At 61.8% G+C, this 86,767-nt stretch carries 75 protein-coding genes (1 of these 75 cut by a window edge); 37 read left to right on the top strand and 38 right to left on the bottom strand.

Annotated features, from left to right (window positions below; translation table 11 throughout):
- From DM807_RS21025 to tssB, 13 genes are all read right to left on the bottom strand, one after another.
- A partial coding sequence (locus DM807_RS21025; RefSeq protein ID WP_280526549.1) for a T6SS effector BTH_I2691 family protein occupies window positions 1-893 on the bottom strand: 893 nt, incomplete at its 3' end.
- On the bottom strand, window positions 886-1,818 hold the full coding sequence (locus tag DM807_RS21020) for a DUF4123 domain-containing protein (protein WP_179027854.1): 933 nt from the start codon (window positions 1,816-1,818) through the stop codon (window positions 886-888). The genes DM807_RS21025 and DM807_RS21020, both read right to left, overlap by 8 nt.
- Window positions 1,815-3,983 (bottom strand): type VI secretion system Vgr family protein, encoded by a 2,169-nt coding sequence (locus DM807_RS21015; protein ID WP_179027853.1) that lies wholly within the window; start codon window positions 3,981-3,983, stop codon window positions 1,815-1,817. Before DM807_RS21015 ends, DM807_RS21020 begins: the two co-directional genes overlap by 4 nt.
- 73 nt (window positions 3,984-4,056) lie before the next feature.
- On the bottom strand, window positions 4,057-4,572 hold the full coding sequence (locus DM807_RS21010; RefSeq protein WP_179027852.1) for an Hcp family type VI secretion system effector: 516 nt from the start codon (window positions 4,570-4,572) through the stop codon (window positions 4,057-4,059).
- 119 nt (window positions 4,573-4,691) lie between these two features.
- Complete coding sequence (icmH, locus tag DM807_RS21005; protein WP_012272853.1) at window positions 4,692-5,561, bottom strand: type IVB secretion system protein IcmH/DotU; 870 nt, start codon at window positions 5,559-5,561, stop codon at window positions 4,692-4,694.
- A gap of 1 nt (window position 5,562) precedes the next feature.
- Window positions 5,563-6,900 carry a type VI secretion system baseplate subunit TssK gene (gene tssK, locus DM807_RS21000; protein WP_179027851.1) on the bottom strand — a complete coding sequence of 446 codons (1,338 nt, stop codon included), beginning with the start codon at window positions 6,898-6,900 and terminating at the stop codon, window positions 5,563-5,565.
- A gap of 55 nt (window positions 6,901-6,955) precedes the next feature.
- Window positions 6,956-7,753: a type VI secretion system lipoprotein TssJ gene (gene tssJ / locus DM807_RS20995; RefSeq protein WP_012272851.1), complete on the bottom strand. Its 798-nt coding sequence runs from the start codon at window positions 7,751-7,753 to the stop codon at window positions 6,956-6,958.
- Complete coding sequence (locus DM807_RS20990; protein WP_179027850.1) at window positions 7,750-8,319, bottom strand: FHA domain-containing protein; 570 nt, start codon at window positions 8,317-8,319, stop codon at window positions 7,750-7,752. Before DM807_RS20990 ends, tssJ begins: the two co-directional genes overlap by 4 nt.
- Window positions 8,316-9,332, bottom strand: a complete 1,017-nt coding sequence (gene tssG / locus DM807_RS20985; RefSeq protein WP_012272849.1) for a type VI secretion system baseplate subunit TssG — start codon at window positions 9,330-9,332, stop codon at window positions 8,316-8,318. The genes DM807_RS20990 and tssG overlap by 4 nt, the downstream gene beginning before the upstream one ends.
- Window positions 9,296-11,062, bottom strand: coding sequence for a type VI secretion system baseplate subunit TssF (gene tssF, locus DM807_RS20980; RefSeq protein WP_012272848.1), 1,767 nt, complete (start codon window positions 11,060-11,062; stop codon window positions 9,296-9,298). Before tssF ends, tssG begins: the two co-directional genes overlap by 37 nt.
- A 3-nt stretch (window positions 11,063-11,065) precedes the next feature.
- Window positions 11,066-11,476, bottom strand: coding sequence for a type VI secretion system baseplate subunit TssE (gene tssE, locus DM807_RS20975; RefSeq protein WP_060493685.1), 411 nt, complete (start codon window positions 11,474-11,476; stop codon window positions 11,066-11,068).
- Window positions 11,473-12,963, bottom strand: coding sequence for a type VI secretion system contractile sheath large subunit (gene tssC, locus DM807_RS20970; RefSeq protein WP_179027849.1), 1,491 nt, complete (start codon window positions 12,961-12,963; stop codon window positions 11,473-11,475). Before tssC ends, tssE begins: the two co-directional genes overlap by 4 nt.
- 17 nt (window positions 12,964-12,980) lie before the next feature.
- The gene (gene tssB / locus DM807_RS20965) at window positions 12,981-13,484 is read right to left on the bottom strand and encodes a type VI secretion system contractile sheath small subunit (RefSeq protein WP_012272845.1); all 504 of its coding nucleotides are present in this window, start codon (window positions 13,482-13,484) and stop codon (window positions 12,981-12,983) included.
- Between the two features lie 415 nt (window positions 13,485-13,899).
- Here tssB and vasI point away from each other — a divergent pair, with 415 nt between their 5' ends.
- Genes vasI through tssM form a run of 3 tightly spaced genes read left to right on the top strand, consistent with a single transcriptional unit; the run spans window position 13,900 to window position 19,489 of the window.
- Complete coding sequence (gene vasI / locus DM807_RS20960) at window positions 13,900-14,457, top strand: type VI secretion system-associated protein VasI (RefSeq protein WP_231118558.1); 558 nt, start codon at window positions 13,900-13,902, stop codon at window positions 14,455-14,457.
- On the top strand, window positions 14,445-15,908 hold the full coding sequence (gene tssA, locus DM807_RS20955; RefSeq protein ID WP_179027848.1) for a type VI secretion system protein TssA: 1,464 nt from the start codon (window positions 14,445-14,447) through the stop codon (window positions 15,906-15,908). The genes vasI and tssA overlap by 13 nt, the downstream gene beginning before the upstream one ends.
- The gene (gene tssM / locus DM807_RS20950; RefSeq protein WP_179027847.1) at window positions 15,905-19,489 is read left to right on the top strand and encodes a type VI secretion system membrane subunit TssM; all 3,585 of its coding nucleotides are present in this window, start codon (window positions 15,905-15,907) and stop codon (window positions 19,487-19,489) included. The genes tssA and tssM overlap by 4 nt, the downstream gene beginning before the upstream one ends.
- Window positions 19,490-19,529: 40 nt before the next feature.
- Here the strand turns inward: tssM and DM807_RS20945 are convergent, their stop codons facing one another.
- The 4 genes from DM807_RS20945 to DM807_RS20930 are packed head-to-tail and all read right to left on the bottom strand — an operon-like array spanning window position 19,530 to window position 24,106.
- Window positions 19,530-21,212 (bottom strand): FAD-dependent oxidoreductase, encoded by a 1,683-nt coding sequence (locus DM807_RS20945; RefSeq protein ID WP_012272841.1) that lies wholly within the window; start codon window positions 21,210-21,212, stop codon window positions 19,530-19,532.
- Window positions 21,213-21,253: 41 nt separating this feature from the next.
- Window positions 21,254-21,574: an NIPSNAP family protein gene (locus DM807_RS20940; RefSeq protein WP_012272840.1), complete on the bottom strand. Its 321-nt coding sequence runs from the start codon at window positions 21,572-21,574 to the stop codon at window positions 21,254-21,256.
- Window positions 21,559-23,292: an FAD-dependent oxidoreductase gene (locus tag DM807_RS20935; protein WP_179027846.1), complete on the bottom strand. Its 1,734-nt coding sequence runs from the start codon at window positions 23,290-23,292 to the stop codon at window positions 21,559-21,561. The genes DM807_RS20940 and DM807_RS20935 overlap by 16 nt, the downstream gene beginning before the upstream one ends.
- Before the next feature lie 4 nt (window positions 23,293-23,296).
- Window positions 23,297-24,106 (bottom strand): shikimate dehydrogenase family protein, encoded by an 810-nt coding sequence (locus DM807_RS20930; RefSeq protein WP_012272838.1) that lies wholly within the window; start codon window positions 24,104-24,106, stop codon window positions 23,297-23,299.
- 155 nt (window positions 24,107-24,261) lie between these two features.
- Between DM807_RS20930 and DM807_RS20925 the strand changes: the two genes are divergently transcribed.
- The gene (locus tag DM807_RS20925; protein ID WP_012272837.1) at window positions 24,262-25,032 is read left to right on the top strand and encodes an IclR family transcriptional regulator; all 771 of its coding nucleotides are present in this window, start codon (window positions 24,262-24,264) and stop codon (window positions 25,030-25,032) included.
- Window positions 25,033-25,083: 51 nt separating this feature from the next.
- Here the strand turns inward: DM807_RS20925 and DM807_RS20920 are convergent, their stop codons facing one another.
- Window positions 25,084-25,758 (bottom strand): GntR family transcriptional regulator, encoded by a 675-nt coding sequence (locus tag DM807_RS20920; RefSeq protein WP_012272836.1) that lies wholly within the window; start codon window positions 25,756-25,758, stop codon window positions 25,084-25,086.
- A 280-nt stretch (window positions 25,759-26,038) separates the two neighbouring features.
- Here DM807_RS20920 and DM807_RS20915 point away from each other — a divergent pair, with 280 nt between their 5' ends.
- Together DM807_RS20915 and DM807_RS20910 are read left to right on the top strand one after the other, a co-directional pair.
- Window positions 26,039-27,361: an MFS transporter gene (locus tag DM807_RS20915; RefSeq protein ID WP_012272835.1), complete on the top strand. Its 1,323-nt coding sequence runs from the start codon at window positions 26,039-26,041 to the stop codon at window positions 27,359-27,361.
- A 13-nt stretch (window positions 27,362-27,374) separates the two neighbouring features.
- Complete coding sequence (locus DM807_RS20910; RefSeq protein ID WP_012272834.1) at window positions 27,375-28,115, top strand: aldolase; 741 nt, start codon at window positions 27,375-27,377, stop codon at window positions 28,113-28,115.
- 56 nt (window positions 28,116-28,171) lie between these two features.
- On the opposite strand, the gene DM807_RS20905 is transcribed toward DM807_RS20910, so the two are convergent.
- From DM807_RS20905 to DM807_RS20870, 8 genes are all read right to left on the bottom strand, one after another.
- Window positions 28,172-29,416, bottom strand: coding sequence for an OprD family porin (locus tag DM807_RS20905; protein ID WP_012272833.1), 1,245 nt, complete (start codon window positions 29,414-29,416; stop codon window positions 28,172-28,174).
- A 194-nt stretch (window positions 29,417-29,610) separates the two neighbouring features.
- Window positions 29,611-30,654, bottom strand: coding sequence for a polyamine ABC transporter substrate-binding protein (locus tag DM807_RS20900; RefSeq protein WP_012272832.1), 1,044 nt, complete (start codon window positions 30,652-30,654; stop codon window positions 29,611-29,613).
- Window positions 30,651-31,787 carry an NAD(P)/FAD-dependent oxidoreductase gene (locus tag DM807_RS20895; RefSeq protein WP_012272831.1) on the bottom strand — a complete coding sequence of 379 codons (1,137 nt, stop codon included), beginning with the start codon at window positions 31,785-31,787 and terminating at the stop codon, window positions 30,651-30,653. Before DM807_RS20895 ends, DM807_RS20900 begins: the two co-directional genes overlap by 4 nt.
- Complete coding sequence (locus DM807_RS20890; protein ID WP_179027845.1) at window positions 31,784-33,142, bottom strand: FAD/NAD(P)-dependent oxidoreductase; 1,359 nt, start codon at window positions 33,140-33,142, stop codon at window positions 31,784-31,786. Before DM807_RS20890 ends, DM807_RS20895 begins: the two co-directional genes overlap by 4 nt.
- Window positions 33,139-33,429: a (2Fe-2S)-binding protein gene (locus DM807_RS20885; protein WP_012272829.1), complete on the bottom strand. Its 291-nt coding sequence runs from the start codon at window positions 33,427-33,429 to the stop codon at window positions 33,139-33,141. The genes DM807_RS20890 and DM807_RS20885 overlap by 4 nt, the downstream gene beginning before the upstream one ends.
- Window positions 33,430-33,443: 14 nt before the next feature.
- Window positions 33,444-34,238: an ABC transporter permease gene (locus DM807_RS20880; protein WP_019471212.1), complete on the bottom strand. Its 795-nt coding sequence runs from the start codon at window positions 34,236-34,238 to the stop codon at window positions 33,444-33,446.
- Window positions 34,239-34,242: 4 nt separating this feature from the next.
- Window positions 34,243-35,112 (bottom strand): ABC transporter permease, encoded by an 870-nt coding sequence (locus DM807_RS20875; RefSeq protein ID WP_060493694.1) that lies wholly within the window; start codon window positions 35,110-35,112, stop codon window positions 34,243-34,245.
- Window positions 35,109-36,128, bottom strand: a complete 1,020-nt coding sequence (locus tag DM807_RS20870) for an ABC transporter ATP-binding protein (protein WP_060514404.1) — start codon at window positions 36,126-36,128, stop codon at window positions 35,109-35,111. The genes DM807_RS20875 and DM807_RS20870 overlap by 4 nt, the downstream gene beginning before the upstream one ends.
- A 249-nt stretch (window positions 36,129-36,377) precedes the next feature.
- On the opposite strand from DM807_RS20870, the gene DM807_RS20865 reads away from it, so the two are divergent.
- Window positions 36,378-37,205 carry an IclR family transcriptional regulator gene (locus DM807_RS20865; protein WP_012272825.1) on the top strand — a complete coding sequence of 276 codons (828 nt, stop codon included), beginning with the start codon at window positions 36,378-36,380 and terminating at the stop codon, window positions 37,203-37,205.
- Window positions 37,206-37,273: 68 nt separating this feature from the next.
- On the opposite strand, the gene DM807_RS20860 is transcribed toward DM807_RS20865, so the two are convergent.
- Window positions 37,274-39,127 (bottom strand): ABC transporter ATP-binding protein, encoded by a 1,854-nt coding sequence (locus DM807_RS20860; protein WP_012272824.1) that lies wholly within the window; start codon window positions 39,125-39,127, stop codon window positions 37,274-37,276.
- A 335-nt stretch (window positions 39,128-39,462) separates the two neighbouring features.
- Between DM807_RS20860 and bcsE the strand changes: the two genes are divergently transcribed.
- From bcsE to DM807_RS20785, 15 genes are all read left to right on the top strand, one after another.
- Window positions 39,463-40,953: a cellulose biosynthesis protein BcsE gene (gene bcsE, locus DM807_RS20855; protein ID WP_179027844.1), complete on the top strand. Its 1,491-nt coding sequence runs from the start codon at window positions 39,463-39,465 to the stop codon at window positions 40,951-40,953.
- Window positions 40,950-41,135 carry a cellulose biosynthesis protein BcsF gene (gene bcsF, locus DM807_RS20850; RefSeq protein WP_012272822.1) on the top strand — a complete coding sequence of 62 codons (186 nt, stop codon included), beginning with the start codon at window positions 40,950-40,952 and terminating at the stop codon, window positions 41,133-41,135. Before bcsE ends, bcsF begins: the two co-directional genes overlap by 4 nt.
- Window positions 41,128-42,741 carry a cellulose biosynthesis protein BcsG gene (gene bcsG, locus DM807_RS20845; protein ID WP_179027843.1) on the top strand — a complete coding sequence of 538 codons (1,614 nt, stop codon included), beginning with the start codon at window positions 41,128-41,130 and terminating at the stop codon, window positions 42,739-42,741. The genes bcsF and bcsG overlap by 8 nt, the downstream gene beginning before the upstream one ends.
- Window positions 42,738-42,956, top strand: coding sequence for a cellulose biosynthesis protein BcsR (bcsR, locus tag DM807_RS20840; protein ID WP_179027842.1), 219 nt, complete (start codon window positions 42,738-42,740; stop codon window positions 42,954-42,956). The genes bcsG and bcsR overlap by 4 nt, the downstream gene beginning before the upstream one ends.
- Window positions 42,953-43,660 (top strand): cellulose biosynthesis protein BcsQ, encoded by a 708-nt coding sequence (gene bcsQ, locus DM807_RS20835; protein WP_179027841.1) that lies wholly within the window; start codon window positions 42,953-42,955, stop codon window positions 43,658-43,660. The genes bcsR and bcsQ overlap by 4 nt, the downstream gene beginning before the upstream one ends.
- On the top strand, window positions 43,657-46,266 hold the full coding sequence (gene bcsA / locus DM807_RS20830; protein ID WP_179027840.1) for a UDP-forming cellulose synthase catalytic subunit: 2,610 nt from the start codon (window positions 43,657-43,659) through the stop codon (window positions 46,264-46,266). The genes bcsQ and bcsA overlap by 4 nt, the downstream gene beginning before the upstream one ends.
- Entirely contained in the window at window positions 46,266-48,551 is a 2,286-nt protein-coding gene (gene bcsB, locus DM807_RS20825) for a cellulose biosynthesis cyclic di-GMP-binding regulatory protein BcsB (RefSeq protein WP_434169765.1), read from the top strand. Before bcsA ends, bcsB begins: the two co-directional genes overlap by 1 nt.
- Window positions 48,551-49,666: a cellulose synthase complex periplasmic endoglucanase BcsZ gene (bcsZ, locus tag DM807_RS20820; RefSeq protein ID WP_012272816.1), complete on the top strand. Its 1,116-nt coding sequence runs from the start codon at window positions 48,551-48,553 to the stop codon at window positions 49,664-49,666. The genes bcsB and bcsZ overlap by 1 nt, the downstream gene beginning before the upstream one ends.
- Window positions 49,654-53,172: a cellulose synthase complex outer membrane protein BcsC gene (gene bcsC / locus DM807_RS20815; protein WP_179027838.1), complete on the top strand. Its 3,519-nt coding sequence runs from the start codon at window positions 49,654-49,656 to the stop codon at window positions 53,170-53,172. The genes bcsZ and bcsC overlap by 13 nt, the downstream gene beginning before the upstream one ends.
- 309 nt (window positions 53,173-53,481) lie before the next feature.
- Complete coding sequence (gene dapA / locus DM807_RS20810; RefSeq protein WP_069942410.1) at window positions 53,482-54,348, top strand: 4-hydroxy-tetrahydrodipicolinate synthase; 867 nt, start codon at window positions 53,482-53,484, stop codon at window positions 54,346-54,348.
- A 186-nt stretch (window positions 54,349-54,534) separates the two neighbouring features.
- Window positions 54,535-55,578 (top strand): aliphatic amidase, encoded by a 1,044-nt coding sequence (locus tag DM807_RS20805; RefSeq protein WP_179027837.1) that lies wholly within the window; start codon window positions 54,535-54,537, stop codon window positions 55,576-55,578.
- Between the two features lie 96 nt (window positions 55,579-55,674).
- The gene (locus DM807_RS20800) at window positions 55,675-56,796 is read left to right on the top strand and encodes an AAA family ATPase (RefSeq protein ID WP_179027836.1); all 1,122 of its coding nucleotides are present in this window, start codon (window positions 55,675-55,677) and stop codon (window positions 56,794-56,796) included.
- 21 nt (window positions 56,797-56,817) lie between these two features.
- A complete protein-coding gene (locus tag DM807_RS20795; RefSeq protein WP_069942413.1) occupies window positions 56,818-57,975 on the top strand; it encodes a transporter substrate-binding domain-containing protein in 1,158 nt (385 codons plus the stop codon).
- Complete coding sequence (locus DM807_RS20790) at window positions 57,972-58,556, top strand: ANTAR domain-containing response regulator (RefSeq protein ID WP_179027835.1); 585 nt, start codon at window positions 57,972-57,974, stop codon at window positions 58,554-58,556. Before DM807_RS20795 ends, DM807_RS20790 begins: the two co-directional genes overlap by 4 nt.
- A 12-nt stretch (window positions 58,557-58,568) precedes the next feature.
- Window positions 58,569-59,081: an AmiS/UreI family transporter gene (locus DM807_RS20785; RefSeq protein ID WP_069942415.1), complete on the top strand. Its 513-nt coding sequence runs from the start codon at window positions 58,569-58,571 to the stop codon at window positions 59,079-59,081.
- A 132-nt stretch (window positions 59,082-59,213) separates the two neighbouring features.
- On the opposite strand, the gene DM807_RS20780 is transcribed toward DM807_RS20785, so the two are convergent.
- The 3 genes from DM807_RS20780 to DM807_RS20770 all read right to left on the bottom strand — a co-directional run bounded on the left by DM807_RS20780 (window position 59,214) and on the right by DM807_RS20770 (window position 63,441).
- Entirely contained in the window at window positions 59,214-59,750 is a 537-nt protein-coding gene (locus DM807_RS20780; protein WP_012272811.1) for a hypothetical protein, read from the bottom strand.
- Between the two features lie 31 nt (window positions 59,751-59,781).
- A complete protein-coding gene (locus DM807_RS20775; RefSeq protein WP_264316232.1) occupies window positions 59,782-61,476 on the bottom strand; it encodes a DUF262 domain-containing protein in 1,695 nt (564 codons plus the stop codon).
- Between the two features lie 198 nt (window positions 61,477-61,674).
- Window positions 61,675-63,441 carry an NAD(P)H dependent flavin oxidoreductase family protein gene (locus tag DM807_RS20770; protein ID WP_179027834.1) on the bottom strand — a complete coding sequence of 589 codons (1,767 nt, stop codon included), beginning with the start codon at window positions 63,439-63,441 and terminating at the stop codon, window positions 61,675-61,677.
- Between DM807_RS20770 and pdxR the strand changes: the two genes are divergently transcribed.
- The gene (gene pdxR / locus DM807_RS20765; RefSeq protein WP_179027833.1) at window positions 63,442-64,938 is read left to right on the top strand and encodes a MocR-like pyridoxine biosynthesis transcription factor PdxR; all 1,497 of its coding nucleotides are present in this window, start codon (window positions 63,442-63,444) and stop codon (window positions 64,936-64,938) included.
- A 27-nt stretch (window positions 64,939-64,965) separates the two neighbouring features.
- Here the strand turns inward: pdxR and DM807_RS20760 are convergent, their stop codons facing one another.
- Window positions 64,966-66,210, bottom strand: a complete 1,245-nt coding sequence (locus DM807_RS20760; RefSeq protein ID WP_179027832.1) for a DUF1835 domain-containing protein — start codon at window positions 66,208-66,210, stop codon at window positions 64,966-64,968.
- 227 nt (window positions 66,211-66,437) lie between these two features.
- Between DM807_RS20760 and DM807_RS20755 the strand changes: the two genes are divergently transcribed.
- The 3 genes from DM807_RS20755 (at window position 66,438) to mgtA (ending at window position 72,553) form a co-directional block, all read left to right on the top strand.
- Entirely contained in the window at window positions 66,438-67,328 is an 891-nt protein-coding gene (locus DM807_RS20755) for an alpha/beta fold hydrolase (protein WP_012272806.1), read from the top strand.
- A gap of 140 nt (window positions 67,329-67,468) precedes the next feature.
- Entirely contained in the window at window positions 67,469-69,094 is a 1,626-nt protein-coding gene (locus DM807_RS20750; RefSeq protein ID WP_060514390.1) for a methyl-accepting chemotaxis protein, read from the top strand.
- Between the two features lie 744 nt (window positions 69,095-69,838).
- A complete protein-coding gene (mgtA, locus tag DM807_RS20745; RefSeq protein WP_179027831.1) occupies window positions 69,839-72,553 on the top strand; it encodes a magnesium-translocating P-type ATPase in 2,715 nt (904 codons plus the stop codon).
- 15 nt (window positions 72,554-72,568) lie between these two features.
- Here the strand turns inward: mgtA and DM807_RS20740 are convergent, their stop codons facing one another.
- Window positions 72,569-73,795: an MFS transporter gene (locus DM807_RS20740; protein ID WP_041166730.1), complete on the bottom strand. Its 1,227-nt coding sequence runs from the start codon at window positions 73,793-73,795 to the stop codon at window positions 72,569-72,571.
- A 156-nt stretch (window positions 73,796-73,951) separates the two neighbouring features.
- Complete coding sequence (locus DM807_RS20735) at window positions 73,952-74,797, bottom strand: EamA family transporter (protein ID WP_012272802.1); 846 nt, start codon at window positions 74,795-74,797, stop codon at window positions 73,952-73,954.
- Window positions 74,798-74,904: 107 nt separating this feature from the next.
- Between DM807_RS20735 and DM807_RS20730 the strand changes: the two genes are divergently transcribed.
- Window positions 74,905-75,381 carry an Lrp/AsnC family transcriptional regulator gene (locus DM807_RS20730; protein ID WP_012272801.1) on the top strand — a complete coding sequence of 159 codons (477 nt, stop codon included), beginning with the start codon at window positions 74,905-74,907 and terminating at the stop codon, window positions 75,379-75,381.
- 301 nt (window positions 75,382-75,682) lie between these two features.
- Here the strand turns inward: DM807_RS20730 and DM807_RS20725 are convergent, their stop codons facing one another.
- Complete coding sequence (locus DM807_RS20725; protein WP_012272800.1) at window positions 75,683-76,369, bottom strand: TetR/AcrR family transcriptional regulator; 687 nt, start codon at window positions 76,367-76,369, stop codon at window positions 75,683-75,685.
- A gap of 131 nt (window positions 76,370-76,500) precedes the next feature.
- Here DM807_RS20725 and DM807_RS20720 point away from each other — a divergent pair, with 131 nt between their 5' ends.
- The 7 genes from DM807_RS20720 to DM807_RS20690 all read left to right on the top strand — a co-directional run bounded on the left by DM807_RS20720 (window position 76,501) and on the right by DM807_RS20690 (window position 81,943).
- Window positions 76,501-76,899, top strand: a complete 399-nt coding sequence (locus DM807_RS20720) for a DUF2946 domain-containing protein (protein WP_081336930.1) — start codon at window positions 76,501-76,503, stop codon at window positions 76,897-76,899.
- Window positions 76,900-77,182: 283 nt separating this feature from the next.
- Entirely contained in the window at window positions 77,183-77,776 is a 594-nt protein-coding gene (locus DM807_RS20715; RefSeq protein ID WP_244965064.1) for a putative natural product biosynthesis protein, read from the top strand.
- 231 nt (window positions 77,777-78,007) lie between these two features.
- Window positions 78,008-78,715, top strand: coding sequence for a glycine-rich domain-containing protein (locus DM807_RS20710; RefSeq protein ID WP_012272797.1), 708 nt, complete (start codon window positions 78,008-78,010; stop codon window positions 78,713-78,715).
- A 51-nt stretch (window positions 78,716-78,766) separates the two neighbouring features.
- Complete coding sequence (locus tag DM807_RS27970; RefSeq protein ID WP_060514387.1) at window positions 78,767-80,422, top strand: ATP-binding cassette domain-containing protein; 1,656 nt, start codon at window positions 78,767-78,769, stop codon at window positions 80,420-80,422.
- A 9-nt stretch (window positions 80,423-80,431) separates the two neighbouring features.
- Window positions 80,432-81,343 carry a JmjC domain-containing protein gene (locus tag DM807_RS20700; protein ID WP_012272795.1) on the top strand — a complete coding sequence of 304 codons (912 nt, stop codon included), beginning with the start codon at window positions 80,432-80,434 and terminating at the stop codon, window positions 81,341-81,343.
- The gene (locus DM807_RS20695) at window positions 81,336-81,575 is read left to right on the top strand and encodes a DUF2164 domain-containing protein (protein WP_012272794.1); all 240 of its coding nucleotides are present in this window, start codon (window positions 81,336-81,338) and stop codon (window positions 81,573-81,575) included. The genes DM807_RS20700 and DM807_RS20695 overlap by 8 nt, the downstream gene beginning before the upstream one ends.
- Window positions 81,572-81,943 carry a DUF4440 domain-containing protein gene (locus DM807_RS20690; protein WP_081336931.1) on the top strand — a complete coding sequence of 124 codons (372 nt, stop codon included), beginning with the start codon at window positions 81,572-81,574 and terminating at the stop codon, window positions 81,941-81,943. Before DM807_RS20695 ends, DM807_RS20690 begins: the two co-directional genes overlap by 4 nt.
- A gap of 85 nt (window positions 81,944-82,028) precedes the next feature.
- On the opposite strand, the gene DM807_RS20685 is transcribed toward DM807_RS20690, so the two are convergent.
- From DM807_RS20685 to DM807_RS20675, 3 genes are all read right to left on the bottom strand, one after another.
- Window positions 82,029-82,904: a universal stress protein gene (locus DM807_RS20685; protein ID WP_060493501.1), complete on the bottom strand. Its 876-nt coding sequence runs from the start codon at window positions 82,902-82,904 to the stop codon at window positions 82,029-82,031.
- Window positions 82,905-83,063: 159 nt separating this feature from the next.
- Complete coding sequence (locus DM807_RS20680; RefSeq protein WP_012272791.1) at window positions 83,064-83,366, bottom strand: AzlD family protein; 303 nt, start codon at window positions 83,364-83,366, stop codon at window positions 83,064-83,066.
- Complete coding sequence (locus DM807_RS20675; protein ID WP_012272790.1) at window positions 83,363-84,082, bottom strand: AzlC family ABC transporter permease; 720 nt, start codon at window positions 84,080-84,082, stop codon at window positions 83,363-83,365. The genes DM807_RS20680 and DM807_RS20675 overlap by 4 nt, the downstream gene beginning before the upstream one ends.
- 119 nt (window positions 84,083-84,201) lie before the next feature.
- Here DM807_RS20675 and DM807_RS20670 point away from each other — a divergent pair, with 119 nt between their 5' ends.
- A complete protein-coding gene (locus DM807_RS20670) occupies window positions 84,202-84,666 on the top strand; it encodes an Lrp/AsnC family transcriptional regulator (protein ID WP_012272789.1) in 465 nt (154 codons plus the stop codon).
- 18 nt (window positions 84,667-84,684) lie between these two features.
- On the opposite strand, the gene DM807_RS20665 is transcribed toward DM807_RS20670, so the two are convergent.
- A complete protein-coding gene (locus DM807_RS20665; RefSeq protein ID WP_012272788.1) occupies window positions 84,685-85,536 on the bottom strand; it encodes a LysR substrate-binding domain-containing protein in 852 nt (283 codons plus the stop codon).
- 279 nt (window positions 85,537-85,815) lie between these two features.
- Here DM807_RS20665 and DM807_RS20660 point away from each other — a divergent pair, with 279 nt between their 5' ends.
- Both DM807_RS20660 and DM807_RS20655 read left to right on the top strand, forming a co-directional pair.
- Window positions 85,816-86,655 carry a transporter substrate-binding domain-containing protein gene (locus DM807_RS20660; RefSeq protein ID WP_060514385.1) on the top strand — a complete coding sequence of 280 codons (840 nt, stop codon included), beginning with the start codon at window positions 85,816-85,818 and terminating at the stop codon, window positions 86,653-86,655.
- A protein-coding gene (locus tag DM807_RS20655) for an ABC transporter permease subunit (RefSeq protein WP_012272786.1) crosses the window boundary here: on the top strand, window positions 86,655-86,767 show its beginning. 622 nt of this gene lie beyond the right edge of the window; the window shows 113 of its 735 coding nt (coding positions 1-113); the start codon lies at window positions 86,655-86,657; the stop codon falls past the right edge of the window. The genes DM807_RS20660 and DM807_RS20655 overlap by 1 nt, the downstream gene beginning before the upstream one ends.

Genomic DNA, 86,767 nt, shown 5'->3' with positions numbered 1-86,767 from the left:
TCGCGGCTTTGCACGCTCAGTTGTTCGGCATCCAACCGGTAGCACGCCGGCACGCGCTCCTGCTCGGGCGGTTGTGCGGGTTTGGTGTGCTCCAGTTGCTCGGCGGGCATCAGGTCGCGCAGCTGATGCTGGTAGGCCGAGACCGACAGGCTCAGGTCCAGGGCCATGCCTTCGGCGTCGGCAAGCGCGACCACCACCGGCACTTTCGGCTGGGTGTAGGGGTAGTGCCGCGCCATGGCGACGAGGTTGCCGATGGGCAGGATTTCGCTGATCGGGTCGCTGCTCCAGGTCAGCGGCATGCGCCGGTGGGGCGGTTTGAAGTCTTCGACCCAGGTTTGCAGGGCGCTGACCGGCAGCACATGGGGCTGGGTGGACGGCGCTTGGTTGCCGCTCACCAGTTCGGCCATGTCCAACTGGCGCATGTGCCGTTTGCGCAGGGCAGGCGAGCCGGTGATGCGGGCGGTCATGGCGTTGGTCCACAGGTGTGGGCTGTAGCCGATCCAGACTTCCTTGGCGGTATCGGGGCAGGTATCGGCCCACACCCAGCCCAGGGTGCGGCTGGAGAGGTAGCGTTCACGCAGATGGTAGCCCTCCAGCCCTTGATAGCGCAGTTCCTTGTACAGGCCTGCGCCAACGTACTCATGGATGACCAGCTTTTCGCCCAGGGGGCCTTTCATGAACACATAGACATAGCCCTGACGCAGGGCGCGGAGGGTGTAGGCCGAGTGCTGCAGCGGAGCGAAGCCTTGTTCGAGGTTGAAGCCTGCATCGGCATAGCGGCAGGCGGGGGTGCCGCCGGTACGCGGCACGATGGCATAGCGCACTGGGAGGATGGGGATGCGTGCACTGCAGGCAGGGCCGGAAGTGGCGCTGCTGGCGTTGGAGTCATTCATGGATGTGTTCCTTGCTTTCGATCAGTGCGCGCAGTTCGCGGAGGCGACCCTGAGGTGACTCCTCGAGGTTGGTGTAGACCTTCCCGGCCTGGTCATCGGTCATGAGCCACATGTGCCTGGCAATCAACCTGATGAACTGGCCAACGACTTCCTCTTCGCGAAAGTTGAGGGCTTTGAATTGCGGCAGCAGGCATTCAATCCATTGCCTGATGTCGGGCAAGGTGCGGGTGGCGTGCTGTGGCAGGGCCAACACTTCGTGTGCCAGCGTGAGCACGAAGTGTTCGTGCATGCCTGCTTGAAACCGCTCAAGTTCAAGTTTGCGAAGGGGAAGTGGGGCTTGGCTGAAGGGGCGCGCAAGCGTCGGGCTGCGCTGTAGCGTTTTCCACTCGTGAGCTGGCCCCCAGTTGACTCGCCAGGCCAGCGAAGTGACAGGCCCGAGCCACGTAGCTCGATGGTCGTCATCCAATGCATCCAGCCACGCCGCGAGGTGGTCCGGTTTGAACTGGAAAGTGGCCAGCCCCTGATCCGGTAGCGAGATCTGTACGAGGCTGGTGAAGTGGTCCGCCAGCTCGGCAAGGCCAACATCGGCATCCAGCGCGATGGCACCACCAATGGGCATCCAGGTCGAGATTGCATGGGTAAGCAGTTCTGGCGCGTCTGACACGTCTACCAGCAATGGCCCAAAGTCATAGCGCTCGTCCAGGGCACTGCGCCTCCACAGCCACGCATACTGGGTGTTTGGGCTGACTGCATGGACAAGATCAATTACCCAAGGGGCATAGGCCGGGATCAGCTCACCATTCGGGAGTATTTGGGATATTGGCCGGTAGGCCCAGTACTCGAGCACGTTAGTCATTAGCAGTAGGAAACGTGCGTTGTTGCCGAAGTACGTGCTTGGAAGCGTGTCCGAGGGTGCGGTGTTCATCGACCTGCCCCCCCGATGCAACGGCAGTCGGGCAAGGGACAGACGCCATCGGGGCGACGCCCACACTGACGTTCCAGAGGTTTGCCAGTGACTGGCGCGCTGCTGATTGAAAAGGGGTTGGTTGCCCCATCGGGCGATTTGAGGATTTGGCCGTTGATGCGTATTGTCGGGCTGTTCAGGGTGATGCCGGTCTCATCGATCTGGATAGAGCCCCCGGGGCCCTGGATGATCACTGCTTCTGCCGTACGAAGCTCATAGCGGCGGGTACGCCTGTGGATTGCTCCTCGGGCTTCCAGCTCGGCGAGCCCTTCGATCTGCTGCTTGAGGTTGCCTCCAATAGTGATGTGGTGATTGGCGGCGATGTGGTCGTGGCGGTGATTGCCGATGGTTTCAACACGGTCATTGGCTATCTTGATGGTTTGGTTGCGCCCTATATCGAGCGCGGCGTCTTGGCCAATGGTGACGTGTTCGTCATTGCCAACCGTTTCAGTACGGTCATGGCCAATCAAAATCGACTCGTCGTTATTGACCTGTTCCGTGCGGTCATTGCCGACCTGGGTACTTTCGTCATGCTTGACCACGATGTTGTGGTCTTTCTGGGCATGGATGAACACTTCCTCCTGGCCCAGTTCATCCTCGAAGCGCAGCTCATTGAAGCCATCGCCCTTGTGGGTCTGGCTCTTGATGGTCATACGGGTCTTGTGCTGAGGCAGGTCATACGGAGGCAGTTGGTTACCGCAGTAGGTGCGGCCGGTGATCATCGGCTGATCGGGGTCGCCGTTGACGTAGTGGATGATCACGTCCTGACCTATGCGCGGGATGGCCATGGTGCCCCAACTCCCACCGGCCCAGCCCTGCGACACGCGCACCCAACAGGAGCTGAATTCATTGTTTTCACTTTCACGGTCCCAGGGGAAGCTGACTTTGACCCGGCCCCATTGGTCGCAGTAGATCTCCTCGCCCTGTGGTCCAACCACGGTTGCCATGTGCGGGCCGTCAACCCGTGGCTTGGACAAGGGCGCAGGGCGCCACTCGATTCGGCCCGGAACCAGCACAGCTTTTTGTTCGTAACGTGTGCTTTGCTCAGCGCCGAACGCCTCTTCCTGCAGGCTGGTGAACTGGCTGCCTTCGTGGCTGACCGCGCTTACCCGCCAATGCACATTCAGGTTTTCCCGTGGGTGACCGGTCAGGTTGAAGCTCAGACCCGGTTGCAGGCGTACATCGTCACCCTCGACCTCGGCAACGCGCGCATCGTGTCGTAAGGCAGTGATGCGATTTTCGGTGAACGGTTTACCAACGGCATCGCGTTTGTAACGGCCCGGGTAGTCGAAGCACTCGTAATCCTTGGACTGGTGCTCCAGGTAACGGCCGGACGCCCTGTGCTCCTGGCGATAGGCCGGGTGGGTGAAGGTGTAGTCGCGCTGGACTTGTCGTGCGGTACGCACCTGTTCGCTGTAGCGCAGGCGCCGCAGGCAGGATTTAGGCTGGTCACCGCCGCTGCTGGAAAGGTACAGCACGGTGTCGGGGGCCAAGGGCGCGTCGTCTTCGTCGAAGCCTTCGTCGTTGTCCTCGCGCTTGATGGCACCATGACTGATCAGGCCAAGTGATTGCAGCCTGTCGGTGATGATCAATCCATGGCGTTCATCGTTGTGCTCGAAGCGGTAGACGATGCCTTCCTCTGCTGCCAGGCGGGCGATGAAGTCGAGGTCGGTCTCGCCGGCCTGTACGCAGAACTCGCGTACCTGATGGTCCATGCTAGTGCGCATGTCGAACTGGACGATGCCTTGGCGCTTGAGCATGAGCTCGAGAATTTGCGGAACGGTCTTGTGCTGGAAGATGCGCCAGTTCGAGCGAAGCCTGGCACGGGCCAATTGGGGTTCGACCAAGGCATGGTAGTAAGTGCGGGAGAAACCACTCTCGCCCTGGCTGAAGCTGCTGATCAGGCCGTGTACGTAACGTACGGGGTGGGCACCGTCCCAGATGGTGAACAGCGCGGGTTTGTCGAGCAAGTGGCCAAAGTCGACATCGTGCTCGAAGCTGATCAGCTCCAGGGTTAATGTGAACGGTTGGCTGAGCTCCTCCTTGAGCTTGAACGACACCACTTCGAATTCAGCGTTTCCCACCTGGGGCTGGAAGCTGTATCGCAAACTAGATCGGCTGGGCATATGCAGTCCTTGTTCGCCGTTTAAGACTTCGAAGTGCCCAGGCAGATCATGGCTGCCCAGGCTTTTCGTTAGATCAGGCGATCGGTTTGCGCCAGTCGTCGGAGCCTTCCGTACCCGCCGTCACGTGGGCCCAGGAAATCTTGCGGTATGACATTGCCACTTCGATCAACTGCGTATAGTTAGCGTTTGTCTGGTCTTGGGCATGCGGCAAGGTGGTATTGATGTCCACGATGGTGGCGCCCTCCAGCTTGGTGGTGAAGAAATGCTCTTGCTTCCCCTCCACCGAGGTGCGGTACCAGTTCACTTCAACGACTGGCAGCATTTCGCCGCTGGCCAGCGCCTGGTACATCAATGGTGTGGCTTTGTTTAGTGAGCTGGTGAAAATGAAGGGCTTGTGCACCCTTTGGCCAGCAGGCTGGCCACTTTGCGGATCGGTGGGAACGGTCACCTGGTGCTTGATCTCCTGCACCAGAATCTCGTCTTCGTGGCCTTCGACGAATACATTGCCGACTGAGTCGGAGGTGAATGCGCCTGCGGTGATGTTGCCTTGGGTCTTGCCTTCGATCTTGATGTAAGCGGGGGTTGGCATGGCAGTTTCTCCTGCGTCCATGTGAATTGACACGCGCACCACAGGTGGCGTGGCCATCAGAAGCGATGGGCTTGTCAACAAGGCAGAAGCCTCGCTAAATCGTTAATTACGCGTGCGACCTACTGCTGCAAGATGCCGTTGAGCGACTCCACTACCTCGGTGGTAATCAGGTGCAGGCGATAGCTGTAGATGCCGTAGGCCACAGCCATTGCGATGGCCGAAATCACCAGGGGGCTCCACCAGGGCCACTGCCGGTCCATGCGGAAATTTCGTGGGGCCACGTTGGTGTAGGGGTCGCAGACTTCTTCTGGCGTGGGGCCGCGTAGTTCGCGAATGATCCCGTGCAGTTGGTGAATCAGTGCGTTGAGTGTTTCTTCGCCCTTGGGCGCGAGGGCGTACTTGCCCCTGAGCCCAAGGCACAGGGCGTAGTACATGAACTCCAGTACGTCCTGATAACGCTTGGGCTCCTGCATCAGACGGGAAATCACGGTGAAGATTTTTTCCCCACCCCAGGTTTCGTCGTGGAAGATGCTCAGCAGCGGCTCCTGGCTCCAGCAGCTGCTCTTACCCCAGGGCCGTTCCATGACGGCCTCGTCTATGAACAGGCACAGTCCATAGGAATACGCCAATAACTGAGCAGGCTCGTAACCGTGCTGGCGTATTTCTTCCTGAATGTTGTCGATCTGGTTGCGAACTTGTTGATGCACTTCTTTGATGTTTGGCAATTCATCAAGCGTACGCAGGCGGATAACCAGGCCGAACAACGGCGATGCGGCATCCAGCATCAGGTTGGCAAAACCACCTCGCAGTTGAAACTCCGGATCGGCGGGGTAGCCTTCAGTGATCGGTTCAGGCTCAGGTTTCTCCATGGGCGCTTGCGCATGGGGTGGTTTGACCTGGGCGTCTGCCATTGGCTGTTTGAGTGCTGACGTGAGCTGGCTGCCTTCAGTGCTTTTTTCACCGGTTGGCGTGTTGTTCTGTCCTCCCATTTCACTCACTCCTGATCGCCCAGAACTGCAGCTCAAGTCCTGGGAACTCGCCCGCGATGTGGATACCGAAGCCATTTGCCTTGGCCATGCATGCCCAGGTCGGGTCACGCCGGTCCAACTCGAAGTAGCTGAAACCTGCATGGAAGGGCAGGTCACGCGGGGCCACCGGCAGTGGTCGCAAAGGGATGCCCGGCAGTTGTAGCGGCACCAGGTCGATCAATGACTCAAGTGAAGTAATCTTGGCTTTCTGGATGAACATCTGGCGCAAAGCCTGTGGCGGCAGGTCGGCGCGCACGGCGAGGATGAAGTCGGCTTCGTCGATTAGGCGACGGTCCTCTAGCGTGGTTGTCATCACGCCGAATGCTTCGCCCTCCAACGGTAGCGACACGGCGCGTGGCCGCAGGACCGTGCTCAGGGATCGGCGCAAGGTGTTTTCCAGCGGTTTGAAAGAGGTGTGCAGTGCAGTGTGGTGATACGCCGGGTACTCCTGCGGCAGTCTGTTTTCGTCGGTGAAAGTGACGAATTCGCCACAGGCCTGGCTCATGCTCAGGTACAGCTGCTCGGGGTGCGTTTGCGCTTGCCTGGCCAGGTGCTGAAAGCATGGCCACCAACGGTTCATGGCCTGCAGCAGGTTGAAGTCGCGGATATCGGCGATACCGGATTGGCCCGATGCGCCAATGCGTGTGGCAAGTCCCCGCGCGCGCTCGCGCAGTGTGTTGGTGATTTCGTCCAGGAACCGCTGCAGTGCCGGTATCGCCCGCACTGACACGCTGGTAGGGTAGAACGCTTCGTCCAGCTGCAGGCTGCCATCGGGGCGCCGTTCCAGGATGCGTGCCAGTGCCAGGCGAGTGTAGGCGCTACTGTCCTGGGCCTTGCGCTTGAGCTGCAGGTTGGGCACGGCAAGGTCTACGTTTACCAGGTCGCCATCGGCGGTGTGGGTATCCTTGATTTCCTGTGCCTGGGCGGTATAGCGGAAGTTAGCAGCATTGTCGGGCCAGCTCACTTCGCGCCCCCCATCGGTTCGCAGCGGCAGGCACAGATACACCTCGCTGTCCTTGCAAGTGTCGTCACCGATTTCCAGTGGCGGTGGTGGTGGCAGGTCGGCGGGAATGTCGAATACCGTGCCGTCCGGCATGACGCCTCGCGCCCGAGTGATGGCTATCTTGCCAAGGCTCAGGTACTCGTCGTTCAACTGTATTTCGCTGAAGCCATAGAACGCTGCATTGAGGCTGGCGAGGCGCTGGTGCAGGGCTGCTTCACTGGCCCTGGCCGCCTGTTGGAAATGCTGTGGTTTTACGAACAGGCCTTCGGGCCAAAGGACGGGGTTGCGTGAACTCATGGGCGCTCCTTGTCAGCGAGAGTAGGCGGGAAGGGCAATGGGAGTGGAGGCGCCATCAGTCTTCTTCCTTGAGTACGATGTGCGTGTCGTTGACCAATACCGACAGCACGATCTGGTGGCCACGCGGCGGAATACGCAGCACTTGCCGCCAGCTGGCGTTCTCGTGGCCTCGGTAGTCGCCAATCACCGCCACGAAACGGGTTTCGGCGTGGATAGCTTCGAACGGGATGTATTTGAACTGGCCAGGGCTCAGCAAATAGTCATCAGCACGGATGTAGGTACTGCGCAGGGCTGCGGCCGGGTCCTGGTCCAGCAATTGGTAGACGGTGTTGCGCAGCAACGAATCGTCGCGCAGTTGCAGGATCTTGATGGCCATGGGCGTGGCGACCTGCTCCGAGGCCGCGGCTGCGCTGCGCGGTAAGGTCAGCACCACCGTTGGGTCGTCATAGCTGCCGGGGGCGCTTTCTTCCAGAGGGGAGCGAGCCTGGGGACTGTCGTTTTCCTCATCCATCTCGACGGGCGATATGGCCGGGAATTGTGCTTGCAGGTACTCGAACAAAGTCCCGATTTTTTCGGTCAACGCGTAGGGGTCATCAGCACTCAGGGTCACTGCGTAAGGGCTGGGCTCCAAGGCGGTATCCTGTTCGACCGCTACGTCAAGGCTGTTCGGGTTACCGTTGAGGGTAGGGCTGGCATTGATGCTGAACGCGAGCTGGGTTGGGTGGTCCTTGGGCGGCCCGATGGGTAGAGAAGGGTCCATGACCACTTGACTCACTCTGCTTAGAGACGTGCAGCCGGCCAACCCCACCAGCGCAATCAGCAGAGGCGCGAACAGCAATGGATGACTCGTCATGGACGTTCTCCTGCAATCAGGCGTTGCAGTGGGTTTTCTGGCGATGTTGCTACGCAGGCCGCTGCCTCCAGCGCCGCCAGGGGATCATTTCCCATGTCAGTCCCAAAGACCGAGCAGATCTCGGCGACAGGTTGGCTGGGAGTAGGTTTGGCCTGCCATGGGCTGATAGGGGCTTCGGCTACCAAGCGGTCGAGTACCCTGCGATCTGGGTTGAACAGGTCCTCCAGGGCATGCGTGCATGCTGGATCCTGGGCGTACTGCACCTGTAGTCGATAAGCACCAATGCGAAGTTGGTCCCCTTCCATCAGGCGCCTGGGAGGGAGTGATCCCAGGCAGACGGAGCTGTCATTCATATAGGTGCGGTGGCAGTGATCGATCACGCAGAAGCTGCCTTCAATCCAGCGGATTTCGCAGTGGATAGGCGCCACGGCCTGATCACGGTCATTGAGCCACCAGTTAGCCCGCCTGCTTCCGATGGTCCCGCCTTTGCAATCGAACCGATGCCGCGCTGTCATGTCATGCCGCAGTTGGCCGAGGTTGATGATGCTCAAGGTCAAAGTGCTCAAGAACGCCCCCTGAACTGCACGACAGGGCTGAGCTGGCCATGCTGGTCATCGAAGAAGCTGGTCCAGCCCAGGTAGGCGCCCTGGCTGCGGTGCAGGCAGAAAGGCGACAATGCGTTCTGCTTCAGGCGCAGTTCCAGGTCGTAGGCCAGCCCGTCACGCAGCAGAAAGCCGATCAGTGCACGCAAACGGCCGAAGTTGATGCCGCTGGGCAGCAAGTCCCGCATCTGCGCTTGGTCGAGTTCGCTGATCACGATGGTGAACTTGCTGCTGCGGGTGCGGGTGCGGCTGCCGACCATGAACGTGCTGCCCAGCTGGCCGTTAGAGCGGCCCAGGCTTACAAGCTGTCTGGCCGCTGTGGGTACCGAACGCGTCTCGAACTCGCGAATCTGTACGTGTTTGAGGTCGAAGCAGTGTCCTATGATGCCGGCCACGGTGCCCGGCGCACGGCTGCGGCTGGCGATAACGCCAGCAAAGCTGAGCAGCCGGCTCCACGGGAGTGCCGTGTCCCCTCGCAGCTGTTTGTCATTAAGCCCCAGCAGGGCAAACACGTATTGCGAAAACCCGTCACTGGCACCTGGCTGGAAACGGATGTAGTAGCGGTACTTGCGCCAGATCCGGTGTAACAGGCTGAGCAGGTAGTGGTTGAAAAAGTCGAAGAAGGCCGGTCGCACACCAATGCCCTGTGCATGTTCATAGGCCACTTGTTCCAGGTAATAGGTGGGCAGCGGTGAATCAGTACCGTGCAAACCCATGAACGTGGCAACGACTCGGTAGCGCTCCTCCTCAGTGTGCATCCGCTGGGCGTTGTACACGTCCGAAACGGGGAAGGTCAGCCGGGGGTCGCAGGCCAGGCGCACACGCAGCCGGGTTGCTTCATCCGGCCAACGGGGTTCCAGATCATCGCCATGCAAGCCATGCAGCCGTTCCAGCAACTGAAAGAAGTTGTACTGGTGCGCTTCCGAGAGCAGCTTGTCGGCTAGATCAGCGGTTGCTTGCCGGTCTGTATTGGCCATGTGTAGTGCTCATTATTGGTGGTGTTGATCACTTCCAACTGGTGGAAGGAGTTGATGCTGGCGTACAGGGCGAAGAAGTGGGCGAGCACACAACTGAACAAGTACAAGTCGCCTTCGCAAAGGAAGGCGGTCTGGTCCAGTTTCAGCCGGGTGTGCAGACCACGAATAGGTTGTCCCTTTATTAGCCAATCCATGGGTTGTGTATGAATATCGCGCATACCTTCCAGGCGTTTACGGGTGGTGCGGGCCTGCTGGATGTCGTGTAGGGCCATGAAGTCATAGGCTCGGATCACTGCTTTAAGCGGCTCTACCGAGAGCAGGGAGAGGTAGTTGAGCGACATGTTTGAAATCAATGCCCATTGCAACTGGCCGTCCAGCACCGGGCGGCAGGGACGGGTGGGTTTACAGAGGTTGGTGTAGGTGGCCAGCGGGGGCGTGAGTTCGGTCAGGACGTTGATGTCATCGATGCCCAGCGCCAGCGGTAGGTCCCGATTAGTGCAGGTCAGGTCGATGGACGCGGTTTCCAGCTCGCCTATGTAGCTATTGGCGTCGGCACGGACGAAGGCGATTCGATGCATGACGCCATCGCCGTGCAGGCACTCTTCCAGCTGGTAGCGGTAGTACAGCGCCGTGCGCCCCTGAATATGCTCGATTTCATGGGCAAACGACTCGAAGGGACGGAAGGTACGTAGGTGTTCACCGATTTTTCCGTCTGTTGTCGTTCGGGTGCTAATGACCTGGTCGACACTGAAGATTTCGTATCCGTGCGGCTCTGTGCCCTTGGGCTTCAGTGGAACCAAGGCGTCCTCGCCGGACAGATCGATAGGTTCGGCGCTGTGCTGGAACAGGTTCACCGCAGGTGCGCAGAACAGGTTGAAATCTGCTCTGCCGACACGCAACGAGTCGGGTAGCTGGCGCGTGAAGTGAAACTCTAGGCATATGCGCGCGCTGTCATGAGCTGGCCAGATTTTCTCCAGCCCAGTCACACTGAAGAAGTGGAAGCGCTGGGGGAAAGCGAAGTACTCCTGCAGGATCCGGTAACCATCAAAGACGTTTTGTGGGTAAGGCAGCATGGCGTCATCGGGGCTGAACCCTGGGAACGTAATGCTGTTTGCCGGCAGACGACGTGCCTCGCCATCGATGGCCACGCTGACATGCTTGAGGTATTGAGAAATCCACAGGTAAAGCGTGCGTGCCGTGCGGGTATCGCCGGAGAGGTAAAAGTCGATGCTGGTACAGCCCAAACTGTTCAACGGCCGCTCGACCAGTATTTGAAGGCCGATACTGACCACAGAACTGTCAAGTGTCTGGGTTGCGGCCACCGTGTCGATCTCGAATGGATGAACGTTGACCGCTGTGCAGGTGCGAAACTCACAGGCCACGCCGTCTACCGGTTTCGAGAACAGCCTCGACCCCTTTGGGATGCGTTGTGACTGGCTGAGGGATTGCTTGATCGGGCTGAACTGGATGATCGTTGCGCTGGGGAGGGGGCGCAGATAATTCGGCCACAGCAACTGCAGCATGGGATGGGTCAGCTCTGGCAGGTCGTCTTCCAGCTTGAGCCGAAGCTTGGCGGTCAGGAATGCGAAGGCTTCCATCAGGCGTTCGACATCGGGGTCGCTGGCACCGTTGCCAAGCAACCGGGCGAGTTGTGGGTTGTCTTTGGCGAAGTCGTTCCCGAGTTCGTGCAGGTAACGCAGTTCTTCGCTGAAACTGTCTTTCAGTGACATCGGTCACCTCACTCGGGTGTAGCGGTTGTGCCCGTTGACCAGCAGCTCAAGTTGCAGCTGCTCAGTGTGGTTGTTGACCCGTACCAGACAGTCCAGCTTGAAATGCAGCTCTAGCGGGGTATGGGCATCAGGCACTGCTTTTAGCGTGCGCACTTGTATGCGTGGCTCGAATCGCTGGAGCGTGCGGCGGATATCCGCGCTCACCTGTACGAGCAAGTCGCCGTTGTTTGCGTCATGCCCGTTGAAGTCGCGCAGGCCTAGCTCAGGGCTGCTCTGAGAGCACCCCTGGCGGGCATTGAGCAGCGTTTCTAGGTGGCGCTTGATGGCGGCGAATTTGTGGGAAGCGCTCTCCCGCCGGGAGGCCTTCCGGCTGATGCACTGATCCAGCTTCAAGCGATCAAAAAGCCCACTCATTGCGTATCGAGCCGCCCGACCAGGGAAATTTCGAAATTCGCGCCCATGTACTTGAAGTGTGGGCGAACAGCGAGCGAAACCTGGTACCAGCCTGGGTCACCGGCAACATCCGATACCTCGACCTTGGCGGCACGAAGCGGCCGGCGACTGCGAACATCGGCAGACGGGTTCTCCTGGTCCGCGACGTACTGCTTGATCCACTTGTTAAGCTCGGACTCAAGGTCGCGGCGCTCTTTCCAACTACCAATCTGTTCGCGCTGTAGCACCTTGATGTAGTGAGCCAGCCGGTTGACGATGAACAGGTAGGGCAACTGGGTACCCAGTTTGTAATTGGTCTGTGCCTGTAGCCCCTCGGGGGTTTTCGGGAAGTTCTTGGGTTTCTGCACCGAGTTGGCCGAAAAGAACGCGGCGTTGTCGCTGTCTTTGCGCATGGTCAGGGCGATGAAACCCTCTTCGGCCAGTTCGAATTCTTTGCGGTCGGAGATCAGAACCTCGGTAGGAATCTTGGCCTGCAACTGGCCCAAGGACTCGTACAGATGGACTGGCAGGTCTTCGACGGCGCCGCCCGATTGCGGACCGATGATGTTCGGACACCAGCGGTAGCGGGCGAAGCTGTCATTGATGCAACTGGCCAGCAGGAAGGTGGAGTTGCCCCACAGGTAGTTGTCATGCTGCCCGGCGATGTTTTCGTGATAATTGAAGCTCTCGATCGGTTTTTCCTGCGGGTGGTAGGCGGAGCGGAGCATGAAACGCGGCCCGGTCAAAGCGACATGACGGGCGTCTTCGCTTTCACGGAATACGCGCCATTTGGCGTGCCGAGGGCCGGCGAAGAGATCTTTTATTTCCTTGAGATTGGGCAGTTCTTCGAAGCTGCTCAAGTTGAAGAACTCAGGAGAAGGCGCGGCCAGGAAAGGTGCGTGAGACATGGCGCCTACGGAGGCCATGTAACTCAGCAGTTTGATATCCGGCGAAGAGGGGCCGAAGCTGTAGTTACCAACCATGGCCGCAATCGGCTCGCCCCCGAATTGACCGTAACCTGCGGTATAAACATGTTTGTAAATGCCGCTGCAGGTAATGTCTGCAGCATTTTCGAAGTCATCGAGCAGGTCTTCTTTGTTCGCATGCAGCACTTCGAGCTTGATGTTCTCCCTGAAGTCGGTGCGGTCTACCAGGATTTTCAGGCCGCGCCATGAAGATTCAAGCTGCTGGAACTCTGGATGATGCAGAATGGCATCCATCTGTTTGCCGAGTACCCGGTCAACCTCTGCAATCATCTGGTCGACCCGGTGCTTGTTGATCAACTGATCCGGGTCATTGCTTTTGAGGATTTCGGCGATGAAGGCAGATACGCCATGCCGGGCAACCTGATAGCCCTCATGCGCGGGTATTAGTTTGGTTTCTGCCATGATCTGGTCGAGCAAGGTGGCATTGCTTATCGTGCCGGTCGTTGTGTCTTCGCTGATGTTGGTATTGCTAGGCTTAGGCATGAGGACGCTCCGTTGTCTCAGTCATTTTCTGGTGCTTCAAGTACCAGGTTCAGTTCTTGGGCAAGCTGTTTACGTGCCTGCTCGTTGTTCAGCAGGTGCTGCAATTGCTTGCGAAAAACGGGGACGTTGCCCAATGGGCCCTTCAGGGCGACCAGCGCTTCACGCAGTTCCAGCAGCTTGTTCAGCTCGGGTACCTGGCGTGCGATTTGGTCCGGCCCGAAATCGTTGATGGACTTGAATTGCAGGTGAACCCCCAGGTCGGCGTCCGGGGTTGTGCCGAGCATGGACGGCACAGACACGTCCAGGCTCACGTTGGCGTCGCTCAACACGCTGTTGAATGTGTGTTTATCGATGCGCATGGCCTGACGGTCCTCAAGCGCACGGTTGTCATTCAGGCCGAAGTCTCCCAGAACCAGCATTTTGTGAGGTAACTCCACCTCAGCCTGCATATCGCTCGTGGCGGGGACATACTTGATATTGACGCGCTCTTTTGGTGCGACAGATCCCGTGCTTCTAGACATCAATACCTAACTCCTTTTTGGTTTGTAGGATGTTTAAACAAAGGTGTGTTTAATTTGGTTTGAGTTCTGTAGGAAGTTTCTTGCGTCTGTTATTTGGGGTGGTTTAGTTTCTCGTTGCGTATAAAAACCATGCATGGGAAGTTGTTGTTTGGTCGAGTGCAAATGTGTAAGTAAATATTTGTTTGTATGCATTCTTCGCGATGTATTAGGCTTCTGCGGGTTTTGCTGGAGCTGGATGTGTGTATATGTGCATTTAAATGAGTTTGTAGGAAAGTTCGTGCGGTCATGTAGGGCGTTTATACTTTTGGAGAATGAACTCAGGATGATTAACCCTTGTGCATATGGCGCCGGTCTCTCGTTGTTGTTTTTTCTGCAGCCGGTACTGGCAGGCCCCACACGGGACTGTTCTCGGATTGTGTCCAATGTCGAGCGACTGGCCTGTTTCGATCAGGCTGCCGGCACCCCGGCGTACAAGACACATCGGCAGTGGTCTGCACCAGAGCAGCAGGCCCCTACAGTGCTGCGCGTGATGGCAAATGAAGCCGCACGGCCACGGGATGACCTGACGTTTCGCATCGAAAGGCGAGTCCAGGACGTTACAGGCGCACCAGAACTTGTGATCTCAGCACCCGCCATAGCCTCGGGTAACGAACCTGCCTACCTGGCGATCAGTTGCATTCAGGCCATCTCCAGGTTGCAACTGATTGCCAGACGCCCCATCGAGCCGAGTTGGGTCAAGGTGCGGCTGGTGGGGGAGGGGTGGTCCACCACAGAAACGCAGTGGCAGGTGATGGAGAATGGTCAAGTGCTCGATGCGGGGCGCGGCCTGCCTGCGATCGAGCAGATCAGAAGGCTCATTGGAGCCCAGCGCATCGAGGTTGTCAGTGATCACGACGAGGTCGACGGGCTGACCTTCGATGCACAAGGCCTCGACCCATTGATCAGCCAGGCGCGAAGCTTATGCCGGTGGTAGCGCAAGTATCGGAGCGCGAGATCACTCGCTTGCTAGCGCCGATTGATCCGGCCGTCCCGGCTGGTTTGTTCGATGTCGAGGACGAAACCTACCAGGCTATCGACCAGGAGATGGTCAAGCTGGGTGGGCTACAGGACGCCTCCATCGACTGGGCTTACATCGAAGAGGCGTCGCGTCAGTACCTGAGCCAGCAATGCAAGCACTTGCGAATCGTCGCACACCTGAGTGCTGCATGGCTGCGTGGCGGATGTTGGGAGCGCTGGGGTTTCACCTTGGCGTTGCTGGCCGGCATGATCGAGTGTTACTGGGAGCACGCTCACCCCAAGCCAGGGCCAAAGGGTTTTCTGGTCAAGCGCAAGCTGGTTGGTCTGATGATCAATCGCTTGGCCGAGGCGCTACCGCGTCTTGATCGCTTTACCTACACACCGACTCATGCGGCGGCAGCGCAGGCTGCGTTGAAACGCCTGCAACAACAGGATGCGGTTCAGCTGGAGGGAGCCGCTCTGGGCGAACTTGAGCGCCTGCTACGCAAGCACACGGAACTTGCCAATGGCGTCGGCGAGGCTGCCGCGCCCGAGGCGCCGGCTGCAAGCGTAAAGCCGGCGCCACTGACCGATGTCATCGCAGCGCCAATGCCGCGCGTGACGATGGGTAATGAGCGTGAGACACGACGGGCAGTGCTGGCTATGGCCGAGCTCATCAACCAGCAGGACCCTTACGACCCTACCGGGTACCAGCTACGGCGTTTCGGATTGTGGGGGCACATTCAGGCGGCCCCTCAAGCCACTCAGGGCAACCGCACGGAATTGATGTCGGTTCCGCTGGATATCACGCGGGTCTATGAAGAAGCGATTGCCAGCACAGCGATCGACCCCGCATTACTTCAGCGCATTGAAAAGAGCGTGACGGCGTGCCCGTTCTGGGTTCGTGGCAGCTTTCTAGCTGCGACGGTCGCCTTGCGGCTGGCGATGGGTGAAGTGGCCGAAGCCATCCGTAGCGCCACTGCTCGTTTTGTGCAGCGCATGCCCGCGCTGCAGCAACTGTGCTTCAGCGACGGCATGGTGTTTGTCGACGACCAAAGCCTGGCCTGGCTCAAGGGCACGCAAGGGCCTTCTGCCCAAGGATCAACCCCACAAGAGTTTGGCGGCCTGCGCGAGGAACTGATCAGTCAGCTGGAAACCGCTGGCGTAGAAGCGGTGCTGCTAAGGCTACAAGCGCTGCAAGCGGACTTCCGAGCTCCCCGTGAGCGCTGCCACACCACAGTGATCGCTGCCGATTTACTGGCCGCGCGGGGCGTGTCCTGGCTGGCCCAGGACTTGTGCGCCAGCGTTGCCAGAACGATGCAGAAAACCACTGCCAATCTGTGGGAACCGGCGGTTTTCCAGCGCCTTCAGCAGTACGCGGGATCCCCTGCGCTGGCTGATCAAAACAAGGAACAGGAGCCTCGATGAATCAAATATGGAACCCATTCAAACGCTGGGGGCTGCAGTGGGTAACGCGCGCGGGCTTGGCGCTGCCGCTGTTGCTCGGGTTGGGCACCGCACTGATGCTGGTCGCCATCTGGTGGCTCGGACCGCAATGGTCGTGGTATGAACAAAAGCCACTGGCGAGTGTGCTGCATCGCAGCTTGGCAAGCCTTGTTTTCCTGCTGATGCTACTTCTAGGCTGTCTTGTAGTACTGCGCATACGCTATCGTCGCCTGCAAGCGGAACGTCGGGAGGTAGTGGCCGCCGAACAAGACCGGGCGCTACATTTTGTGCAGGCGCAAGAGATGGCGCTGAGCCAAGGGCTTGACCGGTACCTTGACAATGCGGGTGGGCGACGTGCGTTGTACCGGCTGCCCTGGTACCTGGTGTTGGGTGACGAACAGTCCGGTAAAACCAGCTTCGTCGACCGCAGCGATCAACGCTTTACCTTGACGCGCATCGACCAGGCTCAGGCACGAGGCCGACAGGCTGAAGCATTGGCCTATCCGGTGGGCTGGTGGGTCAGCGACGATGCTGTAATCATTGACCCGCCCGGTATTTTTATCAGCCAGAATCCACCAGCGGGCTCGGCGGCCACCGATCCCTCCGCGCCGCCTGGCACCCAGGCCAGGTTGTGGGAGCATCTATTGGGTTGGCTGCTGCGCAACAGAAGCCGGCGGGCGCTCAATGGTTTGCTGCTGGTTGTCGATCTACCGGCACTGCTGCATGGCAAGCCAGAGCAACGCGCCGCCCTGGCCCATGGCTTACGCACACGCCTTTACGAAGTGAGCAGTCAGCTGGGATCGCGCTTGCCACTATACGTGGTGCTGACCAAATTCGATCTGCTGGATGGCTTCGATCAGTTATACAGCAAACTTTCGGCCGCCAAGCGTGAAAGCCTGTTGGGGTTCACTTTCAAGTTGGATGCGGTCGATACGTTCGACGCCTGGCTGGAAGAGTACGACCAGCAATACGGTCGGCTGCTCGCCAAGTTGAATGAACAGGTCTTTGATCGGCTGGATGTGCTGGGCAAGACAGCACCGCGCGGGCAGCTGTTCTCACTGCATGCACAGCTGATCGGTTTGCGTCCGATACTGCTGACCTTTCTGCGTGAAACGTTGGCGAGTGACCGTTTCACCACGCCTGCGCTGGTACGAGGTGTGTACTGGTCGTCAGTGGTGCAGCAAGGCGACATCCGCAATGTGTTCGTTCGCGAAGCAGCACAGCCGTACAAGACTAAACTTCCGCTGCTTGAAGGCAAGGCTCAGGGCAAGGCGTTGGCTTATTTCATCCAGCAAGCCTTCAGGCGAGTTATCTATCAAGAGGCCGGTCTGGCAGGCGACAACATCCGGGTGACGCGCAGCAAGCGGCAGTTGCTGTGGGTTGGCTCGGGCGTAGGCATCCTGGCGTTCAGTGTCGCCATCGGCAGCTGGCAACGCTACTTCGATATCAATAGTTCCAAGGCTACCAGCGTGCTTGCCAAGAGCCAGGAATACAGCCAGCGCGAAGTGGATCAGCGTCTTGATCCGACCGGGCGCAACTTGTTGGAGCCTCTGGATCGGATCCGCGATGCGGTGGCGGTATTCGGTGACTATCGCACGGCGTGGCCGGGTGTTGCCGACTTTGGCCTGTATGAGGGGCGCAACATCGGTCCTCTGGTTGACGAGGCGTACCTGAGCTTGTTGTCCAAGCGCTTTTTGCCTGCATTGGCCGGCGGCGTGATTGACGTCATGAACGCAGCAACACCGGGTAGCGAACGACAAATGGCTGCGCTTAGGGTTTACCGTATGATCGAAGAGCGCCATAGCCGCAGGCCTGAATGGGTCGAAGACTGGATGGCACGTCAGTGGCAACAGGCTTTCCCTGGCCAAGGGCAGTTGCAGCGTGACCTCATGCAGCATCTGAAGTACGCCTTGGCTTATGCCGATGCCGATTTGCCGCAATACCGGCAGCGCGTCAACGAAGTACAGCAGGCGTTGCGTGAGCTACCTCTGCCACTGCGGGTTTACACGGGACTGAAGCAACAGGCGCACGAGCAACTGCACACCAGCCTGGACCTGCGTCACCAGGTGGGCCCCGCATTCGACGTTGTTTACCAGACATCTTCCGGTGCCCAGGGGGAGGATGTAACGCTGGCCCCTATGCTGACTGCCAAAGGTTTCAGAGAGTACTTTGCGCCGCGCAGCGAGCGATTCGCTGAGATGGCGATGGTCGATCAGTGGGCATTGGGGGAGCGCAGCCAACTCGACTATTCGGACATTGACAGGCATGCGCTTACCGAAAGGTTGCACAACCTCTACAGCGCCGATTACATCGACAGTTGGCGTCGCGCCTTGAATGCATTCACCGTGGCTGACTTCCGTGATCTGGATCATGGTGTCACGATTCTGGAGCAATTGACCGGCCCCGCAGCCCCTTTGCAGCGGCTGCTGGAAACAGTCAGAGATAACACTTCGCTTGCTTCACCTGCGGTGGTTGAAACACCGAGCGAAGTGACCAAGCTGCGACCACCAACAGCCAAGCCTGATCAACAGCAAACCTTGGCCATTCCGCGGGCGTTTGCAGGGTTGGGCGCCATGTTGCAGGCAACAGGAGAAAAACCGACCTACTACGATGAAACCCTTGGTGCGATAGCGGCCGTGCTGAACTACGCCAAGGCCGTTCAGGACAGCCCGGATCGTGGCAAGGCCGCACTGCAAGCCGTGCATCAACGCTTTTCGATGACAGGGCAGGACCCGATCGGCACCCTGCAACGTATTGCCACAGGCTTGCCGGAGCCAATCAACCACCAGGTTAGAAAGCTTGCCGATCAGACTGCCCAAGTGCTGAATGTTGAAGCATTGCGCGAACTGGAGCGACGCTGGGATGCTGAAGTGTACAGTTTCTTCCAGCAACGCCTGGCAAACCGCTACCCCTTTGTGGTGAGGGCGCCCGATGCTGCGCTGGATGACTTCGAGGCGTTCTTCGGGCCGAAGGGGCGCCTGCAGCAGTTTAATGAACGCTATCTCAAGGTCTTCCTGAAGGAAAACCTCGAGGCCTTGCATTCTAGCCAGTACGGGCAATCCTTGATCCGTGAGGATGTGATCGAGCAGCTCGAGTTGGCGGATCGCATTCGTGAAACGTTCTTCGATCAGCGTGGAAAGCTGAGTGTGCAATTCAGCATCGAGCCGTTGGGTCTCAGCGCGAACCAACGTACCAGCCTGCTGGACCTGGATGGCCAGTTGATCTCCTATACCCATGGGCCACGCCAGATCACCGGTATCGTCTGGCCAAATACCTTGGGGCAGCAGGTGCGCAGCAACCTGACCCTACTCAGGCAGAGCGGCAATAGCAGCAGCCTTGAGTACCGTGGCCCATGGTCGATGTTCCGTTTGCTCAGCCGCGGTTCGCTGAATGGGCGCACGGCAACCAGCGTGGACCTGAGCTTCAGGACGGGTGACGGTGTGATGCGCTATCGGTTGAATGCTGAAAAGGCCTTCAATCCCATTACCCAGCAGCCGTTCAAGGGCTTCCGTTTACCGCGAGGGTTGTTGCAACAGCCACTCAAGGTTGCTCAGATGGAGTAACCCTATGAGTAGCCGTTTCGAAAATCAGGCCTCGCTGTGGTCATATTGAGCTCAAGCCACTCAATGCTCTCCCGGCCAGATACCCAAAGGTCATCCCCGGCCCAAGGGTAATACCGCCGCTCGGGTAGTGCCCACCCATCACGCTGTGCATGTCGTTACCCACTGCAAACAGCCCGGGTATCGGCTGCCCCGCGTGGCCCAGCACGCGGGCCGAGGCGTCTGTGCCCAGGCCGGCGAAGGTGCCAAGGCTGCCTGGCAGCAGTTTTACCGCGTAAAACGGCCCCTTCAGCAGCGGGCGCAACGATGGGTTGGGCACTTGCTGCGGTTCGCCCTGGGCCTGGTTGTATGCCGATACTCCTCGCTGGAAAGCAGGGTCTCTACCTTGGGCTGCATATTGGTTGAAGCCTTCTACCGTGCGCTGCAACTGCGCAGCGTCGATCCCACAGCGCTGCGCCAATTGCGCCAGGGTAGCGCCGTTGTGCAAATAGCCACTGCGCTGATAGAAGCGGGTAGGGAAGGGAAACGGTTTGGCCCACCCAATGCCATAGCGCCGTTGCGCAGTGTGGTCACAGATCAGCCAGGCCTCTGGCCGCTCGCCTTGCGGCGTGGCGGCGAACAGCGCGTTCATGAAATCGTGGTAGCAATCGGCTTCGTTGACGAAGCGCCGGCCATCGCGGCGCACGGCAATGAACCCGGGCTTGGCGCGGTCGATCAAGTGCGGGAAATGACCGAAACCGCCATCGCGTCGCGGCACCCGCGACACAGGTGCCCACGCGCCACTATGGACCGCAGTGGTGGGTACCAGGCCACCGGCCTGTTCGCCCAGGCGCAAACCGTCTCCGCTGTTTTCCCTGGGCGCTGCAGAGTAATGCTGGTCACCGCCAGGCGCGTGCGGCATCAGCTGCGCGATGCGCTGGCGGTCATGCGGGAAGCCGCCGCAGGCCAACACCACACCACGGCGGGCATGGATGACCTGGCCATCGGCGAACAGTGCGCCGCTGACCCGCCCTTCGCCCAGCAAGCGGCTGGCGGGTTTGTCGGTCAGCAAGGTCACGCCGAGGTCGAGGGCGCTGCGCAGCAGGCGCGCCACCAGCGCGTTGCCGTTGACCAATTGCAGCCCGCGACGGTGCAGCAGCAGGTCGCGCCCATGACGCAACAGGCGTTTGCCCACATGCAGCGCCGCCTTGGGCGAGCGGGTGGCGTTGAAGAAGGCGGCCATGTCGGCGCCCCCGGCAACGCCCATGCCGGCCAGGCTGACGATATCCAGCGGCGGGCGCAGCTTGTGCAGCCAAGGCCCGAGCAGGCGACCGTCATAGGGCAGCGCACACAGCGAGCGCCCGCCGCGTGCACTGCCATCGCCTTCACGCATGTCGGGCATACGGCTACCGCACTGGAACTGCACGGCAGTGTGTTGCTGGAAGAACGCCACCATCTCCGGGCCATGGCGCAGGAACGCGCGTTGGCGTGGGTCCAGCGCGCGGGTGTGGGTTTGCGCTCGTAAGTAACGCTCCGGGGCATCGTCGTTTTCAAGGATGCCCTCGGCGATGGCCAGCGGGTTGCGTGGTATCCACAACCAGCCCCCCGACCAGGCGCTGGTGCCGCCCAGCTGGCTGGCTTTTTCCGCCACGATCACTTGCAGGCCGTGATGTGCGGCGGTTACGGCGGCAGCCAGGCCAGAGGCGCCGGCGCCGATGACGAGTACGTCACAGTCGAGGGGTTGCATGGAAGGGGTCCACTCAGGCATGGGAAGAGGTGGCGTGCGGTTTATTGCAGCGGTGAGAAGCCGGTCGGCCGCAGCAGCCGCGATTGCAGGCGCTGTACCGCACCCAGCTCGCGGTTGCGCCGCGAGAACTCCGCCCAGCGCGGGTCTGCCGCCATGGCTGCGCGGCGAGCCATGCGCTCGTCGAGGCTGGCGTAGCCCCAGATGTGCACCACCTGGTTGACGTCGCCGAACTCACTGGTGAAAAAACCGACCAGGTTGCCCAGGTGTTCGCTTTGCACTTCCAGCGCATGGCTTTGGTACAGGGCCAGCCAGTCGGCCATTTTCAGTGGGTCGAGGGTGTAGGTTCTCAGTTCGTAGTACATGCTGGGGTCTCCGTGTGGGCAGTCGGCGCCTGCAGGCGCGCGGTGATGTGGTTGGCAGCGAGCCAGCCGAAGGTGAGGGCAGGGCCCAAGGTGATGCCGGGGCCGGGGTAGGTCCCCTTCATCAATGAGTTCATGTCGTTGCCGACCGCATACAGCCCGGTGATGGGCTGGCCGCTACGGTTCAACACGTTGGCATCGGCGTTGGTCACCAGGCCGCGGGCAGAGCCGAGGTCGCCGGTGTGGATGCGGATGGCGTAGAACGGCCCACTGCTCAATGGCGCCAGGCAGGGGTTGGGCGTGTGTTGCGGGTCGCCCATGTAGCGGTTGTAGCGGTTGCTGCCTTTGCCGAACTCGCGGTCGATGCCATTGCGGGCATCGGCATTGAACTGCTCGAGGGTTTGCGCAAACACCTGTGGGTCGACGCCAATGGCCTGGGCCAGGGCTTGTGGTGTTGCGGCCCGGTACAAGTAGCCGGCGTCGATCAACGCCTGGTTGTTCACCGGCTTTGGCCGCGCCAGACCCAGCCCGTAGCGATTCATCGCTTCGGCATCGCAGACCAGCCAGCAACTGGCAATGCCGTTGGCGAACATGGTCTGCACAAAATGGTGGTAGGAGTCGGATTCGTTGACGAAGCGCCGCCCGGCCGGGTCGACCGCAATCACGCCAGGTTTGGCGCGGTCGGTGACCAGGTGCGGGAAGCGTTCACGCTCACCCCCGGCGTGGCGCAGTTCGGAAACCGGCGCCCAGAAGAAGTTGGCCGCCAGGCCCTCGCCCTCGGCTGCTGCCACGGCCTGGCAAAGGCGCAGGGCGGCACCGTCGTTGGCCGGCGGTGACATGGTCAGGTGCGGCGCCTCTTGGGGCGGTCTGTAGTTGGCGGCCAGTGCGCCAGCAGCGAACCCGCCCATTGCGCTCACCACGCCCCCACGAGCAGATACCCGCACACGACGGCCCTCGCGCTGTACAACTACGCCAGTGACTACGCCGCGCTCGACGATCAACTCCACGGCTTCGCTGCGCAACCAAAGCTGCGTGCCGTTGGCAAAAGCGCTGGTGGCGAGGCGGGCGATCAATGCATTGCCGGTGGTAAGCCGCGTGCCACGCGGGTGCTGCAGGCGGTCCCGCGCGTAACGCGCCATCAGTTTCAGGCAGTGCCACAGCGACCTGGGCGAGCGGCGAATGCTCAGGAAATGCTGGATATCCACGCGGTTGACCATCATGCCGCCGAACAGCAGCATCCCGGGCGGGGGCATCTGCAGGTCCTTGAAGCGTGCGCCGAGGTGCTTGCCATCGTACTCGACCATTTCCAGCGCGCGACCGAACTGAGTGGCACCGGGGGCATCGGGGTAGTAGTCGGGCGAGTGTGGGCGCAGGGCATAGCGCAACTCGGTGTTCTGCTCCAGCCAGCGCAGCGCCTGGTGGCCATGCTCGATGAAGGCATCGCCCAAGGTGGCGTCATAGCCATCGCCAATGACCTGCTTAAGGTAGGTGCGCATGGCCTCGGGGGAGTCCTTGGCTCCGGCGGCGCGGGCTTGATCGGTGCCGTATAGCCACACCGCACCGCCAGATATCGCCGAGGTACCGCCAAAGTGCTCGGCCTTTTCCACCACCAGTACCTTCAGCCCACGGCGGGCCGCCGTGGCGGCAGCGGCAAAGCCACCGGCGCCGCTGCCCAGTACCACCAGGTCGAAGCGGTGTTGCGTCTCGTCAGTGGTCGCCATGGTTTCAGATCTCCAGCGGCGTTACGCCCATGAAGGCGCCAAGGTGGCCGAGTTGGGCGAAGGCCATTTCCGGGCCGGTCTGGATCGCGCAGCCTACTTGGCGTGCGCGGTTCAGCAACGGGGTGATCTCGGGCGAAGTGACCACGTCGGCGACCAGGGTGTCGGGCTGTAGAGTGGCCACTAGGGCGGCGGACAGTGGAAGTTCCGCACTGTTGCCCATGCCGACAGGCGAGGCGTTGGCCACCAGGTCGAAATCTTCCAGCCCACTGAACTGCGTGCTGATCGTAAGCCCGGGGAAGGCGCTGCCGAGCAATTCGCACACCGCACCCATGCGCGCTGTGCTGGGGTCGCTGAGGGTGATGCTGGCAATACCTGCCTCGCCCAGTGCATAGGCGATGGCACTGCCAACACCGCCGCAACCGATCACCAAGGCCCGCTTGCCCGCTGGCTCGAAACCATGCTTGCGCGCAGCGCCCAGGAAGCCTGCGCCGTCCACGTTGTCGCCCAGCAGGCGCCCGTCGCGCTCGCGACGTATCACATTGACCGAGCCCAGGGCCGCTGCGCGTTCGCTCAGGCCGTCCAGGCGGTTGGCCAGGGCCTGCTTGTACGGCACGGTGACCACACAGCCGCGCAGGTTCTGCCAGCCGCGCAGGGTGCCGGCAAAGCTGTCCAACGCTGCCTCATGCAGGTCGATGGGCAGCATGGCGAGGTTGCAATTGTTGTGGGTGAACCAAGTGTTGAAGTTTTCCGGGGACTTCACCTGGGCGATGGGCGAACCGACGATGGCGACCAGTTCAGTGGAACCACGAATCATGCTGACCTCCTTATTGGCGTTGTTATGGCGGCAAGGGTGGGCCAGAGGGGCGTGGGCAACAATGCGCTCATCGGGTGTTTAGTGCGATAATCGCAACCATGAGCCGGTTATCGCAGTAATCGGCTGTTTTTGTCCCCTGCTTGCGAGCCGAATGCATGAGCACACCCGCTATTCACCCCCGTGACCTGATCGCGGGCTTGCAGAAAGGCCTGGCGCTGATGCAACTGTTCAGTGCCGAGCAGCCACGCCTGAGCGTGCCCCAGGCGGCCAGGCTGTCCGGCCTTACGCCCAGCGCTGCACGGCGCTTTCTGCTGACCTTGGTACATGAAGGCTTTGCCGAAACGGACAGCCGTGAGTACTGGTTGACGCCCAAGGCCTTGCGCCTTGGCCAGGCGTATGTCGACTCGGCGCAACTGCCGCGCATGCTGCGGCCGATTGTGGAGCAGGTAGCGCGGCAGACGCAGGAGCATGTATCGGTGGGTACCCGCGATGGTGACGAGATCATCCACCTGGTGCGCAGCCGCTACAGCCATGTGGCGTCGTTGTCGATCAGGCCGGGCTCTCGGGTGCCGATGCATTGCACGGCCGGTGGGCGGGTTTGGCTGGCCTGGCTGGATGAGGCGGACCGGGATGAGTACTTCGTGCGTAACCCGCTGCGTGCGTTGACGCCTTACACGCAGACTGACCGGGCACAGCTGGAGGCTGCGTTGCAGCGGGTGAAGGCGCAGGGTTTCTGCATCGTTGATCAGGAATATGAAATCGGCATGCGGGTACTGGGTGTGCCGTTGCTGGACCGGGCCGGTCAGTTGAAGGCGACGCTGACCATCACGACCCATGCATCACGGCTTAGCGTGGATGAGGTACGGCTGCGCTACTTACCGGCACTGTACGAGGCGCAGGCGCTGCTTCGACCCGTGCTGGATTGAAATGGCCCGGCGGGGGCGTTTCATCGGCTTTTTACAGGGCTAACCCACCCATCAGGCGTTCCCCTGCACCCACTGCACCAGCCGTTCGCCATCGTAGGCATTGTGCTGCCAGGCCAGTTCGCCGGCAGTCTCGCTCTCGCCCTTGAGGATCGCCTGCACAAAGGCCTGATGCTGCTCCAGGATGGTCTCGGGGCTGGTATGCATCAGCAGGTTGGTGGTGTTGATGACCCAGCGCACTTGCTGCTGTACCAGTGCGTACTGGCGGATCAGACGCTGGTGGCCGGTACCTTCGATAATGGCCTGGTGCAGGGTGAAGTCGCATTGGTTGATGGCCTTGCGTGTCCCTTTGGCACAGGCCTTCTGCAGCGCCAGAAACGCCGCTTCGATCGCCTGCAGCACCTGCGCATCGCCTTGCTTGGCCACCAGTGTGGCGGCCAGCCGTTCCAGGCTGCCACGCAGCGTCCAGATTTCCCAGATGTCGTCGGCTGTCAGCTCAGCCACTTGCCAGCCCACATACGGCGTCTGCACCACGATCCCCTCTGTCGCCAACCGGTTCAGGCCGGTGCGCAAGGTGCCGCGGGCGATGCCCAACTGATCGGCAAGTGCCGTTTCGGTAATGCGCTCACCGGGCTTCAGATGCCCCGACAAGATCGATTCACGAAGGCTTTCGGTGGCTTGTTGTTCTGCAGAAAGCTTCGAAACCGGCCGAAGCTGGATGGATTTCATAGACACAGGTCCTGGTGGCGATACGCCCACATATAGCATTCGCCGCCGTTGGCTGTACACCCGGCCGCTCGCACGCGCGCACGGGTTGAGCAGAAACCTTTGGCACGCAGCAGCCAACCTGCTGAAATTACTACCGTTAGTTGTTGATTGTTGACAATCAGCAATGTTCGGCCTAGCGTTTCACCGAGCCAGGCCTGGCCAGCGAGACATAACAACAACGACAGCAGTACCTATTCATCAATGCCTACAACTAGAACAAACGTGCATACAAGGTGAAAACATGAAAGAGGCGATCCTTGATGGGGCAGAGCGTGCGCCGGCCCATCAACTCGATGCGATTTACCGCAAGATGTCACTGCGGCTGATTCCGTTTCTGTTCGTTTGCTATGTGCTGGCCTACTTCGCCAGGATCAACGTCAGCTTCGCCAAGCTGGACATGCTGGCTGACCTGCATATCTCCGAAACCGCCTACGGTCTGGGCGCGGGTATTTTCTTCCTGGGCTACCTGGTGTTCGCCGTGCCCAGCAACATGATGCTGGAGCGTGTCGGTGCGCGGCGCTGGATCGGTTTTATCATGGTGGCCTGGGGGTGTCTGACTTCGCTGATGATGTTCATCGAGCAGGCCAGCACCTTCTATGCCCTGCGTTTTCTGATTGGTGTGGCTGAAGCCGGGTTCTTTCCGGGCATCATCTTCTACTTCACGCGCTGGTTCCCCAGCGAGCGGCGCGGGCGGGTCATTGCCTTGTTCATGGCTGCTATTCCGCTATCGGGGATCATTGGAGGGCCGCTGTCGGGCTGGATCATGTCAGCCATGCGGCATGCACCCATGGGCGTGGCGAGCTGGCAATGGCTGTTTCTGTTGTATGGCCTGCCCACTGTCGTGGTCGGTCTGTTGGTCAAACGCTGCCTGCCAGACAGTTACCAGGACGCGAACTTCCTTAGCGCGGCAGAAAAGCGCTTGGTGGGGGACGAACTGACCAGGGATGCCATGCGTCGGCCGTCCAGCGCGCAGCGCAGGTCGCTGAGCAGCTTTCTGTTCTCACCGGTGATCTGGTATTTCAGCCTGGTGTACTTCCTGATCGAAATGGGCGAGTACGCCCTGGGTTTCTGGATGCCGACCATCATCCGCAACGCCGGCTTCGACGACTTGCAGTCGGTCGGCCTGCTGACGGCCATTCCTTACCTGGTCGCCAGCGGCGTGATGATCTACATCGGGCGTTCGGCCGACCTGCGCAACGAGCGCAAATGGCACCTGGCGATTCCACTGTTCATTGGCATGGTTGGCCTGATCATCGCTGCGCACTTCGCCCACAGTGGCGTGCTGGCCATGCTCGGGCTGACCTTGGCCACCTGCGGGGTGATGGCCTCCTTCCCGATCTTCTGGACCGTACCCACTGCGCTGTTGGGGGCCAATGCCGCCGCCGGTGTGGCGCTGATCAACTCGATCGGCAACCTGGCCGGCTTTTTCAGCCCGTTCCTGGTGGGCTGGACCGTGGACTTGACCCATAGCACCGACCTTTCGCTGTACGTGGTGGCGGGTTGTGCGTTCCTCGGCGCGGTGCTGTTCGTGCTCGTGCCTAACCGTTTCGGCAGCAGCCAATAAGGAGAAACGACCTATGCAAGCCGTTCAAAGCCTGGAGCAAGACCTGTACAACCAGCCTGAAGTCGTGCGGTTGCGCGAGCAACTGGCGCTGGCCCTGCGCGCCGCCGCCCACCATGGCCTTGCAGAAGGCGTGTGCAACCACTTCAGCGTGACTTTGCCGGGCCGGCCCGACCTGTTTCTGCTCAACCCGCGCGGCCTGATGTGGGAAGAAGTGCAGGCTGACGACATCGTCATGGTCGATGACTTCGGCAAGCGCCTTGCGGGGCGTCATGAAATCGAACCGACGGCGATGTTCATCCATGCCGCGATCCACCGTGTGGCGCGCAAAACCTGCGTACTGCACACGCACATGCCGCACGCCACTGCGCTAAGCCTGACCGAGGCGCGGGCCCTGGACACCACGCTGTCGCAGAATGCCATGCGTTTTCACGACCGCCTGGTAATCGACGACCAATACAACGGCTTTGCCCTAGACCATCGCGAAGGTGAGCGTATTGCCCAGGCCATGAATGGGGCAGACATCGTGTTCCTTGGCAACCACGGAGTGGTGGTGTGTGCCGAGCGCATCGATCATGCCTATGACGACCTGTATTACCTGGAGCGGGCGTGTGAGGCGGAAGTGCTGGCGCGCTCGACCGGCCTGAAGCTGAAACCGGCCGACCCGGGCATGGCGCGGAAGGTGGCGGAGCAGGTCGAAGGCGAGCGCTTGCAGTCCGAACTGTTCTTCCTGGCGCTGGGGCGCAAGCTCAAGTAACCCCGGTGCCCCTGTAGGTGCGGGTGAACCTGCGCCTACAGGGCCCTGTCAGGTGGTCAGAACAGGTTGAGCGGATACTCGGTGATTACCCGTACTTCATCGATCTGCCCGCCGCGGTCCGAGCTGCGGTAGCTGGCCTGGCGCACGCGAAACGACAGATCCTTGGCCACGCCAGCCTGTACCACGTAACGCAACTCGACATCGCGTTCCCAGGCCTTGCCATCCAGGTCGCCGCCACTGCCGTTCTTGAAGTCGGTGCCTTTCACGTAGCGGGTCATGAAGCTCAGCCCCGGTGCCCCGTAAGCGGCCAGGTTAAGGTCATAGCGGGCCTGCCAGGATTTCTCGTTCTCGTAGTCGAAGTCCGAGTACTGCACCGAGTTGGCGAAGTTGTACACGGCGTTGCCATCCGGCCCGTACACGTAGTCGCCGGTGCCGGACACCTTCTGGTAGGCGAGGGTGAAGGCATGCGCGCCCAGCGTCCAGGTGCCGCCCAGGCTCCAGATGCGGTTGTCCAGGTCGCCACTGCGGGCCTGACCGATGCTTTGCGTGTCGTAGGCGTTGAAATCCAGCTTCAGTGACTGGCTGGCGCCCAGCGGCAACAGGTAGCGGGTGTTCACGTAGTACTTGCGAAAGTGCTCGGCAGTCTTGGCGTAGTACAGGCTGCTGGAAAGCCGCTCATTGAAGCTGTAGACCCCACCAATGTAGTCGACTGCGGTCATGCGCCCGCTGTCGCGGGACGACTGGTTGCGGTTGGTCAGGCCGGTGAAGTGGCCCGCATCCAACTGCAGGTTGCGGATTTCCTTGCTGGTGAGCGAGAAACCGTCGACGGTCTCTGGCAGCAGGCGGCTGTCGGAGGTGGCCAGCACCGGCACCGCCATCACTTGTGTGCCGTATTTGAGTACGGTGTTGGACGCACGCACTTTCAGCGCCGCACCGGCCTTGCCGATGTCCTGCTTGGCGCCGTGGCTGTCTTGCTCTAGCAGACCAGTGCCGCCACCGGTGCGGCCATCGCCGGTGTCGAGCTTGAAGGCGTACTGGCCGATCAGGTCGATACCGAAACCCAGCGTGCCTTGAGTGAAGCCGGACTGAAAGGTGCCGATGAAACCCTGGGCCCATTCCTCGCCGTAGTTCTGCCGGGCGCCGCTGGCGCGGTTATCACGCTGCATGTACATGTTGCGTGCCTTGATCGACAGCTTGCTGCCTTCGATGAAGCCTGCCGATTCGGATTGCTCGCTGGCCTGCAACAAGGGGCTGGCGGATGCCAGCAAAAGGGCGGTGACACCGAGTGGGTTGATGCTCATTTCATGCTCCGATTGCTTGTTCTAGTTAAGTGGCAGCGTGATGCAAGGGGTGCCTGAGCCGTTTTTCGGGCGTGCAGAAGCCCTATCCGCGCCTTTGCAGGGCAGAGCGACTTTGCGGTTATTGGTGGCTCAAACGGGTGTTGCGCCCGCTGGCCGGCACCTGGGGGGCCGGCAGCGGGTCAGGGGGCCTCGGCCTATCGCTCGATCTGGCGATTCCAGCGGGCGTTCCATTCCGGGCGTTGGGTGTTGACCTGGTCCCAGTCGATGGTCACCGCCGTTTGCAGGTAGGTTTGCATGGCTTCGACCTGGCCACGGGTCTTGTCGCTGGTCGGGGTGTTGGGGTTGGACGGGATCTGGTCACCCAGCTCCAGCGCCGGTGCTTGCGCCTCGGGGCTGAGCAGGAACTCGGCAAGCTTTTGTGCAAGCTCGGGCTGGTCGTTGTTGGCGGTGACGCACTCGGCCTGGTTGAGCACCACGGCGCCTTCTTTCGGTGCGGCATACTCCACCGGGATGCCCTTGAGCTTCAGCGCGGTCACCTGGGTAGGGGTGAGCGGGAACAACGCGGCTTCGTCGGTTTGCACCATTTCCGACAGCTTGGCCGAGTTGGGGATGTACTCCAGCACGTTCGGGCCAACGTTTTTCTTCCACGCAGTGAAGCCTGGGTTGACGTCGGTATCGCTGCCGCCGTGCAAGCGGTTGTACATCAGGAAACCGTGCAGGCCAAAGGTGGACGAGGCCATCGACTGGAACACCACCTTGTCCTTGAAGCGCGGGTCGGCCAGGTCGTTCCACGAAGTGGGCGCTGCCCAGCCCTTGGCCTTGAACAGGCGGCTGTTGTAGGCAAGCCCGGTTACGCCCAGGCTGACGGCGGCGGCCTTGTCCTTGATCAGGGCCTTTTCCGGCAGTTGGGCCAGCGTCGGGTTGGGCTTGAGCGTGCTGCACAGGCCCATGCCGATGGCGCGGTACATGATGCCGTCATCCAGCACCATCACATGGATCGACGGCTTGTTCGGGGTGGCCTGGACCTTGGCCAGGATGTCGGCCGAAGTACCGGGGACGATCACCACTTTCACCCCGTTGGCCTTCTCGAACTGGGGCAGGATATTGTCGCTGAACAGCCGCTCCATGGTGCCGCCGTTCATGCCTAGGTACAGCGTGGGTTGAGCCATGGCGGGCAGGCAGGCGAACAGGCCGGGCACGGTGCAGAACAGGGCGAGCAAACGTTGCTTGTGCGTCATGACAGGTTTTCCTTGTAGTGGTGGTTGGGCTGAAAACGGTCGATGGAAAAGGCTGCCAGGCTGATTGCCGGCGCGCCATGGAGTACGCATTGCGCCAGGGCCTCGCCAGCTGCCGGGCCAATCTGGAAGCCGGCGCCGGCAAAGCCGAAGCCATGCAGCAGGCCAGGTTGCAGCAGGCTCGGGCCGAGCACCGGTTCGTCATCGGGCAGGTAGCCCTCGGTACCGCTCCAGGTGCGAATGGCCTGGGCGCCGGCCAATGCCGGGTACAGCTCGGTGGCGTTGCGCAGGATATCGAGTACGGCGGCTTGCCCAGGGCGCGCGGTGGTCGCGGTCAGGGCGAAGCCACGGCCACCGCCCAGCACGCAGTTGCCGCGTGCCACCTGACGGGCGTAGATGCCACCGCCTTCGACCCCGGTGCTGGCGGTCATGAACAGGGGGAGCGGCTCGGTGACCAGCATGGCCGGGTGGGCTGCGCTCAGCGGCACCGGCTCGCCGTATTGCTCGGCCAACTGCGCCGACCAGGCGCCAGCGCAGTTCAGCAGCCAGGGCGCCTTGAAGCACTGGCCTGAGCTGGTGCGCACAGTGAAGCGCTGGCCGTCGTGGTCCACTTCCAGCACCTTGCACTGCTCATGTACCTGGGCGCCGCTGTGCCGGGCGGCCTGGGCGAACGCGGGTGACACCAGGCGAGGGTTGGCGTGGCCATCCTCGGGGCAGTACGAGGCGCCAACGGCGATATCGCCCACCCAGGGGAAGCGCTGGCGCAGTTCGCGGCGCTCCAGCAATTGCAGGCGTAGGTCAAAGGCCTGGGTCCGCCGGGCATAGGCTTTCAAGGCGTCGAAGTCGGTTTCGCTGCGTGCCAGCTTCAGGTGGCCGCTGCGGGCGTATTCGCCATCGATGCCGATCCACTCGCGCAGTTGCCCCCAAATGGCGTGGGCACGCATCGACAACGGCAGTTGCGCCAACGAGCGGCCCTGGCGGCGTACACCGCCGTAGTTCACGCCGCTGGAATGCGAGCCACAGAAGTCGCGCTCCAGCAGCGCCACCTGCTGGCCACTGCGGGCCAGGGTCAAGGCGGCGCTGCTGCCGACGATGCCGCCGCCGACGATGATGGCATCCACTTCGATCAGCGTCATGGCTTGATCTCCAGGCCGAAGGGCAGGGGCTTGATCGGGGCCTGGCCGCGCAGGCGGCCGACCTGGTCAATGGGGCGACCGCTTTCGCAGGCGATCAGTTCGGCGGCGGCTGCGCCGCACACGCGGCCCTGGCAACGGCCCATGCCGACCCGGCACATGGCCTTCACCCGGTTTATTTCCCAGTGCCCGGCGCGCACGGCGGTGCGGATTTCGCCAGCGCTGATCTGCTCGCAGCGGCAAACCGTGAGCAGGTCCGGCGCTTGCCGGGCCCACTGCTGCGGGAATGGGAAGGCTTGTTCCAGGCCTTGGCGAAAGCGTTGCAGGGTGGCCAGGCGCTTTTCCAGCTGCTGCTGGCGTTGCGGGTTGCCAGGCTTGCCCAGGTCGGCCAGCAGTGTCAGGGCGGCCAGTTCCCCGGTCATTTCCGCGCCGTCGGCACCGAGGATGCCGGCGCCGTCGCCGGCCAGGTACACGCCTGGGCTGCTGGCGCGGCCTTGGGCATCACGTACCGGTAGCCAGGCGCGGTTGAGGGTATTCCAGGCAAACTGGCAGCCGAGCAGGTCGGCCAACTGGGTTTCACTGCGCAGGGCGTGGGCGAACGCCACGGCGTCGCAGGGCAGGCTGTGCTGCTGGCCATTTCGTGCCCAGCGCACACCGCTGGCACGGTGCTCGCCGTCGATACCCAGCAGCGTCACACCCTGATGCACCGGCACGCCCTTGGCGGCCAGCCAGGCGCGGTAGTACAGGCCCTTGGCGAAGGTGCCTGGCTGCAGCAGCAGGCGTGGCAGGGCGCGTACCTGGGCACTGAACGGCGATGTATCGAGCACGGCACTGACCGTGGCGCCGGCCTTGGCGTACTGGTAGGCCACCAGGTACAGCAGCGGCCCGCTGCCCGCCAGCACCACCCGCTCACCGATGGCGCAGCCCTGGAACTTCAGGGCAATCTGTGCGGCGCCCAGGGTGTACACCCCGGGCAAGGTCCAGCCGGGGATCGGCAACACGCGGTCGGTGGCGCCAGTGGCGACGATCACTCGGTCGAAGGCCAGCCGGTCGGCCAACTGGCCCTGCTGCAAGGTGTCCAGCACCTGCTGCTCGGCGTTCCACACCAGGGTTTCCGGACGGTAGTCGATCTGCCCGTGCAACTGCTCAAGTGTGTTGTGCAGGGCCTGCGCCTTACCGGCCTCGAAGCCATACAAGGCTTTGGCCGGGCGGAGAAAGTTGGCCGGCTGCTGGCGATAGATCTGCCCACCGCCACGGCTGGCTTCGTCCAGCAGCACTGGGTGTACGCCGTGGGCCACCAAGGTTTGCGCGGCGCGGATACCGGCAGGGCCGGCACCGATGATGACGATTGCACTCATGGTCGGCGCCCCGGATCACGGCTCACGCAGTGGCCTGGCTCAAGGAACGTCGAGCAGGCGCGCACCCGGCGGCCGTCCTGCAGGCGTACCCAGCAGTCCTGGCAGGCGCCCATCAGGCAGAACCCGGCGCGTGGCTCGGCGCTGAAGTCACTACCGCGCAGGTGCTCCGAATGGGTCAGGATGGCCGTCAGCAGGGTGTCGCCGTGCATGCCCTGGGCCGGCTGGCCGTCGAGCAGGAAGGGCACAGGCTCGCGGTCGTGTTCGGCCACGCGCTTGAACAGGGGCATAAGGGCATTCCTTGTCATTGCTTGCCCACCAGCACGCGGTCCAGGCCGTATACCCGGTCCAGGGCGATCATGGTCAGGGCGGTGACGGCGATCACCAGGGCCGAAACGGCGGCCATCATCGGGTCGATCGACTCGGTGGCGTATACGTACATGCGTACAGGCAGCGTTTGGGTGGCGGGCGAGGTGACGAAGATCGACAGGGTCACTTCGTCGAAACTGTTGATGAACGCCAGCAGCCAGCCACCGGCCACGCCCGGCAGGATCATCGGCAGTGTCACTTTGCAGAACAGCGTGATGCGGCCGGCGCCCAGGCTTTGTGCGGCCTGCTCGGCGCTGCGGTCGATGCCGATGGCCGCAGCCAGTACCAGGCGCAGCACGTAGGGCGTGATCACCACCACGTGGGCGAACACCAGCCAGGCAAAGCTGCCATTGACCCCCAGTAGGGCGAACAGCCGCAGCAGCGCTACGCCCAGCACCAGGTGCGGGATGATGATCGGCGACAGCAGCAGGCCGTTGACAAAACCTTGGCCAGGGAAGCTGTAGCGGGTCAGCGCCAGGCCCGCCGGCACGGCGATCAGGGTGGCCAACGAGGCCGCCAGGGCGGCGAGTTTCAGGCTGTTGTAGAACGCGTCAAGGAAGTCGGCGCGCTCGAACACGGCGCTGAACCAGCGCAGCGAGAAGCCAGCGGTGGGCAGGCTCAGGGTGTTTTCCGGGGTAAATGCCACCAGGCACACCACCACCAGCGGGGCGAGCATGAACAGCATCACCAGGGCGTGAAAAGACAGGGCCAACGGGCCGTTACGGGTCATCGGTTCAAACTCCAAGTGCGCGTTTGTAGCGGCGTTCGACCAGCCGGTTCCAGCTGAGCATCACCAGCAGGTTGATCAGCAACAGGGCGACCGCGATGGTGGCCCCCATCGGCCAGTTCAGTTCGGCCAGGTACTGGTCGTAGATCATGGTGGCGACCATCTTCAGTCGGCGCCCGCCCAGCAGGCCGGGGATGGCGAACGAACTGGCAGCCAGGCCGAACACGATCAGCGTGCCCGACAGCACACCGGGCATGATCTGTGGCAGCACGATGCGGCGGAACACCGTCCACTGGCTGGCGCCCAGCGACAGCGCGGCCTGCTCGGCGGCCGGGTCGAGCTTTTGCAGCGAGGTCCACACCGGGATGATCATGAATGGCAGCATCACGTGGACCAGGCCGATGATCACCGCAAACGGTGTGTACAGCAGCTTCACCGGCTGCCCGCCGAGGGCCGTGATGCCTTGGTTGACCAGGCCATCGGCACCCAGCAGCAGGCTCCAGCCGAATGCCCGCACCACCACCGAAATCAGCAGCGGAGTCAGCACCAGGATCAGGAAGATCGAGCGCCACGGCGCACCCATGCGGCTGAGTACCATGGCCTCGGGGATACCGATCAGCACACACAGCAAGGTGACCAGGGCACTGATCCAGAAGGTGCGGAAGAAGATCTCGTAGTAATAGGTGTCGGTCACCAGGCTCAAGTAATGGCTGAGCGTGTACTGGCCGGCCTGGATACCCGTGGTGTAGTCGAACGCGTTGAACGACAGCAGCACGGTCAGCCCCAGCGGCATCACCAGCAGCGCCAGGAACAACAGCAGGGCGGGGCTGCTCAGGCCGTAGCCCCAGGCGTTGCTGCGCAGTTTTGCGGTACTCATGCCGCCACCTCAGCCGCGTTCAGTACCCGCAGCAGGGCATCGTTCCAGTCCAGGCCAACGTGCGTGCCTTCCTCCAGCGGTGCGTTGCCATCGTTGGCACGAACCACGGCCAGGTTGCCCAAGGCCGTGTCGACGCGGTACAGCCACTGGCTGCCGAGGAAGTAGCGGCAGCTGATGCGGCCCGCCAGCTTGCCGCTGCCGGCGGCGCCAAGGTTGATCTTTTCCGGGCGCAGGCTGAGGGTCAGCGGGCCTTGGGCCGCAGCCTGCGGTTGCCCGCCGGGGCCGGTTACGCCTCGCAGGCGGTTGGCCTTGCCGACGAAGTCGGAAATGAACGGCGTGCCTGGGTGTTCGTAAAGCCGGTAAGGGTCATCGACCTGGGTGATACGCCCGGCTTCCATCACCACCACCCGATCACTGATCGACAAGGCTTCGGCCTGGTCGTGGGTGACCATCAAGGTGGTGATGCCTACCTCGTGCTGAATGCGACAAATCTCGAACTGCATTTCTTCACGCAGGTGCGCGTCCAGGTTGGACAGCGGCTCGTCCAGCAGCAGCACCGGCGGTTCGATCACCAGCGCGCGGGCCAGGGCTACACGCTGACGCTGGCCGCCGGACAGTTCCCGTGGGTAGCGTTCGGCATGTTTGTCCAGGCGTACCAGCGCCAGGGCCTGGTCGACGCGGCGGGCGATGTCGGCATTGGCCACCTTGCGCATGCGCAGGCCAAAGGCGACGTTGTCGCGCACGGTCATGTGCGGGAACAGCGCGTAGCTCTGAAACACCACCCCCAGGCCGCGGCTGGCCGGTTTGGCATGGGTGATGTCACGGCCATCGAGCACGATGCGCCCGCTGGTGACTTCGACGAAGCCGGCGATCATCTGCAGGGTGGTGGTCTTGCCACAGCCGGAAGGGCCGAGCAGGGAGACGAACTCGCCTTTTTCGATGGACAGTGACGAGCTGGCCACTGCCTCCGTGGCGCCATAGCGCTTGCAGAGTTTGTCGATCAACAGAAAGGTCATGGCTGTGCTCCATCGCAAACGGAACCGGGGTCAACCGGCAGTTTCAGGGTGGGCAGAGCGCCAGCGGCGAAAAGCAAAGCTTTTACGGACGTTGGCGCTCGCTTCTGTGGCGGCGGCCGATGTTGTGATATCGCCCTATGGACCGGAGAGTAGGGCAATGATTAGGATGGCGACAAAGGGTAATTTCACTGAGTGACAGCTATTTTGAAATTATTCCACTCATTGGAATTTCTTAGGGTTAAGTGAAAAATGGATTCCGATAAACGAAATGAACAAGGCAAGGAAGTCGGCGTCACTGCGGTGTCCCGTTTGTTCGCCGTGTTGCGTGCGCTGGGTGATTGCGCTGGCGAGGGTGAGAAGGTTAGCCAGCTAGCACAGCGGGTTGGCCTGGCGCAGCCCACCACCCACCGTTTGCTGCGCAGCCTGATCGAAGAGGGCATGGTGGACCAGTGTGCGACCAGCAAGCGCTACCGCCTGAGCCTGGATTTCTTCGCCCTCGCGGCCAAGGCCGGGCAGGCTGGCAACCTACGCGATGTGGTACGCCCGAGCCTGCTGAGGCTTTCGGCTTCATTGGGTGATTCGCTGTTTTTGCTGGCACGTTCAGGGTTCGACGCGGTGTGCCTGGACCGCAGCGAAGGGCCGTACCCGATCCGTACCTTCACCGGTGATATCGGTGGCCGCGTGGCCTTGGGCGTGGGGCAGGGCAGCCTGGCGATCCTGGCCTTCCTGCCCGAGGAGGAGCGTGACGAGGTGATCCGCTACAACTTGCCGCGCTTGAAGGACTTTCATCATTACGACGAAGTGCTGCTGCGTGCCGAGATCGACAACGTGCGCAGCCTGGGCTATGCCGGGCGCAATACCGGCGTGCTCGACGGCATGGCCGGTTTGGCGGTGCCGATCCTTGACCGTAATGGCCATGCGGTCGCGGCCCTGAGCGTGGCGACCATCAGCGACCGCCTGGGGCCCAACCGCATGCCGACCGTGGTGGCATTGCTCAAGCGCGAGGCAGCGGCGATTGGCGAGCGTATCAACCCGTTTGATCCGGTGTTGCGCCGGCCTTCTCATGTGTTTGGTTAGTGCCAAGGCATTGCCGCATCGCCAGAACAACAGTTGGGGCCGCCCTGCGGCCCCAACCAATAGCAGGCCTACTCCACAGCCTCTGCAACACCCTGGTCTTCCCCCAGGAAGCCACCGCTCTGGTGCTGCCACAACCGCGCATAGGTGCCATTCTTCGCCAGCAGTTCGGTGTGGGTGCCTTGCTCGATGATGTGCCCTTCATCCATCACGATCAGCCGGTCCATGGCGGCGATCGTCGATAAACGGTGGGCAATGGCGATCACGGTCTTGCCTTGCATCATTTCATCCAGGCTCTCCTGAATGGCCACTTCCACTTCGGAGTCCAGCGCGCTGGTGGCTTCGTCCAGCAGCAGGATCGGTGCGTTCTTCAGCATGACCCGGGCAATGGCGATGCGCTGGCGCTGGCCACCTGACAGTTTGATGCCGCGCTCCCCCACCAGTGTGTCGTAACCGCTGTTGCCCTGGCGGTCGCTGAGCTGGCCGATGAATCCATCGGCTTGGGCGTTGGCTGCAGCGGCGCGGATCTGCGCCTCGGTTGCATCGGGGCGGCCATAGGCGATGTTGTCGCGAATCGTTCGGTGCAACAGCGAGGTGTCCTGGGTCACCATGCCGATAGCATTGCGCAGGCTGTCTTGCGTGACCTTGGCCACGTTCTGCCCGTCGATGCGGATTTCCCCCTTGTCCACGTCGTAGAAGCGCAGCAACAGGTTGATCAAGGTGGACTTGCCCGCACCGGAGCGACCCACCAGCCCGACTTTTTCGCCTGGGCGAATGTTAAGGCTGAGGTCGTTGAGCACCTGGCGCTCGCCGTTGTAGTTGAAACTGACCTTGTCGAAGCTCACCGCGCCACCGGTGGTGACCAGCTCGGTAGCATCTGGCGCATCCTGCACCTTGGGGCCGCGGGTGAGGGTGGCCATTCCGTCCTGCACGGTGCCGATGTTTTCGAACAGCGAGGTGATCTCCCACATGATCCAGTGCGACATGCCGTTGATACGCAAGGCCATGGCGGTAATTGCCGCCACCGCCCCGGTGCCGACCTGGCCCTGGTGCCACAGCCACAGTGCATAGCCCCCGGCGCCCATGATCAAACCCACCACCAGCGCCTGGTTGACGATTTCGAACTGGCTGACCAGGCGCATCTGACGAAAGCCGGTCTGCTTGAAATCTTCCATGGCCGCACGGGCAAAGTGCGCTTCGCGGTTGGAGTGGGAGAACAGCTTCACCGTGGTGATGTTGGTATAGGCGTCGGACACCCGCCCGGTCATCGACGACCTGGCGTTGGCCTGCTCCTGCCCGACTTTGCCCAGGCGCGGTACGAAATACAGCATCGCCAAACCGAACAGCACGACCCAGGCGATGAATGGCAACATGAGTTTCAGGGCGAAACCGCCGGCCAGGGCAATGATCGCGATGAAGTACACGCCAATCCCAGGGAGGATTTCGATGAGTGTGAACAGCACATCGCGCACTGCCAGTGCTGTCTGCATCACCTTGGTGGTGACCCGGCCGGAAAACTCGTCAGAGAAGAACGACAAGCTCTGGCGCAGCATCAAGCGGTGGAAGTCCCAACGCAGCCGCAGCGGCAAGTTGATTGCCAGCACCTGGTGTTGAACCATGGTGCGCAGCGCCACCAGCCCGACGCTAACCAGCAGGACGATGCCGATGCCCCAGAGTACGCGGCTTTCGTCGGGGCCGACGGTGCCGCCGGCCTGCCACGCCGAAAGCAGGTCGACCACCTGGCCGAGGAAGGCGAACAGCCAGGCTTCATAGATCGATACCCCGGCACTGAGCAGTGCCAGCGCCAGGATGTAGCCACGGGCGCCGCGGGTGCAGGCCCACATGAAGCGCACCAGCCCCATTGGCGGCGGTGGCACCTCGTCGGGCGGGAAGGGGTCGAGCCTGCGCTCAAAGATACCAAGCATGCTTGTCTCCGGAATATCGATTTTTACTTAACCGGTAACCATACAGCACAGCGCGGGATTCGCCTTCAGCAGCCAGCACCGATGCAGGCAAAGTGCATCACATCAAGCGCTGTGCAGGGCGCCTGCGGGGCGTCTGTTAACAAAACTTTGCAATTGATTACATTTTCGTCTGATTGCAAATTGCCTTGGTGCTGTAGGATTGACGCGCTTTTATCTTTCGTGATGTTTTTGTCGTTTTATTGACGTAGCTCATGAGGCTTCATCAGCGGGCATGTCACATTCTCCTTTCAAGCCCTTTCGATTTACTTAGCAGAGCCAGTGTTTTGACGTATGCAATGCCGTTGTTGGCGATTTCCGGCCTGAGCGCCGAGAGTAGCCAGCTTCATCAGCAAGGATTGTATTGGTTAGCCTGTGACGCCACCGAAGACGCCACTTTGCTATGCCGCCAGGTGGTCGAAGGCATGCCCGCTCATACCAGGGCAGCCCTGATTGCCGAAACGCAAGCCATGGATGACGTGCTGGGTGCGCTCGACGCCGCATGTGGCCCGGCCGAGCTGGCGCTGTATGAAGCCAACCCGCGTGCCATCCGCTACCTGTTGCATGATCTTTCCCGTCTCGATGCCCCTGGGCGTGTGCTGGTGCTGCTGGCACCGGCCGATGCCTGGGCGGGCACCGAAGTCGAGCACTGGTGCAATGCCCTGCGCCCCGCTTTGGTGGCCGAGGCAGCGCTGCTGCTGGTCATCAGTGGCGGGCAGGGTACCGCCCTGGTCGAGCGCCTGCGTGCAGTCAATCAAAGCGTGGACGGGTTGGCCCAGGTGTACCGTGGCAAAGGTGGGGTGCGCTACCTGCAGCATTTCTGGAGCAACCCGCTCGGCAAGGCTGGTGCGTGTGAACTGCAACTGGAGCGCCGTAATGCGGGTTTTGCCGTTACCGGAGCGCCGCAGGTGCCAGCCGACACCGGTGGCGATGAGCTGCTGTACCTGGCCCAGCGCCCAGTACTGGAAGGCGCACCCGCGTTCTCCGAGCACTGGCAGGTCTGCGAAAGCCTTGATGAACTGAGCGCCAAGGCCAGCCGTGCGGTCTCTGCCACGGTAATCTTCGCCATCGATGGTGGGCAGCGCCGGGACCACCTGGCGCGCCAGCTGCACCGCCTGCGCCAGCGGCGTGGCAATGCCTTGAAGTTGGTGGTGCGCGAAATGGCACCCACCCTGCGTTACCAGGACGAACAACTGCTGCTGGCCTGCGGCGCCACCCAGATCGTGCCGTTCGGCGCCAGCTTGTCGCGCTTTTTGACCATGGTCGAAAGCATTCAGGGCTATGTCTGGCGCCGGCACCTGCCAAGTGACTTCGATGCCTTGCTGGCCCGCCTGCGGCCGCAGGCCATCTGCGGGCTGGTGGCACCCCGGGCATTCGCCGAAGCCGTGCAAACCATGTGGCAGGGTGTGCGTAACGGTGAAATCGTCCACCAGTTACTGGTGCTGCGCCCGGCGCCTGGGCTGACCCCACTGCAGGCTTGCTCGCGCACGGTGTTCCGCCGTGATGGCGACATTGCGTGCGTGGTTGGCGAGGTGCTGTTCCTGTTCCTGTTCGCCTGCCGCTGCGAAGGCGTCGAACAAGCGCTGGATCACATCTTCCAACTGTCGTGGAAAGAGCTGTTCATTAGCCAGGAGGTGCTTGCCGACCTCGACAGCCTGGCCGCCCCGGCGTTTCTCGACAGCAGCTTGCCGCAGCCACCCCGGGCCGATCCGGTGGCGCAGCGGCCGGCACAGGCGTGGCCGGTACTGGCGCCGCGCAAGGTCGCTCTGGCCAAGCGGGGGCGCGCATGAACTTCGTGCAACTGCTGCAGGTGGTCGGCATTACAGCCCTGGTCACATTGGGCCTGGCCTTGTTGATGGTGCGCCTGTGCGCGGCCCTGCGCACTTGGTTGCGCCGTCGCCTTTCCCCCCGTTACCTGAAACCGCTGGGCGTACGCCACCGCGCTGTACGCCAGGACCCCCAGAATGACTAATACCACCGTCACCCTCCCGGTACTGGCCCGCTGGCCTGGACTGGGAGGGTGGAACCTCTATTTTTTTGCCAAATTTTTGTTGGTCGCCCTTGGCATGCTCGACTTCCAGGCATTGCCAAACCTGCTGTTCGCTGCGTTTCTGCTGATCCCGTTGCCGGGCAAGTGGCTGCGTATTGCCCGGCAACTGCTGGCGGTACCCATCGCAATCGCGCTGTTCTACCAGGACACTTGGCTACCACCCTTCAGCCGCCTGTTGGCGCAGCCGGGGGTGCTGGATTTTTCGTGGGACTACCTGCTTGAACTGCTGGGCCGCTTCGTCAACTGGAACCTGTTGGGCGCGCTGACGCTGTTGCTGGTGGGTTACCTGTACCTGCGCCATTGGCTGCGCCTGAGCACCCTGAGCCTGCTGGGGCTGGCGTGGTTGGCAGCTGGCGGCTTGCCATCGCTGGGGGTGGGCCAGGTGCCCGGCGTGGTGGCGAGCACCCCGGCCGAACCGCTGCCCACCACCGCAGCCGCTGACAATGCCACGCTCGACAGCTGGCTTGAGCGCTTCTTCGCCAGCGAGCGCGAGCGGGTAACGGCGTTTCCTGCCGTGAATGCCGATGAACAGCCGTTCGACCTGCTGGTGATCAACATCTGTTCGCTGGCCTGGGATGACCTGTCCGCCGTGGGGCTGCGCGACAACTCGCTGCTGTCGCGCATGGACGTGGTCTTCGACCAGTTCAACTCGGCGACTTCCTATAGCGGCCCAGCCGCCATCCGCGTGCTGCGTGCCAGCTGTGGGCAGTCGTCGCATGCAGGCCTGTACCAGCCTGCCCCAGAGCAGTGCCTGTTGTTCCAGAACCTGGCCCGGCTGGGTTTCCATAGCAACACTTTGCTCAACCACAGTGGCCGGTTCGACAACTTCATCGGTGACATTACCCAGCAGCACATGCCACAACCGGGCATGCGCAATACCGACTTCCCAAGGGCACTGGTGGGCTTCGACGGCTCGCCGATCGCCAGCGACCTGGAGGTATTGCGCCGTTGGTGGGGGCAACGCAAAAGCACTGCGAATGAGCATGTGTCGCTGTTCTACAACAGCATCAGCCTGCATGACGGCAACCGTATCGTCACCGCCGACGGCGGTACCCGCGTGGCCGACTACGCCACCCGCGCCAATCGCCTGTTCGGCGAGCTTGGCACCTTCCTCGACGAATTGGAGCGCAGTGGCCGCCGGGTAGTGGTGGCCATTGTTCCAGAGCATGGCGCTGCGTTGCATGGCGACCGCATGCAGCTGTCGGGCATGCGCGAAATCCCCACGCCGTCGATTACCCATGTGCCAGTCGGGCTGAAGTTCATCGGCATGGGCCAACCTGCCCGCAGCGAGCCGCTGCGGGTCACGGCAGCCACCAGTTACCTGGCGTTGTCCGAGCTGATCTCCCGTGTGTACGCGGGCCTGGGCCAGCAGCACGTGCTGGATGTGCCCGGCCTGCTGACCGACCTGCCAACCACCGAACAGGTTGCCGAAACCGCCGGCGCGCAGGTGCTGAATTACCAGGGGCGCGCCTACATGCGCCTGCAAGGCCAGCCTGACTGGCAGCCCATCCCCAAGGAGCGCCCATGATCACTGGCAAGGCAGACCCGTCCGACCGCAGCGACGACATCGCCCAACTGCGCCAGCACCTGGACATGCCCGAGCTGAACTACCAGGACATCTCGATGCTGGTGGGCGTTCAGCAAGCCCTGCAGCGCTGGCCGTTGCTGGGTGAAAGCTGTCGGGCCAGCAGCCAGGGCGGGTTGTACGCGGCTGTCAGGCAGCGCGAGGGCGTTTCGTCATGACCAGCCTGGCCCTGCACGGGGTGCGCGGAGGCCTGGGGCGCAGCGCCTTGTTGGCTGCGCTGGGCTATGCGCTGCAGGGTATGGGTGAGCGGGTGCTGCTGATTGACCTGTGCCCAAGCAATTTGCTCGGCCTGCACTTCAACCTGCCGCTGGATACGTCCGAGGGCTGGGCGCTGGCCGAGCGGGAAGGGCGGCCGGCCAGCGATGCTGTGTATGAGGTGCTCGATGGCCTGTGCCTGTTGCCGTTCGGCAACCTGCCTGGCAGTTCGCGGTACCTTGTGCCTGACGCGCTGGCATGGCGTGCTCGCCAGGCCGAACTGGCTGAGCAGTTCGATTGGGTGTTGTTCGACCTGCCGCAACCGTTGGCCGACAGCGCTGGCAACGGCATCGAGACCGATGTGCGAGTACTGGTGGCTGAGGCCGAAATGGCCAGCCACCTGCTGCTTGGGCGCCGACCGGTCGAGCACTACGACATGCTGCTGGTCAATCGCTACGACCCGGCCAGCCGCTTGCAGAGCGACCTGTTGATGGTGTGGCGCGACCTGTTCGGTGAGCGCTTGCCGATCCAGGTGGTCCACCGCGACGAAGCCTTCCTCGAAGCCCTGGCGTGCAAGGCGCCGCTTGGCCATTACGCCCCGCAGAGCCTGGCCTGCCGGGACGTACAAAGCCTGGCGGTACGCTGCCTGACGAGGCGCGGGCCGTGACCTTGACTCCTCTGTCGGCCTATACGTGGTTCACCGCCCGTGGTGCGCGGCTACCGGTTGCCTGGCTGTTTACCTTGGGCGTGTGGCTGGCCTTTCTGTTCCTGCGCCTGGAGTCACCCGCCTGGCAGGCATTGCTGGCCGAACGCCAACGCCTGTACCCGCAGCTTTCAGGCAAGCGCCCGAGCCTGGGTGACCCGCTACGGCTGCTGATCCAGAGCCTGTGGTTGCTGGTGCGCCGTCAACCGGTGGCACGCACAACAGGGCCTGGCCGCCGAGCATGGGGCGCAGTGCGCTTGCGACTGCGGGGTGTTGGCCAGGTTGGGCGCCATTACCGAGGGCTGCTGATCGATGCACTGCATCGGGTGCCCGCGCGCTACCGCGCCAGTGCTTTCAGGCACGAAGCCTCGGCACGCCTGCGCGGCCTTAGCGTGCTCGCCAGGCGGGTGTTCTACAGCGTGTTGACGGTGTGCGCCGCAAGCCTGGCCCTGCTGTGCGTGACTGAACCGTTCGGCTACCTGGCGCAACTGATGTTCATCTGCCTGTTGCTGGGCATTGCCATGCTGGTGCGACACATGCCGGGGCGCTTCCCGACCCTGATGCTGATCGTGCTGTCGACCATTATCTCGTGCCGCTACCTGTGGTGGCGCTACACCTCGACCCTGAACTGGAACGACACCACCGACCTGGTGTTCGGGGTGATTCTGTTGGCGGCCGAAACCTATTCGTGGTTCGTATTGATCCTGGGTTACATCCAGACCAGCTGGCCGTTGCAGCGCAAACCGGCCAACCTGCCGGCCAACCCGCAGCACTGGCCGACTGTCGATTTGTTGATTCCTACCTACAACGAAGACCTGTCGGTGGTGCGCACCACGGTACTGGCCGCGCTGGGCCTGGACTGGCCGCGCGAGTGCCTGCGCATCTACATCCTCGATGACGGCCGCCGTGATGCGTTTCGTGCTTTTGCCGACGAAGCCGGGGTGGGCTACATCGTGCGGCCCGACAGCAAGCACGCCAAGGCCGGCAACCTCAACCATGCGCTGGGTGTGACCGACAGCGAGCTGATCGCCATCTTCGACTGCGACCACGTGCCGGTGCGCTCCTTCCTGCAAATGACCGTGGGCTGGTTCCTCAAAGACCCGAAGTTGGCGCTGGTGCAGACACCGCACCATTTCTTCTCGCCCGACCCGTTCGAGCGCAACCTCGGCTCGTTCCGCCGTCGCCCCAATGAAGGAGAACTGTTCTACGGCTTGATTCAGGATGGCAACGACATGTGGAACGCGGCGTTTTTCTGCGGCTCGTGTGCCGTGCTGCGCCGCACCGCATTGGAAAGCATCGGCGGTTTTGCCGTCGAGACCGTGACCGAAGACGCCCACACCGCCCTGCGCATGCACCGCCAGGGGTGGTCGTCGGCTTACCTGAGCATTCCGCAGGCCGCGGGCCTGGCCACCGAAAGCCTGTCGGCGCACATTGGCCAACGCATTCGCTGGGCCCGTGGCATGGTGCAGATCTTCCGCACCGACAACCCGTTGTTCGGGCGTGGGCTCAGCCTGTTCCAGCGGGTGTGCTATGCCAACGCCATGCTGCACTTCCTGGCCGGCTTGCCACGGCTGATATTCCTGACCGCGCCGCTGGCGTTCCTGTTGCTGCATGCCTACATCATCTACGCACCGGCGTTGATGATTCTGCTGTACGTGCTGCCGCACATGATCCACGCCAGCCTGACCAACTCGCGCATGCAGGGCAAGTACCGGCAAACCTTCTGGGGCGAGGTGTATGAGACCGTGCTGGCCTGGTACATCGCCCGCCCGACCACGGTGGCGCTGTTCGCGCCGAAAAAGGGCAAGTTCAACGTCACCGCCAAAGGCGGCCTGATGGAGCAGGCGCAGTTCGACTGGCGTATCGCCCAGCCTTACCTGTGGTTGGCGGCGCTCAACGTGGTTGGCCTGGGCTTTGCCGTGTGGCGCCTGTTCACCGGCCCCACGGCAGAAATCGGCACGGTGATCGTCAGCTCGCTGTGGGTGATCTACAACCTGCTGATCATTGGCGCCGCCGTTGCCGTGGCCGCCGAAGTGCGCCAGGTGCGCCGTGCCCACCGCGTGCAGATGCGCTTGCCGGCGGGGCTGGTACTGGCCAGCGGTCATGCCTACCCCTGCACCCTGGTCGATTACTCCGATGGCGGTGTCGGCCTGCAGGTGCAGCAAGACCTAGAGCTGAAACCGGGGGAACAGGTACGTCTGCTGCTCAATCGCGGCCAGCGTGAGTTCGCCTTCCAGGCGTGTGTCACCCGTACCGTCGGGCAACACGTGGGCCTGGTGTTCCATGCACTTGACCAGCAACAGCGCATCGATCTGGTCCACTGCACCTTTGCCCGTGCCGATGCCTGGCTTGGCTGGAGCGAGCAGCATGAGGTGGAGCGCCCGCTGCGCAGCCTGATCGATGTACTGAAGCTGGGCGGTGTCGGTTACCTGCGCCTGTTCGAGCACATGCCACCCTGGCTGAGGGCGCGCTTGCGCCCACTGCGTACGCTGGCGCTGTGGTTGGCCAGCTATTGGCCCCGCACACCGCGGGCAATCCCTTCCATGAACCCTGTTGATCGAGACGCATGATGACTGGTTATCCCGCGCGTGCCTGGGGCCTGGCGATGGCGCTGCTCGCCGCCTTGTCGCAGAGCGCCGCTGCTACCTCCCAAGCCCCGCTTGTCGAGCCCGCAATACCTACACCCACGGTACCGAACTGGCCGGTTGCGAAAACCTTCGAGCAGCTTGGGCATGCATCCGACAGCCTGCTGCTGGGTGTACGCAACAGCGAGCATATCGAGTTCGGCTTGCGTCGCGACCGCCTGGCCACCGAGGCCAGCTTGCAACTGGACTACACGCCTTCGCCGGCGCTGCTGCCGAACCTGTCGCACCTGCGTGTTTACCTCAATGACGAATTGATGGGCGTGGTGCCGGTGGAGAAGGACCAGCTGGGGCAACGCGTGCGCCGCCAGTTGCCGCTGGACCCGAAGCTGCTCAGCGACTTCAACCGAGTACGCCTGGAGTTCGTCGGGCACTACACCGATATTTGCGAAGACCCAGCGCACAGCGGCCTGTGGCTGAACCTGAACCGCAAGAGCCAGGTGCAGTTGCACGAGCAAGCCCTGGTGCTGGAAAACGACCTGGCGTATTTCCCGTTGCCATTTTTCGACGCGCGCGATACCGGCAAGGTGGAGTTGCCGGTGGTGTTCAGCGGCGTGCCGAGCCTGGGCGAGCAGCGTGCGGCGGCCATCCTGGCGTCCTATTTCGGCAGCCAGGCCGGTTGGCGCAAGGCCAGCTTTCCGGTGCTGTACAACCAATTGCCTGCCCGTGGCGACAAGCCTGCACCGAGCATCGTGTTTGCCAGCAACGACCGCCGCCCGGCGCTGCTCGCCGACCTGCAGCAGTTCCCGCTGGTCGATGGCCCGGTGCTGCAGATGATCGACCACCCCGACGACCGCTTCAGCAAAGTGCTATTGGTGCTGGGCCGTAACGACGACGACCTGGTCAAGGCGGCCTCGGCGCTGGCGGTTGGCAACAACCTGTTCCGTGGCGCGCGGGTGAAGGTGGAGCAGATGACTGCCTTGCAACCGCGCCAGCCCTACGATGCGCCGAACTGGACGCGCACTGATCGGCCGGTACGTTTTGCCGAGCTGCTGGATTACCCTGAGCAACTGCAAGTCAGCGGCCTGCAACCGCGACCTGTGACACTGGAGCTCAACCTGCCACCCGACTTGTTCGTGTGGCGTAACCAGGGCATTGCGCTACGCACCCTGTATCGCTACACGGCGCCGGCGGTGACCGATGAATCGCGCCTGAGCATCAGCGTCAACGACCAGTACATCACCAGCATGCCGCTGGTGGGCAATGACCGGCGCGGCGGTACGCTCGAGCAAATGCGCCTGGCCGTGCTGTCCGCTGACAACACGGCAGTGACCGAGAAGTCGCTGGTACCGGCGCTGAAGATTGGCGACCGCAACCGCATCCGCTTCGATTTCAGCTTTGCCAGTACCCTGGGCAGTGCTCAGCGTGACCGCTGCCAGACCTCGCTGCCGGTAGACGTGCGCGCAGCGATCGACGACAACTCGACCATCGACCTGTCCGGTTATCACCATTACATCGCCATGCCCGACCTGCGTGCCTTCGCCCGCAGCGGCTTCCCGTTCAGCCGCATGGCCGACCTTTCCGAGACCCTGGTCATCATGCCGGCCAAACCCACGGCGATGCAGGTTGGTACGTTGCTCGACACGGTTGGCGGGCTAGCCGGGCAGATCGGTTATCCGGCGCTTGGCCTGCAACTGATCGATGACTGGAAACACGCCGCAACGGCAGACGCCGACTTGTTGCTGATCGGCAACCTGCCCGAGGCTTTGAGCGATGCGCCCAACCTTGGCCTGCTGCTCAGCGCTCAGCGTGACTGGCTGCTGCAGGGGCGCAGCGCAAGGTTACCTGGCGGCCAGCGCTTCGATACCGAGCCGGTGGCTGCGAGCAGCCGCGTGGCAGTCAGTGCGCAGGCGCCGATTGCCGCCATCACCGGCCTGAAATCGCCATTTCACCAACAGCGCAGCGTGGTCGCCTTGTTGGCCAACAGCGACGGCGATTACGCGTTGCTGCGCGATGTGCTTGGCGATGTGGGCAAGCTCGATGCGGTGGCAGGCTCGGTAACGCTGGTGCGCAGCAGTGGCCTGAGCAGCCAGTTTGTGGGCGAGCACTATTTTGTCGGTGCGCTGCCGTGGTGGCTGCTGCTGTGGTTCCACTTGTCCGAGCACCCGGTGTTGTTGGCGGCGATCGCGGCGGTGTGCGTGGTGCTGTTCGCTTTCTTGCTGTGGCGAGCATTGCGCTGGGCCGGCAAGCGCCGCTTGGGTGAGGCGGGGTGATGATGCGCCAGATGCTGGTAGGGTTGGTCGCCCTGGGCCTGCCCGTTTTCGCCAATGCCGAGGCGGCGTGCTCATGGCCTGCCTGGGAACGTTTCAAGGCCGAGCTGGTGAGTGCGGACGGCCGGGTGATCGACCCGAGTGACGCGCGCTTGATCACCACGTCGGAAGGGCAGAGTTATGGGTTGTTCTTCGCCTTGGTGGGCAATGACCGCGACGCCTTCGCCCAGTTGCTGCGCTGGACCGGCAACAACCTCGCCGAAGGTGACCTGGCCAGGCACCTGCCGGCCTGGCTGTGGGGGCGTAACGAGCAGCAGCAATGGCAGGTGCTGGACGCCAACAACGCCAGCGATGCCGACCTGTGGATCGCCTACAGCCTGCTGGAAGCAGGGCGCTTGTGGCAGCAGCCCGCATACACGCAACTGGGCCAGCGCCTGCTGTGGCGTATCGCGGCGCAGACCGTGCGCAAGCTCCCAGGCCTTGGGGTGATGCTGCTGCCAGGTGACTACGGCTTCGAGGACGCCCAGGGTACCCGCCTGAACCCCAGCTACCTGCCGCTGCAGCTGTTCGACCGCTTCAGCGAGGTGGACCCCTTGTGGGGAGAGCTGGCGGCCAATACGCGGCGTTTGTGGTTGGCTTCGTCGCCAAAGGGCTTCGCCCCGGACTGGCTGCTGTGGACACCGGCCGGCAAGCCAGCGGCAGACCCGCAGCATGGCAGTGCCGGTGATTACGACGCCATTCGTGTGTACCTGTGGGTCGGCATGTTGGCCAAGGATGCGGTGCAACGCAACGAATTGGTCGCCCATTACGCGCCGATGGCGGCATTGACCCAGCGCCAGGGGCTCCCCCCCGAGCGCGCGGACGCACGCAGCGGCGAAGCCAGCGGCCAGGGGCCGGCCGGCTTTTCTGCGGCATTGCTGCCATTGCTGGCAGCCTCGCCGGCGCACGTGGCCGGCTTGGCGGCCCAGCGTCAGCGTTTGCGCGATCAGCCGGTCGAGGCCAAGGCGTATTACAGCCAGGTGCTGGTGCTGTTCGGCCAAGGCTGGGATGAGGCCCGTTATCGTTTTGACCCGCACGGCCGCTTGTTGCCGGCCTGGAGCGCGCCATGCAACGAATGATCGGCGTGCTGATGCTGGCGACAGTCACCTGCCAGGCAGCGGCGCAACCCAAGGATGCCGATGAGCAGCGCCAATGGCTGCTGGACCAGGTACGTCGCGGCGAAGCGCTGCACCGTGACGACCTGGTCCGTGATGCACTGGGCCGGCTGCAGTTGCTGGAACCGCGCAATCCGGATGTATTGCTGGCAGCCTTGAGCCTGGCACTGCGCGAAAAGAACAGCAGCGCTGCCGAGCAATTGGGCGCCCGGATCAGTGCCGTGGCACCTGGTAGCCTGCAAGCACGCCAAGCCAGTCGTCTGCTTGAGCTGCAACACCCTGAGTCTGCGCGGCGCTTGCAGCAGGCGCGCCTGTTGGCGGTGACCGGCCGCTATGAAGAGGCACTGGCGGTGTACGAGCAGCTGTTTGCTGGCGAGCCACCCAGCCTGGAGTTGGCCCTGGACTACTGGCGCGTGCGCGGCAATCTGCCGGGCCAGCGCCCTGGGGCGATTCGCCAGTTGCAGCGGTTGGATCAGCAGTACCCAGGCAGTGCCGGGCTGCGCCAGACCCTGGCCGGTTGGCTGTTCGCCGAAAAGCGCGATCGCGAGGCTTTGGCCTTGCTCGATCAGCTGTCACGCGACCCTGGTGCACGGGATGCTGCGGCCCAGCGCGAGTTCGATTACTTGGCGGGGCAAGCGGTGAGTGCCAGCAGCGCGGTGGCCTGGCAAGCCTTTGTCCAGCGCTACCCCGCTTCGCCACTGTTGGCGCAGGCCAGCGAGAATCTGCAACAGCAGCGCAAACTGTTGGCCGACCCGGCCTGGCAGGCTGGTCAACGGGGCAAGGCGCTGCTCGACAAGGGACGTCATGCCGAAGCCGAAGCACAGCTGCGCCGGGCGCTGCGCCAGTACCCAGACGATGCCAGCCTACATGGGGCGTTGGGTTATGCGCTGATGTCGCAAAAGCGATACGACCAAGCCAATGCATCTTTTCGGGTTGCGACTGACAAGGAACAGGACAGCTACAAGATCAGCAAGTGGAGCGATATGACGTCGGCAAGCCGATACTGGGCGGTAATCCAGAGCGGGGACCGTGCGCTTGCTGCAAACGACCTGCCAACAGCGCGCTCACGCTATCAGCAGGCACGCCAGCAGCGTCCAAACGATGAGTTCGCCTTGTTGGGCCTGGCCGATGTGTTAATGGCCGAGGGCAATACAGTTGCTGCCGAACGGCAGTTTCTGCAGGTCCGGCGTATGGCGCCGGATAACGGCATTGCCGTGCGTGGCTTGATGCGCGTTTACCAGGCGCAATCGCCAGACAAGGCGCAGGCCTTCCTGGACAGCCTGCCAGCACGTCAGCAAACGCAGTTCGCCAGCCTGCGCCGCAGCCTGGCGCTGGCGCGCTTACGCCAGCAAGGGGATGAAGCCTTGCAGCGCGAAGACTGGTCGACGGCCAGCCAGGTGCTGAACCAGGCCGCGTCTTTGGCCCCTGATGAGCCTTGGCTGGTCTACCAGTTGGCCAATAGCCTGCGTCATCAGGGGCGCACCGCCGAGGCCGACGCAGCCTTCGCCAGGGTGGTGCAGCACCAGCCACATGACCCGGCAACCCGCTATGCCCACGGTCTGTTCCTGGAGTCCAGCGACCGTGATGCCTTGGCCCTGGACAGCCTGGGAGCGATACCGCAGCCGGCCTGGACCCCGGACATGCACGCGCTTGAGCAGCGTATCCAGCGGCGCATGACCCTGGCCTCGGCGCAGCAGTTGCAGGCGCAAGGCCGCAACGCCGATGCGACAGCCTTGCTTGAAGCCAGCCTGGCGCGTGGCGAAGCCAGCCCGGATGACCTGATGCTGTTGGCCGACTGGGCCGCCGCGCTTGGTGAGCCTGGTAAAGCACGGGGCTATTACCAGCGTGTACTTGCCGTGCAACCTGGCCGAGCCGATGCGCGCCTTGGGGTGATGGAAAGCGCAGTGGCCGAGGGTAATCTGGCGCAGGCTCGGCACATGCTGGGCGTGCAGGTGCCACAATTGGCTGCCGATGACAGTAATGCCCAGCGACGCCTGGCGGCGGTCTGGGTTGCCTTGGGCGAACACCAGCAGGCGGCCAGGCAGCTCGACCGGGTCGCAGCGCAGCAGACGCGCCCCGATCCGTTGTTACGGCGCGACGCCGCCCGCCTGGTAGTGCAGGAGGACCCGCAACGGGCGCTGGACCTCTATGCGGCAGCCATGGCTGATGCACAGATGTTGGACCGCGCTGCGCTAGCACCACGGGATGACCGTGCATTGACGCTAGCCAGCCGCGAGCAGGAGGGTGACGACTGGCTGGCGCGCAGCCTGCGCAGTGACGTGGATGCCCTGTATCGCCAGCGCAATACCCACGTGACGCTGATGCACGATTACGGCTGGCGCGAGGACGACGGTACGCCTGGCACTTCCGAACTGAGTAAGCATTCGACCTTGTTGCATGTCGATACCCCTTGGCAGGACGGCACTGCCTTTGCGCGGGTAGAGCGCATCGGCATGGATGCAGGCGCGTTTGAGCAGAACGATGAGGGGCGCTACACCCCCGACTTCGGCAGCTGCCAGTTCGTTGGCCAGACCGCTGACGGCAAAACGCTGCCGGCGTGTACGGGCGGTTCGCAGACAGCGAACGGCAGCGTGCTGGCGTTGGGTTGGCAGGGCAGCCGCTGGGCGTTCGACCTGGGCACCACCCAAGGCTATGCCATCAACAATTGGCTGGGCGGCGCAACGGTCAACGGTGACCTGGGCCAGGTTGGCTGGTCGCTGACCGCCTCGCGCCGGCCGATGAGCAATTCCCTGCTGTCGTTCGCCGGGGCACGCGACCGCCCGACGGGCGTGCGCTGGGGCGGGGTCACCGCCAACGGTGCCACGCTGGGCCTAAGCTGGGACCAAGGCGGCGACAACGGGGTGTGGGCCAGCCTGGGGCACCATTGGCTGTACGGCGAGAACGTGGCTGACAACCAGCGTACTCGGGCCATGGCGGGCTATTACCACCGCGTGGTGGAAAAGGCCGACGAGCGTGTGCGTGTTGGCCTGACGCTGATGCACTGGCGCCACGACAAGGACCTGAGCGGCTACAGCCTGGGGCAGGGTGGTTACTACAGCCCGCAGCGCTACAGCTCGGTGGGCGTGCCGGTCAGTTATGCCTGGCGCAACTACGATTGGTCGGTGCTGCTGGAAGGTTCCGTCAGCTGGTCCCAGGCCCACAGTGACAGCAGTCGCTTGTATCCGCACGCGCACGTCAATCGCAAGGTGCTGGCGCAGCATGGCGTTGACTCCAACATCGATGCCATGACTGAAGCCAGCGACAGCAGCGGCTTGGGCTATCGCGTGCGTGGCCTGTTCGAACGGCGCCTGAGTGATCAGTGGGTGCTGGGCGGCGGCTTCGACTGGCAGCACAGCGATGACTACGCGCCTAGCCATGGCATGCTCTACCTGCGCTACCTGTTCGAGCCATGGCGCGGCAACCTGGCATTGCCGGTAACGCCGCTGGAACCCTACAGCGAGTGGCGTTGACTGCATCGACATGGCCAGGGTTGACAGCAGCCCCGACGCACCACCATTATCCAGCCATATCTACGCAACCGGCTTGCCAGCATGTCCATATCCAACCACGCCATTTCCGCTTCGGGCTTCATCGCCCAGGCAGGCGCGTGCGTTGCCGTTGCCGTTGCCAAGAAATCCAAGAAACAGCCGCTCATCTGACCGAGGCGCGCTGTCTCGTCAGGTGGGCTGACGAGACAGAAGGCGCCAGGTATCCCTGCCAGACCACTTCGACTCTTCATCCTCTGACGCTGACTTTCGGTCAACATCAGGAGTTTTTGCATGTCGAATTTCCGTGGTATCTGGATCGCCCTCGTCACGCCAATGCGCGACAACGAAATCGATTTCCCTGGCCTGGAGCGGTTGGTGAAGAAGCTGCTCGAAGACGGCGTGGCCGGTTTTGTGGTGTGCGGTACCACGGGGGAGGCGGCGGCGTTGTCCAAGGCTGAGCAACTGGCCGTGCTGGATGCCGTGTTGGCCTGGGTTGAGCCGGGTAGGGTGGTGATGGGCCTGTCGGGTTACAACCTGCGCGAACTGCTGGGCTTGCAGGCTGAAATCCAACAGCGCGACATTGGCGGGCTGCTGGTCCCCGCACCTTGCTACATTCGCCCATCGCAGGCCGGCATCGAAGCCTTCTTCGCCACCGTGGCCGATGCCGCCCGCGTGCCAGTGATCGTGTACGACATTCCTTATCGCACCGGCGTGCGCATCGAGCGTGAAACCCTGCGCCGCATCGTGCGCCACCCGCGCATTGCGGCCGTGAAGGACTGCAGCGGCGACAGCGAGACCACCATGGCCCTGATCGAGGACGGCCACGCCCAGGTGCTGGCCGGTGAAGACCTGCAGATCTTCAACAACCTGTGCCTGGGCGGTGCCGGGGCCATTTCAGCGTCGGCACATGTGCGCGCCGACCTGTATGTGCGCATGCTGCAGCAGGTCGACAGCGGCGATTGGGCGGCTGCGCGTGGCACGTTCTACCAGTTGCTGCCGTGGATCAAGGTCGCCTTTGCCGAACCTAACCCGGCTGTGGTGAAGGCGGCGTTGCGGATGCAAAACCTGATTACAGACGAGTTGCGTGAGCCGATGCAGGCGTGCGCGCAAGCCACCCGGGACAAGCTCCACAGCGTGTTAGGCTCACTCGGCGCCTGAAGCAGCGACGGCGGATGGTGGGTTGACAAGCCGCCACACCCGGCATATACCGTTGGTTGTCAGGAGCCGCGCATCAATGGCGATGCCGCTGCCTCCACCCCGAACCCCAAAGAGCAAATGAGCTCTCTCCGCATGCGGAGAGGGCTTTTTGTCGTCCCTGAAAAATAACAACAAGAGGTGTTCAACATGCGTCATGGTGATATTTCCAGCAGCAACGACACCGTCGGCGTCGCCGTGGTCAATTACAAGATGCCGCGCCTGCATACCCGCGATGAAGTGCTCGAAAACGCCAGGAAGATCGCCGACATCATTGTCGGCATGAAGCAGGGGCTGCCGGGCATGGACCTGGTGATTTTCCCAGAATACAGCCTGCAGGGCATCATGTACGACTCGGCGGAAATGATGGAAACCGCCGTGGCCGTGCCCGGCGTGGAAACCGAAGTGTTCGCCCAGGCTTGCCGCAAGGCCAATGTCTGGGGCGTGTTTTCGCTGACCGGCGAGCGCCATGAAGAGCACCCGCGCAAGTCCCCTTACAACACCTTGGTGCTGATCGACAACAACGGCGAGATCGTGCAGAAGTACCGCAAGATCATCCCCTGGTGCCCGATCGAAGGCTGGTACCCGGGCGGCCAGACATATGTTGCCGATGGCCCCAAAGGCCTGAAGATCAGCATGATCATCTGCGATGACGGCAACTACCCGGAAATCTGGCGCGACTGCGCCATGAAAGGCGCCGAGCTGATCGTGCGCTGCCAAGGTTACATGTACCCGGCCAAGGACCAGCAGGTATTGATGGCCAAGGCCATGGCTTGGGCCAACAACTGCTATGTGGCAGTGGCCAACGCCGCCGGCTTCGATGGCGTGTATTCCTACTTCGGCCATTCGGCGATCATCGGTTTCGATGGCCGTACGCTCGGCGAATGCGGTGAAGAGGAAATGGGCATTCAGTATGCCCAGCTGTCGATTTCGCAGATTCGCGATGCACGGCAGAACGACCAGTCGCAAAACCATCTGTACAAGATCCTGCACCGTGGCTACAGCGGCATGCACCTGTCTGGCGATGGCGACCGCGGCATTGCCGAATGCCCGTTCGAGTTCTACCGCACCTGGGTGCTAGATGCCGAGAAGGCTCGCGAAAATGTCGAGGCCCTGACCCGGCGTACCTCGGGGGTGGCGCAGTGCCCGGTCGGCAGCCTTCCCTACGACGCCAAGGAACAGCAAGCCCGCTGACCAGTGCCTGTCAGCCCAGGCCATTGGGGCTGCGCAGCAGCCCCAGATTGTCCAGCGTGCCTGCGGGCACGCGGTTTCACCAGCGAGGGGAAGCCCATGCCGTTCTTGAACGACCTGCTGGAGCAGACGCGTCGCGACGCGTCCTCCAGCGCTGTACTGAATGCCGAAAACTGCCACACCCGGGCAATTGTCGAAACCCACCTGCGCAGCGAAGACACCCTGCAGTCGCGATTTCGCTTCGATGTCGCCGCCGTCATGCAGGTACTACGCAACGAAGTCCTTGGCCAGGACGAAGCCTTGCAGGCCATCGAGGATGTGCTCACGGTGGTACGGGCGGATATTCTCGACCCACGCCGGCCCCTGTTCACGGCGTTGTTCCTCGGCCCGACCGGGGTTGGCAAGACCGAGATCGTGCGTGCCCTGGCCCGCGCCCTGCACGGTGATGCCGATGCCTTCTGCCGGGTCGACATGAACACCTTGGCCCAGGAGCATTACGCCGCCGCCTTGACCGGTGCGCCGCCGGGCTATGCTGGCGCCAAGGAAGGCCGCACGCTGTTCGACCAGGCGCTGCTGGATGGCAGCCAGGGGCGCCCAGGAATCGTGCTGTTCGATGAGCTGGAAAAGGCCAGTAAGGAGGTGTCCCAGGCGCTGCTCAATGTGTTCGACAATGGCCTGCTGCGCTTGGCATCCGGGGAGAAGAGCTTCAATTTCCGCAACACCTTGGTGATCATGACCAGCAACCTGGCAGCAGACGAAATACGCCAGCACCGGCAGGGGCCGTTGGCGTCGCTGCGGCGCCTGCTGGGCCAGCCGGCAGGGCACCGAGAGCGTTTGCTGGGCCTGGTGCGGCGGCGCCTGGTAAAGCGCTTTTCCGCCGAGTTCGTCAACCGCATCGACAGTACCGTGGTGTTCAACGCCATCGAGCAGGACGTGAGTGAGCGCATCGTCGAACTGGAGGTGTCGCGCCTGAACCGACGGCTGGCCAAGCATCACTGTCGCCTGCAGCTTGATGCGGCGGTGGTCGGCAAGCTGGCCAGCGAAGGCCATGATGGGGAGTTCGGCGCCCGCGCGCTCAAGCGCTTTATCCGCCATGAGCTGGAGGTGCCACTGGCCGAGTACCTGCTCGGTAACCGCATCCCGTGCCGGGCCGAGGTGGCCTGCATCACGGTGGCCGGCCACCTTGAAGGCGGGCGCATCCGTTTTTCGCTGGCTACATGAAGGTTGTCACAGGACGGTGTGATGAGTAGACAAGACAGGCAATTGAAAGTGGGCTTGCTGTTCGCCGAAACCGGCGTTACTGCAGCCATCGAACGCTCGCAGCGATATGGCGCGCTGCTGGCGGCAGACCAGGTCAACCGCGAAGGGGGGGTGCTCGGCCAGCCGGTATTGACCCTGGTTGGCGACCCCGGGGGCGACCCGGACCGTTATCGCAACTTGTGTGATGAATATGTGCGTAACCACGGTGTGCGCCTGATGCTCGGCTGCTACATGTCGCATACCCGCAAAGCCGTGATGCCCGTCATCGAGCGTGCCGACGGTTTGCTGTTCTACCCCACGCCCTACGAGGGCTTCGAGTACTCGCCCAACATCATCTACGGTGGGCCGGCGCCCAACCAGAACAGCGCGCCGCTGGCGGCGTACCTGACACGGCATTACGGCGCCAGGGTCGCCTTCGTCGGCTCTGACTACATCTATCCGCGAGAAAGCAACCATGTCATGCGGCACCTGTACAAACAGCATGGCGGCGAGGTGGTGGAAGAGGCCTATATGCCTCTGTACCCCTCGGCTGATGACCTGGCGCAGGTGGTGGAGCGGGTTGTGCGCTCTGCTCCGGATGTAGTGTTTTCGACCGTGGTCGGTACGGGTACGGCCAGTTTCTATCAGGCATTGGCCCAGCGTTACGGCAATGCCCCCCGGCCGCCGATCGCCAGCTTGACCACCAGTGAGGCAGAAATTGCCGAAATGGGCGCCGAGGTGGCCCGTGGCAATATCGTCGTCGCACCGTACTTTACCAGCGTCGAGACGCCGCAAAGCAAGGCGTTCGTCAGCCAGTGCCGTGCGTTCTTCCCGGCAGAAGTCTGCATCACTGCCTGGGCTGAGGCGGCCTATAGCCAAATGCGTATGCTGTGCCAGGCGGTGAATGCCACCGACAGCCTGGAGGTCGAGGTGATTCGCAATCACCTGTACCACGTCGGCATGGACAGCCCCCAGGGCAGCGTGCGGGTGGAGCAACAGAACAACCATTCGCACCTGTTCGCGCGCATTGGCGAGATCGATGGAGATGGGCAGATCTGCATCAAATGGCAATCGCCTACGGCCATACGCCCCGACCCCTACGTGGTGGTGCATAACCTGGATGACTGGACCGCGAGCATGGCAGGAGGCGGTCCCTCATGAGCACGTCGAATATCCTCAACACGCTGCGTGAGCTGCATGTGGGCATTGTTTGCCCGCCCAGTGAAATCACCGATGCCCTGGTGTTGCAGTTGATGCGCATCGGCTGCTCGGTGAAACAGTGCTGGCCACCGCCCAAGGCGTTCGACACCCACACCGACCTGGTGTTTTGCGGGGTGTTCGAAGGCCGCCACCACGCCGAGCTGGGCAAGTTGCTGGCTCAGGGTGGGGTACGCCTTACCGCTATTGCGTTGGTGGAGTACGAAAGCCCGACCATTCTCTCGCAAATTCTGGAATTGGGGTGTCACGGCGTGATGGTGCTGCCGCTGGACAACCACAAGGTGCTACCGGCGCTGGTGTGCGCCAGAAGCAACAGCGAAGCCCAAGCCCGCTTGCTGCAGAAGAACGCCCAGTTGCAGGAGCGCTTGGAACATCAGGCCGACATCAACAAGGCCAAGGTCCTGCTGATGGCCGCCCAGGGCTGGCAGGAGCCTGAAGCCCATGCCTACTTGTCGAAAGAGGCAATGAAACAACGGTTGTCGATATTGGAAATGGCAAGAAAAACCCTAAAACAATTTGAATGAGAAGAGGTTGCCATGTTGTACGGACTGGTTCTGCTGTATGTGGGGGCGGTGTTGTTCATCAACAGCATCTGGCTGATGGGGCGTATCACTGACCGCGAAGTGGCAGTGATCAATCTGTTCGTCGGTTCGCTCAGCCTGTTGGTGGCGGTCTACCTGATCTTCGTGGTGGGTTCGGCCGAAGGTATCAAGGCAGGTGCCTTGACCCTCTTGTTCGCTTTTACCTACCTATGGGTGGCCGCGAACCAACTGCTGCAAGTCGATGGCCGTGGGCTGGGCTGGTTCTGTCTGTTCGTCAGCGTGACGGCGCTGGTGGTGACGGTCAGCTCCATCCCCGGTGCCGAAGGGTTGATGAAGGTGTGGGATGTGCTGAACTGGGCGGCCTGGACGGTGCTGTGGTTCAGCTTTTTCCTGCTGCTGGCATTGGCCAGGAAAATCCAGCGGCTAGTGGCGGTAATGACCCTGGCGTGCGCGATCTTTACGGCGTGGGTGCCGGGGTTGTTGATCTTGTGGCAGCAAATGGGCTGATGGGTATGTTGGTGGCTTGGGAAGGGTTGGAGGCGGATCAAACAAGAAGCCTCCACGCCGCATCAGCATTCGTTTCTACCTGCGCCCTTGCTTACGCTAGCCCGCGGCAAGGGCGCCGACAGGGGGTAAGCGTTAGCTCTGTTTCCATTTGCTCCTCAGGTTTTTTATGGAGGTGCGCAAATTGGCGTTTTGGCCATCGGGCGTCAGTAAACAAACGGAGCCATGGGGTAAACCGAACACCTTCTCGATAGTGGTTTGAATGGTTTTGACCGAGGCATCGCTTCGAGCCACCTTGAAACGCGTGCCGATAGGCTTTTTATCCAGCGCAAGCGCGTTGTCTTCTTCAACGCTTATTTCGAGCTGCCACCGGAAGGGTTTGCTGCACAACGTTCTGCTGGGCTTGCTGACGCGTTCGATTTTTACCTGGTAACCGTCAAATTCAAGGTCGTAGACGATATGGTCTTCAATCCTTTTCACATTGACTGAGTTCCAGGTGGTCCAGTCGGCCGACCTGGTGAGAACCTCAATGTGACAAGTTAATGGCTTCTTGTGGTCGTGGTGCAACATCAGCGAGTCTGCCAAATCCAGCCTGCTGCGAGCAGAGTCGGCGATGACTTCATTTTTTGCATTAAAGCAAGTGATCTTTGAGTGGGCGGGCCATTGAAGCATTTTTCAATTCCATGTGGTGTCTATCGGTTACTTAAAGCTCAGCCATCAGTGCGGCGACGATTTTATCGTGCCGAACCTGGATTGCATCTCGGTCCCACAGGCCGCCGGCGCTGACGAACGTAGCGATTTCCCGCTGCTGGAAGGTGTGCTTATAGGTCGCCAGCTTTTCGCTGAATGGGATGTTCCCCACTGCACAGTTGTGGGGTTTGGACAGCAGCAAGTAATTGCCGAGGCAGTTCAGATATTCGCCCTTGAACGTTTCGTCGTAGGTACCGTAACCATGTGGGCGAGCGGCGGGCTCGGTGCTGGGCGCGATATGCTCCAGCTCTGGACGCTCGGTGTCGTTGCTGCGCCGTGGCGCGTAACCGCGCTGGCCTTGTCCTTCCAGGTGGACTTCATACTTCCAGAGCAAATGCCTGGCGATGGAATGCCGGATATTCCATTCTAAAGCCTCTGCCAGCCTTTCATTGTTCCAAAAAGCCCACCAGCCGCTGGTTACGGTCTTGAGGTACTCGATGCGCGCGAGGATAGGGGCTATCGTCGGCGCGTCGCTGGTAAAGGCCTCGTAGACATCATTGATGCGTGACGTGATATCCGCACGGGTACCAATCAGGCGATGACGGATGATCAAGCTTTCAAAAGCGACGCACAGCGCGTTCCTGTCCGGCAGGGGAAGGCCAAAACGATAGGCCTTGAGAATAAAGGGCAATGCAATCGCGATCCCGCCCAAGCTCACCAGTGAGTGGATCGGAAAGCTGCTTCGCTCGTCATCGCCGAAGAACTCTGACAAATGCTCGAAACTGATGGCCAGCGAGCAGGTGAAGTCTCGCACAAACTCAAGAGGCGCCTCAGCTGCGAGCATTTTTTCAATCCGCTCCAGCGCGCCACTCTCCCACAGGGTATTGAAGTGGACGCGCAAGGTGTACTGCAGCACGTCGTCTTCATTGATGCGGTATTCAATGGCTGAGATCGACTTGTAGATGGTCTCGAAGCGCTGCTGGACCTCTTCGATCAGGCTGTCTTTCGCTTGCTGATCTTCGCCATGAAGGTGGATGGCATACATGAACTGCGCCTTCACCACCTCAAGGTTGGACGGGCGCTTGCCGCGGTTGTTCTGGAAGATGAACATCTGAATGGCTTCTGCCTCGTCCCGCACCGGGTGCGTACTGCACGAAGCCTGGGACACTATCCGCAGCATGTCCGTCAGGTACGCTTCAGGCTGAGCCCCCAGCTTCTTTTTGAAGAAGTCGAACCCATTGATGAGTCGCTGGGCAGATGTGGTGAGCGAAGCAGGAGCGACAGTTCTGGATTGGTTGATTACATAATCGACAAAGATCTGGTTGTCGTATTCGACCGTCTTCAAGCGGATCTGACTGTCCCGTCTGATCATGTCCTTGTAGCAGTCCTGCTCATCTTCGGTCAGGGCGCGTTTGGCTTGCAAGCACGCGAACAGTGCCGCCAAAAACAGCGTGATCGTGGTCAGGCGCTGCTGGCCGTCGATGACCCGATACTCTCCCTGCGTCTGTTCGAACAGGAAATGGCCGAAGTAATAAGGGCTGCGGGAGTGGCTGTTGCGGTAGGCTTCCAGGTCGGAAAGAAACACCTGTGTCTGGCTGGCGCGGGTCGAACCTTCAACTGGCGTATCCCAGGCATAGGCGCGTTGATAGGCAGGCACCACGATGCGGTTGTTGGCCAGCATGCTGCGAATGGTTGACGAGGCGTCCACGGGGTATGTCCTTATGGGTGGTGGCGTTTTGCCTCATCATCGCTTGAATCAAGTTTTTTTGCATGCCTGGGCACTACATTTCGCGCGTCTCAGGCAGCACCTCGTACGCCTGCCTTGAGGTGTTCGGCGATGCCGCTCATAGCCTGCCGAAGTGGTCGCGCGCCTGATTGACGCGCACCTTGCTTGCTGACGGTGGTATCAAGCAGCCGTAGCCACGGCCGACCTGGCGTCGCCAATCAGGATATCTTCAAAGAATGCCCCGACCGGCTCGGTAGGGTGGCACAACTGAATCTCCAATACCCACACCACTTCGCTGGGCACGATTCCCACCTCGGCCAGCTTGTCCTGGCCATACAACACATGCGGGAAGTCGGCGATGCGGTGCCCGGCCAGGTTGCGCTCCAGCTGCCAGCCTTTGGCCTGGGCACTGCGCTCTGCGAAGTCATAAAGCTCGCGACCGGTCAGCCCACGCCCCCAGGCCTGGCGGGTTTCGTCGAACACTTCATGCAGTGCCTTCACGCAGGCGTGGTGCAGTGGGTGCTGGCCAAACACGAAGGTGTCGCCATAGTCGCCCTCATAGCCATCCCACACCGGGCCCACGTCGACCACGACAATGTCTGTGCTACGTAATACGCGCTGCAGATCAATGCCTTGCCGGGGTGTGCGTACGGTATCGTCGCCAAAACGGATGTAGGTGGGGTGCCAGGTGTGCGACGCGCCCATTGCCTGCAGGGTTTGCGCGGCCATCTCCAGCGCCTGGGCGGTGGTCATGCCGACTTGCAGTTGGCTGGCAATAGCGGCCACGGACCTTACCGACTGCTCGCGGGCCGCGAGCATGCCGTCCAGCGAGTAGCGTGGGCCGACCTTTTCCAGCTCAGGGTGCAGCGTGCTGGCTGCTGAGGCCTGGGTGGCCGCCGCGCCGCTGGCGACAAAGGCCTCGGCGACAAAGCGATGGGGTAGCACGCCCGCCGCAACGCATTGTTCGCGCGCCTGGCTGATCATCGCGGGATTGCCGCAGGCATAGACCTGGGTTTCTTCCCAGTGGTGGGGCTGGCCGAGCGCGACCTGCTGGATGCGTGCCTGGCCCGCGAGTACCGGGTACCAGCGAAAGTGTGGGTGCGCCCCACTGGCCTGGTCGAGAAACGCGTGGTCGTAGAAATCGGCCGTCGATGAGCCACCCCAGTACAGGGCCACCTCGGCGTCGCGAGCCAGGGCAGTCAGCAACAAGGGCTTGATGCCGGCGTAGCCTGTGCCGGTGGCCAACAGCACCAGCGGGCGTTGCTCATCGTGCTGCCAAGTACAGGCGCCCAGCGGGCCTTCGAGCTTTACCGAAGCACCTGCTTGCAGGGTGGGCAGCAGACCTTCGGTGAACAGGCCACCGCTGACCTTGCGGATGTGAAACACCAACTGCCCTTGCTGCTGGGCAGGCAGGTTGGCAATGGAGAAACAGCGGCTGTCGCCGTTGTCCAGCCGAAACCGCACGTACTGGCCGGCCCGGACGTCCAGCGGCTGAGCAGGTTGCAGCACCAGTTCGACGATATCGGTGCTCAGCGCGCGCTGGCCAACAACCTGAGCGTGAGTTTCCAGGGTTGGGGTGTCCAGCGACCAGCCCGGAATTTCCAGGCGCATGTCGCTGCAGGCATGGCTCTGGCACAACAGCATTTCGTCTGCAGCCAAGGGATAGGAGGGGGCCGGTGTATCCGCATCCCGCTGCTTGTCCTGATACTGCCCCGACACCACCTTGACCTTGCACGAGCCGCAGGCGCCGCGGCGGCACGAGAAAGGTACCGGCAGCCCGCTGGCGAGCATGGCATCGAGCAGCAGTTCGTGGCTGGCGTCGAAGGTTTTGCCCGAGGGCGACAATTCGATGACGTGGCGGCTTTGCATGAACACCTCGGGGCAATTGGAGGTTCGATTGTTGCTATAGTCCAGGACCAGCAGAACCTCCAGTTTTGGATAATTCATATGGTCCAGCTTCGTAAATGGCAGCCACTGCTCAAGCTCGATGGGGCGCAGGCTTCGTACCGGCAGATCGTCGAGGGGCTGGTGGCCGCGATCAGCGAGGGCCGCCTGCGCCCTGGCACGCCGTTGCCGGGCACGCGGGAGATGGCGCAGTTGCTGAACGTCAACCGCAAGACAGTGATCCTGGCCTACGAGGAAGCCGAAACCAAAGGCTGGCTGCAAAGCGTGCAGCGTCGGGGTACCTTCGTCAGCCAGCAGTTGGCGCCTGGCACACTGGTCGCGCCGAGTGCCGCCAGGCCGTTTGCCCTGGCGCTGCCCGTGGAACCCGCCGTTGCCTACTTCAAGGCGAACGAGCAGGCTGCGGCGCAGCAGGGGCGGCCAGGGGCCTTGTTTTTCGACAACGGCGCCTGTGATCACCGGCTGCTGCCGCAGGCTGTTTTGCACCGCTATTACCGCAATGCCTTGCGCAGCAGCTTCACCAGCAACAGCGTGCGCCACGGCAGCGATTGCAGCAGCCTTTACCTGCGCGCCGCCCTGGCCGACATGCTGCGGCACAATCGCAGCCTGAACGTTGGCGCCGAGCATATCTGCCTGACCCAGGGGGTGCAGATGTCGCTGTCGCTAGTAACCAGCGTGTTGCTCAAACCAGGTGACGTTGTGCTGGTCGAGCGCCTGAGCTATCCCCCGGCGTGGGAGATTTTCCGTCAGCTGGGTGCCCGGCTGGTAACCGTGGACCTGGACCATGAGGGTTGCCGTGTCGATCAGATCGATGCCCTGTGCCGGCAGCACAAGGTGCGAATGATGTACATAACGCCCCATCACCAGTTCCCGACCACGGTCAGCCTGCCCGCCGGGCGCCGGCAGCAGTTGCTGGAGCTGGCGCGACAGCATGACTTCTGCGTGGTCGAGGAAGACTACGACTACGAATACCACTTTTCTGGGCGGCCTTACCTGCCTTTGGCCAGCGACCGCCAGCAGCGCCATGTGATTTACATCGGCACACTGTCCAAACCCCTGGGCAGCACGTTCCGTTGCAGCTACATCGTCGCACCGGTGGAGGTAACAGCCGTGCTGGAGCGCAGGGCCACGCTTACCCTGGGGCAGGGCGATGCGGTGATGCAGCGGATGCTGGCGGACTTGATCAATGATGGCGAACTGAAGAAACACTTGCGCCGGGTCAACCGCGAGTACCGTCGGCGCCGCGAAACCTTGCTGGCGTGTTTGCATGGCGCGTTCGGCGAACAGATCACCGTACAGGAACCCGAAGGTGGGTTGGCGCTGTGGGTGAAGTTCGCCGATGCGATCAACGTGGATCAGCTGGTCGACAACGCGCTGGAGCTGGACCTGGTGGTGCGCAGTGGGCGGCAGTTTTCGCCGTTTGGTCATGCCGAAAATGCGTTGCGCCTGGGGTTTGCTTCGCTGGATGTGGGTGAGATCTGGTTGGCTACCCAACGCCTGGCGGACGCAGCGAAAGCGATTGGCAAGGCGCGGTTCGTGTAGACGCGACACGAGGCCGCTTCCACCGGTCTAGATGCGCTGCCAGACTTCGCCCTGCTCGCTGACTACCCAAGGCCTGTCTGCCGCATTGATCAGTACCCCGCCAACCCAGCGCTGCGCGGGGTTGTGATCAAGCCAGTGCGCTTTTCCTGCAAGCACTTGCTCGGCAAGCGCGGTCAGCCGCAATGGCCGTTGTGCCCAGGCTTCTCCAGGGCCCTCCAGCAGCAGCGGCTGTGGCGCATGGATCAACGGTTGCAGCAGCACATGGAACATCAGGTCACCCAGGTAAGGCAGCGGATCGTCCTGCATCATCAACTGGCCAAACACGCGGCCAGCCGGTAGCTCGCCACGAGAGGCCAGCACGCCTAACAACAGGCGTTCGGTAAGGCTCAAACCATCATTCGCTCCCGGTAGCTCCTGTAGCTGGCGCGCCAGTGCCCGGCCCAGCAAAGGCAAAGCCGTGTGCTGCTGGCCGGCGAGCGCCGCCCAGGCCTGTGGCGCCGGCGCGGTATAAGCCGCCCATGCCTGGCGTGCCAGGGCCAGGGCATCTTCACCCAGTGCACGTCGTTGTGGCCACAGCCAGGCCAGCAGGTCAGGCGCCAGTTGCCCGATGCCGATGAAGCGCTCGACACCGGGCACTTGGTCAGCTTCGATCAGTTCCAGCCGGCGTGGCAGGCCGGGGAGGCTGGCGAGCACGCGAATCAGGAACAGCTGGTCGTAAGCGTCGGCCTCGCACCACAGTACCAGCTTGCTGTCTGTGCTCAGGCCGGCCAGCGCCGCTCGCTGTGCGGCCTGGCGCTGTTCAACGTCCTCCGCCCGCAGGTTGAACGCCTGCTGCACGTAGTCTCCACGCACCCGCCAGTACCGTTCCTCGGGCAACGCCGGTACCGGGCCCATGACCATGGGGTCGTCGAACATCTGGAATGCACCGGCAAACCCGGCGGTGCGCAGGCTGTGGGCGATGTCGTTGCCGCAGCGCCAGTGCTGCACGGTGGCTTCGTCATCGGCGGCAAAACCGGGGTGGCGTGCGGCAAAGGCCACGGCGTCGGCATGTACCTTGAGCTTTGGCCAGCTGGCAAAGCCGGCCTCGCGGGCCACCAGCCATTGGGTATCGGCAAGCCGGTAGTCGGGGCCGGGCAGGCCGAGCGTACGCAATTGCTCGCGGGCGTCTTCGGCCTGGTGATTGTTCAGGGCGTTCAGCAAGCGCTTGGCGCGTTTGCGCAAGGCGGGCAGGTCGAGCAGACCGTGCTGACGGGATGCATTGATGGCGGGCATGCCAACTCCTTTGGGGCTCGGTCCGCCGACAAGCCGGGAGCTGGTATGGGAATGTGTTGACGCATGGCTCGGGCAACCCCTTCGCGCGGACCGCAGGCGCAGCCAGCGCCCAGGCCCCCGACTTTAACGGTGCAGCACACCGGGTTGCAAACGATAGTTTTCCCATGGCTTGCCGCGCGTCTTATAGTGGTGGGCTTTTCTCAGTCGAAGTCAAAGGAGTGGCTGACATGCGTGTACGTACCCTGCTGGCGGCAATCGGGGCCAGCCTGTCGCTGTCTTCGGCATTGGCCGCGCCCGGCCAGCCAGAGACCGCGCTAAGCGAACGTATTTCAGTGCAGGTCGAAGGCGCTGGGCCGGACGTTATCCTGATCCCGGGGCTGGCCTCATCGCGTAAGGTATGGGCGGGGCTCGCCAGCACGCTGCGCCAGCAGCACCGCTTGCACCTGGTGCAGGTCGCAGGTTTTGCCGGCTCGCCAACCGTGCCCGCTGTGGACGGGCGCGTGGCCGCTCCGGTGGCCGAGGCGGTAGCCGACTACATCCGCCGCCAGCACCTTGAGACGCCGGCCATCATTGGCCATTCACTGGGCGGTGAGGTCGCGCTGATGCTGGGTGCACGCCATCCTGAGCAGGTAGGCCGGCTGATGGTCGTCGATGCGCTGCCGTTCTACACGTTGCTGATCGACCCCAGGGCAACCGCCGAAACGGCCGCACCGCAGGCTGCCGCATTCCGCGATGCGATGTTGGCGGCCCCTGCAGCGCAGGCCGAAGCGATGCAGCGCACGGCCATCGACCGGTTGGTCAAGACCGCAGCGGCACGGCCTGCACTCATTGCGGCGGCGCTGCACTCGGACCGCAAGGCCGTAGCCGATGCCACCCATGAACTGATGACCACCGACCTGCGCCCGGAGCTTGGCGCTATCCAGGCGCCGATAGAGGTCGTATACGCCTATGACCCTATGTATGGCGTACCTGCCTCCAGCGTCGATGCAACCTTCACCAATGCCTATGCCGGCACGCAGGGCATCAGCTTCAAGCGAATCGATGGCAGCTTCCACTTCGTCATGCTGGATCAACCCCAGGCCTTCACTGAGGCGGTGGTCGACTTTCTCGGTCGCTGAGGCTGGCCTCGGCGCAATCTGTTCGGTTACCGCCCATAACCGCATCCCGGTGCCTCAAGCCTGCGCCAGCTACTCCGATAGCAGCACACCCACCGTCGAATCATCGACCAGAAGTGGTGCCAACAAGGAGTACTGCCCGCATGCTTGCCAACCTGAAGATCCGCACCGGAATGTTCTGGGTGTTGTCGCTGTTCAGCCTGACCCTGCTGTTTTCCACCGTCAGTGCCTGGTGGGCAGCAGTGGGCAGCGACCAGCAGATCACCGAGCTGGACCAGACGGCGCACCAGTCGGACCGGTTGAACAATGCGTTGTTGATGGCGATTCGTTCCAGCGCCAATGTGTCCTCGGGCTTCATCGAGCAGTTGGGTGGCCATGACGAGAGTGCTGGCAAGCGCATGGCATTGTCGGTGGAGCTGAACGACAAGAGCCAGGCGCTGGTCGGCGCGTTTGTCGAAAACGCCCGTGAGCCAGCCCTTCGCACGTTGGCACTCGAGCTGCAGGCTACCTTTGCCGAATACGCCAAGGCGGTTGCCGGGCAGCGAGAGGCGACCCGTCAGCGTTCGCTGGAGCAGTACTTCAAGGTCAACAGCGATGCCGGCAATGCCATGGGCCGGCTGCAAGCGCTACGCCAACAGTTGGTGGGCGCACTGAGCGAACGTGGTCAGCAGATCATGCAGGAGTCCGACCGGCGTCTGGCCCGTGCGCAGTTTCTGAGCCTGTGCCTGCTGGGTGTGACTTTGCTGCTGGCGGCACTGTGCTGGGCTTTCATTGCCCAGCGTGTGCTGCTCCCGCTGCGTGAAGCCGGTCGGCATTTCCAGCGCATTGCCGGTGGCGACCTGAGCGTACCGGTGCAAGGGCAGGGCAACAACGAGATCGGCCAGCTGTTCCATGAGCTGCAGCGCATGCAGCAGAGCCAACGCGACACCCTTGGGCAGATCAATCACTGTGCCCAGCAGTTGGATGCCGCCGCCACGGCGTTGAATGCGGTCACCGAGCAAAGCGCCAACAACCTGCGCCAGCAGGGGCAGGAGCTGGAGCAGGCCGCTACCGCCGTGACCGAAATGACCACGGCCGTGGAGGAGGTTGCGCGCAACGCCATCACCACCTCGCAAACCACCAGCGAGTCCAACCAGCTGGCTGCGCAAAGTCGCCGGCAAGTCGGTGACAACATCGACGGCACCGAAGCCATGACCCGCGAGATCCAGACCAGCAGTGCGCATCTGGAACAGTTGGTCGGGCAGGTGCGGGATATCGGCAAGGTACTGGAAGTGATTCGCTCGGTGTCCGAGCAAACCAACCTGCTGGCGCTCAATGCTGCCATCGAAGCCGCCCGCGCCGGTGAGGCCGGGCGCGGCTTTGCGGTGGTGGCAGACGAGGTGCGCACGCTGGCCTACCGCACGCAACAATCGACCCAGGAAATCGAGCAGATGATCGCCCGCGTGCAAGCCGGCACCGAGGCGGCGGTGGCTTCGATGCAGGCCAGCACCAACCGGGCGCAATCGACACTGGAGGTGACCCTGGCCTCGGGGCAGGTGCTGGAGGGCATTTACAGTGCGATCGGCGAAATCAACGAGCGCAACCTGGTCATTGCCAGTGCGGCCGAAGAGCAGGCCCAAGTGGCGCGGGAGGTAGACCGCAACCTGCTCAATATCCGCGAGCTGTCTCACCATTCAGCGGCGGGAGCGCAGCAGACCAGCGAAGCGAGCAAGGCGCTAGCGGGCCTGGTGGGGGAGATGACGGCGTTGGTGGGGCGGTTCAAGGTTTGAGTGATGGTGGCCACGCCAGCAAGTAACATTAAAACAAGGTGAAACTTATTTAAAGTTCTGCTTGCTGGTTGACTTCGATACTACGCTTGAATAAAGTTCGACCGGCCCTGGACAAGGGCCTTACTTTCAATCACTGAAGAATTCAATGGACACAGTATCTAGTCGCTGCCTGACCACCGCCGTACGGCCAGGTCAGGCACTTGAACCGGAACACCGGTCCCGACGCCTCGGTCGGGCAAGCCGCGCCAGAGCCTGATGCTCCGCCGTAGCTTGCCGCCGCCGGTGTCCGCCGGTTGGAGGCAAGCTCATGAACCTCACTTCATTCGTTTCATATCGCCTGCTCGCCTGCTTTGCGGCGCAGCAGGCCTGTGCCTGGCCGCGCCGCCTGCACGGGTACCCTGATGACTGCCAGAACCCCCCAAGTAGATGCGGGGCGCTGGCGCGTTAGCACGCCGGAACCCCCAAAACTTCTCACTGAATAAAAGATATCAAACGGTATCGTTGTGCTCGAACTTTTTAAATGAAAAGTTTGCGGGGGCGTATGGCCTGTTGTTTATGACAAAGGAATAAAACCATGGATTGCGCGAGTAGAAAGTTCGCTGCCGAAACAACTTCCGACCCTCGGCAGCGGACAGATTTCTGTCGGAAAGAACCCGTATTCATCTGCGACCCGACATGCCTTCGTTCACCGCCTGAGTGAAACGTCTGTGTGTCGTGCCGCCGCAGCGGCAGGAGCACAGCAACATGACTGTCAAACACCGCGACACCTCATCGGCCAAGACCGAACGCGAAACCCGCTTGTCCACGCGTGCCGCCCGTGAAGCGCGCAATGGCCTGGCTGTCACCCTCGCCAACCTCGATGCCTGCGAGCAGGGCCTGACCGAGCACGAAGCCGCCAAGCGCCTGGAGCGCGACGGGGCCAACCAGGTCGCCCACGACCCGCAACCGCATGCCCTGGTGCAATTGCTCAGGGCCCTGCACAACCCGTTCATCTATGTACTGCTGACCCTGGCCGGGATCAGCTTCGTCACCGACTACTGGCTGCCGCTTCGCGCAGGCCAAACGGATGATGCCGACCTGACCAAGGTCATCATCATCATGACCATGGTCAGCCTCAGCAGCGTGCTGCGCTTCTGGCAGGAGTACCGCTCGACCAAGGCCGCCGATGCGCTCAAGGCCATGGTGCGCACCACTGCCACCGTGCTGCGCCGCGAGCAGGTCGGGCAGGCCCCGCGTCTGCGCGAAGTGCCCATGGACGAACTGGTGGCCGGCGATATCGTGCAGCTTTGCGCAGGCGACATGATCCCCGCTGACATTCGCCTGCTCGAATCACGTGACCTGTTCATCAGCCAGGCGGTGCTCACTGGTGAAGCGCTGCCGGTCGAGAAGTACGACACCCTTGGCCATGTCGCGCAGAAGTCCGCTACCGGGGGCAGCGGTAGCCAGGACAACCTGCTCGAGCTGGCGAACATCTGCTTCATGGGCACCAACGTGGTCAGTGGCCGCGCCCGCGCAGTGGTGGTCGCCACTGGCCGACGCACCTATTTCGGCTCGCTGGCCAAGGCCATTGCCGGCTCGCGCAGCCAGACCGCTTTCGACCGTGGGGTGAACAGCGTCAGCAGCCTGCTGATCCGTTTCATGCTGGTGATGGTCCCGGTGGTGTTCATGCTCAACGGTGTGGTCAAGGGCGACTGGGGCGATGCTTTCCTCTTCGCACTTGCCGTGGCCGTGGGCCTGACCCCGGAAATGCTGCCGATGATCGTCAGCGCCAACCTGGCCAAGGGCGCCGTGGCCATGGCCCGGCGCAAAGTGGTGGTCAAGCGCCTGAACGCCATCCAGAACCTGGGTTCCATGGACGTGCTGTGCACCGACAAGACCGGCACGCTTACCCAGGACCGTATCATCCTCGAACACCACGTGCGCTTTGACGGCCAGCGCGACAGGCACATCCTCGAGCTGGCCTGGCTCAACAGCCATCACCAAAGCGGCATTCGCAACCTGATGGACCAAGCTGTGCTGCATTTCGCAGGGCAGGACCGCCAGTTCCAGGCCCCCTACGCCTATGCAAAGGTCGACGAGCTGCCGTTCGACTTCATCCGCCGTCGCCTGTCCGTGGTGGTGAAGGATGCCCTGGGCGACCACCTGCTGGTAAGCAAAGGGGCGGTCGAGGAAATGCTCGCCATCGCCACCCATGTGCAGGAAGGCGACGGTGTCGTTAACCTCGATCCGCGCCGCCGCCAACAGCTGCTGGCCAGTGCCGACGCCTTCAACCAGGACGGCTTTCGCGTACTGGTGGTCGCCACCCGCCAGATCCCGGCGGCCGAAGGCAAGGCGCAGTATCACGCTGACGATGAGCGCGATCTGGTGATCCAGGGCTTCCTGACCTTCCTCGACCCGCCCAAGGAAACTGCCGGCCCGGCCATTGCCGCTCTGCGGGACATGGGCGTGCGGGTCAAAGTGCTGACCGGCGACAACCCGGTGGTGACGTGCAAGGTCTGCCGTGAAGTTGGCCTGGAGCCAGGCCTGCCATTGCTCGGCCAGGACATCGCGCGCATGGACGACACCACCCTCACGCTGCAGGTCGAAGAACGCACGGTCTTCGCCAAGCTCACCCCGCTGCAGAAATCACGCGTGCTCAAGGCCCTGCAGGCCAATGGTCACACGGTGGGTTTTCTTGGCGACGGCATCAACGATGCTGCGGCCCTGCGCGATGCCGACGTCGGTATCTCGGTAGACAGCGGCACCGACATCGCCAAGGAATCGGCCGATATCATTCTGCTGGAAAAAAGCCTGATGGTGCTTGAAGAGGGTGTGCTCAAAGGCCGCGAGACCTTCGGCAACATCATGAAGTACCTGTGCATGACTGCCAGCTCCAACTTCGGCAACGTGTTCTCGGTGCTGGTGGCCAGCGCGTTCATCCCATTCCTGCCGATGCTGGCGATTCACCTGCTGCTGCAGAACCTGATGTACGACTTCTCCCAGCTGTCGCTGCCTTGGGACCGCATGGACAAGGAATTTCTCAGCAAGCCACGCAAATGGGATGCGCGCAACATTGGCCGCTTCATGCTGTGGATCGGCCCTACGTCGTCGATCTTCGACATCACCACCTTTGCCCTGATGTGGTACGTGTTCGCGGCCAACAGCGTCGAGATGCAGGCACTGTTCCAGTCCGGCTGGTTCATCGAGGGGTTGCTATCACAGACCTTGGTGGTGCATATGCTGCGCACGCGCAAGGTGCCGTTCTTCCAGAGCACCGCCGCGCTGCCAGTGGTGCTGGCAACGGGGCTGGTGATGGCGTTGGGTGTCTATATCCCGTTCTCGCCGGTGGGGGCGATGGTTGGCCTGGTGCCACTGCCGTGGGCGTACTTCCCTTGGCTGGTTGCCATCCTGCTGGGCTATTGCGTGGTCGCCCAGGCCATGAAGGCCCTCTATATCCGCCGCTTCGGGCAGTGGTTCTGAACCCTGTGCAGCAGCTCAGCCTGGCTGCGTCGCCAGGCTATTGCTGACGTTGCGTCCCAGCACCAGCACGGTGACGAAGCCACAGCCCACCAGCGCCGTGGCCAGGCTCAACAGCACTGCGGTGCCCATATGGTCGACCACTTGCCCGCCGAAGAACGAGCCCACGGCAATGATCACCTGGAACATGGCCACGAACAGCGGCATGCCGCGTTCGACATCCTTGGGCGCCACCACGAACATCCAGATATTGGCGCAGGCCGGGAACGCACCGAAAGCAAAGCCCCACAGTGCGATCAGCATCGCGGCGCCCGTCATGCTGGTGGCGAAGTGCGGGAACAGGGCGGTACTGACTGCGATCATGAGCGCGACCAGCATCAGGGTATGTCGCACGCTGCGGTTGGCGGCAAAGCCGGCGAAGATGTTGCCCATGAAACCGGCCACGCCGTACAGCAATAGCAACGAGCCGATGGTCGGCCCGTCGAAGCCGGCATTCTGTTTGAAGAACGGTGCAACATAGGTGTACGCCGCAAAGTGCGCCAGGCCGATCAGCAAAACAGCGATCAAGCCGACCCGTGCTTGCGGGTTGACGAACAGCGCTGGCAGGTCGCTGATGCGAATGGCCTTTTCCGGCATCAGCCGTGGCAACAGCAATACCTGCGCCAGCAGCACGGGTACGCCGACCAGGGCGGTGACCAGGAAGGTCATGCGCCAGCCCATCAGGCCACTCAGCCAGGTGCCCACGGGTACGCCCACTACCGTCGCCAGGGTTACCCCCGCCATGATGATGGAGTTGGCCTTGGCTACGCCCATGCCGTCAGGTGCCAGCCGCCCGCTGAGGGCGATGGCGGTCGCCCAGAAGCCGCCGATACTGACACCCAGCAGCACGCGGCCGACCAACAGCAGGTTGAAGTCACCGGCGTAGGCCACGATGGCGTTGGCGATGATCATGATCAGTGTCAGGCCGATCAGCAGGTAGCGCCGGTCCAGCGCCCCCACACCCACCGAGATCAAAGGCGCGGCCAGCGCGGCCATGATACCGGGCAGGGTCACCATCAGGCCGGCAAGGCCGGCACTGATGCCAAGGTCGCTGGCGACATCGTTGAGTACCCCCACCGGGAGGAACTCACTGGTGACCAGGGCGAAGGCGCCCACGGCGACCGAGAGGATGGCCAGCCACTGCTGCGTGACACTCTGTTGATTATGTTCGGGAAGGCCACGAGAGGCCTGGCGGTTGCTTGGCATGGGGTTCGGTTCCATGAGGGATGTCGCCTGTAGCAGGCGCAGGAGCGGGGGGATTTGCAGGCGATTATAGAGACGGCCTGGTCAGGCCGACAGGCAGGCCGCTCGATAGTAATCATCAGCGCCATCGATGAAAGGCCTTGCGTAGAGCGCCCGCGCTCAGCGACCACGCCCCACCAGTGCCGCCCCTGCGCAGGCCAAGGCAATGGCTGTTATGCCCAGCCACTGGGTCAGTGCCAGCACTTCACCGAGGATCAACCAGCCTGCTATCGCCCCCGCAGCGGGCGAAGCGCTGAGCAGCACGCCAAAAATACTGGGCGGCAAGTGCCGCATGGCATACATGTCGAGCAGGAAAGGCACCGTGCTGGAAAGCAGCGCTACGCCCAACCCGACCATAAGCACCCATGGCGCCAGCAACTCGGCACCGGCGTGGTTGACACCAAGTGGTACGCCCAGCAGCGCGGCAAACAACATCCCGGTGCCGACTGCCTGTTTGCCGTGAACCGCCACTTTGCTGCCAAGCATCACATACAGCCCCCAGGCCAATGCAGCCGCGAGCGCGTACATCACCCCGCGCGGGTCGAGGCCCTGACTGCCCGTGCCCCATGGCAGCAAGGTAAGCCCGGCGACCGACAGGGCAATCCACAGCAGGTCGATCCGCCGCCGGGAAGACAGCAAGGCCGCGCCCAGTGGGCCGATGACCTCGATGGACACCGCGATGCCCACCGGGATATAGAGGAATGCCCGGTAAATCAGAATATTCATCAGCCCCATCATTACGCCATAACCCAACAAATGAAGCATGTTGGCCTGGCCCCAGATGCGCCAAGGGCGCAGCACCGCCAGCAAGATGACGGCGGACAAGCCCAGCCGCAGGGCGACAACGCCTTCGGGGCCGATCAATGGAAACAAGGTTTTGGCCAAGGCAGCACCGGTTTGCACCGAGACCAGCGCGGCGATGGCTGCGCCGACAGGGGCGAAGGTTCCAGCAGTTTTTGCGTCCACGCGTGGCTCCAGCATCGGTCGAGGCGACATTTTAGTGCTCGGCCTGCGAAGCAATTACTGTGAAAATGGGCCTCTGACGAGTGAACTGCTTTCTTTGGAACCCGAAAATGAGTGACTGCGCCAACCGTCCGCTGGACGGCTTCGATCACGCGATTCTGCGGCTGCTGCAGCAAGACAACAAAACCTCGCAGCGCGCCATTGCCGAGGAAATCGGCCTGTCCACACCGGCTGTACAGCGGCGTATTGCACAGATGGAGGCGAGCGGAGTGGTCACTGCCAACACCGCAGTCATTGCCCCGGAGTGTGTTGGCCAGATGATCACGGCCATCGTCGAATCACGCTTGCGGGACGATCGCTCGCAGGTGATGGACCGCGCCAAGCGTTATTTCGCCAATGTGGCAGAGATACAGCAGTGTTACTTCGTCAACGGCGGGGTGTCGTTCATCATCGTCATGCTTGCCCGTGACGTGGCGCATTTCGAAAAGCTGGTGAGGCTGCATTTTGCCGATAACGAAGACATCCTGACTTACCGCACGTTGATCGTTCTGGACAAGGTCAAGGTCGGGTTGTCTGTGCCGCTTTGAATGTTTCGCGCGACTGAAATCACTCAGCGCGGCAAACCAATGTTCCGGGCGGCGTCCAGTACCAGGCTGCGCAGCCACTTCTGGTCCAGAGGAAATCGCGTGGGGCACGATTTGCAGGTGCTTTGGGGCTCTTCCAACGCATGACGCAGTTAAAGGCCGATGGTGCCCAGCGGCAGCATCCTGGCAGGCAATCGCGGTCGTGGACACGTCAGTTCTCCTTGCTATGGATGCGGCATCGTCGGCGCAAGACCAGGCCTCTACCTGGCATCACGGCAGCACCTGCTTGCTGCCAGGTTGCCGGTCATGCCGGGACGATACCGCCCAACACCATTTGGGTGACCGTTCGGGTGGCGCGGTCAAAGTCAGCCTTGTCAGGTTCGGCTACGCCTCTGAGCTGCGACATTTGCCAGGCCAGATTGGTGTAGGTCCGTGTCGACGACCAGATGAAGATCATCAGGTGCTCAGGATCACAGGGCGCCAGCCGGCCATGGTCGATCCAGTTGCGCAGGCAGGCGACGTTGCGCTGGGCTTCCTCGTGCAGCAGGTTCTTGCATGCCTCTGGCAGATGCTTGCCCCCTGAGAGCAACTCCTGGCTGAACACGGCGGCGCTGAACGGGTGCTCGCGAATGATGCGGATGCGGGCTTTGATATAGGCCCGCAGGCCTACTATCGGGTCGTCGCTTTTGCGCAGCGCTGCCGAGGCCCTCACCAGCGGTTCAACGAAGCTCATCAGCACCTGCACGTACAGGTTCTCTTTGGATTGAAAGTAGTAGTAGAGGTTGGCTTTAGGTACCCCGGCACGTTCGGCAATATCATGCGAATGAGTGGCGGTGAAGCCGGTCGTGGCAAACGCTTCGCTGGCAGCCTGCAGAATCAGCTTCTGATTCCTGCGCCGAATGCCGGCATTTCCCACGGTGTGATTGGTTGCGCCGAGCAGAGCGTCAGCGCCGTTGTCGGACTCGTTCAGCATTTCGATTTGCAGGCACATCACGGCTTCATCTGGCTTTACGGGTATCGGTGTATATAAAAGTATATAGCGATTGACCTGCTTTTTCCCGGTCCTTTACGCACGTAGCCATTGAAGTGGTGCGATGCTGTCTTTCTCACTCGCGGGCCTGGATGCTAGAGTTGCCGGCCATGGATCGCTGCACCGGTAATCGGCCCCTCATTGCCTGGGCATTGTATTTCAGTGTCCTGTTCAACGTGCTTTGCTGTGGCCTGGGTCACGGGCAGGCATTGGGCTTGGCGCTCAATGGCATCGGTGGCGGCTTCTGCAGCCTGGCCAATGACATCTCCACCTCACAGGCCCAGCAACACGGCACATCGTCCACGGCGGACTGGAGCAACCTGTTCGCCTGTCCAACGTGTACGGCGAACTTCCTTACCTTGGTGTTCCTCCTGGGGGTCGCCTGGTTGCTCAGCTGTGCGAACCCAAGGCGGTTTTGCAGCGAGGTGCGCAGCCAGGCGCCTCCACGCTATTGCTGGCCCACGGCCAACCCCCGAGCTTCTCCTTTTTGACGTTGCCGGCGCCTAGGCGCTGATGCGGGCTCGCGCCTGCGTATCGAGCACGATGCCTGGCTGCGCATGCCCGCAGCAGGCGCTGCTATCTGCAACGTCGGTCAAGGATCAACCCTCTCATGACGGTACTGACCTGCGCCAGCCATGCGCCTCGGCATCGCTGGCTTTCGCCTTATCCGCGTGCTCCCCCCTATCTACCTGTCAGAACGGTCCCGAAACGCACACTACCCGCCAGGAATCAAGGCGGGGCCTGTTCAAGGCTATCTGATGCATGGAGCACATGATGTCTCGCCCTTTGGCCACTTCACGCTTTTGCCCCCCGGCTCGCGCTGCACGCTTGAGTGAGTCTCGCTTGCCGTTTCCCGATTACCCCTGCAACGCCCGTACGTTCGTCAAGCTGGACGCGCGACTACTGCCGTACTGGCACACGTTGTTCGACGTGTGCCCAGGCTTGCTCAAGCTAGACCCGCCGGAAGGTCTGGAACTGTTCCGCTGCTTCATGACCTGGGCTTATCGACATCACCCGGCCTTGGATTGGAGCTATTACATCAGCGTCTGCCGTTGGCTGCTGGGCTCACCCTACAAGGCACAGGTAACCGAGACGCACATCGAGGCATTCATGGTCGCGGCGGCTGCCTTATGGATAGCTGCCGACATGTCTCAGGCGCGTGGCCTGGTCCTGGCGTGGCAGCCAATGGCGGATGTGGTGGTGGAATGGAAGCCGGGCATGCGGCCAACCCCCTTCACAGTGGAGCAGACGAACTGCTTGCCCCCTCCGCCCTGGGAGTTTTCCTGGAGCCCACTCAGTGGTAAAGGCCCGGACAGTTTTCGCCGGTGGTTGCCCGTCCCGGGCGCACTAGAGGGGTCAAGGGGGTGATGCGGCTGCGACAATCTACCGCAGCATGGCAGTGGCGCCTGGCATGGCGGACGGCAGCCCTGGGCTTGGCTTTCAGGGTGCGACAGCCTGTCGCAGTTCGGGGGTGCAAGTGGCAAGTGTTAAGTTCAAATCTGGCGTGAAGCGGGTGGCTGAAAAGTTTCAATACAGGCACGCCCCACGACCAAGCCCGGTAACTGCAAGGGCGATATCAATGCATGAAAAGGATATTTTATGCTACAGCAACGAATTACCAGCGATGCCATCGTCACACCCCTGCGCGTTGCAGACGCGCAGGCGGTATCGCAGTATAAAAATGAAGACGTTGTACTGAAGTTTTGCAAGGAGTGGGATGTCACGCGCGAGGAGGCAGAAGAGCTCTTCGAGGAAACCAAGAAATTCCTGTTGCTGGCTGCGCAGTGCCAGCGAGAGTGTTTCAGTGTGTCCATTTACTATCAGTTTCAAGTGATTGATGAAATGTGGCATACCTTTCTTCAGTTCACCGACCACTATTATGCGTTTTGCAATGAATACATGGGTGGGTTTCTTCATCATTTTCCGTTCTCGCGGAACATGCTGAAAGAGGAAATAAAGCACCTGGCCAAGCACAACATGACCTTTGCAACGCAGAAACAACAGGATTTTGCTTTCCAGTTGCGCAAAACCCAGCAAGTGCTGGGCGACGATACGGTCATCAAGTGGTACGGCGAGTATGCGCAGAAGTTTAGCATCGAAAGCCTCAATGCTCGACGTAAGCCGCTGATGCTGGACGACCTGCAAACCGACGAGCAAGGGCGGGTGAACGCAGAGATGCTGAAACTTCCGAAGGAGCAAATTCTCAAGTACATACTGGATCGCAATGTCGTGCTCAACAATGTGTGCGGTTGCTCCGGCAAGGGCTGTGGCGCCGGTTGCATGTGCAATTCCAATCGTAACCATTGATTGACGGGTCGCCCGCCCTTGGGTGGGCGATCGACGACAACGAGTGCTACCGTGACCGAAATCGAAAAACGTACACTTAAAACCGGTATTGCCAGGCAGGTGGGGATCGCTGGCCTGACATTGCTCGCCTCGCTGCTGTTCGTGTCATTCGGTTTGATGATGCGCTTTGCAATCGATCATCCTGAATCAGTCGCGAGCCTTGCCGGCCTGGTTGCATTCTGCGCGGGCTTCCTGGCCATTCGCCTGGCGATGCCCTGCAGCTTTGCCCTCGTGGAGTGGTTGTCACACGGCTACTGCATCAGGGTTGAGTCGCTGCTCAGGGCGGCGTACCTCGACAAGCTTGGCCGCATCTACCTTGAACAACTGGAACAGCTCAACAGGAGCGAGATGGTGGCTACCTATGAAGCCGCCATGTCATCGGTCAGTGCTTATATCAGGGTTATCTGGGGTGAGGCGTTGCCCATCTTATTTCAAACCGTGTTCGTCATTGGCTGTGTCAGCTTCTATTTTGATGGCGTGATTGCAGGCAGTTTCACTCTAGTGGTTGCCACCTATATGGCGGTGGTCATCAAGATGACCAGTGCACGCTTTCCGTTGATCAAGCGAGTTGCAATCACGCAAAAGTATTTGAATGGCGTGCTCCACAGTGTGATCGCGGCAGGGCTCTGCGAAAAACTGTTCAATGCAGGTGGCAGGTTGAAGCATAGGCATGGGGTGGCCGTAGACCGCTACCTCTCAGCGCAGCAGCGTGTTCGCCAGGTATTCTTCAGGTTCGGCATTGTCACCACCCTCGTATCATTTACCGGGAGTGCAATGGTATTGGCGGGGGCCGCATTCAGATTCAACCAGGGCTACGCCACGATGGGCAGCCTGATCATGCTGGCCACGTTTCTTTTTCAAGTATTTCTGCCCTTGAACCGTATCGGTGTGCTGTGGCGCACACTTAACAAGGCGCGCATCGATTTCGTCGTACTTGAGGAATCGCTTGGCCGTATGGCAATGCACGCCGCCGCGGTGCATCACGATCAGCCCGCCGACCCTGCAAGTATCGACATTTCCCTGCACCAACTTTGCAAGAGCAAAGGCGGCAGGCCCATCCTGCAAGGCGTCAGCGCGAACGTGCCTTGCAAAGCAGGCCTGCCCACTTTCGTGACGGGTACCAACGGCACGGGGAAAACGACGCTTGCGCGCCTTATCGCCGGGGTTGACCGCCCTGACAGCGGGTGCATTCGTTTCAATGGCGTCACCCGGCAGCCTGAGCGTTATGGTTTGACACCCGACTGGATCGCCATGACCAGCCAAACCATGGTCTTTATCGGTGGTACGGTTGCCGAGAACCTTGAGACCTTTCTGGGCCCCGTAGACCTGGACGCATACGCCGTACTGGCAAGTACCCTGTCATTCGACAAGCCGCTGGCGTATGAGGTGGGTGAGCAAGGGCAGAACTTGTCAGCGGGCGAGCGACAGAAGCTTGGCATTATCCTGGCTTTGTTGAAGAAGCCCGCGTTGCTCGTCATGGACGAGCCCACCACCCACCTTGACCCGGCGTCGGTCACAGGCTTGCAACGCCTGGTTGAACAAAAGGCCTTGATCTCCCGCGTACTGATTGTGACCCATGACAGCCATTTCATGAGGCATTTTGACTGCGCGCCGAGATTCGGCTTGACGCAAGGCACCCGCACCACAGATGCTGAAAAACTGATATAGGGAATATTAATGGACCGCATGGATTTTGCGTTACCTGAAATGGACTTCTTCATTCGCTCGGCCTTTCAGAAGAAACCCTTCGTATTCGAGTCGGTCACGGGCCACCAGCTGGTGGGCTGGGGTGAAATCAACAACCTGCTTGAGAAGGATATTCTCGATTACCCCAGAATACGCCTGGCGAACGATGGCATCCCCTCCGAGCGTGGCTTCAAGGGGTTTGTAACCTATACCCTGACGGTGACAGGTGAGACCTCGCCGCATATCAACCGTTACAACCTTCTGAAGCGTTTGCAAACCGGTAGCACATTGATCATTGATCGCTGCCAGGCATTTTTTGAGCGCGCTCAACAAGCGGCAAGCTACTTGTCTACACACCTGCGTTGCCGGTCCGGGGCAAATCTTTATTGTGCCTGGAGTTCAACGCCAAGTTTTGGTGCGCACTTCGACAACCACGATGTAATTGCAGTGCAGATCGAAGGTGTGAAACGGTGGGAAGTCTATGCGCCCACACGTCCCTATCCACTGTTGAATGACAAGAGTTTCGACCAAACGCCTCCCGCCGGCGAGCCCATGCTGTGCCATACCTTGACGCCAGGCCAGGCCATCTATGTACCTGCCGGTTATTGGCATAATGTGTTCACTGAAACTGAGCGTTCGATGCACATTTCCTTCCCTGTTGTACGGCCCCGTAAGATTGACCTGATCAGGATGGTCCTGGAGCGCCTGGAGGCGTCGGCGGAACTGCGCGAACCCATTGCCCACGGCAGTGATGCTATTGGCAATGCCAGGTTGAGTGGGGTGCTTTACGCCTGCCTTGCGAATATTGACATTGATGAGTGGGAGGCGGCGGTTGTCGAAGACTGTATGCAGGGAAGAGATATAAAATTCAACCTGCCTGATATAAGGACCCGAGATGCCTGAAATTTCACTTTCACCGGAAGCGCGAGCGCTCATGATTGGCAAGTTGAAGGCGTATTGTGCCGATACCTTTGAGTTGCAGTTGGGGCAGTTTGAGGTTGAGTTTTTCCTCGATTTCATCGAAGAGGTCTGCGGTCCGGCGTTTTACAACAGTGGCGTTGAGCAAGCGATAAAAACCTATGCGGCATGGAGCGAGCGGGTTCAGGAAGAAATGGACCTGAAGAGGATACTGTGAAGATCTCATCAAATTTGTCGTTGATGCGCAAAGAGTGGTACAACGCTTTTTATACACTGAATATCGAGCAGTTGGATTACTTGGAAGCGGACTGGTTCTTCTCGACGAACGGCATAAAGTTCATGTACAAGAAAAACCAGTTACATAAACTTTCTGTGCTCCGTGGCCAGGACGCGTCAGCTTTTTCCCAGCACAAACGAACGGAGTCGAATGTCGAAGTGCGAGAGCTGGGTAACCTTGCAGCTGTCAGTGGTGTGGCATTCATTGTCACGCCGCAAGGGAGCAAGCAGATAAATTTCGTCGAGAGCTGGATCAAAATCAACGACAGTTGGAAGTTGCAATTTCAATCATTCGAAGGTGAAGGCTGACGCAACAGATCAGGCCAGCACAGCGTGTTCAAGCCTGTGCTGGCAAGATCGTTGCGCACTACTCCGTCAGCGCAAATACGGCGAGCTAAGGCGTTACCAGCACATCACACTGCGATTCGTCCAGTACATGCTTGGTGACGCTACCCACCAACAGCTCCTCCAGCGCGCTCGTACCCTGCTTGCCGACCACGATCAGGTCGCATTCCAGCTCCTGTTCCTGCTCGGCAATGCGCCAGCCAGGGTCACCGTGCACCACGATCTGCCGGGCATCGGCTACGCCGGCAGCTTCGCTCAATGCGGCCAACTGTGCCACTGCATCCTGGCGGATGACATTGCGGTAGCGGGTGAGGGTGTCCTGGTCGATATGGGCGAAGCGCACGCTGCCTTCGAACGGGGCTTCGTACGCATGCAGCAGGATGATCTCGGCCTGCGGGGCAATGGCCTTGGCCAGTTGGATCGCGCGCAGCGAAACAGGTGAAAAATCGACGGGAACCAGCACGGTGCGGTAGGCGTCACGAGGTGCCGGCTTGACGACCAACAACGGGCAGGGCATGTGGTTGAGCATTTTTTGCACGGTCGAGCCCAGCAGCAGGCGCCGCGCCACGCTCTGGCCCTTGGCTCCGCACACCAGCAGGTTGCTGTGTTTGTCCTGCACTACCCGGGTGATTTCCGTGATCACCGAACCACTGGCAACCTGCACACCCGCAGAAATGTCGTAGCGCTGGAACAACATGGCGGCCAGTGCGCGGGTTTTTTCGCCGGCGCTGTCCAGTACCCGTTTCAACAGGTCGTCATCAGGCGCCACCAGTTGCTTGAGGCGCTCGAAGGGGGCCGGGTTGGCAACGTACAGCAGGTCCAGTGCGGCCTGCTGCGTGTTGCTCAGGTAGGCAGCGCGCTCTGCTGCGTTGCGGGCATGGGGGGACAGGTCGGTGGCGACCAGTATGTGTTTCAGCGGGCTCATGTGGGGCTCCTTTTCCAAGGCCGCGCACAGTGGTCGAAGGCAAACCTTGAACAATGTGCGCCTGGCGGTGCTTGAGTCATTCCTTGCGTGCAGCCATCGTCGCGCGAACCCGGCGCGAGGGCTTGATTTGGGTCAATGGAGTGTAGGTGCAGCGGCGGATCATGCCAGCAACAGCATCCGCAGCACCCCGGTCACGACAATGGCGAACACCACCACCGGCAAGAGCGAAAACCGTGTGGCTGCGTACACCGTGAGCCCCAGCGCAATCAGGTCGGCCGGCTGCCCGGAAACGAACTTGGGAGCGATCACGGCAATCAACACGCAGCCGGGCGCGGCGTTCAGCACCTGGGTCAGCTGTGGCCCCAGGGTGCGCTTGCGCAGCAGCAAAAAGCCCAGCGCACGGGTCAGGTAGGTGGCCACGGCCATGCCCAGGATGGTGACCAGCGTCGAAACGTCCATCATGGCTTGGCCCACAGGTAAGCGCTCACCAGGCCAGCCACGGTACCCGCAAGCACGTACCAACCACCGGGGATCAGCAGGTAGAACAGCGCTGCGGTGAGCAGGCTGAACAGCCATGGCACGGCGGCATGTACGCCTTTCCACATGCCTTTGAGAAGTACCAGGAAGACTGCCGCGAAGGCCATGTCGAAGCCATAGCTGCGAAGGTCGCCGAGCAGCGGCCCGGCCTGCGCGCCCAGGCTGGTGAACGTGACCCAGGTGGCCCACAGGCTCAGCGACACGCCCATGAAATAGCGCAGGCTGAAGCCACCGCGCTGGCGCGCATCGGCCAGGCCCATGGCCCAGCTCTCGTCACACATGAAGAACAGCGCCCCCAGTGCCTTGGGTAATGGCAGGTGGCGCAGGTACGGCGCCAGTGTCGCGCCCATCAGCAGGTGGCGGCTGTTGACCAGCAAGGTCATGGCGACAATCACCAGGATTGCCGGCGGTGAGGTCCACAGCTCGATGGCGGCGAACTCCGAGCCGCCACCGAAGTTGAGGCCGGTCATCAACGCCACTTCGCCGGCTGCCAGCTGGTGCTGGGAAGCTTGCGCGCCCAGTACCAGGGCGAAGGGGATGAAGCCCAGCAGCACCGGCAGGGCGGCAACGGCGCCCCGGCGCAATTCGCTTTGCGGTGTGGTGGCAGGGGGATCGTTCAGTACAGGTTCAAGGGTATTCATGGTCACCTCCAGTGGAGGAAAATTATTCCAATGAATCGCTGGAATTGGCTTGCGTAGTTGCACTGATGCGCAGAGCATTTGGCATCTGCTACCGAATACTTAAAAAAAGAGAACGTTCAATGCCAATCAAGCTCGATGCCATCGACCGCCGCATCCTGCGCGCGCTGCAGCGCGACGGCAGGTTGCAGAATCAGGAACTGGCCAAACAGGTGGGGTTGTCTGCTTCGCCGTGCCTGCGACGGGTGCGGCTGCTGGAGGAGGCTGGGGTCATCGAGCGTTATGTGGCATTGCTGGACCCGGCCAAGGTCGCGCTGGGCCTGACCCTGTTCGTGCGCGTATGGCTGAAGCGTCAGGACCAGGACACCACCGATGAGTTTGTCGAGGCCGTGCGCCAATTGCCCGAAGTGGTGGAGTGCCATGTGATGGCGGGCGACTGCGACTTGTTGTTGCGGGTGGTGGCGGCTGACCTGGAAGCCTATCGGCGCTTTCAGATCAAGCACCTGACCAGCCTGAGCGTGGTGCAGAACGTGAAAACCGAAGTACCGATGGAAAAGATCAAGCTGACCACCGAGCTACCGGTGTAGCTGCGCGGGTGCCAGCCATCACAGCCCCGCGCTGGCGCGCACCATCGCGTAGGCCTGGCGCACCAGCGGGTTGACGGTGTTGGCCCGCACCCACAAGTGGTAGGTGACATCGGGTAGCGCCGGCAGGCCGTCGCTTTGGCCGAGCACACGCATGTCGGGGCCGACCATCTCCTGGCTGCGCGCAGTAATGCCCAGGCCGGCGCGCACCGCTGCCTTGACGCCGATCAAGTTGGACGCCAGGTACGCCTGGCGCCAGGCGATACCGGCCCGTTCCAGGGCCTCCAGGGCCAGTTTGCGGTACAGGCTGGGCTCGTCCACCAGCACCAGCGGCAACGGCTCGCTGGGCAGGTGCTGATACTGCGCCGCGCATATCCACCACACCGGCGAGGTACGCAGCGCAAAGCCTTCCAGGCCCGGTGCGGTGCGGGTTGAAATGACCATGTCGACCTTGCCGCGCTGCAAGTCTTCCATCAGGAACGGGCTGCGGCCAACGTCGATTTCCAGGCGCAGGTTGGGCGCCGAGCGGGCGATGTGGCTGAGCAGTGGCGGCAGGATGGTGTCGGCGATGTCGTGGGGCGAGCCGATCCGCAGCACGCCGCTGGGGCCATCCAGCCGCAGGCCGGCGAGCGCCTCGTCATTGAGCGCGAGCATTTGCCGGGCGTGGCGCAGCAACTGACGGCCAGCGTCGGTCAGCGACTTGTGGCGGCCTTGCTTGCGCAATAGCGGTACACCTACCTGTTGTTCCAGGCGTTGCATGTGTTGGGTGACCGAGGCCTGGGTGCGGCCCAGGTTGCGGCCGGCTTCGGCGAAGCTTGAATGGTCGGCGATGGCGACGAACGTACGAAGCAGGTCGAGGTCGAGGGTGCTCATGAAGTGGGCCAGGCAGCGTTGGGGGAGAGGGGCGCACAGTGCTTTTACATTAATGATGCACGGCTAAAGATAATGAATATTTATCTATTGTTGGGTGCTTGATCAAGAGGCTATCTGTGTGACCCCTATTTTTCGGGGCTTATACCCATTTTGAAAATTTTCCGTTCATTCAGTGTTATAACGATAGGCGATATTTGAATTTCCCCTCATCCCTGCAACTTTCTAGCATGCGCGCTCATTGGCCGGGTGTTCCGGCTGCCGGGACGAGGAACCCCCATCATGTCGCTGTCCACCATTGCCCGTCGCGGGCTGCTCGCATCGTTGCTGGCCACCACCACGCTGGCCGCCAGCGGCCTGGCCCAGGCCGATGCCACCCTGGACAAGGTCCAGCAACGCCACAAGCTGGCCGTGGGCGTGGTGTTGTCCGGTGGCCCGTTCGGGGCCATCGACCCAGCCACCCGCGAACCGGTCGGTTTCAGCGTCGACCTTGCGCGTGACCTGGCGCGCCAGCTGGGCGTGGCGGTCGACCTCATTGCGGTGCAGCCGGCCAACCGTGTGCAGTTCCTGCAGCAGGGCAAGGTCGACCTGCTGATCGCCAACATGGAATGGACCCCCGAGCGCGACAAGTTGCTGGGCCACGTGCCCACGCCGTTCTACCGCGTGGGCGGTACCGCGGCGCTGGCCAAGGACAGCCCGATCAACACCTGGGCCGGGCTCAAGGGCCAGCCGGTGTGCACTTCGCAGGGCAGCAGCTACACCCAGGCGCTGGTGGAGCTGGGTGCCGACATCAAAGCCTTCAAGACCTCGGCCGAATCGCTGCTGGCCCTGCGTGGCAACAACTGCGTGGCTGCCGTGCACGATGCCACGCTGATCAACCCGCTGCTGGCCAAAGGTGGCGAGTGGAGCGGCTACCGCGCCCTGGCCCCCGAACTCAACCCGGCGCCATCGGTGATCTGGACGCGCCTGGGTGAGACCGACACCCAGCAGCGCCTAGACCCGTTCGTCAAGCAGTGGCACCGCAGCGGCTGGCTGATCGAGCGTGAGCAGGCCAACCACATCACCCCGGCCTCGCCGGCGTTGGTGGAACTGCGTGCCAAGTTGCAGGGCGAAGGCGCCTGATGAGCGAGGTTCTGCACGGGCTGGTCGGGCAGCTCGCCCGGCTTGGCCTGAATTACGGCTTTCTGTTCGACACCTACGCCAGCGGCAAACTGCTCGAGGGCGCGTTGACCAC

The organism is Pseudomonas hunanensis (assembly GCF_013393325.1).
In the GTDB taxonomy this organism is placed as follows: domain Bacteria; phylum Pseudomonadota; class Gammaproteobacteria; order Pseudomonadales; family Pseudomonadaceae; genus Aquipseudomonas; species Aquipseudomonas putida_P.
The sequence above is the reverse complement of the archived record's forward strand: the minus strand, read 5'-3'. Positions and strand labels throughout refer to the sequence as shown.

Bases quoted from the DNA above. Each gene is read 5' to 3' on its own strand.
- DM807_RS21020 (WP_179027854.1), bottom strand. From the start codon at position 1,818: ATGAACACCGCACCCTCGGACACGCTTCCAAGCACGTACTTCGGCAAC.
- DM807_RS21015 (WP_179027853.1), bottom strand. From the start codon at position 3,983: ATGCCCAGCCGATCTAGTTTGCGATACAGCTTCCAGCCCCAGGTGGGA.
- DM807_RS21010 (WP_179027852.1), bottom strand. From the start codon at position 4,572: ATGCCAACCCCCGCTTACATCAAGATCGAAGGCAAGACCCAAGGCAAC.
- icmH (WP_012272853.1), bottom strand. From the start codon at position 5,561: ATGGGAGGACAGAACAACACGCCAACCGGTGAAAAAAGCACTGAAGGC.
- tssK (WP_179027851.1), bottom strand. From the start codon at position 6,900: ATGAGTTCACGCAACCCCGTCCTTTGGCCCGAAGGCCTGTTCGTAAAA.
- tssJ (WP_012272851.1), bottom strand. From the start codon at position 7,753: ATGACGAGTCATCCATTGCTGTTCGCGCCTCTGCTGATTGCGCTGGTG.
- tssG (WP_012272849.1), bottom strand. From the start codon at position 9,332: ATGGCCAATACAGACCGGCAAGCAACCGCTGATCTAGCCGACAAGCTG.
- tssF (WP_012272848.1), bottom strand. From the start codon at position 11,062: ATGTCACTGAAAGACAGTTTCAGCGAAGAACTGCGTTACCTGCACGAA.
- tssE (WP_060493685.1), bottom strand. From the start codon at position 11,476: ATGAGTGGGCTTTTTGATCGCTTGAAGCTGGATCAGTGCATCAGCCGG.
- tssC (WP_179027849.1), bottom strand. From the start codon at position 12,963: ATGCCTAAGCCTAGCAATACCAACATCAGCGAAGACACAACGACCGGC.
- tssB (WP_012272845.1), bottom strand. From the start codon at position 13,484: ATGTCTAGAAGCACGGGATCTGTCGCACCAAAAGAGCGCGTCAATATC.
- tssA (WP_179027848.1), top strand. From the start codon at position 14,445: ATGCCGGTGGTAGCGCAAGTATCGGAGCGCGAGATCACTCGCTTGCTA.
- tssM (WP_179027847.1), top strand. From the start codon at position 15,905: ATGAATCAAATATGGAACCCATTCAAACGCTGGGGGCTGCAGTGGGTA.
- DM807_RS20945 (WP_012272841.1), bottom strand. From the start codon at position 21,212: ATGCAACCCCTCGACTGTGACGTACTCGTCATCGGCGCCGGCGCCTCT.
- DM807_RS20940 (WP_012272840.1), bottom strand. From the start codon at position 21,574: ATGTACTACGAACTGAGAACCTACACCCTCGACCCACTGAAAATGGCC.
- DM807_RS20935 (WP_179027846.1), bottom strand. From the start codon at position 23,292: ATGGCGACCACTGACGAGACGCAACACCGCTTCGACCTGGTGGTACTG.
- DM807_RS20930 (WP_012272838.1), bottom strand. From the start codon at position 24,106: ATGATTCGTGGTTCCACTGAACTGGTCGCCATCGTCGGTTCGCCCATC.
- DM807_RS20925 (WP_012272837.1), top strand. From the start codon at position 24,262: ATGAGCACACCCGCTATTCACCCCCGTGACCTGATCGCGGGCTTGCAG.
- DM807_RS20920 (WP_012272836.1), bottom strand. From the start codon at position 25,758: ATGAAATCCATCCAGCTTCGGCCGGTTTCGAAGCTTTCTGCAGAACAA.
- DM807_RS20915 (WP_012272835.1), top strand. From the start codon at position 26,039: ATGAAAGAGGCGATCCTTGATGGGGCAGAGCGTGCGCCGGCCCATCAA.
- DM807_RS20910 (WP_012272834.1), top strand. From the start codon at position 27,375: ATGCAAGCCGTTCAAAGCCTGGAGCAAGACCTGTACAACCAGCCTGAA.
- DM807_RS20905 (WP_012272833.1), bottom strand. From the start codon at position 29,416: ATGAGCATCAACCCACTCGGTGTCACCGCCCTTTTGCTGGCATCCGCC.
- DM807_RS20900 (WP_012272832.1), bottom strand. From the start codon at position 30,654: ATGACGCACAAGCAACGTTTGCTCGCCCTGTTCTGCACCGTGCCCGGC.
- DM807_RS20895 (WP_012272831.1), bottom strand. From the start codon at position 31,787: ATGACGCTGATCGAAGTGGATGCCATCATCGTCGGCGGCGGCATCGTC.
- DM807_RS20890 (WP_179027845.1), bottom strand. From the start codon at position 33,142: ATGAGTGCAATCGTCATCATCGGTGCCGGCCCTGCCGGTATCCGCGCC.
- DM807_RS20885 (WP_012272829.1), bottom strand. From the start codon at position 33,429: ATGCCCCTGTTCAAGCGCGTGGCCGAACACGACCGCGAGCCTGTGCCC.
- DM807_RS20880 (WP_019471212.1), bottom strand. From the start codon at position 34,238: ATGACCCGTAACGGCCCGTTGGCCCTGTCTTTTCACGCCCTGGTGATG.
- DM807_RS20875 (WP_060493694.1), bottom strand. From the start codon at position 35,112: ATGAGTACCGCAAAACTGCGCAGCAACGCCTGGGGCTACGGCCTGAGC.
- DM807_RS20870 (WP_060514404.1), bottom strand. From the start codon at position 36,128: ATGACCTTTCTGTTGATCGACAAACTCTGCAAGCGCTATGGCGCCACG.
- DM807_RS20865 (WP_012272825.1), top strand. From the start codon at position 36,378: ATGGATTCCGATAAACGAAATGAACAAGGCAAGGAAGTCGGCGTCACT.
- DM807_RS20860 (WP_012272824.1), bottom strand. From the start codon at position 39,127: ATGCTTGGTATCTTTGAGCGCAGGCTCGACCCCTTCCCGCCCGACGAG.
- bcsE (WP_179027844.1), top strand. From the start codon at position 39,463: ATGCCGTTGTTGGCGATTTCCGGCCTGAGCGCCGAGAGTAGCCAGCTT.
- bcsF (WP_012272822.1), top strand. From the start codon at position 40,950: ATGAACTTCGTGCAACTGCTGCAGGTGGTCGGCATTACAGCCCTGGTC.
- bcsG (WP_179027843.1), top strand. From the start codon at position 41,128: ATGACTAATACCACCGTCACCCTCCCGGTACTGGCCCGCTGGCCTGGA.
- bcsR (WP_179027842.1), top strand. From the start codon at position 42,738: ATGATCACTGGCAAGGCAGACCCGTCCGACCGCAGCGACGACATCGCC.
- bcsQ (WP_179027841.1), top strand. From the start codon at position 42,953: ATGACCAGCCTGGCCCTGCACGGGGTGCGCGGAGGCCTGGGGCGCAGC.
- bcsB (WP_434169765.1), top strand. From the start codon at position 46,266: ATGACTGGTTATCCCGCGCGTGCCTGGGGCCTGGCGATGGCGCTGCTC.
- bcsZ (WP_012272816.1), top strand. From the start codon at position 48,551: ATGATGCGCCAGATGCTGGTAGGGTTGGTCGCCCTGGGCCTGCCCGTT.
- bcsC (WP_179027838.1), top strand. From the start codon at position 49,654: ATGCAACGAATGATCGGCGTGCTGATGCTGGCGACAGTCACCTGCCAG.
- dapA (WP_069942410.1), top strand. From the start codon at position 53,482: ATGTCGAATTTCCGTGGTATCTGGATCGCCCTCGTCACGCCAATGCGC.
- DM807_RS20805 (WP_179027837.1), top strand. From the start codon at position 54,535: ATGCGTCATGGTGATATTTCCAGCAGCAACGACACCGTCGGCGTCGCC.
- DM807_RS20800 (WP_179027836.1), top strand. From the start codon at position 55,675: ATGCCGTTCTTGAACGACCTGCTGGAGCAGACGCGTCGCGACGCGTCC.
- DM807_RS20795 (WP_069942413.1), top strand. From the start codon at position 56,818: ATGAGTAGACAAGACAGGCAATTGAAAGTGGGCTTGCTGTTCGCCGAA.
- DM807_RS20790 (WP_179027835.1), top strand. From the start codon at position 57,972: ATGAGCACGTCGAATATCCTCAACACGCTGCGTGAGCTGCATGTGGGC.
- DM807_RS20785 (WP_069942415.1), top strand. From the start codon at position 58,569: ATGTTGTACGGACTGGTTCTGCTGTATGTGGGGGCGGTGTTGTTCATC.
- DM807_RS20780 (WP_012272811.1), bottom strand. From the start codon at position 59,750: ATGCTTCAATGGCCCGCCCACTCAAAGATCACTTGCTTTAATGCAAAA.
- DM807_RS20770 (WP_179027834.1), bottom strand. From the start codon at position 63,441: ATGAATTATCCAAAACTGGAGGTTCTGCTGGTCCTGGACTATAGCAAC.
- pdxR (WP_179027833.1), top strand. From the start codon at position 63,442: ATGGTCCAGCTTCGTAAATGGCAGCCACTGCTCAAGCTCGATGGGGCG.
- DM807_RS20760 (WP_179027832.1), bottom strand. From the start codon at position 66,210: ATGCCCGCCATCAATGCATCCCGTCAGCACGGTCTGCTCGACCTGCCC.
- DM807_RS20755 (WP_012272806.1), top strand. From the start codon at position 66,438: ATGCGTGTACGTACCCTGCTGGCGGCAATCGGGGCCAGCCTGTCGCTG.
- DM807_RS20750 (WP_060514390.1), top strand. From the start codon at position 67,469: ATGCTTGCCAACCTGAAGATCCGCACCGGAATGTTCTGGGTGTTGTCG.
- mgtA (WP_179027831.1), top strand. From the start codon at position 69,839: ATGACTGTCAAACACCGCGACACCTCATCGGCCAAGACCGAACGCGAA.
- DM807_RS20740 (WP_041166730.1), bottom strand. From the start codon at position 73,795: ATGCCAAGCAACCGCCAGGCCTCTCGTGGCCTTCCCGAACATAATCAA.
- DM807_RS20730 (WP_012272801.1), top strand. From the start codon at position 74,905: ATGAGTGACTGCGCCAACCGTCCGCTGGACGGCTTCGATCACGCGATT.
- DM807_RS20725 (WP_012272800.1), bottom strand. From the start codon at position 76,369: ATGTGCCTGCAAATCGAAATGCTGAACGAGTCCGACAACGGCGCTGAC.
- DM807_RS20720 (WP_081336930.1), top strand. From the start codon at position 76,501: ATGCTAGAGTTGCCGGCCATGGATCGCTGCACCGGTAATCGGCCCCTC.
- DM807_RS20715 (WP_244965064.1), top strand. From the start codon at position 77,183: ATGTCTCGCCCTTTGGCCACTTCACGCTTTTGCCCCCCGGCTCGCGCT.
- DM807_RS20710 (WP_012272797.1), top strand. From the start codon at position 78,008: ATGCTACAGCAACGAATTACCAGCGATGCCATCGTCACACCCCTGCGC.
- DM807_RS20700 (WP_012272795.1), top strand. From the start codon at position 80,432: ATGGACCGCATGGATTTTGCGTTACCTGAAATGGACTTCTTCATTCGC.
- DM807_RS20695 (WP_012272794.1), top strand. From the start codon at position 81,336: ATGCCTGAAATTTCACTTTCACCGGAAGCGCGAGCGCTCATGATTGGC.
- DM807_RS20685 (WP_060493501.1), bottom strand. From the start codon at position 82,904: ATGAGCCCGCTGAAACACATACTGGTCGCCACCGACCTGTCCCCCCAT.
- DM807_RS20680 (WP_012272791.1), bottom strand. From the start codon at position 83,366: ATGATGGACGTTTCGACGCTGGTCACCATCCTGGGCATGGCCGTGGCC.
- DM807_RS20675 (WP_012272790.1), bottom strand. From the start codon at position 84,082: ATGAATACCCTTGAACCTGTACTGAACGATCCCCCTGCCACCACACCG.
- DM807_RS20670 (WP_012272789.1), top strand. From the start codon at position 84,202: ATGCCAATCAAGCTCGATGCCATCGACCGCCGCATCCTGCGCGCGCTG.
- DM807_RS20665 (WP_012272788.1), bottom strand. From the start codon at position 85,536: ATGAGCACCCTCGACCTCGACCTGCTTCGTACGTTCGTCGCCATCGCC.
- DM807_RS20660 (WP_060514385.1), top strand. From the start codon at position 85,816: ATGTCGCTGTCCACCATTGCCCGTCGCGGGCTGCTCGCATCGTTGCTG.